The 115,343-nt window shown below is 32.0% G+C and carries 118 protein-coding genes, 1 tRNA gene, 1 pseudogene and 1 riboswitch (1 of these 121 running past the window's edge); of the genes and pseudogenes, 70 read left to right on the top strand and 50 right to left on the bottom strand.

The annotated features are described in order from the left end of the window. The 15 genes from ACOSP6_RS16345 to metF all read left to right on the top strand — a co-directional run. Window positions 1-123, top strand: partial view of a phosphoadenosine phosphosulfate reductase family protein gene (locus ACOSP6_RS16345; RefSeq protein WP_422095396.1) — the 3' end only. 501 nt of this gene lie to the left of the window's left edge; only the last 123 of its 624 coding nucleotides appear in the window; its start codon lies beyond the left edge, outside the window; it ends in the stop codon at window positions 121-123. 11 nt (window positions 124-134) lie between these two features. Continuing rightward, window positions 135-1,040, top strand: coding sequence for a sulfate adenylyltransferase subunit CysD (cysD, locus tag ACOSP6_RS16340; protein ID WP_422095397.1), 906 nt, complete (start codon window positions 135-137; stop codon window positions 1,038-1,040). A gap of 101 nt (window positions 1,041-1,141) precedes the next feature. Beyond that, complete coding sequence (locus ACOSP6_RS16335) at window positions 1,142-2,389, top strand: sulfate adenylyltransferase subunit 1 (RefSeq protein WP_422095398.1); 1,248 nt, start codon at window positions 1,142-1,144, stop codon at window positions 2,387-2,389. A gap of 7 nt (window positions 2,390-2,396) precedes the next feature. Next, window positions 2,397-2,744 carry a 4Fe-4S dicluster domain-containing protein gene (locus ACOSP6_RS16330; protein WP_422095399.1) on the top strand — a complete coding sequence of 116 codons (348 nt, stop codon included), beginning with the start codon at window positions 2,397-2,399 and terminating at the stop codon, window positions 2,742-2,744. A gap of 10 nt (window positions 2,745-2,754) precedes the next feature. Further along, entirely contained in the window at window positions 2,755-4,857 is a 2,103-nt protein-coding gene (locus ACOSP6_RS16325) for a HEPN domain-containing protein (RefSeq protein WP_422095400.1), read from the top strand. An 11-nt stretch (window positions 4,858-4,868) separates the two neighbouring features. After that, complete coding sequence (gene cobA / locus ACOSP6_RS16320) at window positions 4,869-5,636, top strand: uroporphyrinogen-III C-methyltransferase (RefSeq protein WP_422095401.1); 768 nt, start codon at window positions 4,869-4,871, stop codon at window positions 5,634-5,636. Next, window positions 5,636-6,217, top strand: coding sequence for a precorrin-2 dehydrogenase/sirohydrochlorin ferrochelatase family protein (locus ACOSP6_RS16315; protein WP_422095402.1), 582 nt, complete (start codon window positions 5,636-5,638; stop codon window positions 6,215-6,217). Before cobA ends, ACOSP6_RS16315 begins: the two co-directional genes overlap by 1 nt. A gap of 5 nt (window positions 6,218-6,222) precedes the next feature. Next, the gene (locus tag ACOSP6_RS16310; protein WP_422095404.1) at window positions 6,223-7,278 is read left to right on the top strand and encodes an NAD(P)/FAD-dependent oxidoreductase; all 1,056 of its coding nucleotides are present in this window, start codon (window positions 6,223-6,225) and stop codon (window positions 7,276-7,278) included. Next, window positions 7,278-7,610 carry a ferredoxin gene (locus ACOSP6_RS16305; protein WP_386108228.1) on the top strand — a complete coding sequence of 111 codons (333 nt, stop codon included), beginning with the start codon at window positions 7,278-7,280 and terminating at the stop codon, window positions 7,608-7,610. The genes ACOSP6_RS16310 and ACOSP6_RS16305 overlap by 1 nt, the downstream gene beginning before the upstream one ends. A 58-nt stretch (window positions 7,611-7,668) precedes the next feature. Then, complete coding sequence (gene epsC, locus ACOSP6_RS16300; protein ID WP_422095405.1) at window positions 7,669-8,391, top strand: serine O-acetyltransferase EpsC; 723 nt, start codon at window positions 7,669-7,671, stop codon at window positions 8,389-8,391. Between the two features lie 11 nt (window positions 8,392-8,402). Beyond that, entirely contained in the window at window positions 8,403-9,290 is an 888-nt protein-coding gene (gene cysM, locus ACOSP6_RS16295) for a cysteine synthase CysM (protein WP_422095406.1), read from the top strand. Window positions 9,291-9,434: 144 nt separating this feature from the next. Then, window positions 9,435-9,579: riboswitch (SAM riboswitch) on the top strand. A gap of 55 nt (window positions 9,580-9,634) precedes the next feature. Then, entirely contained in the window at window positions 9,635-10,645 is a 1,011-nt protein-coding gene (locus tag ACOSP6_RS16290) for a homocysteine S-methyltransferase family protein (protein WP_422095407.1), read from the top strand. Continuing rightward, complete coding sequence (gene metH, locus ACOSP6_RS16285; RefSeq protein WP_422095408.1) at window positions 10,635-13,355, top strand: methionine synthase; 2,721 nt, start codon at window positions 10,635-10,637, stop codon at window positions 13,353-13,355. The genes ACOSP6_RS16290 and metH overlap by 11 nt, the downstream gene beginning before the upstream one ends. A gap of 9 nt (window positions 13,356-13,364) precedes the next feature. After that, complete coding sequence (locus tag ACOSP6_RS16280; protein ID WP_422095409.1) at window positions 13,365-13,604, top strand: hypothetical protein; 240 nt, start codon at window positions 13,365-13,367, stop codon at window positions 13,602-13,604. Window positions 13,605-13,619: 15 nt separating this feature from the next. Beyond that, window positions 13,620-14,576: a methylenetetrahydrofolate reductase [NAD(P)H] gene (gene metF, locus ACOSP6_RS16275; RefSeq protein WP_422095410.1), complete on the top strand. Its 957-nt coding sequence runs from the start codon at window positions 13,620-13,622 to the stop codon at window positions 14,574-14,576. A 212-nt stretch (window positions 14,577-14,788) separates the two neighbouring features. Here the strand turns inward: metF and ACOSP6_RS16270 are convergent, their stop codons facing one another. Continuing rightward, window positions 14,789-14,926: a GIY-YIG nuclease family protein gene (locus ACOSP6_RS16270; protein WP_422095736.1), complete on the bottom strand. Its 138-nt coding sequence runs from the start codon at window positions 14,924-14,926 to the stop codon at window positions 14,789-14,791. A gap of 45 nt (window positions 14,927-14,971) precedes the next feature. After that, a tRNA-Phe gene (locus tag ACOSP6_RS16265) sits at window positions 14,972-15,044 on the bottom strand. A gap of 100 nt (window positions 15,045-15,144) precedes the next feature. Between ACOSP6_RS16265 and ACOSP6_RS16260 the strand changes: the two genes are divergently transcribed. From ACOSP6_RS16260 to ACOSP6_RS16230, 7 genes are all read left to right on the top strand, one after another. Next, entirely contained in the window at window positions 15,145-15,873 is a 729-nt protein-coding gene (locus ACOSP6_RS16260) for a type III pantothenate kinase (RefSeq protein WP_422095412.1), read from the top strand. After that, entirely contained in the window at window positions 15,866-17,158 is a 1,293-nt protein-coding gene (locus tag ACOSP6_RS16255) for a hypothetical protein (protein WP_422095413.1), read from the top strand. The genes ACOSP6_RS16260 and ACOSP6_RS16255 overlap by 8 nt, the downstream gene beginning before the upstream one ends. 14 nt (window positions 17,159-17,172) lie before the next feature. Further along, window positions 17,173-18,492 carry a hypothetical protein gene (locus ACOSP6_RS16250; protein WP_422095414.1) on the top strand — a complete coding sequence of 440 codons (1,320 nt, stop codon included), beginning with the start codon at window positions 17,173-17,175 and terminating at the stop codon, window positions 18,490-18,492. Next, a complete protein-coding gene (lptC, locus tag ACOSP6_RS16245; RefSeq protein WP_422095415.1) occupies window positions 18,492-19,064 on the top strand; it encodes an LPS export ABC transporter periplasmic protein LptC in 573 nt (190 codons plus the stop codon). The genes ACOSP6_RS16250 and lptC overlap by 1 nt, the downstream gene beginning before the upstream one ends. Beyond that, the gene (locus ACOSP6_RS16240) at window positions 19,064-19,258 is read left to right on the top strand and encodes a hypothetical protein (RefSeq protein WP_422095416.1); all 195 of its coding nucleotides are present in this window, start codon (window positions 19,064-19,066) and stop codon (window positions 19,256-19,258) included. The genes lptC and ACOSP6_RS16240 overlap by 1 nt, the downstream gene beginning before the upstream one ends. Then, window positions 19,258-20,550: a hemolysin family protein gene (locus tag ACOSP6_RS16235; RefSeq protein WP_422095417.1), complete on the top strand. Its 1,293-nt coding sequence runs from the start codon at window positions 19,258-19,260 to the stop codon at window positions 20,548-20,550. Before ACOSP6_RS16240 ends, ACOSP6_RS16235 begins: the two co-directional genes overlap by 1 nt. A gap of 112 nt (window positions 20,551-20,662) precedes the next feature. Further along, a complete protein-coding gene (locus ACOSP6_RS16230) occupies window positions 20,663-22,789 on the top strand; it encodes a peptidylprolyl isomerase (RefSeq protein WP_422095418.1) in 2,127 nt (708 codons plus the stop codon). Window positions 22,790-22,930: 141 nt separating this feature from the next. Here ACOSP6_RS16230 and lpdA read toward each other — a convergent pair whose 3' ends face one another. Beyond that, the gene (gene lpdA, locus ACOSP6_RS16225; protein ID WP_422095419.1) at window positions 22,931-24,331 is read right to left on the bottom strand and encodes a dihydrolipoyl dehydrogenase; all 1,401 of its coding nucleotides are present in this window, start codon (window positions 24,329-24,331) and stop codon (window positions 22,931-22,933) included. A 98-nt stretch (window positions 24,332-24,429) separates the two neighbouring features. Between lpdA and ACOSP6_RS16220 the strand changes: the two genes are divergently transcribed. Then, on the top strand, window positions 24,430-24,900 hold the full coding sequence (locus ACOSP6_RS16220; RefSeq protein ID WP_422095420.1) for a heme-binding domain-containing protein: 471 nt from the start codon (window positions 24,430-24,432) through the stop codon (window positions 24,898-24,900). Window positions 24,901-24,969: 69 nt separating this feature from the next. Further along, the gene (locus tag ACOSP6_RS16215) at window positions 24,970-26,145 is read left to right on the top strand and encodes a glycosyltransferase (RefSeq protein WP_422095599.1); all 1,176 of its coding nucleotides are present in this window, start codon (window positions 24,970-24,972) and stop codon (window positions 26,143-26,145) included. On the opposite strand, the gene ACOSP6_RS16210 is transcribed toward ACOSP6_RS16215, so the two are convergent. From ACOSP6_RS16210 to ACOSP6_RS16170, 9 genes are all read right to left on the bottom strand, one after another. Beyond that, window positions 26,142-26,903, bottom strand: a complete 762-nt coding sequence (locus tag ACOSP6_RS16210) for a cyclase family protein (protein WP_422095421.1) — start codon at window positions 26,901-26,903, stop codon at window positions 26,142-26,144. The two genes, ACOSP6_RS16215 and ACOSP6_RS16210, sit on opposite strands and share 4 nt — an antisense overlap. A 40-nt stretch (window positions 26,904-26,943) precedes the next feature. Continuing rightward, window positions 26,944-28,008, bottom strand: a complete 1,065-nt coding sequence (locus ACOSP6_RS16205) for a carboxypeptidase-like regulatory domain-containing protein (RefSeq protein ID WP_422095422.1) — start codon at window positions 28,006-28,008, stop codon at window positions 26,944-26,946. Between the two features lie 63 nt (window positions 28,009-28,071). Then, window positions 28,072-29,289, bottom strand: a complete 1,218-nt coding sequence (locus ACOSP6_RS16200) for a carboxypeptidase-like regulatory domain-containing protein (protein WP_422095423.1) — start codon at window positions 29,287-29,289, stop codon at window positions 28,072-28,074. A 47-nt stretch (window positions 29,290-29,336) separates the two neighbouring features. Beyond that, on the bottom strand, window positions 29,337-30,101 hold the full coding sequence (locus ACOSP6_RS16195) for an MBL fold metallo-hydrolase (protein WP_422095424.1): 765 nt from the start codon (window positions 30,099-30,101) through the stop codon (window positions 29,337-29,339). A 57-nt stretch (window positions 30,102-30,158) separates the two neighbouring features. After that, window positions 30,159-30,728 (bottom strand): Crp/Fnr family transcriptional regulator, encoded by a 570-nt coding sequence (locus ACOSP6_RS16190; protein ID WP_422095425.1) that lies wholly within the window; start codon window positions 30,726-30,728, stop codon window positions 30,159-30,161. A 58-nt stretch (window positions 30,729-30,786) separates the two neighbouring features. After that, a complete protein-coding gene (locus ACOSP6_RS16185) occupies window positions 30,787-32,814 on the bottom strand; it encodes a M3 family metallopeptidase (RefSeq protein ID WP_422095426.1) in 2,028 nt (675 codons plus the stop codon). A gap of 78 nt (window positions 32,815-32,892) precedes the next feature. Beyond that, window positions 32,893-33,372, bottom strand: a complete 480-nt coding sequence (purE, locus tag ACOSP6_RS16180) for a 5-(carboxyamino)imidazole ribonucleotide mutase (protein WP_422095427.1) — start codon at window positions 33,370-33,372, stop codon at window positions 32,893-32,895. Between the two features lie 7 nt (window positions 33,373-33,379). After that, the gene (locus tag ACOSP6_RS16175) at window positions 33,380-34,537 is read right to left on the bottom strand and encodes a 5-(carboxyamino)imidazole ribonucleotide synthase (protein ID WP_422095428.1); all 1,158 of its coding nucleotides are present in this window, start codon (window positions 34,535-34,537) and stop codon (window positions 33,380-33,382) included. Between the two features lie 63 nt (window positions 34,538-34,600). Then, a complete protein-coding gene (locus ACOSP6_RS16170; protein WP_422095429.1) occupies window positions 34,601-35,008 on the bottom strand; it encodes a hypothetical protein in 408 nt (135 codons plus the stop codon). 197 nt (window positions 35,009-35,205) lie between these two features. Here ACOSP6_RS16170 and greA point away from each other — a divergent pair, with 197 nt between their 5' ends. The 3 genes from greA to ACOSP6_RS16155 all read left to right on the top strand — a co-directional run bounded on the left by greA (window position 35,206) and on the right by ACOSP6_RS16155 (window position 36,323). After that, window positions 35,206-35,679 (top strand): transcription elongation factor GreA, encoded by a 474-nt coding sequence (gene greA / locus ACOSP6_RS16165; protein ID WP_422095430.1) that lies wholly within the window; start codon window positions 35,206-35,208, stop codon window positions 35,677-35,679. A 68-nt stretch (window positions 35,680-35,747) separates the two neighbouring features. Further along, entirely contained in the window at window positions 35,748-36,140 is a 393-nt protein-coding gene (locus ACOSP6_RS16160) for an HIT family protein (RefSeq protein ID WP_422095431.1), read from the top strand. After that, window positions 36,141-36,323, top strand: a complete 183-nt coding sequence (locus ACOSP6_RS16155; RefSeq protein WP_422095432.1) for a hypothetical protein — start codon at window positions 36,141-36,143, stop codon at window positions 36,321-36,323. 1 nt (window position 36,324) lies between these two features. Here the strand turns inward: ACOSP6_RS16155 and ACOSP6_RS16150 are convergent, their stop codons facing one another. Next, window positions 36,325-37,473 (bottom strand): sensor histidine kinase, encoded by a 1,149-nt coding sequence (locus tag ACOSP6_RS16150; RefSeq protein ID WP_422095433.1) that lies wholly within the window; start codon window positions 37,471-37,473, stop codon window positions 36,325-36,327. Window positions 37,474-37,559: 86 nt separating this feature from the next. Between ACOSP6_RS16150 and ACOSP6_RS16145 the strand changes: the two genes are divergently transcribed. Together ACOSP6_RS16145 and ACOSP6_RS16140 are read left to right on the top strand one after the other, a co-directional pair. Beyond that, window positions 37,560-38,420 carry a flavin reductase family protein gene (locus ACOSP6_RS16145; RefSeq protein ID WP_422095434.1) on the top strand — a complete coding sequence of 287 codons (861 nt, stop codon included), beginning with the start codon at window positions 37,560-37,562 and terminating at the stop codon, window positions 38,418-38,420. A 7-nt stretch (window positions 38,421-38,427) separates the two neighbouring features. Beyond that, window positions 38,428-38,796 (top strand): DUF3127 domain-containing protein, encoded by a 369-nt coding sequence (locus tag ACOSP6_RS16140; RefSeq protein ID WP_422095435.1) that lies wholly within the window; start codon window positions 38,428-38,430, stop codon window positions 38,794-38,796. A 94-nt stretch (window positions 38,797-38,890) separates the two neighbouring features. Here the strand turns inward: ACOSP6_RS16140 and ACOSP6_RS16135 are convergent, their stop codons facing one another. The 3 genes from ACOSP6_RS16135 to ACOSP6_RS16125 form a co-directional block, all read right to left on the bottom strand. Continuing rightward, window positions 38,891-39,130, bottom strand: coding sequence for a hypothetical protein (locus ACOSP6_RS16135; RefSeq protein WP_422095436.1), 240 nt, complete (start codon window positions 39,128-39,130; stop codon window positions 38,891-38,893). 69 nt (window positions 39,131-39,199) lie between these two features. Then, window positions 39,200-39,433 (bottom strand): DUF1456 family protein, encoded by a 234-nt coding sequence (locus tag ACOSP6_RS16130; protein WP_422095437.1) that lies wholly within the window; start codon window positions 39,431-39,433, stop codon window positions 39,200-39,202. A 15-nt stretch (window positions 39,434-39,448) separates the two neighbouring features. Then, window positions 39,449-40,072, bottom strand: coding sequence for a YqaA family protein (locus tag ACOSP6_RS16125; protein ID WP_422095438.1), 624 nt, complete (start codon window positions 40,070-40,072; stop codon window positions 39,449-39,451). A gap of 96 nt (window positions 40,073-40,168) precedes the next feature. On the opposite strand from ACOSP6_RS16125, the gene ACOSP6_RS16120 reads away from it, so the two are divergent. From ACOSP6_RS16120 to ACOSP6_RS16110, 3 genes are all read left to right on the top strand, one after another. Further along, window positions 40,169-41,551, top strand: a complete 1,383-nt coding sequence (locus tag ACOSP6_RS16120; protein ID WP_422095439.1) for a short-chain fatty acid transporter — start codon at window positions 40,169-40,171, stop codon at window positions 41,549-41,551. Further along, complete coding sequence (aat, locus tag ACOSP6_RS16115; RefSeq protein WP_422095440.1) at window positions 41,551-42,183, top strand: leucyl/phenylalanyl-tRNA--protein transferase; 633 nt, start codon at window positions 41,551-41,553, stop codon at window positions 42,181-42,183. Before ACOSP6_RS16120 ends, aat begins: the two co-directional genes overlap by 1 nt. A 422-nt stretch (window positions 42,184-42,605) precedes the next feature. After that, window positions 42,606-45,419, top strand: coding sequence for an ATP-binding protein (locus ACOSP6_RS16110; RefSeq protein WP_422095441.1), 2,814 nt, complete (start codon window positions 42,606-42,608; stop codon window positions 45,417-45,419). Window positions 45,420-45,437: 18 nt separating this feature from the next. Here ACOSP6_RS16110 and ACOSP6_RS16105 read toward each other — a convergent pair whose 3' ends face one another. Beyond that, window positions 45,438-45,980, bottom strand: coding sequence for a PepSY-associated TM helix domain-containing protein (locus tag ACOSP6_RS16105; RefSeq protein WP_422095442.1), 543 nt, complete (start codon window positions 45,978-45,980; stop codon window positions 45,438-45,440). A 140-nt stretch (window positions 45,981-46,120) separates the two neighbouring features. Beyond that, window positions 46,121-48,634, bottom strand: coding sequence for a zinc-dependent metalloprotease (locus ACOSP6_RS16100; RefSeq protein WP_422095443.1), 2,514 nt, complete (start codon window positions 48,632-48,634; stop codon window positions 46,121-46,123). A 145-nt stretch (window positions 48,635-48,779) separates the two neighbouring features. Here ACOSP6_RS16100 and ACOSP6_RS16095 point away from each other — a divergent pair, with 145 nt between their 5' ends. Further along, on the top strand, window positions 48,780-49,538 hold the full coding sequence (locus ACOSP6_RS16095; RefSeq protein WP_422095444.1) for a DJ-1/PfpI family protein: 759 nt from the start codon (window positions 48,780-48,782) through the stop codon (window positions 49,536-49,538). A gap of 37 nt (window positions 49,539-49,575) precedes the next feature. Then, on the top strand, window positions 49,576-51,525 hold the full coding sequence (locus ACOSP6_RS16090) for a YgiQ family radical SAM protein (protein ID WP_422095445.1): 1,950 nt from the start codon (window positions 49,576-49,578) through the stop codon (window positions 51,523-51,525). A gap of 67 nt (window positions 51,526-51,592) precedes the next feature. On the opposite strand, the gene ACOSP6_RS16085 is transcribed toward ACOSP6_RS16090, so the two are convergent. From ACOSP6_RS16085 to ACOSP6_RS16035, 11 genes are all read right to left on the bottom strand, one after another. Then, the gene (locus ACOSP6_RS16085; RefSeq protein WP_422095446.1) at window positions 51,593-52,174 is read right to left on the bottom strand and encodes a YceI family protein; all 582 of its coding nucleotides are present in this window, start codon (window positions 52,172-52,174) and stop codon (window positions 51,593-51,595) included. Between the two features lie 92 nt (window positions 52,175-52,266). Continuing rightward, window positions 52,267-52,857 carry a Crp/Fnr family transcriptional regulator gene (locus tag ACOSP6_RS16080; protein WP_422095447.1) on the bottom strand — a complete coding sequence of 197 codons (591 nt, stop codon included), beginning with the start codon at window positions 52,855-52,857 and terminating at the stop codon, window positions 52,267-52,269. A gap of 108 nt (window positions 52,858-52,965) precedes the next feature. Then, window positions 52,966-53,643, bottom strand: coding sequence for a type 1 glutamine amidotransferase domain-containing protein (locus ACOSP6_RS16075; RefSeq protein WP_422095448.1), 678 nt, complete (start codon window positions 53,641-53,643; stop codon window positions 52,966-52,968). 69 nt (window positions 53,644-53,712) lie between these two features. Continuing rightward, on the bottom strand, window positions 53,713-54,306 hold the full coding sequence (locus ACOSP6_RS16070; protein ID WP_422095449.1) for a Crp/Fnr family transcriptional regulator: 594 nt from the start codon (window positions 54,304-54,306) through the stop codon (window positions 53,713-53,715). Window positions 54,307-54,312: 6 nt separating this feature from the next. Next, window positions 54,313-54,852 (bottom strand): sigma-70 family RNA polymerase sigma factor, encoded by a 540-nt coding sequence (locus ACOSP6_RS16065; protein WP_422095450.1) that lies wholly within the window; start codon window positions 54,850-54,852, stop codon window positions 54,313-54,315. A gap of 234 nt (window positions 54,853-55,086) precedes the next feature. Further along, a complete protein-coding gene (locus ACOSP6_RS16060; RefSeq protein WP_422095451.1) occupies window positions 55,087-55,566 on the bottom strand; it encodes a hypothetical protein in 480 nt (159 codons plus the stop codon). 2 nt (window positions 55,567-55,568) lie between these two features. After that, window positions 55,569-57,182 (bottom strand): amidohydrolase, encoded by a 1,614-nt coding sequence (locus ACOSP6_RS16055; protein ID WP_422095452.1) that lies wholly within the window; start codon window positions 57,180-57,182, stop codon window positions 55,569-55,571. After that, window positions 57,183-57,551: a hypothetical protein gene (locus tag ACOSP6_RS16050; RefSeq protein ID WP_422095453.1), complete on the bottom strand. Its 369-nt coding sequence runs from the start codon at window positions 57,549-57,551 to the stop codon at window positions 57,183-57,185. 9 nt (window positions 57,552-57,560) lie between these two features. Next, window positions 57,561-58,997 carry a M20/M25/M40 family metallo-hydrolase gene (locus ACOSP6_RS16045; RefSeq protein ID WP_422095454.1) on the bottom strand — a complete coding sequence of 479 codons (1,437 nt, stop codon included), beginning with the start codon at window positions 58,995-58,997 and terminating at the stop codon, window positions 57,561-57,563. A 42-nt stretch (window positions 58,998-59,039) separates the two neighbouring features. Beyond that, complete coding sequence (locus tag ACOSP6_RS16040; RefSeq protein WP_422095455.1) at window positions 59,040-60,815, bottom strand: hypothetical protein; 1,776 nt, start codon at window positions 60,813-60,815, stop codon at window positions 59,040-59,042. A gap of 6 nt (window positions 60,816-60,821) precedes the next feature. Next, window positions 60,822-63,821 (bottom strand): tetratricopeptide repeat protein, encoded by a 3,000-nt coding sequence (locus ACOSP6_RS16035; protein ID WP_422095456.1) that lies wholly within the window; start codon window positions 63,819-63,821, stop codon window positions 60,822-60,824. A 138-nt stretch (window positions 63,822-63,959) separates the two neighbouring features. Here ACOSP6_RS16035 and ACOSP6_RS16030 point away from each other — a divergent pair, with 138 nt between their 5' ends. The 3 genes from ACOSP6_RS16030 to ACOSP6_RS16020 are packed head-to-tail and all read left to right on the top strand — an operon-like array spanning window position 63,960 to window position 66,488. Next, window positions 63,960-64,661, top strand: a complete 702-nt coding sequence (locus ACOSP6_RS16030) for a cell division ATP-binding protein FtsE (RefSeq protein ID WP_422095457.1) — start codon at window positions 63,960-63,962, stop codon at window positions 64,659-64,661. 3 nt (window positions 64,662-64,664) lie between these two features. Further along, window positions 64,665-65,771: a glycosyltransferase family 4 protein gene (locus tag ACOSP6_RS16025; protein ID WP_422095458.1), complete on the top strand. Its 1,107-nt coding sequence runs from the start codon at window positions 64,665-64,667 to the stop codon at window positions 65,769-65,771. A gap of 6 nt (window positions 65,772-65,777) precedes the next feature. Then, window positions 65,778-66,488, top strand: coding sequence for a glycosyltransferase family 2 protein (locus tag ACOSP6_RS16020; RefSeq protein WP_422095738.1), 711 nt, complete (start codon window positions 65,778-65,780; stop codon window positions 66,486-66,488). Window positions 66,489-66,651: 163 nt separating this feature from the next. On the opposite strand, the gene ACOSP6_RS16015 is transcribed toward ACOSP6_RS16020, so the two are convergent. The 5 genes from ACOSP6_RS16015 to asnB all read right to left on the bottom strand — a co-directional run bounded on the left by ACOSP6_RS16015 (window position 66,652) and on the right by asnB (window position 73,435). Beyond that, entirely contained in the window at window positions 66,652-67,134 is a 483-nt protein-coding gene (locus tag ACOSP6_RS16015; RefSeq protein WP_422095459.1) for a GNAT family N-acetyltransferase, read from the bottom strand. A gap of 84 nt (window positions 67,135-67,218) precedes the next feature. After that, window positions 67,219-68,145, bottom strand: coding sequence for a malate dehydrogenase (gene mdh, locus ACOSP6_RS16010; protein WP_422095460.1), 927 nt, complete (start codon window positions 68,143-68,145; stop codon window positions 67,219-67,221). 123 nt (window positions 68,146-68,268) lie between these two features. Beyond that, window positions 68,269-69,288: a DUF6588 family protein gene (locus ACOSP6_RS16005; RefSeq protein ID WP_422095462.1), complete on the bottom strand. Its 1,020-nt coding sequence runs from the start codon at window positions 69,286-69,288 to the stop codon at window positions 68,269-68,271. Window positions 69,289-69,414: 126 nt separating this feature from the next. Continuing rightward, window positions 69,415-71,352: a DNA topoisomerase (ATP-hydrolyzing) subunit B gene (gyrB, locus tag ACOSP6_RS16000; protein ID WP_422095463.1), complete on the bottom strand. Its 1,938-nt coding sequence runs from the start codon at window positions 71,350-71,352 to the stop codon at window positions 69,415-69,417. Window positions 71,353-71,773: 421 nt separating this feature from the next. Beyond that, complete coding sequence (gene asnB / locus ACOSP6_RS15995; protein ID WP_422095464.1) at window positions 71,774-73,435, bottom strand: asparagine synthase B; 1,662 nt, start codon at window positions 73,433-73,435, stop codon at window positions 71,774-71,776. 235 nt (window positions 73,436-73,670) lie between these two features. On the opposite strand from asnB, the pseudogene ACOSP6_RS15990 reads away from it, so the two are divergent. The 11 genes and pseudogenes from ACOSP6_RS15990 (at window position 73,671) to trpA (ending at window position 83,510) form a co-directional block, all read left to right on the top strand. Next, window positions 73,671-75,389: pseudogene (locus ACOSP6_RS15990) on the top strand (glycoside hydrolase family 9 protein). A gap of 175 nt (window positions 75,390-75,564) precedes the next feature. Continuing rightward, window positions 75,565-76,956: an anthranilate synthase component I family protein gene (locus tag ACOSP6_RS15985; protein WP_422095465.1), complete on the top strand. Its 1,392-nt coding sequence runs from the start codon at window positions 75,565-75,567 to the stop codon at window positions 76,954-76,956. A 2-nt stretch (window positions 76,957-76,958) separates the two neighbouring features. Then, window positions 76,959-77,405 (top strand): DUF6389 family protein, encoded by a 447-nt coding sequence (locus tag ACOSP6_RS15980; RefSeq protein WP_422095466.1) that lies wholly within the window; start codon window positions 76,959-76,961, stop codon window positions 77,403-77,405. A gap of 1 nt (window position 77,406) precedes the next feature. Next, window positions 77,407-77,988 carry an anthranilate synthase component II gene (locus ACOSP6_RS15975; protein WP_422095467.1) on the top strand — a complete coding sequence of 194 codons (582 nt, stop codon included), beginning with the start codon at window positions 77,407-77,409 and terminating at the stop codon, window positions 77,986-77,988. A 100-nt stretch (window positions 77,989-78,088) separates the two neighbouring features. After that, a complete protein-coding gene (gene trpD, locus ACOSP6_RS15970) occupies window positions 78,089-79,075 on the top strand; it encodes an anthranilate phosphoribosyltransferase (RefSeq protein WP_422095468.1) in 987 nt (328 codons plus the stop codon). Window positions 79,076-79,146: 71 nt separating this feature from the next. Continuing rightward, complete coding sequence (gene trpC / locus ACOSP6_RS15965; protein ID WP_422095601.1) at window positions 79,147-79,935, top strand: indole-3-glycerol phosphate synthase TrpC; 789 nt, start codon at window positions 79,147-79,149, stop codon at window positions 79,933-79,935. A gap of 194 nt (window positions 79,936-80,129) precedes the next feature. Next, a complete protein-coding gene (locus tag ACOSP6_RS15960) occupies window positions 80,130-80,756 on the top strand; it encodes a phosphoribosylanthranilate isomerase (RefSeq protein ID WP_422095469.1) in 627 nt (208 codons plus the stop codon). Next, window positions 80,746-81,924 (top strand): tryptophan synthase subunit beta, encoded by a 1,179-nt coding sequence (gene trpB, locus ACOSP6_RS15955; RefSeq protein WP_422095470.1) that lies wholly within the window; start codon window positions 80,746-80,748, stop codon window positions 81,922-81,924. Before ACOSP6_RS15960 ends, trpB begins: the two co-directional genes overlap by 11 nt. Window positions 81,925-81,931: 7 nt before the next feature. Continuing rightward, complete coding sequence (locus ACOSP6_RS15950) at window positions 81,932-82,330, top strand: hypothetical protein (RefSeq protein ID WP_422095471.1); 399 nt, start codon at window positions 81,932-81,934, stop codon at window positions 82,328-82,330. Then, window positions 82,330-82,740, top strand: a complete 411-nt coding sequence (locus ACOSP6_RS15945; RefSeq protein WP_422095472.1) for a hypothetical protein — start codon at window positions 82,330-82,332, stop codon at window positions 82,738-82,740. Before ACOSP6_RS15950 ends, ACOSP6_RS15945 begins: the two co-directional genes overlap by 1 nt. Before the next feature lie 2 nt (window positions 82,741-82,742). Continuing rightward, a complete protein-coding gene (gene trpA / locus ACOSP6_RS15940) occupies window positions 82,743-83,510 on the top strand; it encodes a tryptophan synthase subunit alpha (protein ID WP_422095473.1) in 768 nt (255 codons plus the stop codon). A 79-nt stretch (window positions 83,511-83,589) separates the two neighbouring features. Here trpA and ACOSP6_RS15935 read toward each other — a convergent pair whose 3' ends face one another. Further along, window positions 83,590-84,237 (bottom strand): DsbA family oxidoreductase, encoded by a 648-nt coding sequence (locus ACOSP6_RS15935; RefSeq protein ID WP_422095474.1) that lies wholly within the window; start codon window positions 84,235-84,237, stop codon window positions 83,590-83,592. Between the two features lie 199 nt (window positions 84,238-84,436). On the opposite strand from ACOSP6_RS15935, the gene ACOSP6_RS15930 reads away from it, so the two are divergent. Continuing rightward, a complete protein-coding gene (locus ACOSP6_RS15930) occupies window positions 84,437-84,988 on the top strand; it encodes a TlpA family protein disulfide reductase (protein ID WP_422095475.1) in 552 nt (183 codons plus the stop codon). A 23-nt stretch (window positions 84,989-85,011) separates the two neighbouring features. Then, window positions 85,012-87,123: a DNA helicase RecQ gene (gene recQ, locus ACOSP6_RS15925; protein ID WP_422095476.1), complete on the top strand. Its 2,112-nt coding sequence runs from the start codon at window positions 85,012-85,014 to the stop codon at window positions 87,121-87,123. A gap of 104 nt (window positions 87,124-87,227) precedes the next feature. On the opposite strand, the gene ACOSP6_RS15920 is transcribed toward recQ, so the two are convergent. Both ACOSP6_RS15920 and ACOSP6_RS15915 read right to left on the bottom strand, forming a co-directional pair. Then, the gene (locus ACOSP6_RS15920) at window positions 87,228-87,845 is read right to left on the bottom strand and encodes a hypothetical protein (protein ID WP_422095477.1); all 618 of its coding nucleotides are present in this window, start codon (window positions 87,843-87,845) and stop codon (window positions 87,228-87,230) included. Then, window positions 87,829-88,311 carry an RNA polymerase sigma factor gene (locus ACOSP6_RS15915; protein WP_422095478.1) on the bottom strand — a complete coding sequence of 161 codons (483 nt, stop codon included), beginning with the start codon at window positions 88,309-88,311 and terminating at the stop codon, window positions 87,829-87,831. The genes ACOSP6_RS15920 and ACOSP6_RS15915 overlap by 17 nt, the downstream gene beginning before the upstream one ends. 122 nt (window positions 88,312-88,433) lie before the next feature. Between ACOSP6_RS15915 and ACOSP6_RS15910 the strand changes: the two genes are divergently transcribed. The 7 genes from ACOSP6_RS15910 (at window position 88,434) to ACOSP6_RS15880 (ending at window position 92,242) form a co-directional block, all read left to right on the top strand. Next, window positions 88,434-88,940: a GbsR/MarR family transcriptional regulator gene (locus ACOSP6_RS15910; protein ID WP_422095479.1), complete on the top strand. Its 507-nt coding sequence runs from the start codon at window positions 88,434-88,436 to the stop codon at window positions 88,938-88,940. 65 nt (window positions 88,941-89,005) lie between these two features. After that, window positions 89,006-89,317, top strand: coding sequence for a hypothetical protein (locus tag ACOSP6_RS15905; protein ID WP_422095480.1), 312 nt, complete (start codon window positions 89,006-89,008; stop codon window positions 89,315-89,317). A gap of 3 nt (window positions 89,318-89,320) precedes the next feature. Continuing rightward, window positions 89,321-90,142, top strand: a complete 822-nt coding sequence (locus tag ACOSP6_RS15900; protein ID WP_422095481.1) for a DCC1-like thiol-disulfide oxidoreductase family protein — start codon at window positions 89,321-89,323, stop codon at window positions 90,140-90,142. A 3-nt stretch (window positions 90,143-90,145) separates the two neighbouring features. Next, entirely contained in the window at window positions 90,146-90,490 is a 345-nt protein-coding gene (locus ACOSP6_RS15895) for a hypothetical protein (RefSeq protein WP_422095482.1), read from the top strand. A gap of 2 nt (window positions 90,491-90,492) precedes the next feature. Beyond that, window positions 90,493-90,864: a hypothetical protein gene (locus ACOSP6_RS15890; RefSeq protein ID WP_422095483.1), complete on the top strand. Its 372-nt coding sequence runs from the start codon at window positions 90,493-90,495 to the stop codon at window positions 90,862-90,864. 10 nt (window positions 90,865-90,874) lie between these two features. Next, window positions 90,875-91,768, top strand: a complete 894-nt coding sequence (locus tag ACOSP6_RS15885; protein ID WP_422095484.1) for a TIGR01777 family oxidoreductase — start codon at window positions 90,875-90,877, stop codon at window positions 91,766-91,768. Window positions 91,769-91,771: 3 nt separating this feature from the next. After that, window positions 91,772-92,242: an SRPBCC family protein gene (locus tag ACOSP6_RS15880; protein ID WP_422095485.1), complete on the top strand. Its 471-nt coding sequence runs from the start codon at window positions 91,772-91,774 to the stop codon at window positions 92,240-92,242. A 115-nt stretch (window positions 92,243-92,357) separates the two neighbouring features. Here ACOSP6_RS15880 and ACOSP6_RS15875 read toward each other — a convergent pair whose 3' ends face one another. From ACOSP6_RS15875 to ACOSP6_RS15835, 9 genes are all read right to left on the bottom strand, one after another. Continuing rightward, entirely contained in the window at window positions 92,358-92,978 is a 621-nt protein-coding gene (locus ACOSP6_RS15875; protein ID WP_422095486.1) for a TonB-dependent receptor plug domain-containing protein, read from the bottom strand. Between the two features lie 213 nt (window positions 92,979-93,191). Continuing rightward, window positions 93,192-93,392, bottom strand: a complete 201-nt coding sequence (locus tag ACOSP6_RS15870; protein WP_422095488.1) for a hypothetical protein — start codon at window positions 93,390-93,392, stop codon at window positions 93,192-93,194. A 257-nt stretch (window positions 93,393-93,649) separates the two neighbouring features. Continuing rightward, entirely contained in the window at window positions 93,650-97,075 is a 3,426-nt protein-coding gene (locus ACOSP6_RS15865; protein WP_422095489.1) for a methylmalonyl-CoA mutase family protein, read from the bottom strand. A 70-nt stretch (window positions 97,076-97,145) separates the two neighbouring features. Next, complete coding sequence (locus ACOSP6_RS15860; RefSeq protein ID WP_422095490.1) at window positions 97,146-97,487, bottom strand: hypothetical protein; 342 nt, start codon at window positions 97,485-97,487, stop codon at window positions 97,146-97,148. Between the two features lie 61 nt (window positions 97,488-97,548). After that, window positions 97,549-97,893 (bottom strand): hypothetical protein, encoded by a 345-nt coding sequence (locus ACOSP6_RS15855; protein WP_422095491.1) that lies wholly within the window; start codon window positions 97,891-97,893, stop codon window positions 97,549-97,551. Between the two features lie 108 nt (window positions 97,894-98,001). Next, window positions 98,002-98,388, bottom strand: a complete 387-nt coding sequence (locus tag ACOSP6_RS15850) for a hypothetical protein (protein ID WP_422095492.1) — start codon at window positions 98,386-98,388, stop codon at window positions 98,002-98,004. Window positions 98,389-98,415: 27 nt separating this feature from the next. After that, on the bottom strand, window positions 98,416-98,928 hold the full coding sequence (locus tag ACOSP6_RS15845) for a hypothetical protein (RefSeq protein WP_422095493.1): 513 nt from the start codon (window positions 98,926-98,928) through the stop codon (window positions 98,416-98,418). Between the two features lie 15 nt (window positions 98,929-98,943). Continuing rightward, window positions 98,944-100,602 (bottom strand): M23 family metallopeptidase, encoded by a 1,659-nt coding sequence (locus ACOSP6_RS15840; RefSeq protein WP_422095494.1) that lies wholly within the window; start codon window positions 100,600-100,602, stop codon window positions 98,944-98,946. Between the two features lie 95 nt (window positions 100,603-100,697). Next, window positions 100,698-101,588, bottom strand: a complete 891-nt coding sequence (locus ACOSP6_RS15835; RefSeq protein ID WP_422095495.1) for a LysR family transcriptional regulator — start codon at window positions 101,586-101,588, stop codon at window positions 100,698-100,700. 77 nt (window positions 101,589-101,665) lie between these two features. On the opposite strand from ACOSP6_RS15835, the gene hutH reads away from it, so the two are divergent. Genes hutH through ACOSP6_RS15820 form a run of 3 tightly spaced genes read left to right on the top strand, consistent with a single transcriptional unit; the run spans window position 101,666 to window position 105,718 of the window. After that, window positions 101,666-103,156, top strand: a complete 1,491-nt coding sequence (gene hutH / locus ACOSP6_RS15830) for a histidine ammonia-lyase (protein WP_422095496.1) — start codon at window positions 101,666-101,668, stop codon at window positions 103,154-103,156. 14 nt (window positions 103,157-103,170) lie between these two features. After that, window positions 103,171-105,165, top strand: a complete 1,995-nt coding sequence (locus ACOSP6_RS15825) for a urocanate hydratase (RefSeq protein WP_422095497.1) — start codon at window positions 103,171-103,173, stop codon at window positions 105,163-105,165. 13 nt (window positions 105,166-105,178) lie between these two features. Beyond that, window positions 105,179-105,718, top strand: coding sequence for a DUF4136 domain-containing protein (locus tag ACOSP6_RS15820; RefSeq protein WP_422095498.1), 540 nt, complete (start codon window positions 105,179-105,181; stop codon window positions 105,716-105,718). A gap of 53 nt (window positions 105,719-105,771) precedes the next feature. On the opposite strand, the gene ACOSP6_RS15815 is transcribed toward ACOSP6_RS15820, so the two are convergent. After that, a complete protein-coding gene (locus ACOSP6_RS15815) occupies window positions 105,772-106,440 on the bottom strand; it encodes a hypothetical protein (RefSeq protein WP_422095499.1) in 669 nt (222 codons plus the stop codon). 172 nt (window positions 106,441-106,612) lie between these two features. Here ACOSP6_RS15815 and ACOSP6_RS15810 point away from each other — a divergent pair, with 172 nt between their 5' ends. The 3 genes from ACOSP6_RS15810 (at window position 106,613) to ACOSP6_RS15800 (ending at window position 107,783) form a co-directional block, all read left to right on the top strand. Beyond that, window positions 106,613-106,780, top strand: a complete 168-nt coding sequence (locus ACOSP6_RS15810) for a DUF5522 domain-containing protein (RefSeq protein WP_422095500.1) — start codon at window positions 106,613-106,615, stop codon at window positions 106,778-106,780. 44 nt (window positions 106,781-106,824) lie between these two features. Continuing rightward, entirely contained in the window at window positions 106,825-107,535 is a 711-nt protein-coding gene (locus ACOSP6_RS15805) for a DUF4197 domain-containing protein (protein WP_422095501.1), read from the top strand. 62 nt (window positions 107,536-107,597) lie between these two features. Continuing rightward, on the top strand, window positions 107,598-107,783 hold the full coding sequence (locus tag ACOSP6_RS15800) for a Lacal_2735 family protein (RefSeq protein WP_422095502.1): 186 nt from the start codon (window positions 107,598-107,600) through the stop codon (window positions 107,781-107,783). On the opposite strand, the gene ACOSP6_RS15795 is transcribed toward ACOSP6_RS15800, so the two are convergent. From ACOSP6_RS15795 to pyrF, 3 genes are read right to left on the bottom strand one after another with little or no spacing between them, the layout of a single operon-like run. After that, window positions 107,763-108,557, bottom strand: a complete 795-nt coding sequence (locus ACOSP6_RS15795) for an ABC transporter substrate-binding protein (protein ID WP_422095602.1) — start codon at window positions 108,555-108,557, stop codon at window positions 107,763-107,765. The two genes, ACOSP6_RS15800 and ACOSP6_RS15795, sit on opposite strands and share 21 nt — an antisense overlap. Next, on the bottom strand, window positions 108,544-109,788 hold the full coding sequence (locus tag ACOSP6_RS15790) for an aryl-sulfate sulfotransferase (protein WP_422095503.1): 1,245 nt from the start codon (window positions 109,786-109,788) through the stop codon (window positions 108,544-108,546). The genes ACOSP6_RS15795 and ACOSP6_RS15790 overlap by 14 nt, the downstream gene beginning before the upstream one ends. A gap of 27 nt (window positions 109,789-109,815) precedes the next feature. Further along, window positions 109,816-110,634, bottom strand: a complete 819-nt coding sequence (gene pyrF, locus ACOSP6_RS15785) for an orotidine-5'-phosphate decarboxylase (protein WP_422095504.1) — start codon at window positions 110,632-110,634, stop codon at window positions 109,816-109,818. A 63-nt stretch (window positions 110,635-110,697) separates the two neighbouring features. Here pyrF and ACOSP6_RS15780 point away from each other — a divergent pair, with 63 nt between their 5' ends. From ACOSP6_RS15780 to ACOSP6_RS15750, 7 genes are all read left to right on the top strand, one after another. Beyond that, the gene (locus ACOSP6_RS15780) at window positions 110,698-111,777 is read left to right on the top strand and encodes an ABC transporter permease (protein ID WP_422095505.1); all 1,080 of its coding nucleotides are present in this window, start codon (window positions 110,698-110,700) and stop codon (window positions 111,775-111,777) included. Next, entirely contained in the window at window positions 111,774-112,247 is a 474-nt protein-coding gene (locus ACOSP6_RS15775; protein ID WP_422095506.1) for a TlpA family protein disulfide reductase, read from the top strand. The genes ACOSP6_RS15780 and ACOSP6_RS15775 overlap by 4 nt, the downstream gene beginning before the upstream one ends. Then, window positions 112,247-112,738 (top strand): TlpA family protein disulfide reductase, encoded by a 492-nt coding sequence (locus tag ACOSP6_RS15770; RefSeq protein ID WP_422095507.1) that lies wholly within the window; start codon window positions 112,247-112,249, stop codon window positions 112,736-112,738. The genes ACOSP6_RS15775 and ACOSP6_RS15770 overlap by 1 nt, the downstream gene beginning before the upstream one ends. 118 nt (window positions 112,739-112,856) lie before the next feature. After that, entirely contained in the window at window positions 112,857-113,615 is a 759-nt protein-coding gene (gene tpiA / locus ACOSP6_RS15765; RefSeq protein ID WP_422095508.1) for a triose-phosphate isomerase, read from the top strand. Beyond that, window positions 113,616-114,449, top strand: a complete 834-nt coding sequence (prmA, locus tag ACOSP6_RS15760) for a 50S ribosomal protein L11 methyltransferase (RefSeq protein ID WP_422095509.1) — start codon at window positions 113,616-113,618, stop codon at window positions 114,447-114,449. A 9-nt stretch (window positions 114,450-114,458) separates the two neighbouring features. Then, window positions 114,459-114,734, top strand: coding sequence for an ATP-dependent Clp protease adaptor ClpS (locus ACOSP6_RS15755; protein ID WP_100925662.1), 276 nt, complete (start codon window positions 114,459-114,461; stop codon window positions 114,732-114,734). Between the two features lie 3 nt (window positions 114,735-114,737). Further along, window positions 114,738-115,010 (top strand): hypothetical protein, encoded by a 273-nt coding sequence (locus ACOSP6_RS15750; protein ID WP_422095510.1) that lies wholly within the window; start codon window positions 114,738-114,740, stop codon window positions 115,008-115,010. Window positions 115,011-115,343 lie beyond the last annotated feature (333 nt).

Genomic DNA, 115,343 nt, shown 5'->3' with positions numbered 1-115,343 from the left:
TTTTACAATTTTTCAGATGAAGAATTGGATGCATATATTGAAAAGTATAACTTACCAAATGAGTTTAAATATTTCGATCCTACAAAGGTTGAAAACAATAGAGAATGTGGTTTACATATTTAAAAAATAGCGTAATGAGTACAAATATATTAAGTGTAGGAGCATTAGAAAGTGAAGCAATATATATTCTTCGTGAAGTAGTAGCGCAGTTTGAAAAACCAGTGTTATTATTTTCCGGAGGAAAGGACAGTATTACACTAGTAAGATTAGCACAAAAAGCATTCTATCCTGCAAAAATACCCTTCCCATTACTACATATAGACACAGGCCATAACTTCCCTGAAACAATAAAGTTCAGGGATAGATTGGTCAAAGAATTAGGTGTAGAGTTAATTGTCCGAAATGTACAAGACAATATCGATGCTGGTAAGGTAAAGGAAGAAACTGGAAAATATTCAAGTAGAAATATTTTACAAACAGAAACTTTATTGGATGCTATCGAAGAATTCGGATTCGACGCTTGTATTGGAGGAGCAAGAAGAGATGAAGAAAAAGCGAGGGCTAAAGAAAGAATATTCTCTGTAAGAGACGATTTTGGACAATGGGATGAGAAAAATCAACGCCCAGAATTATTCGATATGTTGAATGGAAGAATCGATTTAGGTCAAAATGTTCGTGTATTTCCAATTTCAAACTGGACAGAATTAGATGTGTGGACGTACATTCAGAAAGAAGCAATTGAAATTCCATCAATTTACTTCGCTCATAAACGTGAAACATTTGTCCGTGATGGATTAATCTGGTCTGCGAATGATGAGGTTGTGTATAGAGATGAAGACGAATTAATTGAAGAACGTACTGTTCGATTTAGAACAGTTGGTGATATGAGTTGTACAGCAGCTGTTTTATCAGATGCAAATAACATTGATAGAGTTGTTGAAGAAATTAGAGCTTCGCGAATCTCGGAAAGAGGAGCAAGAATCGATGATAAGCGATCTGAAGCGGCAATGGAGAAAAGAAAACAACAGGGATATTTTTAAGAAAAACAATAACTATAGGAGCGAAAGACTGTAAGGTAAAATATTTTGGGGATTATATTAATAACTACTTACAGTCCCAGCTCTACTAAATAAATCATAAAATGAACGTACTTAAAATAGCAACAGCGGGTAGTGTAGATGACGGAAAAAGTACTTTGATTGGAAGAATTTTGTACGATACAAATTCGTTAACGGAGGATAAATTACAAGCAATAGAAGAAAAAAGTAGACAACGAGGATTTGACTATTTAGATTTTTCTTTAGCTACCGATGGTTTAGTTGCAGAGCGTGAACAAGGAATTACAATTGATGTGGCTCATATTTATTTCTCAACACCAAAAACTAGTTTTATTATAGCAGATACTCCTGGTCATATTGAGTATACAAGAAATATGGTGACTGGAGCTTCAAACTCACAAGCATCAATCATTTTAGTAGATGCTAGAAATGGAGTTGTTGAGCAAACATATCGTCATTTCTTTATCAATAATTTATTACAAGTTAAGGAGGTTGTCGTTGCTGTAAATAAAATGGATTTGGTTGATTATTCTGAGGAAAATTTTAATCAAATAAAAGGAGAAATAGAATATTTAGCTGAGAAAAGCGATTATAAAAATCAGAAGATTACATTCATTCCTATTTCTGCGTTACATGGAGATAATGTTGTGAATTCGTCTAGTAATATAGATTGGTATTCTGGTAAAAGTATATTAGAATATTTAGAAGGTTTAAATCTTGAAGAAAAGGAAAACGACTCTCAAGCTCGCTTTCCAGTTCAATCTGTAATTAGACCAAAAACAGACGAGTTTCATGATTATAGAGGATATGCAGGAAAATTATATGGAGGTAATTTAGCTGTTGGCGATAAAGTAACAGTGTTACCGTCAGCCATTGAATCCACTATAAAAAGTATCAATTTTTTTGATCAAGAATTTAATGAAGTAAAAAGTGGAAGTTCTTTTACACTAACTCTTGAGGATGATGTAAATGTGAGTAGAGGGGATATGATTGTAAAATCTGGAGAAGAACCTCAAATTACAAAACAATTAGAAGCTACCATTTGTTGGATGGATAAATCACCATTACAAGCCTCTGATAAATATTATCTCAAGCATGGTGTAAATGATGTTCAAGTAAAGATTACAAGTCTAGAAAATATAATTCATACCGATTTTTCAGGAAAGGATGAAAACCCTTCGAAATTGTCCTTAAACGAAATAGGTAAAGTTCAACTAAAACTGAGTAAACCCTTACTTGTTGATAGTTATAAAGAGAATAAATCTAATGGAGCTTTTATTCTTATCAATCCAAAAACTAATAATACATCCGGAGTAGGTTTTATAAACTAAAGAAATCATGGCAATTATTATAACAGACGAATGCATCAATTGTGGGGCATGTGAACCTGAATGCCCAAATACAGCGATTTACGAAGGAGCCGAAGATTGGAAATACAGTCAAGGAACGTCCTTGGAAGGAGATATTGAGCTTTTAAATGGAGTGAAGCTAAATGCTGATGACGAGCAAGAGCCAATTTCTGATGAATATTATTTCATAGTACCAGATAAATGTACAGAGTGTAAAGGATTTCATGAAGAACCGCAGTGCGCAGCTGTTTGTCCAGTTGATTGCTGTGTTCCAGATGATAATCATGTTGAAACCGAGCAAGAATTATTAAACAAGCAACAGTTTTTGCATAAGTAAATAGGAAGTCATGCAAAGTTTTAGAAGCGAAATAGAAAACCCAATTGTAGAGAAAGATATCCTAGAGTTGGAAAGAAAAATCCGTCTTTTTAAAGAGGGACAAATAGACGAAGAACGATTCAGAAGTTTACGTTTGGCTCGTGGAGTTTATGGGCAAAGACAGTTAGGCGTACAAATGATTCGTATCAAGTTGCCGTACGGTAAAGTTACGAGTGAACAGTTACATCGAATTGCAAATGTTTCTGATGAATATTCTAGAGGAAGATTACACATTACCACGCGTCAAGATATTCAAATTCACCATGTAAGTTTAGATCGTACCCCTGAATTATGGGCACAGTTAGAAAAAGATGATATTACTTTACGTGAAGCGTGTGGAAATGCAGTGAGAAATGTTACAGCATCTGAAACTGCTGGGATTGATGTAAACGAACCTTTTGATGTTACACCTTATGCGCATGCTACATTTCAATTTTTCTTGAGAAATCCTATTTGTCAAGAAATGGGAAGAAAATTTAAGATGTCTTTTTCTGCCACGGAAGAAGATACTGCTTTAAGCTTTATGCACGATTTAGGTTTTATTGCAAAAACGAAGAAGATTGGAGATACAGAAGTTAAAGGTTTTAAAGTGTTGTTAGCAGGAGGTTTAGGTTCTCAACCAAGACATGCAGATGTCATGTATGAATTCTTAGAGACTGATTTGTTAATCCCAACTATTGAAGGTGTTTTAAGAGTTTTTGATCGTTATGGAGAACGTTCGAAAAGAGCAAAGGCAAGGCTAAAGTTCTTAGTTAAAGATGTAGGCTTAGACGGATTTTTAACGTTGGTTGAAAATGAGAAAAGAGCGTTAGCATATCAATCATATCCAATTGACATATCAGATTTTGAAACTGAAATTACCTTTGAGTCAGAGGAAGTTCCATCCGTAACTATTGAAAACGAATCGGAGTATGAAGCATGGAAAAAATCAAATGTGATTCATCAAAAGCAAGAAGGTTTATTCGCGATTGGAATTAAGGTTCATTTAGGTGATTTTTATACAGATAAAGCAAGACTTCTTGCGGATTTAATTAAAAACTATGCTGCAAATGAATTACGTTTTACGTTGCGCCAAAATATTTTAATCCGTCATGTAAGAGAAGAGTTTTTACCATTCTTTTATTCAGAACTTAAGAAACTAGGATTTGCTGATGCAGGCTATAATAGTTTAGTTGATATCACTGCCTGCCCAGGAACAGATACGTGTAATTTAGGAATTTCAAGTAGTACAGGAATTGCGGTAGAACTTGAAAGAGTTTTAAAAGCAGAATATCCTCAATATATCAATAATAAAGAAGTCACTATTAAAATTAGCGGTTGTATGAATGCTTGTGGTCAACATAATATGGCTCATATTGGTTTCCAAGGAATGTCAATTAAATCAGGTCCATTGGTTGCTCCAGCATTACAAATTTTGTTAGGTGGAGGTGTTTTAGGAAGTGGTCAAGGTCGATTTTCAGACAAAGTAATTAAAGTTCCAAGTAAACGAGGACCAAAAGCTTTAAGAATCTTGTTGAATGATTTTGAACATAATAGTACTGAAAACGAAGATTTCTTAGCGTATTATGATCGTCAAGGAAAAACGTATTTCTATGATATTCTTAAACATTTATCAGATACCACCAATTTAACTGAAGATGATTTTATCGATTGGGGACATGACAAGAATTATGTGAAAGCAATTGGAGTTGGTGAATGTGCCGGTGTAGTTATTGATTTGGTTTCCACACTTTTATTTGAAAGTGAAGAGAAAATTGAAAATGCAAACGAAGCTATCAAAGATCAAAAATGGTCTGATAGTATTTATCATTCTTATGCAGCAATCGTAAATACAGCGAAGGCATTATTAACTGCTGAAGGCGCAAAAACCAACACACATGCAGGAATTATTTCAAACTTTGATGAGGTATTTGTGAATACGAATAAAATCAATATTGATGGAACGTTTTCAGAATTTGTGTATCAAATCAATACCAATGAACCTACCGAAGCTTTCGCTAAAAAATATGCAAAGCAAGCGGCTGAATTTTATTCTAAAGTAGATGTTTACAGAAAAATAGCAGTAGAAAGTTAAGATGACAGAAAATGAATGTGCAACCAAAATTGACAGTCGTAGGAGCAGGGCCAGGTGATGTTGAGTTAATTACATTAAAAGCTATTAATGTTTTAAAAGATGCTGATGTGGTCTTATATGATGCTTTAGTAAATTCAGATTTATTGAGTTATGTAAATCCAAATGCTGAACAGATATTCGTTGGTAAAAGAAGAGGTTGTTACCGTTACCAACAAGAACAAATCAACGAGTTAATTGTCCAACGAGGTTATTCTCATGGACACGTAGTTCGTTTAAAAGGTGGAGATCCATTTATTTTCGGACGTGGTGCAGAAGAAATGGAATATGCAGCAGAAAACGGAATGAATGTTTCAGTTGTACCAGGTATTTCATCTTCATTAGCAGTTCCAGCTTATCAGAATATTCCATTAACAAAAAGAGGAAGCTCAGAGAGTTTTTGGGTAATTACAGGAACTACAAAACAGCACCAATTATCTGAAGACATTACTTTAGCCGCAAAGTCAAATGCAACAGTTGTTATCCTTATGGGAATGGGAAAATTGTCACAAATTGTGAAACTTTTTCAGAAAGAAGGGAAACATGATTTACCTGTAGCTATCATTCAAAACGGAACCACTCCAGAGGAGAAAATAGGAATAGGAACCGTTGATACTATTGAAAGTGTAGTAAGTAAAAATAAATTGAGTAATCCAGCAATAATTGTATTAGGTGAAGTTGTAAATCATCGAGCTGAATTGGAAAAAATCCAGCACGATATTGTTGTAAAAGAAATAGTGTAATGAGTCAAGAAAGAAATAACTTATATCCTATTTTCTTAAAAACTTCTCAATTAGAAGTGTTAATTATTGGCGGTGGGTTTGTAGCAGAAGAAAAATTAACATTCTTATTAAAATCAAGCCCAGATGCTAAAGTAACGATAGTATCTCCAATGTTTAGAGAAGGAACTTTAGAACTCGCTAAAAAAGGAGATGTGAAGTTTATCGAGGATGTTTATAAAACTTCTTATTTAGATGGAAAACATATGGTGATTACTACAACGGATAAGCCCGAAGTAAATATTCAGGTGTATTTGGATTGCAGAGAACAAAAGAAGTTGGTTAATGTTGCCGATAATCCTCCATATTGTGATTTTTATATGGGCGGAATTGTTACTAAAGGGAATGTGAAAATTGCAATTTCAACCAACGGGAAATCACCAACAACAGCAAAAAGATTACGTCAGTTTTTTGAAGAAGTAATTCCAGATAAAATTGACGATTTGGTTAAAAATCTAAACGATTATAGAAAAACAATAAAAGGAAACTTTGAACAAAAAGTAGAACAACTAAACGAGTTTACAAAGAGTTTAGTCGAAAAGTAAGAGTAATGATAGAAACAGATATACTGATTATTGGAGCAGGTCCAACAGGTTTATTTACAGTTTTTGAAGCAGGATTATTAAAATTGCGTTGTCATTTAATAGACGCATTACCACAGCCAGGTGGACAATGTTCGGAGATTTATCCTAAAAAACCAATTTATGATATTCCGGCATATCCAGAAATCTTAGCAGGAGATTTAACTGAGAAATTATTAGAACAAGGAAAACAGTTTCAACCTGGATTTACCTTAGGAGAGCGTGCTGAAACGATTGAAAAACAGGATGATGGTAGTTTCATTGTAACTACTAATAAAGGGACAAAACACAAAGCTCCAGTTGTTGCAATAGCTGGTGGTTTGGGAAGTTTTGAACCTAGAAAACCTCAAATTGAGAATTTAGCTCAATTCGAAGATAAAGGAGTTGAATATATGATTAAAGAGCCTGAATTATATCGTGATAAAGATGTTGTAATTGCAGGTGGAGGTGATTCTGCTTTAGATTGGTCGATTTTCTTAACTGATGTAGCAAAGTCAGTTACCTTAATTCATAGGCGAAATGAATTTAGAGGAGCTTTAGATTCAGTTGAAAAAGTGCAAGAACTGAAAAACTTGGGTAAGATTAATTTAATTACTCCAGCCGAGGTGAAAGGAATTCTTGGAGATGATCATGTAACAGGAGTTGTGGTTGAACAAAAAGATAAAGAACCATTTATTTTAGATACAGATCATTTTATTCCGCTATTCGGTTTGGCACCAAAATTAGGTCCAATAGGAAACTGGGGATTAGAAATAGAGAAAAATGCTATTAAAGTTGATAATTCATTAGACTATCAAACAAATATTCCCGGAATTTATGCAATTGGAGATGTAAATACATATCCAGGTAAATTAAAGTTGATTTTATGTGGATTCCATGAAGCTACTTTAATGTGTCAAAGTGCGTATAAAAGAATTTTTCCAGACAAGAAGTATGTAATGAAATATACAACTGTAGGAGGAGTTCAAGGTTTTGACGGAACAAAAAAAGAAGCACCAAAAGCTGTGGTTAAAGCTATTGAGTAATGGAGCAAGATGTTACTATAAAAATTAAAGACCGTGACGGTGTAATTCATGAGGTAGTTGCTCCGACAGATATGGCAATGAATCTAATGGAAGTTGTTCGTTCTTACGAATTAGCTCCAGAAGGAACTATTGGTATTTGTGGAGGAATGGCAATGTGTGCATCTTGTCAATGTTATGTGAATTCTAATCACGAGTTACCAGAAATGACAGATGATGAAGATGCAATGTTAGCAGAAGCATTTGATGTACAGGATAATAGCAGACTGGGTTGTCAAATTCAAATAACGCCAGCATTAGAAGGATTAGAGGTTGAGTTAGCACCCGAGAGCTAGGACTGAATTTATTTCAGTATCTTTTACAGTAGTTTAAACCGAGTATAAAAAAGTAATAATGCAATTTAGTAATTACAACTTATCACTTAAAGATGATGTAGAGCTTTTTACAAAGCAACTGTTTTATGCGTTGTTCGATGATGTTTGTCAAGAAAAGGCAAGTCATTTAAAAGAGCAATTCATAAAAATTCTTAAAGGTTTGTCAGTAGATAAAGCTGATGATATTTGGACATTTTATCAAACATCATTTTGCGACGTTCGAAAGAGGCTTGATTTAGATGCGAAAGCTTTTGAAGCTACTGACCCAGCTTGTAAAAGTTTAGGTGAAGTGTATTTGGCTTACCCTGGTTTTCATGCTATTGCTATTTACAGATTAAGTCATGAGTTGTATAAAATTCAGGTGCCTATTTTACCTAGAATGATGAGTGAATATGCACACAGTTTAACAGGTGTTGATATTCATCCTGGAGCGACTATTGGAGACTCATTTTTTATTGATCATGCAACAGGTGTTGTAATTGGTGAAACTACAATTATCAAAAATAATGTAAGCATTTATCAAGGAGTAACGTTAGGAGGAATTCAAGTTAAAAAAGAGTTAGCGGAAGTAAAAAGACATCCAACAATTGGTAGTAACGTAACGATTTATGCGAATGCAACCATTTTAGGAAACGTAACTATTGGAAACAATAGTGTTATTGGAGCAAATGTTTGCATCACAACATCCATAGAGCCAAATTCAACCGTAATTTATAAATCACAAAACAGTATTTATACTTAAAAAAGAAGTATATGATTTCAAAAAATATAACCGATTTTGTAGGAAACACGCCTTTAGTTGAAGCTACAAATATTATTAATAAAGAAAATGTTCGTCTCTTTTTTAAATTAGAAGGACATAACCCTGGAGGTAGTGTAAAAGATAGAGCTGCCTATTTTATGATTTCTGAAGCGTTAAAGAAGAAAAACATAAAAAAAGGAGACACTTTAGTAGAAGCTACTAGTGGAAATACAGGTATTGCATTAGCTTTAATGGCAAAAGTTTTAGGTGTTAATATGGTACTTGTAATGCCAGAACATGCGACTATCGAAAGAGTAAAAACCATGCGTGCTTATGGTGCAGAAGTTATTTTAACTCCTACTGAAGTTGGTATGGAAGGGGCTATTGATCATGCATTAGAATTAAAATATAAGAAAGGATATTTTCGTTTAAATCAATTCGATAATTTCGATAACCCAAAAGCACATTATAGTACTACGGGACCAGAGATTTGGAGAGATACTGATGGACAAGTCACGCATTTTGTTTCTGCCATGGGAACTACAGGAACTATTACAGGTGTGTCAGATTTCTTGAAAGAGCAAAATAAAGACATTCAAATTGTAGGAGTACAACCAAAAGAAGGTGCTCGTATTCCAGGAATTAGAAAGTGGCCAGAGGAATACTTACCAGCAATTTTTAAAAGAGAGAAAATTGATCAAGTTTTGGAAGTTACTCAAGAAGAAGCAAAAGCAATGACTGTACGTTTAGCGCAGGAAGAAGGGATTTTCTCAGGAATGAGTAGCGGTGGAGCAGCAGCTTCAGCTTTAAAACTAGCTGAAACCCTTGATGAAGGTGTAATCGTATCTATTATATGTGATAGAGGTGATCGATATTTGTCTTCGGATATTTTTCAGTAGTTAATAGTTGCTAAAAAATCAAATGTCATTCCCGCGAAGGCGGGAATCTTATTTTTGTTAAATAAAGAATAAGTGCAAATGATAAGTTTAATATTTAAAATAAGTTAATTACATTTGTACTTTATTAGTTCATAAACATTATTGTCGTTATTAAGAAAGGTGGAGGGAATAGACCCTTTGAAGCCTTAGCAACCCTTTGTTTATTCTGAACTTGTTTCAGAATCACAAAGAAGGTGCTAAATTCTACTGCATGTGCTGAATATATTTCAGTATAACAGAGAGATAACTCAAAAGAAATTTACTTCTTCTTTTCCTGATAACGATTCATAATATTTTATCAGGATATGTCAAACATTTATTCAGAAATAGAAAAACGAATCCTTGTGCTCGATGGTGCAATGGGAACAATGCTTCAGGAATATAAATTCACTGAAGAAGATTTTCGTGGAGAGCGATTCAAGAATCATCCAATTCCATTAAAAGGGAATAACGATTTATTATCGATAACGCAACCCGAAGCAGTTAAAGATGTTCATAGGAAATACCTAGCTGTTGGAGCCGATATCATAGAAACTAATACGTTTTCAGGAACTACCATTGCAATGGCCGATTATGAAATGGAAGATTTAGTTTATGAGTTAAACTATCAATCGGCTAAAATTGCGAAAGAAGTAGCGGAAGAATTTACGTTAAAAACACCGAATCAACCTAGATTCGTTGCTGGCTCAATTGGTCCAACTAACCGAACAGCTAGTTTATCACCGGATGTAAATAGACCAGAATATCGTGCTGTTACTTTCGATGAATTAAGATCGGCATATAAATTACAAGTAGAAGCATTGATTGATGGTGGATCTGATGTTTTATTAGTAGAAACTATTTTTGATACGCTAAATGCCAAAGCTGCATTGTTTGCTATTGAAGAGGTTAAAGAAGAACGTAATATTGATATTCCTGTTATGGTTTCAGGGACTATTACTGATGCTAGTGGAAGAACTCTTTCTGGACAAACTGTAGAGGCTTTCTTAATTTCAATTTCACATATTCCTTTATTAAGCGTTGGTTTTAATTGTGCGTTAGGTGCAGAACAATTAGAACCTTATTTAAAAAGATTATCTCATAATACACATTTTTTCACATCAGCACATCCTAATGCAGGATTGCCAAATGCTTTTGGTGAGTATGATCAAACTCCAGAGGAGATGAAAAGATTAATAGAGAGTTTTCTCGAGCAAAACTTAGTGAATATTATTGGTGGTTGCTGCGGAACTTCTCCCGCTCATATTGGTGCAATTGCAGATGCAGCGAAGAATTTTAAACCAAGAAAAACAGTTGTAGAAACATATGGAGAATAGGTATTTAAAATTATCTGGACTAGAACCTTTAATCATTACTCCAGAAAGTAATTTTATAAATGTTGGAGAGAGAACAAATGTAACTGGATCACGTAGATTTCTTCGTTTAATAAAAGAAGAAAAATATAGTGAAGCTCTTGCAGTTGCTAGAGACCAAGTTGAAGGAGGCGCGCAGATTTTAGATGTAAATATGGATGAAGGAATGTTAGATGGTGTGCATGCCATGGTAACGTTCTTAAATTTAATTGCGTCTGAACCAGATATTGCTCGAATTCCAATTATGATCGATAGTTCTAAATGGGAAATTATCGAAGCAGGATTGCAAGTTGCGCAAGGAAAATGTGTGGTAAATTCTATTTCTCTCAAAGAAGGTGAAGAAGCTTTTATTCGTCAGGCAAAATTGATTAAAAGATATGGAGCTGCAACTATTGTAATGGCTTTCGATGAAGTTGGTCAGGCTGATAATTACGAACGTAGAATTGAAATATGCGAACGTTCGTATCGAATTTTAGTAGATGTTGTAAAGTTTCCACCAGAAGATATCATTTTTGATCCTAACATATTTCCTGTAGCGACAGGTATGGAAGAGCATCGTAAAAACGCAATTGACTTTTTCAATGCAACAAAATGGATTCGTACAAATCTTCCTTATGCAAGTGTTTCGGGAGGTGTAAGTAATGTTTCATTTTCTTTTAGAGGAAATAATACAGTTCGAGAAGCAATGCACTCGGCTTTCTTATATCACGCCATTCAACATGGAATGAATATGGGAATTGTGAACCCGACAATGTTAGAAGTTTACGACGAAATTCCTAAAGATTTATTAGAGCATGTTGAAGATGTACTTTTAGATAGAAGGGATGATGCAACTGAACGTTTATTAGATTTTGCAGAAACTGTAAAAGGAATTAAAAAAGAAGATAGTTCTAAACAATTAGTTTGGAGAGAAAACCCGTTACAAGATCGTATTACGCATAGTTTAATAAAGGGAATTGATGCCTTTATTGTTGAAGATGTAGAAGAGGCTCGACAAAATGTAAATAAACCAATTGAAGTTATTGAAGGTCATTTAATGAGCGGAATGAATGTGGTTGGAGATTTGTTTGGTAGCGGAAAAATGTTTTTACCTCAAGTGGTAAAATCAGCTCGTGTAATGAAAAAAGCTGTGGCATATTTACAGCCATTTATTGAGGAATCAAAAGACAACGCAGCAAGTTCAGCAGGTAAAATTTTAATGGCAACCGTAAAGGGAGATGTTCATGATATTGGTAAAAATATTGTGAGTGTAGTTCTAGGTTGTAATAATTATGAAATTGTTGACTTAGGTGTGATGGTTCCTCCTGAAAAAATAATTGAAGTTGCTAAAAAAGAAGAGGTAGATGTAATCGGTTTAAGTGGATTAATAACTCCTTCTTTAGATGAAATGGTGTATCTGGCGAATGAAATGGAAAAGCAAGAAATGAATATTCCATTGTTAATTGGTGGAGCAACAACATCTAAAGCTCATACAGCTGTTAAAATTGCGCCGAAGTATACAAACTCAGTGGTGCATGTAAATGATGCGTCCAGAGCCGTAACTGTTGTGGGGAATCTTTTACATGAAAATAATACTATTTATAAAGAAGAAATTCGAAGTGAGTATAATAAGTTTCGAGATCAATTTTTGAATAGAACAAAACAAAAAAATTATGTTTCTATTGAACAGGCTAGGGAAAATAAATTCAAAATCGATTGGAATACTACTGAAATCGTGAAACCTAACTTTTTAGGAACTCAAATTATTGAGAACTTAGATTTACAAGTACTTCTGGATTATATCGATTGGAGTCCGTTCTTCAGATCTTGGGATTTACATGGAAAATTCCCAGACATACTAATCGATGATGTTGTTGGCAAACAAGCTTCGGAATTATACGAAGATGCAAAAGTTTTGTTGAAAGAAGTGGTTGATAAGAAACTCTTAAAAGCCAAAGCTGTTTTCGGTTTGTTTGAAGCTAATTCTGTCGAAGATGATATTGAAGTGACTTTAAACGAAAGTCATGCTGAACTTGTTTCAGCATCTCATCCTGTTAATAAGCAAAAAAAGGATAGCATCAGAAAATTTAAGTTCCTAACACTTCGCCAACAACTTAAGAAAAAACAAGGAGTACCAAATATTGCATTGTCTGATTTTATTGCGCCAAAAGAAAGTGGAAAGCAAGATTATGTAGGTTGCTTTTGTGTAACTGCCGGTTTCGGAACTGCTGAGCTTGCTGCAGAATATGAGAAGAATAATGATGATTATAACTCAATCATGATCAAAGCAATCGCCGATCGTTTAGCTGAAGCTTTTGCAGAATATCTTCATAAAGAAGTTAGAACGAAGCATTGGGGTTATGCAGCTTCAGAAGCATTAACAAATGAAGAATTAATTAAAGAAAGTTATAAAGGAATTCGTCCTGCTCCTGGGTATCCTGCGTGTCCGGATCATTTAGAGAAAAATACAATCTGGGATATTTTAAAGGTGAAAGAAAATATTGGAGTTGAGCTTACTGAAAGTTTAGCAATGTGGCCTGCAGCAAGTGTTTCTGGTTATTATTTCGGAAATGCGGAAGCTAAATATTTTGGACTTGGGAAAATAAAAGAAGATCAATTAAAAGAGTATACCGAACGAAGAGGTATTAATGATGACTTAGCCAGAAAATGGTTGAGTCCAATTATTGCCGATTAACAATTAATAATGAGTAAAAAGTTTATAGAATTAAAATTGGGAAGTCATCAAATTGTGCATGGATTTGATAATGATAATAATGAAATTATTGAAGAGGTTACCTTTAATCAATTCAGTAAAAAGCTTGTAAATCTATCTAGAATAAAATCTGTTAGTGAAAAATATATTCTAACTGATTATGCTCATGGAAGATGGATTTATTGGGAATATGAAGGAGATTTTGAAACAATTAAAAAACAAGTGCTTTAATAAATAATAAGCAAAATGAAAGTAACTGAACACATAGAACAATCTAAAGGTAAAACTAGATTTTCATTTGAAATATTACCACCTTTAAAAGGTCAAAATATAGATTCAATTTTTAATAATATAGATCCTTTAATGGAATTTAATCCGCCTTTTATTGATGTTACATATCACAGAGAGGAGTATGTTTATAAAGAGCTAGAAAATGGATTATTACAAAAACAAGTTGTAAAAAAGCGACCAGGAACTGTTGGTATTTGTGCTGCTATTCAAAACAAGTATAATGTAGATGCGATACCTCATGTATTGTGTGGTGGATTTACGAAAGAGGATACAGAAAACTTTTTAATCGATTTAGATTTTCTAGGAATTGATAACGTTATGGCATTACGTGGTGATGCTGTTAAAAGTGAAATTTATTTTAAACCTGAAAAAGAAGGTCATCAATACGCAAGTGATTTAGTAGATCAAATTGAATGCTTAAATCAAGGAAAGTATTTGGATGAAGAATTACAAAATTCAGCGCCAACAGATTTTTGTGTAGGAGTTGCGGGTTATCCAGAGAAACACATGGAAGCTCCAAGTTTAGATTCAGATATTCATTTCTTGAAGAAAAAAATTAAAAAAGGCGCAAATTATATCGTAACTCAAATGTTTTTTGACAATCAAAAGTATTTTGAATTTGTAGATAAATGTCGTGCGGAAGGAATAACAGTTCCTATTATCCCAGGACTGAAACCAATTTCAACAAAAAAACAGTTAAACATGATTCCGCATCGTTTTAAAGTCGACTTACCGGATGAACTAATCATGGCCGTGGTAAAATGTAAAGATAATAAGCAGGTAAGAGAGGTCGGAATAGAATGGTGTATTAGTCAAAGTAAAGAATTGATTAAAAACGGAGTTCCTTTTCTTCACTACTATTCTATGGGGAAATCAGACAATATAAAAACCATTGCGAGTGAAGTTTTCTAAATAAAAAAAGCCCTGAATAATCAGGGCTTTTAAAGTGGTACCTCCAGCCCCGAAACTTCGGGGGAACCAGGTTATCGTTTTGCTAGAATATCATCCAAAATTTCAGGCTTATTAATTACTTTTTCAATAAATTTTTTGCTTTTCATTCTTTTGATAAATTTCTCAAGATAAATAGCACTATCCTTACTGTGCTCCATTTGAAGCTTGTATTGCTAATCAGATGCAGATTTTGTAAAGGCTTTTGAATAACTATGTTTGTTATGTTTATTTATTCGTGATTTTAAATCATGAGTTACCCCGACATAGTATTTATTAAGAGTAACACTGTAAATTATATATAAGAAATACATGTTTTTAAGAATAAAAAAAGCCCTGAATAATCAGGGCTTTTAAAGTGGTACCTCCAGGAATCGAACCAGGGACACAAGGATTTTCAGTCCTTTGCTCTACCAACTGAGCTAAGGTACCAGCGCGTTAGCGGATGCAAATATATAACAGTTTTTTGAATTGAACCAAATAAAAATGTAAAAAATCTATTATAAATTTGCTCCCCTCATAATATGAAACAATGGATTTAATAATTGATGTAGGTAATACTCGAGTGAAAGTTGCTGTTTTTGAAAAAGATAACTTAAAAGAGTTGGTCGTATTTCAAAAAGGAAAAATAATTTCTGAAATAAAAAAAATTGTAAAAAAATTTACTATTTCAGAAGGAATCATTTCGGCAGTAGCGACTTTATCAGAAAAAAAACTGTTAAAATTACATGAGATTTTGAAGTTAATAGAGCTAAATCATAATACAAATGTTCCTTTCAATAATAATTACACAACCCCAAATACTTTGGGTGTTGATAGAATCGCTTTAGCCGCTTATGCAGCTTCTAATCATCCAAATAAAAATGTTTTGGTTATTGATGCAGGTACCTGTATTACATTTGATTTTGTAAACAAAGGAAATTATTTAGGTGGAGCCATTTCACCAGGACTAAAAATGCGCTATAAGTCACTACATAATTATACTTCTAAATTACCCTTGTTAGAAACACAAGAGCCATTTAGTTTTATTGGAGATAACACGAATAATTGTATTCATTCTGGTGTGGTAAACGGAATTATAAACGAAATTGATGGAGTAATTAATCAGTATAAAAGTAAATATCAAGATTTAACAGTTGTTTTAACAGGAGGAGATACGAATTTTTTGGCTAAACAATTAAAAAATCACATATTTGCCAATCCAAATTTGGTTTTGGAGGGATTACATAAAATTTTGATTTATAATAGAGCGGATGATTAAGAGAATTCTTGTTGTAGTTTTAGTAACGATATCAGCGTCAGTAGTAGCGCAAAGGAATAGTTCTTCACCTTATTCTTTTTTTGGTATCGGAGAAGATGTTAGTAGAACTACAGTTGAACAAGCCTCGATGGGAGGTATTGGTGTTGCATTAAAAGATGTCAATCATTTAAATTTTATCAACCCAGCTGCAAATGCAGATATAAGATTCGCAACTTACGCTTTGGGAGGTGAACTTTCTTTATTGAATATACAGAGTAGTACTTCAGAGGATTCAGGTAATACCACAAGCTTAAGATATGTTGCTCTAGGATTTCCTATCGGAAATAGAGCAGGATTCACAGCAGGATTACAACCAGTTTCAAATGTTGGTTATGCACTTTTAAATAGTACGAATGATACTAATGGAGATTTTCTTGAAGCTACTAGGTTCTCTGGAAATGGAGGAACATCTCGTTTGTTCGGTTCATTTGGTATTAATGTTTTTAAAGATCTGGCTTTAGGTTTCGAAGCTGGATTTGTTTTTGGAACTATTGATAATTCAATATCAAATCAAAGAGCCAATGTTAGTTTGTTAACAAGGTACGAGAAAGAAACTAGAGTTAGAGGAGGTCAATTTAAATTAGGTACTCAATATAAAAGAAAGCTTAATAATAATTTAGAATTAAATGTAGGTTTAGCTCTTCAGTTAGAAAGTGAATTAACTGTTTCTGGAAGAGAGAGAATGTACTCATACAACTTCTCTACAATTACAGGAGCTGAAGAACCTAGAGATACATTATATAATCGTAGTGTGAACGGAAAGTTAGTAAATCCAGTAAAAACGATTATGGGTATTGGAATAGGAAAGGAAAATAAATGGTATGCTGGAATTGATTATGAATTCCAAGATGCATTTGAAAATCAAGGAAACATAGTTCAAGGGGCAACTTATAAGTTTGAGTCTTCAAATAGATTGTCAATAGGAGGTTATTATATTCCGAAAATAAATTCAATTTCAAGTTATTGGGATAGAATCACTTACAGGGGAGGTTTGCGCTTTCAGAAAACAGGGTTATTAATAGATGGAACAAATTCTGGAACAAATTTTACTTCAATTGATGACTTTGGCATAAATCTTGGATTCGGTTTACCAATGCCAAGACAATTATCTAGTTTAAATCTTGGTTTTGAGTACGGGCAGAAAGGTACAATCGACGATAATTTAATAAAAGAAAATTACTTTAATGTAAGATTAAGCTTATCTTTGAACAGCACAAACTGGTTTAAGAAAAGGCAGATAGACTAATAAAAACTGAAATAATGAAAAAAATAACAACGTATTTACTAACAGGTTTATTTTTGTTTGCGGCAGTAGGATTGAATGCTCAGGCAAGTCAAGAGTGTAATATCAAGTATAACTTATTTAAAGGAGATGTTAACACAAAAAAATATGAGCAATCAAAGGAAAATTTGAACTATTTAATGACAAATTGCCCTAAATTATCAGTTAACATATATAAATACGGAGCAAAAGCAGCAAATAAAACAAAAGACGCTGAGTTATATAAAAAAGTATATGAAACACGTTTAGCAAACTTCCCAAGTAAAGGAGCTGCAAAAGCACATAGTGATTACGCTACTTTTTTAAGTGATAATAATTTAGCCTCAGAAGAAGAGATTTTCAACATCTTACAAAAGGCTTACAAAATCTCTCCTCAAGATATGGGAGTAAAAAATATCTTTAAATATTTTAAAGGTATTGTAAATAGACATAAGGATACCGATCCGCAAAAGGTTTTCGATACGTATGATGATGTAATGGAATCTGTAGAAGAGAAGTTAGATGATTACAACAAGAAAATTAGTAAGTTGTTAGCTAAAGATTCTTTAGGTACAATTGATGCTAAAGGAAAAAGATTATTAAAGGCTTATTCAATTAATTCAAAAGCTTTAGGTTTAGTTGAAGGAGGTTTAGATGCTGATATTTCTGCAATCGCTACGTGTGAAAGATTAATTCCAATTTACAGTAGAGATTACGAAGCGAACAAAACAAACGGTGTTTGGTTAAAAAGAGCAGTATCTAGAATGTACAACAAAGAATGTCAAACAGATCCTTTATTCGAGAAATTGGCAAAGTCTTATGCTGATGTAACACAATCTGCTGATGCATTTAACTTTGTTGCAGGAGTTTTAGATAATAATGGAGATTCTAAAGGAGCTGCTGCTATGAGAAAAAAGGCATTTGACTTAGAAACTGACCCAACTAAAAAAGCTAGACTTAAGTTAAGAGAAGCACAAGGGACAAGAAATAGTTCAAAAGCAAGAGCATTAGCTTACCAAGCTTTAAAGTACAACCCTAATATGGGGAAAGCATATTTATTTATTGCAAGTTTATATGCAAAAAGTGCTAATTCATGTGGAAATGACGAGTTTGAAAAAAGAATGGTATATGTAGCTGCTTTGAATAAAGCTCAGAAAGCACAGAGAGTAGATCCAGGAAGTGGTGCAGGTAGATATATTAGAAGTTACCAAAAAAATATACCTTCTAAAAAATTAATCTTCACAAAAGGTGTTGCAGGAGGTAGTGCACACAAAATAGGATGTTGGATTGGAGAAACAGTACGTGTGCCAAAATATTAATGAAATTAAAATACATACATATTTGTAAGAGCATTGCTGTCATTAGTTTGATAGCAATGCTTTTTTCTTGTACAAATGATGCTAAAAAAGTACGTGATTTATTAGCAGATAAAAATTTACCAATTGGAGTTGCTAGGAATACGTATCACGTATATAAAGATTCAGGAAGAGTAACTTCAAAATTAATTACACCTTTATTAAGAGATTTTTCTAATAGAGATCAGCATCCATACAATGAATTTCCTGAAGGAATAAAGATTGTGAGTTATGATAATGATGGGAAAGACTCAACTACAATAACAGGTAATTATGCACTGTCATATGCTAAAACTCAGGTTTCTGAGATAAAAGGTAATGTTGTGGTGTTTAATCATGCGGATAGTTTAAAACTAGAAACAAATCAGCTTTTTTGGGATCAAAGAGAAAAGTATTTTTTCACTGAAGATGGATTTCGATTAACTACTCCGAGTAGTGTAATTAATGGCTTTGGATTTGAATCAAAGCAGGATTTGTCAGAGTGGATTTTAAAAGATATTACAGGAGAAGTAGAAACGAAACAAGGAGACTTATAATGAATAAAATTTGGAGATATACTCAGTACGGTTATTTAGTTGTAGCCATTATTTTATTAGTAGATGCAGGGACTAGATGGTCTACTGACAGGAATCAAGCGTATTTTAGTATCGCTTTTGCAATTTTTATGTTGTTAATATTTTTATTTAAACGTAACTTTAGAAAAAAAATAGAGCGACGAAATAATCAATAATGAGTTACGAAGTTGTAATTATATTTATTTCAATTCTTTTTTCTGCTTTCTTTTCAGGTATGGAGATTGCCTTTATATCTTCAAACAGATTGTACCTAGAACTAGAAAAAAAGAAAGGTGATTTTATCAGTAAAATATTAACGACAATTACAGAAAAATCATCACGATTTATTACTACGATGCTAGTTGGGAATAATATTTCATTAGTAGTGTATAGTTATTTCATGGGTGAGTTACTGATGAATTGGTTTCGTACTTTTCTTCCTTCGGAAATTTTATTGGTAAATTATTTGTTAGAGGATTTACAATTACTTACCCAAACATTAATTTCTACAATAGTTATTCTTGTTACTGCTGAGTTTTTACCAAAGGCACTTTTTCGAGTTTATGCGAACGAAGCAGTTAAAATATTTTCGATACCAGCCTATATCTTCTTCGTGTTATTTTATTTTTTATCGAGCTTTATTTCGGCTATTTCAGATTTTTTTCTCCGCGTTTTTTTTAAGACTGAAGGTGATGAAGTTCAAACTGAGTTTAGTAAAGAGGAACTTGGTAATTATATAACCGAACAGTTAGAGACTAATAAAGAGGATGAAGAAGTAGATTCGGAAATTCAAATTTTTCAAAATGCTTTAGAGTTTCATAAAGTTAAGGCACGGGAAATAATGGTGCCTAGAATTGAGATTGTTGCTGTTGAAGTGCACGAAACAGTCTCTAATCTTAAAAAGGCTTTTATTGAAAGTGGTTTTTCCAAAATCTTGGTATATAAAAACTCTTTAGATGATATAATTGGTTATGTAAATTCATATGAGCTTTTCAAAAAACCAAGAACTATTAAGTCTATTCTATTAACCGTAGAAATTGTACCAGAGTCAATGATGATTAGTGATGTACTTAATGTTTTGATGAAAAAAAGAAAGAGTATTGCACTAGTTGTTGACGAATATGGCGGAACATCAGGAATCATAACTGTTGAGGATATCGTTGAGGAATTATTCGGTGAGATAGAAGATGAACACGATAACCTAGATTTACTAGAGGAGAGAATTAGTGATACAGAGTACAACTTCTCCGCACGTTTAGAGGTAGATTATTTAAATGAAGAATACAATTTAAATATTCCGAAAGAGGAAGCTTATGAAACTCTAGGAGGATTTGTAATCAACCATACAGAAAGTATTCCCGAACTAGGAGAGGAAATTGAAATAGATAATTTCAAGATTAAAATTAGTAAAGTCAGCTCTACAAAAATAGACTCAATTCACTTAGAAGTGCTTTCGTCAGAAAGCTAATTATACCACCTTTTTAGCTCTCAATAATTTATAACAGTAAAACTTTCAAAAACATTGCATTATTAAATGCGAAATTGTATTTTCGCACACTGTTAATAAAATAAATGTAGAAATGGCAATTTTATCGAAAATTAGAGAACGCTCTTGGTTATTAATTCTTATCATTGGTTTAGCATTATTTGCTTTTGTATTAGATCCATCAACGTTATCAGATTTCTTTAATTCTACAAAGATGAATGAGGTAGGAGAGGTGAATGGTGAAACAATATCTCGTCAAGAATTTGCAGAAGCATTAGATAATTATAAAAGACAAACTGGTAACCGAGTATCTGAAATGCAAGCAGCTAAAACTGTTTGGAATAATTTACTACGCCAAAAAGTATATGAAAGTCAGTTAGCAGAAGCTGGAATTACTGTTGGAGAGGCTGATATCTTAAAAGCTTTATATGATACTGAGTTCATTAAAAATGATCCAAGATTCTTAACAACGAATGTTTTCGATAAAGAAAAGTTTAAAGAGTTTTTAGCTACTATTAAAGCTGAGAATGGTGAAGAGTGGAGTAATTGGAGACAGTATATGGCGTCAGTTAAAACTAATTTACAGAAAACTACTTATGACAAGTTGGTAGCTGCAGGTCTTGGAGCTTCATTAAAAGAAGGTGAAAATGAGTATTTAACAGATAACACTAAGATTAATGCAAACTTAGTTTTCTTATCATATACTTCTGTGCCAGATAGTTTAATTACTGTAACAAGAGGAGAGATTAAGAAATATATCGAAAACCACCCATCTGAATTTGAGGTGGAAGCTTCAAGAGATATTCGCTATGTAAAATTCAATATCAAAGCAACTCCGGAAGATGAAGCAGAAATTAAAGCAAATGTTGCAAAATTAATTGAAGATTCAACAAATAAAAATGGACAGACGGTTCCAGGTTTAAAATCTACAACAGATTATAAAAGATTCTTGGAAGAAACTGAGTCTGATTTACCGTACAAGGATGTAATCGAATACAAGTCTCAAGTTCCTCAGGTGATTGCCGAAGATTTATTCAATGGTAATAAAGGAGATGTATTTGGTCCTTATAAAGACCAAGATTTCTTTAAGATTTCTAAAATTACTGAAGTATTAGAGTTGCCAGATTCAGCACAAGCAAGACATATTTTAATTCCTATTGCGGGAGCACCAAGTGCAGATGCATCAGTTACAAATACAGATGAGCAAGCTAAAAAATTAGCTGATAGTTTATTAACTGTTGTAAAGAGAGACAGATCTAAATTCGAAAGTTTAGTAAAAGAGTTTTCTTCAGATAAAGGTTCTGTTGAAAAAGGTGGTTTCTACGATTGGTTTCCGTACAACAGAATGGTACCTGAGTTTAGAGACTTTGTTTTTGAAGGAAAGAAAGGTGATATGGGAGTAGTTAAATCTACTTTCGGATACCATGTTATTTTAATTGAAGGACAAAAGAACTTCCAAAAGGCAATTAAATTGGCAACTTTTGCGCGTAAAATTGAAGCTTCTGAAATTACAGAGAATGCTATTTTCCAAGACGCAGAAACTTTCGCTTTAGAGATTTCTAAAGGAACAAGTATTGATGAGGCAGCTAAGCAAAGAGAACTAACTACATTACCAGCAGTTGGTTTAAAAGCTTTAGATGAAAATGTGCCAGGATTAGGGAATGAAAGAGAAATCATTACTTGGGCATTTGGTAAAGATGTAGAAATTGGTGATTATAAAAGATTTGATGTAAATGGAGGATATGTAGTTGCTACATTAACAAACGTTACGGAAGAAGGATTAATGCCAGTTGATAAAGCAATTAATAAGGTTCGTCCAATTTTATTGAACGAGAAGAAGGCAGAAATATTAAAAGATAAGTTTACTGCTGGAACGTTAGAAGAAATTGCTTCGGCTAATAAACAAACTGTTAGATCTATTACGGATGTTAATTTAAAATCTCCAACAATCACTGGAATTGGTTTTGAGCCTAAAGTAGTTGGAGCTATGTTGAATGCTAAGGAGAATGAGTTAATCTCGAAAGTAGAAGGAGATAGAGGAGTTTATGCATTTGTTGTTACAGGTAAAGAATTACCAACGGCATTACCAAACTACGATACATACCGTAAAAGAATAGCTAACCAAAGAAGAAACCAAACTTTCAATATGTATGAAGCAATTAAGAAAGCTTCTGATGTGGAAGATGATGGGTTAAATACTTACTTTGGGATTGGTCAATAAGAATCAATTTTAAAAATACACTTAAAGCCGAGTTTGATACTCGGCTTTTTTTATGGTTAAAAACTAAGAATCGATATTCAAATAAATAAAAAAAGCAACCTCGTTAGAGATTGCTTTTTTAATATATTTTAAAACGTTTTATTAAGCGTTTAATGGTTTTCCATCCCAAGCTGCTTTAGCTGCTTCTTTTACAGCTTCAGAGTATGTTGGGTGACCATGACAAATACGAGCAATATCTTCTGCAGAAGCTCTGAATTCCATTGCAACAGCCATTTCCATAATTAAGTCAGCCACACGAGCACCAACCATGTGAACTCCTAAAACTTCATCTGTGTTTTTATCAGCTAAAACTTTTACAAATCCATCAATATCACCACTAGCTCTAGATCTTCCTAAAGCACGCATTGAAAATTTTCCTGATTTGTATTCTACATTAGCTTCTTTTAACTCATCTTCTGTTTTTCCTACAGCAGCTACTTCTGGCCATGTGTAAATAATTCCAGGAATTAAGTTATAATCAATATGTGGTTTTTCTCCAGCTAAATATTCAGCAACAACAACACCTTCTTCTTCAGCTTTATGAGCTAACATTGCACCACGTACAACATCTCCAATTGCATAAATATTAGAAACGTTAGTTTGTAAATGATCATTTACATCTATTTGTCCTCTTTCAGTTACTTTAACTCCAGCTTTATCTAATGCTAAACCTTCAGTATATGGTCTACGTCCAACAGCAACTAAACAGTAATCACCAGTAAAAGTTACTTCTTCACCTTTTTTATTATTAGCCTTAACGATTACTTCATCTCCATTTCTTTCAACAGCAGTAACACCATGACTTACATTAAACTTAACTCCTTGTTTCTTTAAAACTTTAGTTAATTCCTTAGAAATATCTTTGTCCATTGTAGGTGTGATCGTTGGAGCATATTCCACAACAGTTACATCAGCACCTAAACGCTTATAAACAGAACCTAATTCTAATCCAATAACTCCACCACCAATAACGATTAGGTGTTTTGGAACTTCTTTTAATTTTAAAGCTTCAGTAGAAGTAATAATTCTTTCTTTATCAATTGAGATAAAAGGTAATGTTGAAGGTTTAGAACCAGTAGCGATAATAATATCCGTTCCTTCAATTACTTCAGAACTTCCATCGTTCTTTGTTACCTTAACATGAGTAGCATCTTCAAAAGAACCTAACCCTTCATAAACATCAATGTTGTTTTTATCCATTAGATATTTGATGCCACCAGTTGTAGTTTCTACTACTTTAGCTTTACGATCTACCATTTTTTGGAAATCGAACTTCGGATTTTCAACTGAAATTCCGTGCTCTTCGAAATGGTGAACCGCATCATAATAATGATGTGAAGAATCTAATAAAGCTTTAGAAGGAATACATCCTACATTTAAACAGGTACCTCCTAATGTTGAATATTTTTCTATAATGGCAACTTTCTTACCTAGTTGAGATGCTCTTACCGCAGCAATATATCCTCCTGGGCCAGAACCTATAACGATAATATCGTATTTCATGAGATGTTTTTATTTTAGTACAAAATTACAATTATTTACTCATAAAAACTGAGGATTCTGTATTATTGCTATTTTTAAACGAATAACTTAATTACTGTATGAAAATATTAAAAAAAATAGGATGGGTAGCATTAGGTTTATTATTGGTTATCCAGTTCATTCCTTCGGAAAAAAATAATGGGGAGTATAGTTCTCTTGATACTTTTGTAACTGAAACAAAGCCTTCTGAAGAAGTTCAAAAAATTTTAAAGAACGCATGTTACGACTGTCACAGTAATAAGACAAACTATCCTTGGTATCATTCAATTGCTCCAATTAATTTTTGGATGAATCATCATGTTGAAGATGGAAAAAAGCATTTAAATTTTTCTAAATGGGCTGATTATTCTTTAAAAAGAAGAGAACATAAGATGGAAGAATTTTGGGAAGAAGTAGAAGAGAAGCATATGCCATTAGATTCTTACACATGGACACATTCTGATGCTAAATTATCAGATGAGCAAATTACGATGGTTGTGAATTGGGCAAAAACTGTTCAAGCGAATTATGAAGCTCAAATTCAAAAATAATTGAGTAATAAAGTTCTAATCATTGGATATGTTTGGGTTGAACCAAATTCTTCTGCTGCCGGTGGAAGAATGTTACAACTCATTCATTCTTTTAGAAATAGAAATTATGAAATAATATTTGCTAGTCCTTCTCAAAAGGGAGACAAAGCAATTAATTTATCAAAGCTGGGAGTTAAAGAAGTTCAAATTGAATTAAATTCTCCTAGCTTTAATCATTTTATAAAAGAGCTTCAGCCAAAAATTGTAATGTTCGATCGTTTTATGATGGAAGAACAATTTGGTTGGAGAGTAGCAGAAAACTGTCCGAATGCTCTACGAATATTAGATACTGAAGATCTTCATTTTCTTAGGAAAGTCAGACATCAACAATTAAAAAAAGGTGTTGCATTTTCAATAGATGCACTATTAAAATCAGTTGATGCGAAAAGAGAAATTGCTTCTATTTTGCGATGTGATTTAAGTTTGATTATTTCTTCTTTCGAATTGAAATTATTGAAAGAAACATTTACTATAAATGAATCCTTAGTAATGCATTTGCCATTTATGTTAGATGGTATTTCAGATAAAATAACATCAAATTGGTTATCATTTTCAGAAAGAGAGCATTTTGTTTTTATTGGTAATTTCTTTCATAAACCTAATATTGACGCAGTTTTAGCGTTAAAGAAATTATGGCCAAAAATTAGAAGGCAGTTGCCAAAAGCTGAAGTGCATATTTATGGAGCTTATGTGAATCAACAAATTCAACAATTACATAAACCGGATCAAGGTTTTGTTGTTAAAGGATTTGTGGAGAATGCTAATGAAGTTGTTTCTAAAGCTAAAGTGGTTTTAGCACCAATACGATTTGGAGCTGGTATAAAAGGTAAATTAACCGAAGCAATGTACTGTGGTACTCCGAGTGTAACGACAACTATTGGAGCAGAAGGAATGTATGATGATTTACCATGGAACGGTTTTATTGCCAAATTAGAGGATGATTTTGTGGATAAAGCGGTAACGCTTTATACTGATAAGAATACTTGGGAAACTGCTCAGAGAAACGGAATAACTATAATTAATTCAATTTATGATAAGGAGATTTTAGAATCTAGTTTTATGGATAAAATTGATGAGTTAATTTCAAATTTAGAAAAACATAGAACCAATAATTTCTTAGGAGCTTTATTACAACATCAAACACTGCAGTCCACAAAATACATGAGTAAGTGGATTGAAGAGAAAAATAAAAAAGAGACCGATTAATTCATCATTGCTACGACTCTTGCCGGAGCAGCTGAAGCACCAACGATTTTCAAGGGAAATACAGCCACTTTAAATCCAGTATAAGGTAAAGCATCTAAATTTACTAATTGTTCCATATGCCAATATTCCTTGTTTTGTCCGACTAAGTGAGCTTCCCAAAATAACTCTGAATTTTTCGTTTCTTTAGCTTTTTGTAACATGTAAGGAAGTGGTAAATCCCAACCCCAAGAATCAATTCCCATCACTTTTATTCCTTTGTCAATTAACCAAGAAGTAGCTTCGGCACTCATTCCTGTACCAACTTTATGGAAGTCTTTTGTCCCGTTAAATTTATCACGACCTGTTTTAATCAAAACAATCATTCCAGATGTAATCTCTAAATTGTTTTCTGAAAGAAACTTTTCAATATCGTTAACAGTGATTGGATCAAAATCAACTTTATGTTTCATGTCGATAACAATTCCATCTGAGTAACAAATATCTAAAGGAATTTCATCAATTGTTTTTGATTTTTCCCCATTTGTTGTAGGAGAATAATGCCAAGGCGCATCGATATGTGTAGTAGAGTGAACTCCCATTTTCTGAATTACATCATCTGCCCATCCATCAAAGTTCTTTGGGAAAAGTTTAAAAGGAAGTCCTAAAAAACGAATTAACCATTTCGCTTTTTTATGGGGTTTGTGCTTAATTTTCACTTTCATAAACCAAGGATCGTTTTTGTTATAACGAATTGGTTTAGATAAATCGATGATTTTCATTTCGGAGGTAATTAGATTTTTGGTTCACTAAAATAACTTATTATTTTATCGGTTGATAATCGGTAGGTAATAAATCGGCAATTTTCTCATACGCCCAATATTGTTCAGTAAAAGTTCCTAAAGGATTAGCGAGTTTTCCAGAAGGGAAGATTTCAATAGGTTTTTCTAGCATTTGAATTATAGATTCTTGCTGGTTCAACCTTTTTCCGAATTTTCTATAATTCAATTCTTCTTTCTCTTTCGTATAAATTACTTCAAGCCAAAAATTAAAATTTAAATATGTTTTTCCATTCGTTCTGAATACTAAATCATCATAGTTCAAATTTTCTTTTAACGGAACTTCTTTAACTTTTTCTCCTTCTTTTAAAATGATTTTTTGCCTTTTAAATTGATTAATCACAAATCCTTCCTCTTGGACATTTGCCATGTATAAACTTCTGAAGAAATGTAATAAAGATCCGTTGTAGGCTTTCAATCTGTTTTTTTGCCAACGTTTTTCTTGCCTTTTTTTACCTTTTAATTTCTCATATCTGGCATAACCGTGAAAAGAAGTCGATTTATGATCAATGGTAAGTTTAACTAAATCGTAATAAACTTTATATCCTAATTTTTTATTTAGAATTTGAATTGGTTTTTTCGCTCGAACAGTTAGTTTTCCTGTTCTTGAATGTAAGTAGTATTGTAAAACATCTGGATTTAAAATTTCACAGCCTTTGGCTAAATCTGTGTTTCCAATAAAGGCTTGTTTAAATCTTTTAAAATCTTTGAAATTGTTTTTCGGACTAATATCCAATTCTACTTCATCTAATAGTTCATTGTCTTCTTCTAATTGAATTGTCAAATATTCTTTTTCCTCTGAAAGAATTAGTTTTTCAACTGTCTTAAAGCCTAGAAAATAAACGACCAAAGTATAATTATCAGAAGGAGCTTTTAATTCAAATTCTCCATTTTCATCGGATATTGTTCCAATTGTGGTGTTGTTTAAAAAAACCGAAGCACCTTCTAAAACTGAGTTATTGTGATCCGTAATTTTTCCTTTGATAGTTTTCTGGGCAATCAAAGAATGTGTAACAAGAAAAACTAAAGAGATAATAAAAGATTTCATAATGCAAATTTTGATTTTAAAAATAAGCATTTCAGGAATTTAGGAAAAGTTTTCTTTCTGGTTTTATTTTGTGGTTGGCTGATAATCTAGTGGTAACATAGTTGCGAAAGCTTCAAATCCCCAATATTCTTCTTGATAAAAAGAGGAAGGATCTAATAGAATTCCAGTTGGGTCTATTTGTGATTTTCCTTTTAACAATACAAGATGAGAAGTTTGTACTTTCAACGGTTGCGACCTTCTGTTTCTAAATACTCCTTTGATAAAGTTTTCTTCTTCAGGTTCTTTTGTGTAAACTACAATTAAGTAGTCTTTAAAATCGAGAAAAGGAATGTTATTTTCAAATGAAATCATTTCTTCGTACGGAACATTTCTTTTGTATAAGTAATCACGGAATTTTGGAAGTTCTCTGGCTTTTTTTAACGTAACCAAAGCACTATCTAATTTGGTTTTTGGTTCTGTAATAGATCTTGTGAAATTCACTTTGTTTCCATGAAGTTTAACTAACTCTCTGGCGAATTGTATTTTTTCTTCTGACGGTCTTTCTTCATTACGAACCCTTCTAAATTGATTGATTACAAATCCATCTTCTTTTAATTGTTTGTTTAGTAAACTTCTTAAAAAATGCATTTGAGAGCCATTGTATGCTGTAAGTCTATTTTCTTTCCATTTTTTACGAATGGATTTTCGAAGATTTTTGTATTGTGCATATCCGCTGAAATAAACCTGATGGCTGTCTAAGGTAAAATCAACCAAATCATACGTAATTAAGTAGCCTAATCCTGAATGCTTTATTTGTAAAGGTTTTCTAGCAATCGCTGTTAGCGTATTTGTTTTTTTGTTGTAATCGAAGTGTAAATCTTTTTCATTTAAAATTTTACATTCTTCGGCTAATTTTGATCGCCCGAAAAAACTATTCTTAAACCTTGCAAGATTATATTTCCATTCGTCATCGTAGATTGTTTTTACAACTTCTACTTCATTAAGCATTTCATTGTCTTCTGAAAGTTGAATTGACAATGCTTTAGTTTCTTCTGTATTTATTTGTTTTTGATAAGTTTTATAACCTAAATATGAAACTACCAAGGTATAAGTTCCTTTTGTAATACGAAGTTCAAATTCTCCATTTGAATCGGTCAACGCACCGATAGTTGTATTATTGAAAAAAACTGAGGCTCCTTCTAAAGGTTCGTTTTGTATGGAAGTTATTTTTCCTTTAATTATTTGTTGAGCGAAAATATTGGTCGCAAGAAGAATGAATGTAATTAAAAGTCCCTTTTTCATGTTAAGTTGATTTCCATAAAAATAGGGACTTCCTAAAAATTAGTTTCTTAAAAATGTATTAATTCTCCGTCCTCCGGAATATAGGTTTTGTGAAGTAAGTTTTTCTCTTTCAAAATTGAACGTAATTTTTCTCTTGTAGTAGGACAATGATTGACAGCTTCCATATGATTTGCAATCACTTTATTTGGAGCATTTTCAACGAACTTTACAATATCATCTACAGTCATTAATAATGGTTTAAAAATATCGAATTGAGCAGAGCCGGCAGCTACTACACTTATGTCTGGTTTATATTCTCCTAAAACTTTATCTACATCTTCGGTATAAATTGTATCTGAACTTATATACACCGAAGGTTGACCAGGAAGTTGAATGAAAAACCCCATTACATTACCAGCGGGTTTTGCAACAAAACCATAACCATGTCTTGCAGGAATTCCCTCTATTGTACCATTTAAAAAGGGAGTTTTATTCCAGTATTCTAGTGTGTTTACAACATTTAAACCTTTTTTACGAAATGTTTTTTCGTCCAATACACTACAAGTTACTGGTATGTTTTTCGATTTTAAAAACCTCTCAGCAGCAATGTCGAGATGATCTGGATGGTTGTGAGTAATTATGCAATGAGTAACCTTTTCCAGAAGAGATTTTGTATTATCAGGAAGTTCTACAGTTGGATTTCTTTTTGATTTAAATCGTATAAATGAGAATGGAGGTAAAGAACCTTTTTTTCCTAACATCGGATCAACTAAAATCACTTCTGTTTTAGTTTCTATTACTAAAGTTGCATTTCTAATATGTTGAATTTTCATGGGTATTATTTTTTATACAAAGTAAGAGGCTCTATAAATCAATCCCATTGATTCAAATCAAGAAATGCGTTTTCTGATTCTACTTAAGGTTTCTGGAGTAATATTTAAATAAGAAGCAATATGGTATTGTGGTATTTTTTCTAACCAATGAGTTTTGTAAATGAATAATTCTTGATACAATTCATCAGCAGATTTTGTAATTCTGTTGTACTCAAATAATTCTTTCTGTTTTAGTAATTTCTGAAAAGATAAATCGATAAAACTTTTACCACATTCATACTTTTCTAAAAGTTTAGTGAATGGTTCTTTCTCGATTGTTAATAATTCAATATCGCTTAAAGCTTCTTGATTTTTATTTGTAGAACTATTGTTGTTGAAAGAAAATAGATCAGAAACAAATTGTGGTTTTGTATAGAAATTAATGTTTGTTTCTTTTTCAGGTGTTGCATAAAATTCTCTGACAATTCCTGAATTAAGAAAACGTAATTCTTTCTCCGTTGTTTTAGCTTTTAAAAGAATTTCTCCCTTTTTAAAGTATTTCTTTTTAAATAGCGATAGAAGTTCATCAATTCCATGTTGATTTAAAGGATATTCAGTTTCAAAGAATTTAGAAATTTTATCGTACATACAAATGAAATTAAAAAGAGTTGCAAGTAATTTAAAAACTTGCAACTCCAAATTTATTTTAGGCAGTTAAAAGTCCTGCTCTTTTTAATAAAGCTTCTGGTTTTGGTTCTTGTCCACGGAATCGTTTGTACAATTCCATTGGCTTTTCAGTTCCTCCTTTAGATAGCACATGGTCTTTAAACTTAGAGGCAATTGTTTTATTAAATATTCCTTCTTCTTGGAAATATTCAAAAGCATCAGCATCTAAAACTTCCGCCCATTTATATGAATAATAACCAGCTGAATATCCGCCTTGAAAAATATGAGAAAATGCAGTACTCATACAGTTTTCAGCTACATCTGGATATAATTTGGTATTGCTAAAGGCTTTTAATTCAAAATCTTTTACAGTTGTTCCTTCTGCTGGTTTTCCAGAATGCCAATTCATATCTAATAATCCGAAACTTAATTGACGAAGTGTTTGCATTCCTTCGTGAAATGTTGCAGATTCTTTTATTTTCTGAACGTATTCCATCGGAATCGTTTCTCCCGTTTCATAGTGCTTGGCAAATAACTCTAAAGCTTCTTTTTCGTAACACCAGTTTTCCAAAACCTGACTTGGTAATTCTACAAAATCCCAAGAAACTGAAGTTCCCGATAAGCTCTTATAAGTTGTATTTGCCAGCATTCCATGCAATGCATGACCAAATTCATGGAAAAGTGTAGTTACCTCATTAAAAGTTAGTAAAGATGGTTTGGTTTCCGTTGGTTTGGTAAAATTACAAACAATAGAAACTTGCGGACGATCATTTACATCCTTTTTAATCTGTTGAGATTTATAAGAAGTCATCCAAGCTCCGTTTCGTTTTCCAGGTCTTGGGTGAAAATCTGCATAAAAATGTGAAACAAAGTTTCCGTTTGCATCAGTAACATTATATGTTTTTACATCTTCATGATATTTATCGATAGTGTCGATTTCTTCAAAGTTTAAATCAAATAATCTATTTGCAATTTCAAAAACACCAGCGATTACATTTTCTAACTTGAAGTAAGGTTTTAATGCTTCTTGATCTAAATCGAATAACTCCTTCTTTAATTTTTCAGAATAGTAAGCTCCATCCCACTTTTCTAATCGATCAATATTATCAAGGTTTTTAGCATAACTCTCTAAATTCTTAAATTCACGTTCCGCAGCAGGTTTCGCTTTTTCGAGTAAATCATTTAAAAAAGAAAGAACCTTTTCTGGAGTTTCTGCCATTCGGTCCTCTAATACGAAATGAGCATGAGAATCATAACCTAAAAGATTTGCTCTTTGATGACGAAGTTTTACAATTTGAAGAACAATTTCTTCATTGTTATGATCATTTTTTTGGAATCCTTTTTTTCCCATAGCAACAGATAATTTTTTTCTTAATTCTCTATTTTCAGCATAGGTCATAAAAGGAATATAACTTGGATAATCTAAAGTAATTAACCAACCATCTTTATCTTTTTGTTGCGCTAATAATTTAGCTGCTTCTTTAGCTCCATCTGGCAATCCTTTTAAATCATCTTCATTTGTTAGTAATAATTCAAAAGCGTTGGTATCAGCTAAAACATTTTCTCCAAATTGAAGCGATAATTTAGAAAGTTCAGCATCCAGTTTTCTTAATTCTGATTTTTTCTCATCATCTAAATTAGCTCCGTTTCTTGAAAAACCTTTGTATTGTTTATCAAGAAGCATGTCTTCTTCTGGAGTTAATGTCAGTGAATCTTTTTGATCGTAAACTGCTTTTACTCTTTTGAATAAATCAGCGTTTAAAATCATGTCGTTTTTAAATTCACTTAACCATGGAGAAATGTCTTTGGCTATTTTTTGGATTTCTTCATTTGTTTCAGCTGAATTTAAATTGAAGAAAATAGAAGTTATTCTATCTAGTTTTTCTCCTGTATTATCTAGAGCAACAGTAGTGTTTTGAAATGTTGGTTCATCAGCATCCACAACAATTTCATTAATTTCTTCTTTAGCGATTGCAATGGCTTCTTTAATTGCAGTTTTATAATGTTCCTCTTTTATTTGAGTAAAAGGAGGAGTGTCAAATCCTTCTAATAATGGGTTTTTCGTCATTTTAATTTGATTTTTTAACCGATAAAACCTCACAAATAAAAGATCTGTGAGGTTTTATGTTTAGTTGTACTAAGATACTTATTTCTTAACTCTTTCGGAAGCTTTTTCAACTTTTAATTTCAACCCTTCCTTGTATGCAATAATTTTATCAAGCACACATTTATCTGAAGCTCCAATAATCTGAGCAGCTAAAATTCCTGCATTTTTTGCGCCATCTAAAGCTACAGTTGCCACAGGAACTCCTCCTGGCATTTGTAATATTGACAAAACAGAATCCCAACCATCTATTGAATTTCTACTTTTTACAGGAACTCCGATAACGGGTAATGGACTCATACTTGCCACCATTCCTGGTAAGTGAGCTGCACCACCAGCACCAGCAATGATAACTTGCACACCCCTTTTATGTGCATTTGTTGAATAATCGAATAATTTTTCTGGAGTTCTATGAGCAGAAACGATATCAACCTCTATTTGAATATCCATACTTTCTAAAACATCAATTGCTTCTTGCATAATTGGAAGATCTGAATCACTTCCCATGATAATTCCTACCATACTATTTTTATTTTGCGATAACCTTTACGGTTTCTTTTACTTTTTGTGCTAATTCTCTAGCTTTATTAATATCTTCATTTACGATGGTAACATGTCCCATTTTTCTAAAAGGTTTTGTGTGAGTTTTTCCATAAATATGCGGAGTAACTCCATCTATCTCTAAGATGTTTTCCATGTTCTCATATACTACTTCACCTGTATGACCTTCGGCACCAACTAAATTCACCATAATTCCAGCAACTTTACTATCAGTATTTCCTAAAGGAAGATTTAGAATACTTCGTACGTGTTGTTCAAATTGACTAGTATAACTTGCTTCAATACTATAATGACCAGAGTTATGAGTTCTTGGAGCAGCTTCGTTCACTAAAATTTCATCATTTTCTGTTTGAAACATTTCAACTGCTAATAATCCAATAAAATCAAATTTGTCAGCAACTTTTAGAGCGACTTCTCTAGCTTTTGTTGCAACATTATCATCAATTCTTGCTGGACAAATGACATATTCTACCTGATTAGCTTCTGGATGAAATTCCATTTCAACTACAGGATAAGTTTTAATTTCTCCTTTTTGATTTCTCGCTACAATTACTGCTAATTCGTTTTTAAAAGGAACTAGTTTTTCTGCAATGCATTCTCCGTCTGGTAATCCTTCTAAATCACTGAAGTTTTTTACAACTTTAACTCCATTTCCGTCGTAACCAAATCTAGCAGATTTCCAAACAAAAGGAAATTCTATAATTCCGTTTTCATAAGAATGTTTTAATTCCTCTAAGTAAGCATAATGTGTGAAATCTGCTGTAGGGATGTTATGTTGCTTATAAAACTTTTTTTGTTGCGCTTTATTCTGAATGATTCTCAGATTACTTGGTTTAGGATAAATTGGTAATCCTTCTTTTTCTAATTGATCTAATGCATCAATATTTACATTTTCAATTTCAATTGTAAGTAAGTCTACCTTTTTTCCGAAGTTATATACAGTTTCAAAATCCAATAAATCTCCCTGATGAAACTCATTACATATTTGAGCACAAGGAGCATCTTCTGATTTATCTAAAATAACCGTGTAAATATCTAGTTTTTGTGTTTCGGTAAGCAACATTCTTCCTAATTGCCCTCCTCCCAAAACACCTAATCTAAAATTAGAAGAGAAATAGTGTTTCACTTTAATACGTTAATTTGTGTTGTACACACAAAAGTAATAATCTTATTGGTGTTGGAGAATTATTTAACGGCTAATTTGCAGTGCAGTACTACTAATTTGCAGTGCGGTATATTCTAATGCAAAACAACCTTGACCGTTAATAGGAGAACCATTTAAGGAGTTGTATTCTTTTTGGCTACATTGACAGATTAGTTTTAACCCATCAAAAGTCATAGGAGAAGTACAATCTTTTTCAGGACACTCTAAGTCATACGCTTTAAATGCTGATGAAGTTCTTCTAATGATTAATACATTTCTTCCGCCTAAAGTCACAGAAGTATGTCCTCCTGGTACTTGAATATCGATAAACTGTGGATTAGATAAATTGATAGTTTCATTTAAGGTAATACCAAAAAAACAGTCATTAGTATTTGTGTCGTTAGTGCAACTAACAATAAGTAAACCAGTAATTAAAATTAAAATCTTTTTCATTTTAAGAAACCTTTATCTATCCTTGAAGAACGCTAATTTACAAATATTTTGTACATTTGTAAGACGATCTCATTCCTAACGGACTGGGATTTTTAAATTTTATGACCCCCAGTGTCGATGGTTATAATTTGGCGCTTCGTGAATTTACATCACTAAAAACGCTATAAAATCAAATTAATTATTTAAACCAAGAAAGAATGAGTCAAGTATCATACTATACAGAAGAAGGATTAAAGAAGCTAAAAGATGAATTAGCTCATTTAGAGCAAGTAGAGCGTCCGAGAGTTTCGCAAGAAATAGCAGATGCAAGAGATAAAGGAGATTTAAGTGAAAATGCTGAGTATCATGCGGCAAAAGAGGAACAATCTTTATTAGAAACGAAAATAGCGAAGCTTAAAAATGTTGTAGCAAATGCTAGGATTATAGATGAAAGTCAGTTAGATACATCTAAGATTTTAATTCACTCGATAGTGAAATTAAAGAACGCTACAAATGGAATGGAGTTTACTTACACATTAGTGGCGGATAGTGAGAGTGACGTAAGAAATGGAAAGCTTTCGGTAAACTCCCCAATAGGAAAAGGTTTACTGGGAAAAACAGTTGGTGATGTTGCCGAAATACAAGTTCCGAATGGTTTGATGAAATTTGAGGTCTTAGAGATTTCACGATAAAAAAAGAATCTAGACGCGTTGTTTATACAACGCGTTTTTTAATTAATTTTACCTTAAAACTAAATTTAATGGCAAGTATTTTTACCAAGATTGTAAAAGGAGAAATTCCGTCATATAAAGTTGCGGAAAATGATGATTTTTATGCTTTTTTAGATATCAATCCCAATGCAGTTGGACATACACTAGTAATTCCAAAAAAAGAAGAAAATAAAATCTTCGATTTATCTAAAGAAGAATATACTGCATTAATGGATTTTAGTTACCGTGTAGCTAAAGCTTTGGAAAAAACAATTACTTGCGAGCGCATCGGAATGAGTGTTATCGGTTTAGAAGTTCCTCATGTTCATGTTCACTTGATTCCAATTAATACCATGGCTGATATGCAATTCATGAAAAAAGAAAAATTAGCAAATGAAGAGTTTGTTGAATTGGCTTCTAAAATTGCAGCGAACTTCGAATAAATGAAAAAGTGGTTGAAATCAGGTCTTATTTGGGGAATGATAATGTTTGTGATAATGACATTTATCTATCCTTACTTTAATAACGAGGAAATAACATTGAAAAAGACACTAATTGGTTTTGTGTTATGGACTATTGGTGGAATTTTATTCGGTAGAACTTTAAAGAATAACTATAAAGAATAATTTAGATTTTATTCATTTGAATCTCAAAAGTAGTTCCTTTATTTAATTCAGATTTTTTTACAAATATTTTTCCTTTGTGATAATCTTCGATGATTCTTTTTGATAAAGATAAACCTAATCCCCAACCACGTTTTTTGGTCGTGAATCCAGGTTTAAATATTTGATTGAATTTTGATTTAGGAATTCCTTTTCCTGTGTCTGAAATTTGTATAAAAGTTTGATTTTCATCTTCCTTTATGTTTACACTAATAGCACCTTTACCTTGCATTGCATCTATGGCGTTTTTGATTAAGTTTTCAATTACCCATCCATAGAGCTCGGTATTTAGGTTTACTAAAATTTCTTCGTTTGAAGATTGAAAGGAAAATTCAACCTGTTTTGAACTTCTTGATTTCAGATAATTAAAAATACTAGTTGTAATATCGACGATATTGTTTTTTGTTAGGTTAGGGGCAGAACCAATTTTAGAAAATCGATTGGCGATTATACTTAAACGATCAACGTCTTTTTGTATTTCAGCAACATATTCCTCATTTATATTTTCAGATTTTAAAATAGTTATCCAACCTAGTAAAGATGATAATGGCGTCCCTATTTGATGTGCAGTCTCTTTCGCCATACCAGTCCATAATTTATTTTGGTCGGCAATTTTACTTGAATTAAAAAACAAATAGATAACCCCTAAAAATAATCCTAAAATTAAAATCAATGCGATGGGATAATACGTTAATTTTTGAAGTAGATCAGAATCACGATAATAGATATATTCCTTTCTGCCTAAATAATTAATTTCAATTGGTTTATTCTGCCGTTTCATGATGGCGAGTTGCTCCTGTAAATAAAAAGGATCATTCGTTCTGTTTTCATCTAAGTTATGGACTTCTCCGATAGTTCCATTTACACTTGTAAGAATACAAGGAATGTCGTTGTTCTCCAGTACTTTGAGTTCCAAATTCATGTCTGCATCAAGATTCGGAGTATTTCCAACTCTTTCTAGGGCAAAAGCAAATTGTTCCATTTTTTCTCTTTCCTCTTGCTTAAATTTTATGAAAAATGAGTAGGTGTTCCATAAAATCAAAGAAACAATTACGAAAGAGATTAGGATGATTAATCTTTTCCCAGAAAACAAATACTTAAAAAAGTTCAACATGTTTCAAATATAAACTATTCTTAAAGTATAACTTAATTGTTAAATCCATAGTATATTTACAATAAATAAAATCTAAACAACAACTCATGTTAACAATTGATCCTAAAGAAGTATCTACAGGAAAATTACATCAATATTTACTAGGTGCGATTGCGCCAAGACCTATAGCTTTTGCAAGCACAATTGACGAGGAAGGTAACCCTAATTTATCGCCTTTTAGTTTTTTCAATGTATTTGGTGCGAATCCACCAATTATGATTTTTTCTCCAGCGCGAAGTGTAAGAAATAATACAACAAAGCATACTTTAGATAACGCCGAAGCAGTAAAAGAAGTGGTTATCAATGTTGTGAATTACGATATTGTTCAGCAAATGTCTTTGAGCAGCACAATGTATCCGAAAGGAGTAAATGAATTTGAAAAAGCTGGATTAACAATGTTGCCTTCGGAAGTTGTAAAACCATTTAGAGTGGCCGAATCTCCAGTTCAGTTTGAATGTAAAGTAATTGATATTATTTATACAGGAAAAGAAGGTGGAGCAGGAAATTTAATCATGTGTGAAGTGGTCAAAGTTCATGTTAAAGAAGAAGTATTAGGAGAGGATGGTTTGATAGATCAACATAAAATTGATTTAGTTGCCAGAGCAGGAGGGAGTTATTATTCAAGAGCAAGAGATGGTTTTTTTGAAATACCAAAGCCTTTGTCAACACTAGGAATTGGAGTAGATCAAATTCCTAGTGAAATAAGAAATAGCAATGTACTAACAGGAAATAACTTGGGAGTTTTAGGAAATGTAGAGCAATTACCAAGCGAAGAGACTGTTAATAACTTTGCTAAAGAACATCCAGAGTTCGTTGGTGTTACAGAAGAAAAAAAACATACATTTGCACAAGAATATTTATTAAAAAATGACGTTGAAAGTGCATGGAAAGTACTTTTAATTAAATAAGAAGATTATGGAAGTTATAGGGAAAATTAAAATTATTAACGATACACAGACTTTTGGAAGTAACGGTTTTAGAAAGAGAGAGTTAGTGTTAACTACAGATGAGCAATATCCTCAAATGTTAATGATTGAATTTGTTCAAGACAAGTGTGATTTGTTAAACAATTTCCAAGTAGGGCAAGACGTAAAAATTTCAATTAATTTAAGAGGTAGAGAATGGATTAACCCAGAAGGAAAGGCAATGTATTTTAATTCTATTCAAGGTTGGAGAATTGAAAATTTACAACAAGCTTCTGCTCCTCAGAACATGCCTCCAGTAGATCAGTTTCAACCAGCTCCAGACTTAACTGATAACGAGCCAGACGATTTACCTTTCTAAAATTTAAATTAAAAAAGAAAACCTCAGAATAAATATTAATTTACTCTGAGGTTTTCTTTTTTAATTAAAGTATAATTAATTAAGTCGTGATTTTTTAAGTTGCTGATATCTCGCTTACTGTGGCACACGTTACTTCGTTACCAATTATATTATAGTGTTTGATGGATCCATCATCGTAAAAACAGGTTAATCCCCAGCCTTTATATGTGTTTCCTTCTTTAGTAGTCCACCATCCTATCTCTTTTGAGCAAGTTCTGCCTTTTCCGTTAATTTTTAATTGCTCTTCTTTGCTTAATAAAGAGATTCCTGACAGTTTCGTAAATTTACTTATCATGATTGATTTATTTTTTGATTTGCCCCAAATATATCAATAGAATATAAAGAAAATAATAATTTTTCTTTTTTATTTTGGAGGCATAGGACCTCTCAAGTGAATTATTAAACCATTTAGGAAATTTCTTAAAATTTGGTCTCCACACTCCATATATTTAGGGTGATCTTCTTTTCTGAAGAAAGCACCTATCTCTGCTTTAGAAACTTTAAAATCTACCAATGCGCAGATATCGATTATATCTGTATCTCTTAGCTTGTGAGCAACACGAAGCTTTTTAAAAATATCGTTATTTGTTAATGCCATTGTACAAAGATAGGGTTAATTTACCACTGAAAATATCGCCCAAGCATAGATTGCAAAGCGTAAAAATCTAAAAAGACCAAAAACAATTACGTTTTTAACCGGATACTTTATCATACCAGCAGTTAAACAACTAATTGCGAAAGGTAAAGGTAATAAAGCTCCAACAAGAATTAAAAAGCTACCCCATTTTTTAGTATTCTTTAAATGCTTTGCCATTTTCACTTCAAGGTATTCGCTTACAGCATCTATTTTTAGAGAAGCTTTACCTATATAATAAGCAGAAATACCTCCTAAGTACGATAGAGTGGCTAGTATAGATAAATTAAAAATAGGCTCTGAAGTTTTCTTAGACCAAGCTATAAAAATTTCTGGCGGAACTAAACCTAAGATAGTTTCGGAAGTAAAAAAAGTTATGAATAAGCTCGTTCTAGAAAATGTTTCCGTCATTTTCTGAAGCCCATCATTAATATTGTACACATACTTATTGAATAATATAAGTGCAACAATAATTAAAACAAGAGGTAAAAAAGCTTTCTTTAAACTTTCCCATATAAACATATAAAAACCTGTACGTTGATAGTAGTTGTGCAGGCGTTTTACGTGCGCGTCTTTATTCTTTTTTTTAGGATTTTTTGTCATTATCGTCTCCGTCAAACCATTAGGGGGCAAAAATAGAGAGGTTTTTAGTTTTACAAAAGTTAAATCTTATTATTTTTAAGAGCTAATTTTACTATTATGAAGATTACAAAGATCATAGAAAATCTTTTTAAAAAATACATTCCTTCACCTTTTACAATTGCAGTTTTATTGACATTATTAACTATGGTATTGGCCTTAGTTTTTACAATGCCTAAAAATGAATCAATATTAGGTTATACATCACAAGTATTAGGCTTTTGGGAAAAAGGAATTTGGAACAACGATTTACTTGTTTTTGCATATCAAATGATGTTGATTTTAGTGTTAGGACATGTGTTAGTGTTGAGTAAACCAATGAGTAATCTAATTCAAAGGCTTACTCAATATTGTACAAATACTGCTAATAGTGCTATGCTTGTTAGTACAGTTACGATGCTTGTAGCTTTTTTTAATTGGGGGTTAGGTTTAATTTTTGGAGCATTATTAGCAAGAAAAGTTGCCGAAGATGTGCAACGTCGAGGTTTAAAAATTAATTACCCAATTGTTGGAGCAGCAGGATACGTGGGTTTAATGGTTTGGCATGGAGGAATATCAGGTTCAGCACCAATCAAAATAAATGAAGAAGGACATATAAAATCTATTATGAGTACGATTTCTTCTGAATCAAATTTATCAAGAATTCCAGACATCATAGATTACAGTCAAACTGTATTTAGTTGGTGGAATATACTCATATTTATTGCAGTTGTTTTAGCAGTTGCGGTAACCTTTTATTTTATGGGCAAAAAAGCGGAACCTACTCATATTGATCTGCCAGATTATAAATTCTCAAATGAAGATAATACACCTGTTGAAAAAGCTGATAAATTGGATCATTCTAAAGTTTTAGGATTCATATTAGGAGGCGTCATTTTAATTGCGTTTTTTATAAAGTATCACCAAGATTTATTATCGCTAAAGATTACTCCTAACCTAATTAATTTTTTTATGTTAGGACTGGCTATTTTACTTCATAAAAATTTTAAAAATTTCACTAACGCTGTGGGAGAAGCTATTTCTGACGTATCAGGAATATTAATTCAGTTTCCTCTTTATTTTGGGATTATGGGAATCATGAAATCCACGGGAATGGTTACATTGATATCAAGTTTTTTTGTGTCTATTTCAACAGCTACAACGTTACCAATTTTTACTTTTTTTAGCGCTGGATTGGTAAATATTTTTGTTCCAAGTGGTGGTGGTCAATGGGTTGTTCAAGGACCAATTGTTGTAGAATCAGCATTGCAATTAGGAGTTCCATTACCTAAAGCAATTATGGCATTGGCTTATGGTGATCAAATTACCAATATGTTACAGCCATTTTGGGCTTTACCTCTTTTAGGAATTACTAAGTTAAAAGCAAAAGAGATTTTACCTTATACGCTTATAGTTATGTTGGTTGGAAGTTTTGTTTATTTATTAGGTTTAGTAATTTTTTAATGTATTATTGGTTAGGAAAAGATATCGTATTTCCTCCTCACGAAGTGGCTACCGAGGAAGGAATAATCGCCTTAGGAGGCGACTTATCTATCGAGCGTTTAATATATGCTTATAAAACTGGAATTTTTCCTTGGTTTAACGAGGGTGAACCAATAGTTTGGTATTCTCCCCCAGAGAGAATGGTTTTGTTTCCAGAGGAAATTCGTATTTCAAAATCGATGAGACAGGTTCTTAGAAAAAACGATTTTACAATTACCGAGAACAAAGCTTTTAATGATGTAATTCTATCTTGCAAACACATAGAGAGAATTGATCAGGAAGGAACTTGGATTACGGATGATATGGTTGAAGCTTACAGTAAGCTACATGATATTGGCTACGCAAAATCGATAGAAGTTTGGAAGAATGATGTATTAGTAGGAGGACTGTATGGTTTGGATTTACAAAATGGAGTTTTTTGCGGAGAGAGTATGTTCAGTAAAGCTAGTAATATGAGTAAAGTGGCCTTCATATATTTAGCGACACAGAAGAATTACAAATTAATCGACTGTCAAGTTTACAACAACCACTTAGCTTCTTTAGGAGCTAGAGAAATTGATAGAAAATATTTTTTAGAGTATTTGAAAGAATAAAAAGTGTCTTGCTTTGCAGAAAACAAGACACTATATAATCCCCATAATGTTTCACCTTAACTAAGTATGAATTACACTAAGATTTTTTTTCGAGGAGAAAGGTGCCTAATAAAAGGCACCTTAATTAATTCACTCACTTTGGTTTAAACATATTTAGATGAAAACTCAAAAAGCCCTTGTTGCCAAGAAATTCTCCCAATACTTGGCATAATAATTTGTGAATGAATGTAATAGAACATATATAAATTTGAGAGGTTTATATGAGACAAATTTCTTTTAATTAGTGAGATTGCAGGTTCTTTTTTTTAACTATTAAGAGTTTTTTTAAGAATAAAAGTGTTCTTTTTTTACCTTTTTGTTCTTTTTTTTTCAGTTCAAGCGGTAAAGATGAAATAATATTAAATTTTGTCGATATTTGTGATATGTCTAAAAAACTACTACTACTTATCATTTTAATGATAAGTAACCCCCTAAAATCTCAGGTTAAAGAGTTTGAAAATCAACCAACTATTGAAACTCTTTGTAACCTAATGCTTAGTGAGGCGAATACCGTAAGTGTCACTAAAACATATCAAAGAGCTCATAAGTTACTTACCTCAATCAAAAAAGAGAAAAACTTCCTCCATCAAGAAGTAATAGACAAAGTAAAAAGCAAATCATACTTAAGTATCCTTAATTATCACGTTTCAAATCATAATTTTGATTCAGTTAATCACTATCAAAATATCTTAAGAAATACGAGTCATAATTTTTCGGTTCTGGGAAAAAGTGAAATGTATAGTGCGAGAATGTATATTCAAAAGAGCGATTATTATAAAGCCTTAAAAAGTTTTTATAAAGCTATAGAGCTATTTGAAAAAAATAATGATATAGAAAGTCAAATAGAAAGCTATGTTGCTATTGGAAGATTTTACAGAAAGATAAATAGTATAGATTTATCAAGTGAGATTGATTCAGTTTTAATGAATAATTATCTACATAAATCTGATGACGATTATTACGACAAAAAAATCTACATTAATCACGCATCTCATTTAGCTTCTTTGGGATTAGAAAGACAAGCGGTAGGTGTTCTTCAAAATATCAACCCAGAATCACTTAAAAATAGTGTGGTTAAAAGATATTATTACAAAGAGTTATATCCAATATTTACAAGAAATAATCAATTAGATTCGGCCAGAAAATATATAAACAAAGCTTATTCCGATCCCGTTTTTAAATTGCCATGTGATAATGTCAATAAAAGTGTGGGATTGTCATTTCTTGCTTTCAAAGAAAAAAAATATAATAAAGCTCTCCAGTATATCGCGATTGTTAAAGAAAGTGAGTTTTTAGATAGAGTAGAAGGATATACAAAATTGAAAATGTATCGAGTAGAATATTTATCTCACAAGATACTAGGGAACTATAAAAAATCGCTTTCTGCTTATGAAAATTACTTCAAGGTGATGAATGCTCTTAAAAGTTTTCATATCAATGCAAGAGCATCTATTTTAAACTTTAAACTACATTATGATGATAAAATACTTGAGCTAAAAGAAATTAATAGGGTGAGTGATTTGTTTCTTCAACAACGAAAGAAGTTTTACATTTTATATACCTTTTTAATTACTTTTTCAGTACTAGCATTTTTGTTTTTTATTTTTCATTCAAAAAGAAAAAAAGAACGATTACAATTATTTTATGAGTACGAAAAAATTAAGGCAGTAACCGATTATAAAAATCGATTTATTGAAAACCTTTCTCATGAAATCAGTACTCCGATTACTATAATTATTGGCTATCTGAGGTTAATTGGTAATAATCCGATGGACTATTCAAAAGTGTTAAAGTATACCAACTTAGCAAAGAGAAGTACTGAAAATATAGCGAACTCTTTGACGAATTTTCTTACCCTTTCAAAACTAGAAAAAGAACATCTTAATCATAAAACATTGCCTTTACCATTAGGAAAGTTTATCGAGGATTGTGTAATTTCATTTCAGGGTGTCGCGGAAATAAAAAACATTTCGTTATTCTATAAATCGAACATCAATTTGGCCGAAGAACTAGACTACGATTACGATAGTTTGAAGAAAATTATAAACAATCTAGTGTCAAATGCTATAAAGTATACACCACCTCATAAGTCAATTCACTTCTCGGCAGAACTTTTGAAGGAAGAGTTAGTCGTAGTAATTAAGGATGAAGGTATTGGAATTGATAAAAAGGAACAAGAATTAATTTTTGATCGTTTCTATCAATCAAAGCAAAACCAGATTTATGGTGGGTTCGGAATTGGGTTATCTCTCGTAAACGAATTAATTTCAAAGTTGAAAGGAAGTATTTCTTTACAAAGTGAAAAAGGAAATGGAAGTACCTTTAAGGTGACATTGCCAGTTGAATTGAAGAGTTACTCGAAATTCTTGAACGAAGATAAAGTTGCTTTTAAAAATATTACGAACCAAACTCAAATTAAAATTGAAGAACCTGAAGATGCACCTTCAATTTTAGTTGTAGATGATAATATTGAAATTATCAACTATATAAACGAACTATTATCTCCAAACTTTAATTGCACATTTGCTTTTGATGGAGTAGAAGCACTAAATAAAATTCTAGAGTTACATTTTGATGTAATACTTTGCGACCTAAGAATTCCAATTTTAAATGGTTATGAGCTAAAAGCCGAGTTAAATAAAAACGATAGAACTAAGAATATTCCGTATTTATTAATGACAACTTCTATAAAAGAGTTTGCAGAAGGGAAGCAAAATGTCTTAGGTATTAAAGATTATTTGGTCAAACCTTTTAAGGATACAGAGTTACTTACCAGAATAAACATTTTGATAGAAAAAGAGCAATATCAAAAACAGTTACAGAGTATTAATAAAAGTGCGATAAATTATAAAGGAGCTTACGCTGATTTAATGAAAAAAGTAAACTCTATAGTTGTTGAAAATATTAATGATAAAGACTTTAGTGTTAATAAATTAGCCCAGCTTTGCGGGTATAGTCATAAGCAGTTCTCTCAAATAATAAAGGAAAAGTCAGGCTTGTCACCGGTAAAATTGATTTTGGAAATCAGATTATTAATGGCGTATGATTTAATTATTAATAATACATATCAATCTATAAACGAAGTTATTTTTGCCGTAGGATTAAATAGTAGATCTTATTTCAATAAGGTTTTTATGAATAGATTTGGAGTTAAGCCAGGAAAATTAGTTAAAAAGATTAAAGTCGAAGATATCTAACATTCGAGATGTAAATTCTTAAGAAAAGAATATCAAAAAAAGAAGAGGTATTATCATTCCTAAAACTGCAAATTTCCATCCTCTAGCTTTAAATCCTTTTTTACCCATAGGAATCATAACTCCAGTTATTGCAATAACTAACATAGCAATTCCGAAAATATCCGAGTACCAAATCCAAAAGTTGTTTGTAGATTTATGCAAATACATTGAATGGCCTATAATTGGGACTTTTCTTTTAAATTCTACAGTTCCTTTACCAGAAGAAGCATCTGCATCAAAAATTGCATTTCCTTTGAAGTAAACCCTTAATTTACCATCTCTTATGCGATGTCCATCATATTTACCAATTTCTTTAGTTTTAGAGGCAATAAAATCTTTCGTGATGTCCTTTTTATTTTCAGGTAATTTAAGTTCAAATGGTTTGCTTTCATAAACATAATTCATAGGATACCAATCTTGTCTATGATTTAAAATAATACCCGAAAAAGAAAAAGCGATGATTAGTCCTAAATAGAAATAGGCAATGTCTCTATGTAAACCTCTATTGGTTATTTTTTTCATCTGAATTAAGTTTGTTTTGAGACAAATTTAGAATTATTCTAAATAAGTATAAAACTTTTAACAGATAATTTTATTAGAAATAAAAAGAGGTCTTGTTTAAGACCTCTTTTTCAACTTTGTTATACTATTCTTTCGTTAGATTATTTAGGATCTAAAATAGTATTAATTCTATCAACTGCATCTTGTAAATGATAACGCGTAATAGTGTTTCTAGAAGTAGCAATATTTCTTTGAATGTCGCGCTTTAAACGTTTTAATTCACCTCTAACTACAGGTTTAATGTCTGATTGACTAATATTTACTCCCGTTTGTTTAAAGTACCCTCCATTGTTCACACCTCTTTGATCTTTTGCTTTATTTAATAAGAAATCCATTCGATCTAAATAAGCTCTCTGTAGATTTCTTTTGTATGTATCTACAGATTTGTTCGTAGAATATAACTCTTTCCAAACTCCTCTTCTTAAATCATTCATCATTTCCAATAAAGTGTAAGCTTTTGCTCCATTTAGTGTTTCGTTTTCTACTAAACGAACCATTCTTCCTGGTTTTAAAATGCGATTTAAAGTACGAACTTGCAAAGTACGGATTCTTTCTGCTGAACCAGAGAACTGAGTTTTATGAAAAATGTTTTTATCCAATAACCAATTTGGAGTTGTAAACAATTCTTTATTAATAAAACGCAATGCATTTTTTTGATGAGCTTTAGGAACATGAGTATACACCGCTCCATCTTGTCCGGCAGCTTTATAATATTCATACACACCTCCAATGTTAGAGCTAACGTGTCCCATGTATCTATTAAACTGACCTAATAATTGTCCGTACATCGTGTTTAATTCCTCATATGATTCTCCTTCTTCTGTAGTCCACTCTTCTAATCTTGGTAAAATACGCTTCAGGTTTTTAATTCCATAATCACTAGCTTTAATTGCATCATCTCCTAAATCTTCAGTTTGAGAGCTAGGATCGATTATATTTCCTGCTTGTTGGTGTCCAAAACGATATAAAGGATCTCCAGCTTTATCTGTAATCCATTTATTTAAAATAGGTTTTTCATCTTTTGCAGTTTTATCTAAAATAGGTCGGTATCCCCAATTAATTGCATATTTGTCGTATGGACCAATATTTGGCATTAGGGCAACGCCTTTGTCTTCTGGCTGAGCAACATAGTTAAAACGTGCATAATCCATAATTGATGGTGCAGTTCCAAATTTCTTAGTAAAAGAAGCAGAGCGTAAAGAATCCACAGGATACGCAACTGAACTTCCCATGTTATGAGGTAATCCTAAAGTGTGACCTACTTCGTGAGCAGAAACGAAACGAATTAAACGTCCCATAACTTCATCTTTAAACTTGTTCGAACGTGCTTCTGGATTAATTGCTGCTGTTTGAATGAAATACCAATTATGCAATAAGGTCATTACGTTATGATACCAATTGATGTCTGATTCTAAAATTTCACCTGATCTTGGATCACTTACGTGAGGTCCATTTGCATTTGGAATGGGAGAAGCTAAATATCTTACCACAGAATAACGAACATCCTCTGGACTCCAGTCTGGATCTTCTTCTTTTGTTGGAGGATCTTTCGCTAATATGGCATTTTTGAAACCAGCTGCTTCAAAAGCTACTTGCCAATCTTCAATTCCTTGTTTTATGTACTTGCGCCAAACCTCTGGTGTTGCTCTATCTATATAGTAAACAATTGGTTTTTTAGGTTCGACTAATTCTCCACGTTTAAATTTTTCGATGTCTTCGTCTTTAACTTCCAATCTCCAACGGTCTAAATACGTTAAGGATTTACTTTTTTGAGCATCTAATCCATAATCTGTTTGAGATCTTGCAAACCAACCAACACGCTGATCAAAATACCTACGTTTCATTGGCTTTTCAGGAAGTAATATCATCGAATTACTTAATTCTAACGAAATTGATCCAACACTTCCATTTGAAGGTGGTTGATTAGAAAAATAAGTCTTCACATGTCGAATTTCAATATTTTTTGGATAGCTACTAATACGATCAACATATGAACGTTTTTTGTCCATACGAGTGATTTTATATCTTTTTCTTCTAAATTGAGGAAAACCAATCGCTTTTACATCCTCTGAAAATAAAGGAGTAGCATCAATTACAGTCGCTGTAGAATCTTTACTAAACGCTTTGATAGGAAAAGAGAACAGGATTGGTTCAAAGTTAGAGTTTACAACTGCTTCATGTACTGGTAAAATACTATCAGCTACTACCGAATGTGAAACCACACGTAATAATATTTGCTTGTGTTTTTTTTGCCATCTTAAAACTTGTGTGTTTTGTTTTCCTCCGCCAAATCCAATTCCGTTTGCAGTTTTTGCAATTCTGGTAACCATCAACATTTCCTTACCTAATAAAGAATCTGGAATTTCAAAAAGGTAATTTTGATCCTTTGAATGAACTTTGAATAGTCCTTCGTCTGTTTTGTGCTTTTTAGTTACAACCTTTTCATAAGGCTGTATAGCTCCTTTTTTCGGTTTTGCTTTAGCAGCTTTTGCGGCTATCTCTTTAGCTTTTTTATCGTCTTTTTTGCTTTTTTTTCTTCTTTGCGCATCAACGTTAATTGAGGTAGCAAAAATCAGAAATAAGGCTAAAAACCTAGTAAATAATTTTATAATCATGTTTGTTTGTTGAATAATTTTATCGAAATTAATAAATGAGGAATCATAAAATCTTAATTAAATGTTAAAGAGATTTTGTTAATCTTAATTCAAACAGAACCCAAAAGATTTTTTTATTTTTAAACAATCGTAAAGCCCCCATAAGATGAAAAATTACATTTTACTTACAGGTTTCTTGGTATTTTTAATAAGCTGTTCTACAAAGAGCTCAGAGAAACAAGAAGATAAAACTATCATATCAGAAGTTCTCCAAAAAAAGGAGTTTCCTGATTTGAAACCCAATAGATATAATGTAGCTTTCTTAATCATGGACGGAACCTATAATACCGAGCTTACTGCGCCTTACGATATTTTTCAGCACACAATTTTTAGAGAAGGAATTAAACCAATGAATGTTTTTACGGTTGCCGATACAGATAAACCAGTAACTACTTTTGAAGGAATGAGAATACTTCCTGATTTTAATTATAAAAAGGATAGTCTTCCAAAGATTGACGTTTTGGTAGTTCCGAGTGCGGAACATCATTTAGATTCAGATTTAGAAAATAAGGAGTTGATAGCCTTTGTGCAGAGAGTGGATAGAGAGGCGCAATTTATTACTTCACATTGCGATGGAGCATTTGTTTTGGCAAAAGCTGGGTTATTAAAAAATAAAGTGTCTACTACCTTTCCTTCAGACATCGATAAAATGCGAGAGATGTTTCCAGGTTTAGATGTTCGAAAGGATGTTTTATTTGTTCATGATGGAAAGTACATCACTTCTGCGGGTGGAGCCAAATCATTTGAAGCTGCTTTGTATTTATGTGAGTACTTATATGGAGAGGAAATTGCACAATCTATTGCTGGTGGTTTAGTTATAGATTGGAAAAATTCTAAGGTTCCTCATTTAGTTATAAAGAATTAACAACTCGTTTGCAAGAAATGCCGTATTTTTGCACTCTATGAGAATAAGACGATTATCTGATTGGTTACCAACTACTAATAAGGAAGTTAAGTTAAGAGGTTGGGAAGAACTAGATGTAATTTTGTTCAGTGGAGATGCTTATGTTGATCATCCATCGTTCGGACCTGCAGTAATTGGTCGTATACTTGAAAGTTACGGCCTGCGTGTGGCTATTGTGCCGCAACCTAATGTGAACGATAATTTACAAGATTTTACAAAATTAGGAACACCGAATCTGTTTTTCGCGGTAACGGGTGGTTGTATGGATCCTATGGTGAGTAATTACACTGCCAGTAAACGAAAAAGAGATAAAGATGCATATACGCCAAATGGTGATATTGGCTTTAGACCAGATTATGCAACTTCTGTTTATACCAAAATTTTAAAAGAAAAATTTCCTGACGTTCCTGTGCTAATCGGAGGAATCGAAGCTTCATTGCGTAGAGTAACACATTACGATTACTGGTCCGATAAGCTTTTACCGACAATTTTAGAAACTTCTAAAGCAGATATGTTGGTTTATGGAATGGGAGAACAACCATTACGTGAAATTGTAGAGTTACTACAAAAAGGAGTTCCGTTTTCAAGTTTAAGAACTATTAAACAAACTGCTTTTCTAGTTAATGCAGATGAAAAAACACCTAAAAACAAGAATTGGGAAGATGTTGAAATAGCGTCTCATGAAGCTTGTTTAGCTGATAAAAAAACATTTGCTTCAAACTTTAAAGTTATTGAGCAGGAATCGAATAAGTTAATTGCTCGTAGAATATTTCAAAAAGTAGGAGATAAGCAATTGGTGATTAATCCACCTTTTCCAACAATGACGGAAAAAGAAATTGATGCTTCATTCGATTTACCTTACACAAGATTACCACACCCAAAATATAATAAGCGTGGACCAATTCCTGCTTTTGAGATGATTAAATTCTCTATTAATATTCACAGAGGTTGTTTTGGAGGTTGTAGTTTTTGTACGATTTCTGCACATCAAGGAAAGTTCATTGCTAGTAGAAGTCAAGAATCTGTATTAAAAGAAGTTGATCAGGTGGCGCAAATGGATGACTTTAAAGGGTATTTATCTGATATCGGTGGTCCTTCTGCGAACATGTATAAAATGAAAGGGAAAATACAATCGATTTGTGACAAATGCGTTGCTCCATCTTGTATATCCCCTGTAATTTGTAGTAATCTTGATACTTCACATAAACCATTAACAGAGCTGTATAAAGCTGTTGATGCGCATCCAAAAGTAAAAAAATCATTTATTGGAAGTGGAATTAGACATGATATGTTGGTTCCAGAGTTCAATAAAAATGCTGACCCAGAAGAATTAGATGCATATACGGAAGAGGTAATGACAAATCACGTTTCGGGACGCTTAAAAGTTGCACCAGAACATACTTCTGATCCAGTTTTAAAACTAATGCGTAAACCATCGTTTACTTATTTCCATAAGTTTAAAGATCGTTTCGATAAAATAAATAAAAAGCGAAAACTGAATTTGCAGTTAATTCCATATTTTATTTCTAGTCACCCTGCTTGTGAACCAGAAGACATGGCAAACTTAGCTGCTGAAACTAAAGATATGGGATTCCAGTTAGAGCAAGTTCAAGGATTTACACCAACTCCAATGACCGTGGCTACTGTAATTTATTATAGTGGTTATCATCCTTATACTTTAAAACCAGTAAAAACAGCTAAAACTCGACAAGAAAAGTTAGATCAGCACAAGTTTTTCTTTTGGTATAAGAAAGAAAATAGAAAGTGGATTAAAGATACGTTGAGTAAAGTAGGTAGAAATGATTTGGTTCAAAAATTACTTCCTAATGATAGTTCTTGGAGAAAGAATAAACCAGGGAAAACTAAGAATACATTTGATGATACCGTAACTTCAGTAAAGGAGTCACGAAGAAAAAATAAAGGGTTTAAAAAGAAACGTAGAAGATAAATTTTAAACTCAACAGATAAAAAAAATGCGCACTTTTTAAGTGCGCATTTATATTTATAGTAAAAAATTAGTTTAACTCTAACGAAGCAGTTAAATCAAATTCGTCGTAAATAGCTTTGTCTTTTAAATTGTCAAAAAAGCTTGAAGAACCGTATTTAATTCCAAATTTAGTTCTGTCTACTTTTAATGAAGCAGTTGCTTTATTTCCATTCACAGAAATTGAAAAATTCACTTTTTTAGTAATACCTTTTATAGTAAGGTTAGCGGTTACATCATAAGTGTTATTGCCAGTTGCTTTAACTTTAGTAAAACTAAGCTTCGAAGTTGAATGTTTCTCCACTCCAAAGAAATCAGCAGATTTTAAATGTCCGTCTAAACCTTTTTTAGCTTTTCCAGATAAGTCGGTTGTATTAATAGTTGTCATGTCTATAGTAATAGAACCTCCTGATAATTTGTTATTGTCAAAATTTAAATAACCAGATTTAACGGTCACTGTACCATTGTGAGATCCAGTAACTTTATAAGCTTTCCACTCTATTTTACTGTTAGTTGGATTTATTTGTTTCGTTTCTCTTTTATTTGTTGTGAAAGAAAGTGTGAATAAAGAAATTAGTGCGATACCTAATCCTTTTTTTATTGAATTTTTCATTGTACTCTTTTGTATTAAAATTTATACTACAAAGTTGATGAAGATTAATGGAATGGAAAATGATCTACTTTATAAAATAATGTTAAACTAGTTTAACTTTTTTCTTCTTTTACAATCTGGCTTTTAATTCTACTAAGAAATTCTTTGGTAATTCCTAAATATGAAGCGAGCATATATTGCGGAATTCTATTTTCAATAGTAGGATAGTTCTCTTTGAAAAATAAGTATCGCTCTTTTGCTGTTTTGCTGAAGTTTCTGACGATTCTTTTTTGAGAAGCAACTAATGAACGTTCCGTAATTTTTCGGAAACAGCGCTCTAGTTTTGGTATAGAAATAAATAGTTCTTCTACATCCGCATGATTTAATTGAATTAACTCGGTCTTTTCAATACACTGGACATTGTAATCGGCTGGAGTTTGAGTAATAAAACTCCCCATATCTGAAGCCCACCAATCTTCGATGGCAAACATTAATATGTGTTCTAATCCGTCAGGACTTGCATAAAATTGTTTTACACAACCTTGAACTATGAAATTTATATGCTTACAAACATCACCTTGTTGCACCAAATATTGATCCTTTAAATATCTTCTATGGATAACCTTTTCATGAATCAATTCTTCTTCGGCAGTTGAAAGAGTAACAATTCGATTGAAATAATCAATAAGAGGTTTACTATTCATAGTTTATTAATAACAACGTTTGTGTTAAATATAAAAAATAAACCTTCTTTTCGAAAAAAGAAGGTTTATAAATATAGGTCTTAGTTCGTTGTTTTGAACTTAAATCCTTTAGGATAACTGCTTGTATAATAAATCGGCAACTAATTCAGAAGAAGCCGGATTTTGACCAGTAATTAAATGTCCATCTTCAATTGCATAAGGATGCCAGTCTTCTTTTTTACTATAGTTTCCACCGTTTTCTTGTAACATATTTTCTACAAGGAAAGGAACTACATCAGTTAACTGAACGGCATCTTCTTCAGTGTTACTAAATCCAGTTACGTTTTTACCATTTACCAAAGGTTTTCCTTCAATTTTTGTGTTTTTAAAAATAGCAGGTGCGTGACAAACCGCTCCAACTGGTTTATTGTTATTGTAGAAAGATTCAATTAATTGAACTGAGTTTTTATCTTCTGCTAAATCCCATAAAGGTCCGTGTCCTCCAGGATAAAATACTGCGTCAAAATCACTTTCTTTTATTTCTGATAATGGAGTTGTATTTGCCATTTTATCAAGTAATTCAGAATCTTTATAATAACGTTCTGTCGCAGGAGTTTGAAAATCTGGTAATTCACTTTTAGGATCAATTGGAGGTTGTCCTCCCTTTGGTGAAGCAATTGTAATATCAATATTTTTATCAGCTAGAAGATAATATGGACTCGCAAATTCTTCTACCCAAAAACCTGTTTTTTCTCCTGTATTTCCAAGTTCATCATGACTTGTAACTACGAATAATACTTTTTTCATAAGAGTTGATTTTTATTTTTCACAAAATTACAATCCAACATTCTTATAAAAATTGATGTATGGTAATTATTACTCAGAAGCTATTTCTTTTCTGATTCTACTTAAACTTTCGGTAGTTATTCCCAGATATGAAGCAATATGATAATTCTTTATACTCTTTTCAATAAGTGGATATTTTTTTAAAAAAGCTAAATATCTTTCCTTGGCTGAGTTCGTTAAGTTAGCGAGAATTCGCTTTTCGTTTCTAACTAAAGCTTTTTCTAATTTTCGGCGAAAGAGTTCCTCAATTTTCGGACTGAATTGATAGATAGATTCAAAATTTTCTTTGGTTATTTTAAAGAGTTGAGCGTCTTTTATACATTCAACAAATAAAACCGCTTTTTTATCTCCGAAATAAGCAATGTAATCACTAATCCACCAATGCTTAATCGCAAATTGTAAGGTGTGTTCCTTTCCGTTTTCATCGATGTGATAAGTTCTTAAACATCCATTATAAACATAATATTGATGATTTATGGTGTCGCCTTGTTTAAAAAGGATTTCATCTTTTTTTACAGAAACAGCTTCAATTTTTTGCTGTATAAATTCTTTTTCTTGGTTCGATAAATTAATTCCATGAAAAATTTCATTAAAAGGAATAGAGAGTTGAGGTTTGGTTTTCAATAGTTTTTAATTACAAATTTTACAGTCTGCTTTTTCTTGAATTTCACCGACTAATTTACCGTTCTCATTTAATTTAAACCCACAACAATCCATAAATCCTTGCACAATCATTTTTCGCGCTCTTTGAATTTGCGATTTTACCGTTGGAAGAGGTAAGTTAAGTTGGTCTGCTATTTCTTGTTGTTTTAATCCTTTTATATCGGCTAAAAACAAAGGTGTTCTATATTTTTTAGGAAGGTTTGTTATAATTCCTCTTAAACAATCTTTTTCTGTGTGAATATGCTCCTCAATTTCTGCAGGAATATCAGTGTTATCGAATGTGAAATTTTTTCCTTGAGACTTGAAATGGTCATAAATCGCATTTCTAGTAATCGTAAAAATCCACGATTTTAGTTTTGAAGCATCTTTTAAAGTATCTAACTTATTATGTATTCTGATGAATGCATCTTGCAAAATATCATCTGCAATAACTTCGTCTTTGGTTTTGCTAATGATAAAACGCTTTAAATCTTTATGATATGTAGTCCAAACTTCTTGGGTAGTCATCTTATAAATTTACAAAAAATGTCGCTTTGAATATATGTTTTATTCAGAGCGACATTTATTTAATTAACAATTACAATTGGTGCATGTACAGTTTTCACAAGTACAGTTTTTACAGTCTTCTGTTGAGCAGCTTGTGCAATTGCAAGTACATTGATTTTTATATTCCATGTCTATTATTTTTAAATTCACTTAATAGACTCAGGAATTTTAAAAAAGATGCATTTTATATCAAGATTATTTTTGTATTGGTTTTAAAATGTCTTCAAAGTATTTTTCCCATTTACCATCTTTAAGATTTTCACCAAATTCATGGAAATAACCTTCTTTAGTTAACGTAAATGTTAATCTTCTTTCTTTACTGAAATATACTCTAAAAGCACTGTCTTCAAAGTTACTTTTATACTTATCTCTTAATCCTTTTTTAGAGAATGGATGATAATAATAACACCTGTCTTTTACACTGTAACTTATGATCGTGTGCAATTCAATCCAAGGTGATTTAACATCAAGAACAACTAAGTTTCCATCCATTTTATAAGCCACATCTTCGATAACTTCGGTAGATTTTGTTCCTTTTTTTGAAAAAGAAAATGAAGTTCCCTTCCAATTTCCTATCATAAAAGATAATTTACTTAAAGCCTCTTTTTCGGTTTGTGCTTGTAAGGAAAAAGCTGTAATTAAAAAGCAAAGAATTAAGCTAAGTTTTAGTTTCATAATTAGTGAACTTTTTCTCCGTTTACGTAAGTCGATATAACTTTTGTATTCGGAACATTTTTAATGTCAACTGTCATAATATCTTGATCAAGAATAACGAAATCAGCCATTTTACCAACTTCAATACTTCCTTTTTCGTTTTCTTCGAAGTTTGCATAAGCATTCCAGATTGTCATTCCTTTTAAGGTTTCTTCTCGAGTTAACGCGTTTTCCATTTGGTATCCATTTTCAGGATAGTTGTTTAAATCTTTTCTAGCAACCGCAGCATAGAAAGTTAAAAACGGACTTACCCTTTCAACTGGGTAATCTGTACCTAATGCAACCTTTCCATATGTATTCAATAATGTCTTAAATGCATATCCACCTTTAATTCTTTCTTTTCCAACTCTATCTTCAGCCCAGTACATATCAGAAGTAGCGTGTGTAGGTTGAATTGAAGGAACTACATTTTTGAATAAATCAAAATCAGCTTTGTCTACAATTTGAGCATGTTCAATTCTCCAGCGTCTATCAGTTTGACCTTTCAATACGTCCTGATAAGTTTTTAACATTAAATAATTCGCTGAATCACCAATGGCGTGTGTATTCATTTGGTATTCAGAATCAGCAATTTGTTTAGCGATTTCTTTGTAGCGTTTTGGAGAATAAATCAGAGCACCAAAATGATTTTCTCGATCACTGTAAGGTTCTTTCATTGCAGCACCTCTTGAACCTAAGGCACCATCACCATAAACTTTAAAAGAGCGAACATTTAAACGATCTGTTTTAATAATACCTTTTTTGATATAGTAATCTAATTGAGGTTGTGTAGCAGAAACCATAGCATATACTTTAATTTTTAAAGTACCCGCTTGTTGTAAACTGTCAATTAATTCAATGTTTTCTTTCTCTAAACCTGCATCAACTACAGTTGTTAAACCATAAGAAAAGTTAATTTTTTCCGCTTCTTTTAATGCTTCGATTTGTTCCTTTTTTGAAGCAGTAGGAACTTTAACAAAATCCATTGCATTATCAATAAGCACTCCAGTAAGTTTACCGTTTTCTCTTATGAATTCTCCACCTTCTACAGTTGAGTTTTCTGTAATTCCTGAAATATCAAGTGCTTTTTGATTTACCAACATTGCATGTCCATCAACACGTGTAATGGCAACTGGAGTATCTGGGAAAAGTTGATCTAATTTTTCTTTAGTTGGAAATTTCTTTACTTCCCAATCGTTTTGATCCCATCCACGTCCTGTGATAAAAGGAAGGTTTTTTTCCTTTTGGAATGCTGCAATCTTTTCAAGCACTTCATCGTAACTGTTAGTTCCAGTAACATCTACTTTTTGAAGTTGTAAACCAAATCTAAAAAAGTGACAATGTCCGTCGATTAAACCGGGATAAACAGCTTTTCCATCTGCGTCTACAGTGTTTGTCGAACTGTATTTTTTATTAATTTCTTCATTGGTTCCAACAGCTAAAAATTTCCCATTTTTAATGGCAAAACTTTCTGCTGAAGCAAAATCATTATTTACGGTGTAAACTTTTGCATTTTTTACAATAATATCGGCCTCTTGTTTCTGATTACAAGAGAATATAGTAACACTTAAAAGTGTTAATGTGATTAGTTTTTTCATTTAGGTTAATTCGTTTTGATATAGATACCAAGCCCAAGCAATAAGAAGGAATTGGATTAAAATTCGGATGTATGCGATTTTTTTAGTTTTCATCGCGGGTTTTTCTCTAGTTGCATCCCAAATATGAATGGGTAGAAAAACGAGCATAAGAATAAATATTCCATAGGCTGAAATGCTTTCATAACCTTTTATAAAAAGTCCAATTCCTAAAACTAATTCTACGACACCAGAAACATAAGTCACTAGTTTTTTAGGTAAGAAATCTGGAATTATTGGATTGTAAAAGTTCGGTTTATAAAAGTGATAAAATCCAGCGAAAACCATTAGTGTCGCCATTAAAACTTTCAATCCTAAGAATACGTATTCCATGTTAAATTATTAAGGTTTAACTTTGTCTTCAGTATATAAATATTTATCCATTAGATAGACTAAGCTTGCCATAGAAGCACTACCCAACTCTAACTCACGTTTATTCACTTTATCAAAAGTATCAATACTCGTATGATGATAATCAAAATAACGTTGGCTATCTGGTCTGTAACCGACTAAAGTAATTTCATCATTTTTTAATGGACTAATATCAGCACCGCTTCCACCTTTTAATAAATCATGTAATCCATAAGGCGCTAATAATTTTTTCCAACTCTTTAAAAGCTGTGTGTTGTTTTCATTTGCGTCTATAGAAAAACCTCTAGGAGTATGTCCACCAGCATCACTTTCTAATCCAGCTACATGAATTTCATTATTTTGTTTCGCTTGTTTTGCATATTCTTTAGCTCCACGAGTTCCGTTTTCCTCGTTCATGAAAAATACAATGCGAATCGTATTTTTAGGTTTTATATTATTCTTTTTAAATAAGTATGCTACTTCTAAAGATTGAACCACACCTGTTCCATCGTCATGAGCACCTTCACCTAAATCCCAAGAATCTAAATGACCACCAACAACGATAATTTTTTCAGGATTTTCTGTTCCTTTAATTTCTCCAATTACATTGTGAGATGGAGCATCAGGTAATGTTTCACAACTTTGTTTGAAATAGAATTTTAAATTCGGATTTTCTTTTAAATCTTTACTTAAAATTTCAGCTGCTCTCGAGCTAATTGCAGCTGCAGGAATGTATTGATCTTTAGGAATATCTCCATATCCCATTGATCCAGTGTGTGGATAATCATCTATTCCGTTAGTCATAGATCTAACAATTACGCCTTTCGCACCAAATTCACTACAAACCCTTGCTCCTGAAAAACGTTGTCCAACACAACCACCGTAAGCTTGAAAAGTGTTAATTAAAGTATTATCGAAGGCACCATTGAAAAATACAATCTTGTCTTTTAATTTATTTCCCATCTCTTTAGCTTCATCCAAGCTTTTTACTTCGATTACTTCAGCAGTTAAACCATTTGAAGGTGTTGCAATTGAAAAGCCTAAAGCACAGATAGGTACGTTTTTTTGTTCTCCATTTACGGTATAGTTAGCTTCTTCTTTTTCTCCCCGCACCCAGTGAGGTACCATAACAGGCTGAAGCCAAACTGAATCTAACCCAACTTCTTTCATTAGTTTTTCACTCCATAAAACTGCTTTAGCAGCTTCTGGAGAACCAGATAAACGACCGCCAATATTTTGAGTCAAATCGCGTAACCATTCGTATGATTTACCTTCTGTTAATGCAGCGTTGAAAAAATGTTTGATGTTGGTGCTGTCTATTTTTTCTTCTGAAGAGAAAGAGTTAGTAGCAACTTCAGGTTTCTTAGTTTCTGTATTACATGCAATTAATAAGCTAGAAGCTAATGCCCATAAAGTGATTTTTTTCATTGTAATTAGGTTGATTAAAAACCTAAAACTACGAAAAGTTTACTAGAACAATGCGTCAAACTTATAAATAATACCACCTATTACTTGAATACCTTGCGCATTAAAGTTGTTGAATAATTGGTAGTTGCTATTTGTAATATTGTTAGCTCTTAAAAAGACAGAAAATAAATCATTGATGTGATATCCTCCGTCTAAATTTAAATCAATATAAGCATCTAAATCTACTACATTTGGAGTTCCAGAAATGTATGTTAAACCTTTTCTTCCACCAACATAATACAAGTTAGCACTAGCGTACCATTTTTTCTCTTTGTAGGTTGCGAATATGTCACTTTTAAGTTGAGGTAAATTCCAAGCTTCTGTTTGCGTACTTAAGTCATATGTATTAAACTCTAAGTTCATTCCTAAGTTTAAATGTCTAGAGTAATCATAAGTTATTCCACCTGCAAAATACGCGGTATTAACATCGTCATAAACAACATTAAAAGAGTTCCCATAATCATATCCCTTGAAGAATATGCCGCCAGAAAAACTAGTGTTTATACCATTTGAGTTCGAAGGATTTGCAACAAACAAAGCTTTATTTTCTTCTCTCTTAAAACCTGCTTTTACATCATAATTTATATTTCCGCCAAGAATACCGCGAAATCCTCCATAAAAATTAAGCGCTTCACTGCTTTGAGAAATATTTAGTGTTGGCGATACGTATGGGTTCTGTGATGTGAAACTTTGGAAAGAATTTACGGTTAAATCACCTGTGACACCAGAGTAAATATTTGCGTATCTTTTAATAATAGGATAGTTCACTTCGACATCAGGATATGCAAAGAATTTTCCTTCTGTATTTTCTAAATCAAATGAATAGTATGCTTTAGCACCTAATTTAACATCAAATTTTTTATACGAAAACGAATAATGCGGATTTATTCCAGCTGTAGCAAAGCTGTAACTGATTTCAGTTAATGGATCAGTATAACTTCTTACGAATCCACCATTTATAAAATTAATTGAAGTACCTAGCTTTAGGTCATCTAAGTTTAATCCAAAACGTCCGAAAGGAAATGCAAATTGAGCATCTATATCTGCATGAAGTTCATCTGTTTCATAGGCATCTGAAAAATATGCAACAGAACCTCTAATTTCTTGTAAATCTCTATCAGGAAAATGAATAGAGCCAAACATATTATAAAACTTGTGCATTTGTTCAGGATCAATGCTATTTACAGTTGGATCTAAAAATGTAATATTCGACGGCAAGCCGTAGAAATTATATTTGTTTCTGTATGCATTAAAACCAGCGGTCCAGTCATAATAGCGCATTTCTTGTTTTAAGAATAAATCAACACTGGCATTGTAATAACTACTACTTAAACGAGTATCGGCTACTGGATCTGAGGAAGCTATAAAGTTAACCTTTCCTCCGTATTCATATTCAAAAGCACTGTTATTATGGAAATATCCTTCCACAAAAGGAGTTGTATTATTCCCAAATCCTAAAGAAATGTAGTTATTGAATAAACGTTCACGATCACCAACATCAATTCCTTTTAAAACACCACTTTTAGGAATATAAGTTGAAACTATAGGAACCGATTTTATTTTATAATCTAAAGGTTTTCTCTGTACTTTTTTCGATAATTCAATTACAGGTTTTCTTTTTATTTTGAAAGCATCTGTTACTTTAGGAGCGTATGATGTAACGACTTCTACCACCTCAGTTTTAACAGAGTCTTTTGCTTTTTCGTTGTTAGGCTTAGTTTGAGCAAAAACAACACTATAAGCTAACGTACATATTGTTGTAACTATAAATCTTTTCATGAATTTTTAATTTTGGGAATTGATAGATTCGTTTGTTTTTGCTTCTTTACTTTTAATTTTACTTAATTCGTTTTTAGCCTCTTCAACTAAGTCTTTAAATTGAGTGAAATTTTTAACGATATTATCTAAGATATATGTGGCTTGATAAGCATCTTTTAATGCATAATAATTTTTAGCCATTACTATATAACTTTTTACTCCCCAGTATTTATATGTTGAGTAGTTAGCAATTAAGTTTTGAACTTCGATATTTGAGTCTTCATAAGCTTCTGCTTCATTTAAAAAGAAAGCTTTATAGTACAATGCTTCAGCTTTTAATTCTCCTGTAGCAGTATCATTTAATACTGAATAATATTCTTCAGCAGTTACATAATCACCTGTTTTAATAGCTGATCTTGCAATATAAATTCTAGCATCTTCAGCAACTATTTGGTCAATCTTACCATTACTCAAGACTTTTTCTGCGTATTCAGCTGTTTTAGTGTACTCTTTTTTATTGTAGTATCCTTTCATTAGGTTACTTTGAGCAAATATGATATTTTGATTCGTGTTAGCTTCTTTTTCTAATCTAACTAATAAAGGGATTGCTTTATCCCATTGTTCTTTTTCCAAATAAAGCAAACTTAGCTTAGATAAAGCTTCTTCCGAGAATTCGTTTTTTACTTGTTTAGTTACATATTGGTAATTAGCAATTGCTTCGTCTTTTCTATTGTTATTAAATAACAATTGACCTAGATAAAAGTTGGCTTTTAAAGCATGAATTCCATTTGGGAAATTTCTAAGGTAATTTTGGAAACCTTCAATTGCTTTGGTTATATTATTATCTAAAAATTTATTTTCTGCAGCTTCATAGGTTGTATTATCAATATCGCTATTTGTTACATTAATAAAATCGATGTTTTTCACCCAATTAGCGTATTCATCCACTTTTCCTAAATCTACATATACATTTCTTGCATTAGAAACAGCTTGTCTTGCTTCTCCGGAATTAGGGAATTTAGCAACAACTTCTTTAAATTTAGTCAGCGCAGTTCTGTTTTTCCCTTCGTTGTAAAATAATAAACCTTGACGCAATAAAACATTTGGAACATAACTACTACTTGAATGTTCGGTTAAGATTTTATCATATGTACTTTTCGCTTGACCAGATTTTCCTTTAGACGTGTATATGGTAGCTAGTTGAAATAAGGCATCATCTTTTAAGTTAGAATCGTTAAATGTTTTAATAAGTTCATTTAGAGCATCAATTTTACCATTTACATCTCCAGCTAACCCGATACTCATAGCTTTTTGATATTGAGCATAATCCGAACCAACACCACCTTCGTTAATAACTTTGTCGTACGCCTTAATAGCCTCTGAATATCTTTTTGAAGCATAGAAAGAATCTCCTAATCGGTTAGAAGCATCATCATTTAAGTCGTTATCATTTAATTGTTGATTCAAAAAACTTTGAAAATATTTAGAAGAATTCTCGTAATCTTTTAATTTGAAATGAGTATAACCAATATTGTAGTTTAAAGTTTTAGCATCTTTAAATTCGTAGTTGTTAATTGAATTAAAAGCTTCTAAAGCATTTTTATAATTTCCTAATTGATAGTTTGTTTCACCTAACCAATATTTAGCTTTGCTACTTATGGTATCATTTTTAGCGTTCGTAGCTACATCAAATTTAGGTAAGGCTTCATTCAATTTTTGTTCGTTAAATAATTGAATACCTCTGTAAAGAGAAACCTCATTGGCTAAATCATTATTTTTTGAGTTTTTATTACTCTTCAAATAATTAATAGCACCTTGATAATCTTGTTGATGTAAATAAGAAGTAACTAATAAACTTTCAATTTCTTGACGATGTTCTGATTCTGGATATTTTAAAATAAAAGCTTTTAAAACTTCCGGTACGCTTTGATAAGGATTTCCTTCTTCATAACTCAATTTCGCATAGTTTAAATCGGCATCAGTAGCAATAATTGGATCAAAATCCATTTCACTTGCATTTTTGAAAGCATTTAAAGCTTCATTTTTTTTATCTGCTTTTAAATAACAAACTCCTAAATGATAATAGGCATTTTGAGCAATACTATTTTGTCCATTTATAATTTTGTTAAACTGACTAATGGCACTTTCGTAATCTTCAAGTTTGTAATAAGAATAACCTAAATAATAATAATCTGTATTCGTCCACTTTCCTTTTTTTCCTTCATACTGATTTAAATAAGGAACAGCTTGTTCGTACTTTTCAAGATTAAAATAACTTTCACCAATAATTTTGCAGATATCTGATTTTTGTTTTTTCTCAGCTGTAGGCAATATTTTCTCACCAATTTGAACCGCTTTTTCAAACTTGCCACCTTTAAAAGCCATGTCTAATAAGTAGTAATTAGCTTTCGATTTATAGGTTTCGTTATCTGCAAGTTGACTTAAATTATCTTCAGCTTCTCCAAAATTTTGTTGTTTGTACGAAATATAACCGTAGAAATAACGAGCATCAGTTCCATATCTTGGGTCTCCTAAAAGTGGTGCAAATCGTGCTTTAGCATCTTTTAAATAATTAGAAACAAGAAGCGCATATCCCATTTTATAGTTCAGTTCTTTTTGCTCTTCTTTACTTAAGAGTTTTTCATCAACTCGTTGATACCATTTAAGTGAGTGAGATGCTTTTCTATTTGCAAAATAGTAGTTTCCAACATTCAAAAATGCTTTTTCTCTTTTGCTACTGTAAGGGTGTTTTCGAACAAAATCTAATACGCGATTATCAGCATCCGTTTGATTCAATTTAATGGCACACATAGCATCATAAAAATCGGCATCAGTTCTAACATTAACTTTTTTCGTGTTTGTTGAAACTTCTTTAAATATTCGTTGAGCTCCAGAATATGCTTTGTTATTATACAAAGTCATTGCTCGATGAAACTGAGCATCAATATTAGTTTGGAATTCAGTTTTTTGCGCCCAAGCATTTGTAATGCTCATTAAGCAGCAAAATAAAATGAATATGTATTTCATACGTTAAATTTATCTTTATTCGTTGTTCCCAATGGAAATAACGTGATTTTTTTTGTTTTGTTTGATAATTTTAGTTCAAAAATAAAAAAAGTGGTTAAAATGAATAATAAATAATAGATTTGTAAAAACGTACTTTTTATGAAGCAACCGATACTGCACCTAGAAAATGCAGATATTTATCAGAGAGACATTTTAGTATTATCAAAGATAAACTTTACATTGCGTAAAGGAGAATTTTACTATTTAATTGGTAAAACAGGAAGTGGAAAAAGTAGTTTGTTAAAAACACTTTATGGAGATTTAAGGCTTCAAAGAGGTTTGGGAAGCATAGTTGGCTTCGATTTGAAAAAAATGAAAGAGAAAGACATTCCTTTCTTGAGAAGAAAAATAGGAATCGTATTTCAGGATTTTAAGTTGTTAAACGACAGAAACGTTTTTGAAAACCTAGAGTTTGTATTAAAAGCAACAGGTTGGAAAGATAAACATGAGCGTAAAGATAAAATTTACGAAGTGCTAGATAAGGTTGGTATGAAGGAAAAATACTACAAAAAAACCTTTGAACTTTCAGGAGGAGAGCAGCAGAGAGTTGCAATTGCAAGAGCTTTATTAAACGATCCAGAATTAATTTTGGCTGATGAACCTACCGGAAACTTAGATCCGAGAACTTCTCTAGAAGTAATGGAGTTGTTAAATGAAATCCATCAAAGTGGTAAAACAATTTTAATGGCAACACATGATTATCAATTGATAGTTAAATTCAAACAAAAAACAGTGAAGTGTGAAGGAGGGAAGTTGTTTGAAGTCGTGCAACAGCAGCCTCAACCGAACCAAAATTCTTAGAATTTGTCAAAAAAGAAACGTGTTTTTGTTGCAGTAACTAATGATGTTTCTACAGATCAAAGAGTGCATAAAGTTTGCGCTTATCTTATCAAAAAAGGATTTGATGTCTTTGTGTATGGAAGGGTGCTACCTAATACAATTAGTGTGCAGCGTGATTATAAAATTCATAGAGTAAAACATTGGTTCAATCATAATTTTCTTTTTTACGCAGAGTATAATATTCGATTGTTTTTTTACTTACTATTTAGGAAACAAGATTATATTCTGTCAAATGATTTAGACACATTAATAGCTTGTTTTTTTGCTAGTAAATTAAAAAGAAACACAGAATTAGTCTATGATAGTCACGAATTATTTTCAGAAGGTCCAGAGTTACAAGGAAGAAATTTTGTGAAAAGTTTTTGGAAGAAGTTAGAGAATATTTTTCTTCCCAGAATTAAAAAATCATATACGGTAAGTCAGTCAATTGTTGATTTTTATAATGATCGCTATAAAAACAATATGGGCTTAATTCGAAATTTACCATTACTTAAAAGAAATATTATTTCTAAAGAAGTAAGTTTTCCAACAAAGAATAAAGTTGTTTTATATCAAGGGGTTCTTAATCCGGGAAGAGGTTTGAAGCCAATGATAAAGGCTTTACATTTTTTAGAAGGAGTAGATTTGGTAATTATTGGGTATGGGAAAGTTGAAGAGGATTTAAAAGCTTTTGTTATTAAGGAAAAAATGCAGAGTAGAGTTCATTTTTTAGGAAGGGTAGCGCATGAAGTTTTACCAAATTACACAATAAAAGCTGATATAGGAATTGTGTTAGAGGAACCTTTGGGAAAGAGTTTTGAGTTTTCGCTTCCAAATAAATTATTTGATTATATTCATGCTGAGCTGCCTATTGTTTCGGGGAATTTGGTCGAAATAAATACGATAGTAAAAGAATTTGGAGTTGGTATAACTGTTGGGAATTATGATCCGAAAGAAATAGCGGAAGCTATAAAACGCTTGCTGAATGATGAACACTTAAGAAGTGGAATAAGGAAGAATCAAAGGGAAGCTAAACAAATATTGTGTTGGGAAAAAGAAGAGCAGAAATTAGATCAATATTTTAAAAATTAGAAAAGTATTAGACCAAAAGTTTCCATAATAATACCATCATACAATAACTTAGAAAAGTTAAAAACTTGCATTTTTAGTATAATGATGCAACGTTTTACAGATTATGAAGTCTGGATTATTGATGGAGCTTCGACTGATGGAACTCAAGAATATTTAAAAACATTAGGTCAACGTTTTAACTTTATTTCTGAAGAAGATTCTGGTATTTATCATGCAATGAATAAAGGAATCGAAAAATCAAAAGGGGAGTGGTTGTATTTTTTAGGTGCCGATGACAAATTTTCTAGTAATCAAACTTTATTATTGTGCTTTATGTTAAGAGAATTTGCCAATGAAAAATTACTAATAGGAAACGTACAATACTCAAATGAAATAAAGTTTATCTCCAGTTTTACTTCTAAACTTTGGTTTAAAAACACCGTTCACCATCAGTCTGTATTTTATAAAAGAGAACTTTTTGATAACGTTCGGTATGATGAAAATTACAAAGTCTTGGCTGATTATCATTTAAATCTTCAATTGTTCAAGCAAGGTATAGCTTATAAAAAAATAGATAGCATTGTTGCCGTTTGTGGAGGGGAAGGGATTTCAAAGAATTATAATTGGAATTTATATAGAGAAGAGATTCAGTTAAAAACTGCATTAACGTCAATTTTTATAAAACCTATTTTTTACACTTTAGGAATTTCGAAGTACTTTTTCAGACGAGTGTTTTAAAAAAGAAACCCGCTTCAAGATGAAGCGGGAAATTGCTATGAAAAACTATGAAAAAGAAACTTTAAATACGTCTCTTTATCTATAGACGAGCAATCTCCTAAAGACTTACACTTGTTATGAATATTTTAACATTTTATGGCTAATTTTTAAGAAAGTTAACTTTTTATAGCTTCTTTAGCATCCAAACATTACAGCTTGAGTGCCCTGAATTTCCTAATTGTTCATCAATCATCTTAAATCCAGACTCTTCATACATAGAAATTGCTTTTGAGAAATGAGGTAAACTTTCTAAGTAAATATAAGTAAACTTGAATTCTTTGGCAGATTCTATGCTTCTTAACATCAATTCTTTTCCAATTCCTTTTCCACGAACCGAACTCGATATGTAGAACTTTACTAATTCACAGTAACCTTGATCTAAACCATCGGTAGGAAAAATACCACAGCAACCAACGGCTTTTCCATTAATTTCAGCTACCCACAAAACAGAATTTGATTCTTGAAATAATTCATAGAGAGTATCAGTAGAATCATCAGAATAAACTGTTCCTGTTTTTGGAGCATCAAATTCTTCAATAACTCCTCTTATCATTTTAGCTAAATAAGGATTATCGCGTTGTTCTACTTTTCTGTATACAATATGCATCAGTAATTATTTTTCAACTAAGATAAAAACAAAAAAGCAACCCCAAAAAGAGGTTGCTTTTAAATTTTTATAATTTAAACGTTCTTAGAACTCTAAATTCGTGTTGTTGTTTTTAACTGCTTCAGCAGAAGAAGTTAAAGCAGCTTTTTCCTCTTCGCTTAAGTTAATTTCAACGATTTTTTCGATTCCGTTTCTTCCTAATACAACAGGAACTCCGATACATAAATCAGATAAACCGTACTCTCCTTCTAATAAAGCAGAACATGGGTAGATTTTCTTTTGGTCACAAGCAATTGCTTGAACTAATCCAGATACAGCAGCACCAGGAGCATACCAAGCAGAAGTTCCTAATAAACCAGTTAATGTAGCACCACCAACTTTTGTGTCTTGTTTTACTTGCTCTAATCTTTCTTCTGATAAGAATTCAGAAACAGGAACAGAGTTACGAGTAGCTAAACGAGTTAAAGGAACCATTCCTTTATCAGAGTGACCTCCGATTACCATTCCGTCAACATCAGAAATAGGAGCTTCTAAAGCCTCAGCTAATCTGTATTTGAAACGAGCAGAATCTAAAGCACCACCCATTCCGATAATTCTATTTTTAGGTAAACCAGTTGTTTTGTGAACTAAATACGTCATTGTATCCATTGGATTCGATACAACAATGATAATTGTGTTTGGAGAGTGCTCGATTAAGCTCGCAGAAACTGATTTTACAATTCCAGCGTTAATTCCTAATAACTCATCACGAGACATTCCTGGTTTACGAGCAATTCCTGAAGTAATTACACAAATATCAGAACCAGCAGTTTTGCTATAATCTCCAGTAGTACCAACTATTTTAGTATCGAAACCATTTAAAGAAGCGGTTTGCATTAAATCCATTGCTTTACCTTCAGCAAAACCTTCTTTGATGTCTACTAAAACAACTTCTGAAGCGAAATTTTTAATAGCAATGTACTCAGCACAACTTGCACCTACAGCACCTGCTCCAACAACTGTTACTTTCATTTTATATATATTTTATTGAAAATTAATATTAAGATGCACAAAAATAGCTATTTGGTTACTCATATAAAAGTAAAAGCACTTGGAATTTCCAAGTGCTTTAGTTTATAACAAGAAATTATTTTTTTATCTAAAACTAAACGCAATTCCAGCGTTGAAAGAGCTATACTCTTGAGCAGTATAGCTACCAAATAGTTTAAAAAAACCAAGGCTTAAACGAATTCCAGCCGTAGCGTTAAAACTACCTGTGTCATTTTTTAAAGAAAGAGGGTCTGTAACCGTTTCAGTAAATGGTGTAGGTGAGCCATTAACTTGGTATGATAACGTATAGTCGCCAAGCATGTTTAATGTTACGTTACCTGTGTTATAACCTACACCACCAAAAAAGTTTACTACAGGCAAGTTTAACGAAGCTAAAGCCTGAAAAGTATAAGCGTTTAGTTTGAATTCTGCAGCGGCATTTTGAGTTGAAACATCACCATTTACTGTTCCTATTTCATAATCAACATTCATATTTGAATACGCGGCTAATAAAGAGATATGTAAAGGTGTTTTTTCTACAATTCCAAACCAATCTGTTATTTCTTTTTTTATACCAAATCCAAAAATTCGCCCTTTAACATCATTCCCGACTTCTGGCGTGTAGCGTAGCATAGCATCAAACTGATATGGTAAACCTACACTAACCTGCACTGATGGTGCTGGAACAGAATTTAAGGGTAGGTCATTTTTTATACCTGTTGGCATTTGAAAGTCGGTAGACACGTTTTGTCCTGCAATGGTTGTTTGATATGTTATAGTGGCTGTTGGTTGGGTTCCACTTCCGCCAACCGTTTGGGTTGTGTTTTGATTGAATGCTGTTGAGCTCGACAAACCAATATTACGAAGGTCAAAAAGTTCATCTTTTTCTGGGATTGAGGAAAGGCTAGCGCCTATGGTAATATCAAAACCTAGTTTTTTGTGAACTTTTGCAGTATGATACCAACCATTGTTCATGCTATATATTAGCCCTTTAAATCCTGGGTTTAAATAAGCATTAGTGATTTTTTCGGCATCTTCTCGAGCTAATAGAATTGTCTCAAGTTCTTGACTAAAACCAGATAAGCTTATTAATGTTATGGTAAGGGTAAATAATAATTTCTTCATTATGTGTTTTTATTGATAAGTTTAGTAAAAATAAGAAAATTAAGAGAAAGATTTGTTTAATTGAGAATGTCTTAAATAAAAAAGCCTCCGTATTTACGAAGGCTTCTTAGTATTTATGAAGAATACTTATGCATCAATATTAGCATATTTAGCATTCTTTTCTATGAATTCTCTACGTGGAGGAACTTCATCACCCATTAACATAGAGAAGATTCTGTCGGCTTCTGTCATGTTTTCAATTGTAACTTGGCGGAGTGTTCTAAACTCAGGGTTCATTGTTGTATCCCATAGTTGTTCAGCATTCATTTCTCCAAGACCTTTATATCGCTGGATTGTTGCTCCACCACCCATTTTTTGGTTAATTAAATCACGTTGATTGTCGTCCCATGCATACTCTCTCTTTTGTCCTTTCTTAACTAAGTATAATGGAGGAGTAGCAATATAGATATAACCTTGCTCTACCATTTCTTTCATGTAACGGAAGAAGAATGTTAAAATTAATGTTGCAATATGTGAACCATCGACATCGGCATCACACATAATAACAACTTTATGATAACGTAATTTTGATAAGTTTAAAGCTCTAGGATCTTCTTCGGTTCCGATAGTAATTCCTAATGCTGTAAACATGTTTTTGATTTCTTCATTCTCAAAAACTTTATGCTGCATCGCTTTTTCAACATTTAAAATTTTACCTCTTAAGGGTAAAATAGCTTGGAAATTACGATCTCTTCCTTGTTTTGCAGTTCCACCTGCCGAATCTCCCTCGACTAAGAAAATTTCACATTGTGCAGGATCTGTTTCTGAACAATCAGATAATTTACCAGGTAAACCTCCAATACTCATTACAGTTTTACGTTGTACCATTTCTCTTGCCTTACGAGCGGCGTGACGCGCCTGTGCAGCTAAGATTACTTTCTGTACAATAGTTTTCGCATCATTAGGGTTTTCCTCTAAATAATCAGTAAGCATTTCTGCAACTGCTTGAGAAACTGCTGCAGTAACTTCTCTGTTTCCTAATTTTGTTTTTGTTTGTCCTTCAAACTGAGGTTCTGCAACTTTTACGGAAACAATAGCTGTTAAACCTTCACGGAAATCATCACCTGAAATTTCAAACTTTACGTTTTTAAGAAGTCCTGAGTTATCCGCATATTTCTTTAAAGTACCAGTTAACCCTCTTCTAAATCCAGATAAATGTGTTCCTCCTTCGTGAGTATTAATATTGTTTACATACGAATGCAAATTTTCAGCATAAGAATCGTTGTAAATCATAGCGACTTCAACAGGAATTCCATTTTTTTCTCCTTCCATAGAAATTACATGCTGAATAACCGGAGTACGAGTACTATCAAGATATCTTACAAATTCTGATAAACCTTGGTCACTATGGAAAGTTTCGCTAATGTCATTTCCTTCATCATCTTTATTTCGCTTATCTGTTAAAGTTACAGTAATTCCTTTATTAAGATAAGCTAACTCTCTCATACGAGTAGCTAAAGTATCATAATTATATACTATAGTTTGTTGGAAGATTGAAGTATCAGGAGAAAATGTAACTTCTGTTCCTGTCTTATCTGTCTCTCCAACAGTTTTTACAGGATATAACGTTTTACCTCTTTCATACTCTTGTTGCCAAATTTTTCCTTCTCTATACACTGTAGCCTTTAGGTGATCTGAAAGTGCATTAACACATGAGACACCAACTCCGTGAAGTCCCCCAGATACTTTATAAGAATCTTTGTCGAATTTACCTCCAGCACCAATTTTTGTCATAACAACCTCAAGTGCCGAAACACCTTCTTTCTTGTGTAACCCAACTGGAATTCCACGTCCGTTGTCGCGAACGGTAATAGAGTTATCTTCATTAATATCTACAGATATAGTATCACAATGTCCAGCTAAAGCTTCATCGATAGAGTTGTCGACAACTTCATATACTAAATGGTGTAAACCACGCACACCAACATCACCAATATACATTGAAGGACGCATTCTAACATGCTCCATTCCTTCTAGCGCCTGAATACTATCGGCGGAATAATTGTGTTTTTTCTCTTCGCTCATGTTTTGAGTTTTATGTCTTTTATGTTTTTATCCTCTTTTTAAATCACTATTGTTAGGGAGGAGATTCAATACTGATTTGTTCCCGAAAAAAAATTCGCCATTAAAGCGAATTGATAGCTACCAAATTTACGATTTTTTATCGATGAAATATAATTTTTAAGCGTTTTTATACTGAATTTATCAACAATTGTGAAAAACTAAAAAATAGCTTAAATGAGCTAAAAACCCCTTTAAAATGATTTTTCGCTATTGTTGTTGCTGCTTGCTAGTTCGCAAAGTTAAAAAAGTTGGTAAATCGAAGATTTTGATTTTGAAAGTTAATTAAAAAACAGCGAAAAATCATCAATTCATGGGTTTGCTAAATAAAAAAATCCTGCACAAGGCAGGATTTTAACACAACTAAAATTTAAAAATTTGCATATTAATATGCGTCTTCATGAACCATTTTAATAGCCCTTCCGCTTGGCTCATTCTGATTTCTAAAACTTTCATCCCATGCTAAAGCAGTAGGTGTGCTACAAGCAATTGATGGCACAGATGGTACAGTTAAAGCTGCTGTTTCACTTGGGAAATGCTCTTCAAATATTGAGCGGTAATAATATTCTTCTTTTGCTCTTGGAGTTTGAATTGGGAACCTATGATGAGCACTACGCATCATTTCATCTGTAACTTCAGTTTCAACTAATTCTTTTAAAGTGTCAATCCAGTTGTAACCAACACCGTCAGAGAATTGCTCTTTTTGTCTCCAAGCAACGCTTTCTGGTAAATAACTTTCAAAAGCTTTTCTTAACACCCATTTTTCCATTCGTTCACCGTTAATCATTTTATCTTCTGGGTTTATACGCATTGCTACATCCATAAATTCTTTGTCTAAGAAAGGAACTCTTCCTTCAATTCCCCAAGCCATTAAACTTTTATTGGCTCTTAAACAATCGTATTGGTATAATTTGTCTAGTTTACGTACCGTTTCTTTATGGAATTCCTCTGCATCTGGAGCTTTGTGGAAGTATAAATATCCTCCAAAAATCTCATCAGCTCCTTCGCCTGATAGTACCATTTTTATTCCCATTGATTTGATTACTCTTGCCATTAAATACATTGGAGTAGAAGCTCTAATGGTTGTGATATCATAGGTTTCAAGGTTATAAATAACATCTCTAATTGCATCTAGTCCTTCCTGGATTGTAAATGTAATTTCATGATGAATTGTTCCGATATGGTCTGAAACTTTCTTAGCAGCTGCTAAATCTGGTGAACCTTCTAATCCGATTGAGAATGAATGTAATTGTGGGTACCATGCTTCTTCTTCATCTCCGCTTTCAATTCTTTTTGAAGCGTATTTCTTTGCAATTGCAGAAGTAATAGAAGAGTCTAATCCACCTGATAATAAAACACCATAAGGTACATCACTCATTAATTGTCTATGAACCGCAGCCTCAAGTGCATCACGTAATTCATCAATACTAGTTTGGTTTTCTCTTACCGCTTCATGATCCATCCAGTCTCTAGAATACCAACGTTGTAATCCGTGTTCTCTTGTGTAGTAATGTCCCGGAGGAAAAACTTCAATTTTATTACAAAATCCTTCTAAAGCTTTTAATTCAGAAGCAACATAAAATGTTCCTTTTTTGTCCCAACCCATGTATAAAGGAATAATTCCCATGTGGTCGCGAGCAACAAGGTATTCATCGGTTTTAGCGTCATAAACTGCGAAACCAAAAATTCCGTTTAAGTCATCTAAAAACTCTTCACCTTTTTCTTGATATAAAGCTAGGATTACTTCACAATCAGATTTAGTTTGAAAATCATATTTTCCTTCAAACTGTTCTCTTAATTCTTGGTGATTATATATTTCTCCATTTGCAGCTAGTACAAATCTTCTGTCTTTACTAAATAAAGGTTGTTGTCCAGATGTTGGATCAACTATGGCAAGTCTTTCATGAGCCATAATTGTTTTATCATCACTATAAACTCCACTCCAATCCGGACCTCTATGACGAATTTTTTTCGCCATTTCTAGTAGTTGAGGTCTTAACTCCTCAGACTTTTCTTTTAAATCAAACGCACATACAATTCCACACATAATATATAGTAATTTTTAATTTCTTGTTGTTTTAATTATGGTTCAAATTACCTGAATATACTTTTCTATAAAAACCAAAAAATTTGTTTTAATTTCATATTGTAACTTTTAATTTGTTTTTAGTGTTTTATTGTAATTTTATAAGTCGATTTGTGTGATTTGAATTAATATTTGATATTTTTTGATAATATTTTAGTTGTAATTTGTAAGAATATTCTAAAAACAAAACATTTCAATGAAACTTCTAAATAAATATATACTACTTGTGTCTATTGTGTTTATGTCATGTGAATCAGGTACTCAAGAAATAGAACTTTCTATTCGATATAATCAAATTGGATATACTGCAAATAGGCCAAAATTGATTTCGGTCGTTTCTAATAATGAGTTTGATAAAGTCTCATATATAATCAAGGATGCCTCAGGAAAGGAAATTATGTCTGGAGAAACAGGTAAAGGTTTGTTATGGAAAGATTCTGGGGAGTATGTTTCAATACTTGATGTTAGCTCAATAAATAATGAAGGAGAATATGAAGTTTTAATAGGAGAAAATAAGATAAGATTTAAAGTGCTAAATAATCCTTTTGGTGATTTATCTCAGGCGTTGTTCAAGTATTATTATTTTAATCGTTGTTCAATTGAATTAGAAGAAAAGTATGCTGGTCAATGGAAAAGACCAGCAGGTTTGAATGATGATATAGTGAAAATTCATAGCTCAGCTGCTACTAAAGAGAGGCCTGAAGGAATGATTATTTCTGGTTCCAAAGGTTGGTTTGATGCAGGTGATTATAATAAGTATGTTTCAAATAGCGGAATTAGTACTTATACTTTATTAAGTGCTTTTGAGAATTATAGTGAGTATTACGGTTCCAAAGAATTTAATATTCCTGAATCATCAAACGACCTTCCCGATGTTTTAGATGAAGTTATATGGAATTTAGACTGGATGTTGTCTATGCAAGATCCTTTTGATGGTGGAGTATATCATAAACTTACAGGATTAAAATTTTCAGGAGCCATTATGCCACATGAATATGATTTGGAAAGATATGTAGTTAAAAAAAGTACTTCTGCGGCTCTGAATTTGGCTGCAGTAACGGCAATTGCGTCAAGAGTTTTTTCCCAGTTTGAGGCTAAAAAAGAATATTCAGTGAAACTTTTGGAAGCATCTAAAAAGGCTTATGAATGGGCGAAGAAACATCCTAAAGACTATTTTAGAAATCCTGAAGGAGTTAAAACAGGTCAATATTAAGATGATGATTTATTTGGTGAATTTCAATGGGCAGCTGCTGAATTGTTAATTACAACTAAAGATGAAAGCTATAGTAAAGATATTCAGATTGATGAAATATCTAACGAGGTTCCTTGGTGGCAAGATGCAAGTGCGTTGTTATTATATTCAATTACAAAACATAGCGCGAGTTTAGAAAAGTTTATTGATGTGAATTTGGCGAAGAAGAAATTTTTAGACCAAGCTTCTGAGTTAAAAAATAGAATTGAAACCGAACCAATGCAAGTCGCTATGAAAGGTAAAGATTATGTTTGGGGAAGTCATGGTGTAGCAGGGAATCAGTTAATGTATTTGATGAAAGCTTACGAGGTTACTAATGATATTGACTATTTGAATGCCGTGTTTGTTGGGTTAGATTATTTTTTAGGAAGAAATGGTGTAGGAACAACTTATATTACTGGACAGGGAATAATGTCTCCAAAATTTCCACATCATAGAACTTCCGAAGCCGATAAAATTATAGAACCAGTGCCAGGAATGGTGGTTGGTGGGCCACAACCTGGACAGCAAGATAAGTGTGAATATTTCAGTAAAATGCCAGCGAAATCATATTCTGATACTTGGTGTTCTTATGCTTCTAATGAAGTAACAATCAACTGGAATGCACCATTGGTGTACGTTGTAAACGCACTTCAATATTATCAAATAAAAAATTTTAAATAAATATTTGTTTAGATAAAAATGACTTTATAACTTTGTTGCAAATGAAAACGATACAATTAAATAACTGGTGGTGGAAATCTCTTAACTTACGTTAGTGAGACCATCTTGTTATATATAAATATTAACGAAAAAGGCTTATCTCATGATAAGCCTTTTTTTATTGACCAAAATTAAAATGAAGCCATTACAATTTAAAACAATTTGTAAACAGAAAATAGCAGATACAGTTACTCCGGTTGGTTTGTATTTGCGTTTGAGAGACAAATATCCGAGTACATTACTTCTAGAAAGTTCAGATTACCATAGTAAGGAAGAAAGTTTCTCTTTTATATGCGTTGAACCTATTGTTTCTTTCAAAGCTGATAAAAATGATTTTACAATCTCTTTGAAAAATAAGGAGATTGAAAAGCAACCAATTGATAGAAATTTCAATGAGTTATTTAAAGATTTTACAAGTCGAATTGATTTAGATTGCGAAGAGAAACTAAAATCTTTTAATGGATTATATGGTTACACAACATACGATAGCGTTCAGTATTTCGAAACTATTAAATTAACGAATCCAGACGCTCCTTCTGCAATTCCAATGATGCAGTATAGCTTTTACAGATTCATTATTGCAATTAATCATTTTAATGACGAAATGCAGTTGATAGAAAACCTTGAAGTAGGAGAAGAGTCAAGACTAGAAGAAATTGAAACGATTATTGAAGCACAAGCATTCAATACGCAAAAATTTGAAATTCAAGGAGAGGAAACATCTAATGTTACGAGCGAAGATTTTATTGAAAATGTAAAACGAGCAAAAGCACATTGTAAAAGAGGAGATGTTTTTCAATTGGTGTTATCACGTCAATTTCAACAAAAATATAAAGGAGATGAATTTAACGTATATAGAGCATTGCGTTCTATAAACCCATCGCCATACTTGTTTTATTTCGATTATGGAAGCTTCAAATTAATGGGATCTTCTCCAGAAGCTCAAATTAAAATCAACAACGGAAAAGCTATTATCAATCCAATTGCCGGAACTTTCAGAAGAACTGGAGATATGGCTGAAGATATTAAGTTAGGGAAGAAACTATCAGAAGATAAAAAAGAAACGGCAGAGCATGTAATGTTAGTTGATTTAGCTAGAAATGACTTAAGTAAGCATGCTGAAAATGTAACTGTTGAAGTATTTAAGGAAGTACAATATTTTAGTCATGTAATTCACTTAGTTTCTACAGTTCAAGGAAAATTAATGGGAGATCCAATTAAGATTGTTGGAGATACTTTTCCTGCAGGAACGTTAAGCGGAGCTCCAAAATATAAGGCAATGCAGTTAATTGATAAATATGAGAATCAATCTCGTGGATTTTATGGAGGAGCTGTTGGAATTATGGGATTGAACGGAGATGTAAACTTGGCAATCGGTATTCGATCTTTTGTAAGTAAAAACAATGTTCTTTACTATCAAGCAGGAGCAGGAATTGTAATTCATTCAGATGAAGAAAAAGAGTTACAAGAAGTAAATAATAAACTAGCAGCATTAAAGAAGGCGTTAACCTTAGCTGAAAAAATATAATTATGATTGAAAAAGATTATATAAGTAAACTCAAAGGAGCTTTAGAACAATATTTTCCAATTTCAGTTAAGAACCTAAATAGAGTTTTAGAGAATCTTCCTGAAAAAACTAAAGAATTAGATATTATTATTTTTCCATCACAAGATGCTGACGGAATTTTTAGTGTTCAGGTTTCTCTTTCAGGACCGGATCTTTATGTTCTAAATAAAAGTATAGAATCAATATCTGATGTACTAGATGTAAGTGACGTTGAAGAAGAATTATTGCCTGATGTACCTGTTTTAGATGATTTGGATATTGATTATGATTTGAATAAAACTTTAGTCAGTATCGTTAGTGAATGGATTTCAGATGTTTGGGAAGCAGTAAATAAGGAAGATTTAAAGTTACCTGTTACCTTTTTTGCATATGAAGATTATGAACTTGATTTACCTAAAAAATTAAATTAAAATGAAAATATTAATCTTAGATAATTACGATTCGTTTACTTATAATTTGGTTCACATGGTGGAAAAAATTACGGATAAATATCCTGATGTATATAGAAATGACGAAATCTCGGTAGAAGAAGTTGGAGATTATGATTTAATTATGTTATCTCCAGGACCAGGAATTCCTGATGAAGCTGGAATCTTAAAAGAGGTCATAAAAACCTACGCCGGAAAGAAACCAATTTTTGGTGTATGTTTAGGTTTACAAGCAATTACGGAAGTATTCGGTGGAACTATAATAAATATGAACGAAGTTTTCCATGGTGTAGCTACAGATATGAAGGTTACAAAACCAGAAGCTGTAATTTTCAAGAATGTTCCTGAAATTTTTCCGGCTGCACGCTATCATTCTTGGATTGCTTCTAATGAAAATCTACCTGTAGATTTGGAGGTGACGGCAATTGATGAAGATGGAGGAATTATGGCAATCCGTCATACAAAACATCAAATTAGCGCTGTGCAATTTCATCCAGAAAGTATTCTAACAGAAGTAGGTGAGCAATTAGTTCGCAATTTTATTGATAGTGTGAAAAGCAATTAATTCAATCTAAAAAAATGTCATTCCCGCAAAGGCGGGAATCTCAAGATTATAACAATTTAAATAATAAGATTCCGCATCAAGTGCGGAATGACAAAGTAAAATGAAAGCGATTTTAAACGATTTGTATCAACACAAACGATTAACAAAAAGTGAAGCAAAACAGATTTTAATTGATATTGCTAAAGAACAATATAATGATGCGCATTTAGCTTCTTTCTTAACTGTATTTATGATGCGTCCAATAACTGCTGAGGAATTAGCAGGATTTAGAGAAGCATTATTAGAATTGGCATTTAAAGTTGATTTATCTGAGTTCAATACCATTGATATAGTTGGAACAGGTGGAGATGGAAAAGACACTTTTAATATTTCTACTTTAACTTCATTTGTAGTTGCAGGAACTGGACAAAAAGTGGCTAAACATGGGAATTATTCTGTTTCATCAAAGTCGGGTTCTTCTGATATGTTAGAGAGTTTTGGGTATGAATTTACAAATGATGAATCAATACTAAAAGCTCAGTTGGAAAAAGCAAATATTTGTTTTTTACATGCTCCGAAATTTCATCCAGCAATGAAGGCAGTTGGTCCAATTCGTAAGGCGTTAAAATTAAAGACATTTTTCAACATGTTGGGGCCTTTGGTAAATCCAAGTTTCGCTCAAAATCAATTGTTGGGTACATTTAATTTAGAAGTAGCCAGATTATACAATTATATCTTACAAGAAGAAGGAACAAATTACGGAATAGTTCATGCTTTAGATGGATATGATGAAATCTCATTAACTGGAGGATTTAAATTATTTACAAAGCAAGGAGAGCAATTAATAACTCCAGAAGATTTAGGAATTCAACGTGTTGAACAATCAGATATTTACGGAGGAAATTCTGTAGAAGAAGCAGCAAAAATTTTCAAAAGAATTTTAAATGGTGAAGGTACAGAAGCACAAAATAGTGTTGTGCTTACAAATGCTGCCTTCGCATTAACAATAATAGACTCAAATAAAGACTTTTCAGCTGCTTTTGAAGAAGCAAAATCTTCATTATTCGGAGGGAAAGCAAAAGAGTGTTTACAAAAATTAGTGAGTTAAATGTCACTTCGAGCGCAGTCGAGAAGTAATTTAGCTCTCGACTTCGCTCGAGCTGACAAAAGAATAATATGATGACGATACTTGAAAAAATTATAAATTTCAAAAAGCAGGAAATAGCTAAAATAAAGTCTGAAGTTCCTGTTAAAAAATTAGTAGAAAGTCCAAAGTTTAAAAGAACTCCAATTTCTTTAAAAGCTTCGTTAACGGAAGAAGGTTCTACAGGAATTATTGCAGAATTTAAAAGACAGTCTCCTTCTAAAGGAATTATCAATGATCAGGTTTCTGTTACTGAAGTTACGAATGGATATTTAGATGCAAATGTTGCAGCACAGTCTATCTTAACGGATACTTCTTTCTTCGGAGGAACGATGGCAGATTTAATGGAAGCAAGAACTATTAATAATATCAAACCAATTTTACGCAAAGATTTTGTTGTTGATGGTTTTCAAATTGTTGAAGCAAAGGCTATTGGAGCGGATGTGATTTTACTAATTGCGGCTTGTTTAACTGCTCAAGAAATTAAGAATTATGGACAGTTGGCTAACGATCTTGGATTAGAGGTTTTATATGAAGTTCATAATCAACAAGATTTAGATAAAATTTCTGATTTAGATAATAAGATTATCGGTATTAATAATCGTGATTTAAAAACGTTTAAAGTTGATTTAGAACATTCTATCAATTTAGCAAATCAAATACCAAGTTCGGCAATCAAAGTTTCTGAAAGCGGAATTAGCAATCCAAGAATTGTTACAGGATTAAAAGAGTACGGTTTTCAAGGATTTTTAATAGGGGAAAACTTTATGAAAGAAGAAAATCCAGGAGAAGCTTGTTTAGACTTTATAAATCAAATTCGTTAATCGTCATTTCGAGGAGGAAGGACGAAGCAATCTTAGAAGAGATTACTTCTTCCAAAGTTTCGGAATCGTAATGACAATAAGAGAATAAATGTCATTCCCGTGAAGACGGGAATCTCATGAAAGGTAAACTATAATAAAAAGATTCCGCATCAAGTGCGGAATGACAAGTAAGTATGAAGCTAAAAGTTTGTGGTATGAAATACATAGATAATATTCGGCAAGTTGCTGAATTGAAACCTGATTATTTAGGTTTTATTTTCTACGAAAGATCTAAAAGAAACTTTGAAGGTATTATACCTGAAATTCCGAAAGGAATAAAAAAAACAGGTGTATTTGTAAATGAATATTTGGAGATTTTAGTTTCACTTGCTGAAGAGTATAAGTTAGAAGCTTTACAATTGCATGGAGACGAATCTGTAGCCTACATAAAAGAGTTAAAAAGTCATCTCGAGCGCAGTCGAGAGGAAAAACGTTTACCAAAAGTTGAAATCATTAAAGTTTTTGGAATTAAAGACACTTTTGATTTTTCAATTCTTGAAGCATACGAATCAGTTGTAGATTATTTTTTATTCGATACCAAAGGAAAAGAAAGAGGAGGAAATGGAGTGGTGTTCGATTGGACAGTGTTGAAAAATTATCCTTCAACAAAACCATTTTTTCTAAGTGGAGGAATTGGTTTACAAGAAGTGCCAGATGTACTGGCATTCCTGCGTAGGCAGGAATCTCAATATTGTGTAGCATTAGATGTAAACAGCAAATTTGAAACAGAACCCGGTTTAAAATCTATAAAAAAACTTAAAAAGTTTAAAAATGAAATATAATCCAGACAAAAACGGTTATTACGGAGAGTTTGGGGGAGCGTTTATTCCAGAATTATTATATCCAAACGTAAAAGAACTAGAAGACAACTATATTAAAATTATAGAGTCTGAATCTTTCCAAAAGGAATACAAAGCTTTATTGAAAGATTATGTAGGACGTCCAAGTCCGTTGTATTATGCTAATCGCTTATCAGAAAAATATGGAGCTCATATTTACTTAAAGCGTGAAGATTTAAATCATACAGGTGCACACAAGGTAAACAATACAATTGGTCAAATCTTAATTGCAAAGCGTTTAGGAAAGACTCAAATTATAGCAGAAACAGGAGCAGGTCAACATGGTGTTGCTACAGCCACAGTTTGTGCTTTAATGGATGTAGAATGTATCGTTTTCATGGGAGAAAAGGATATCGAACGTCAAGCTCCGAATGTTGCTCGTATGAAAATGCTAGGAGCAAAAATTGTTCCTGCTACAAGTGGTAGTAAAACTTTAAAAGATGCAACAAACGAAGCAATTCGTTATTGGATTCAAAACCCAGAAACTTTTTATTTAATTGGTTCTGTTGTTGGTCCGCATCCACATCCAGATATGGTAGCTCGTTTACAAGCAATTATTTCAGAGGAAATAAAATGGCAACTAAAAGAGAAAACTGGAAAGGAAAATCCTGATACCATTATTGCTTGTGTTGGTGGCGGAAGTAATGCAGCTGGAGCTTTTTATCATTATTTAGAAGATGAAGAAGTAGAGTTAATTGCTGTTGAAGCTGCTGGTTTAGGTGTTGATTCTGGAGAAAGTGCTGCAACATCTCAATTAGGAGAAGTAGGTGTAATTCATGGAAGTAAAACTATTTTAATGCAAGATGAATACGGACAAATTGTTGAGCCATATTCTATTTCTGCTGGATTAGATTATCCTGGTGTTGGACCTTTACATGCATTTTTATTTGATTCTAAAAGAGCAAAGTTCATGAATGCAACAGATAAAGAAGCATTACAATCTGCTTTTGAATTAACTAGATTAGAAGGAATTATTCCTGCTTTAGAATCGGCTCATGCATTTGCAGTTTTGCCAAAGTTAAAACTAGAGTCAGATCAAGTTGTAGTGATTAATTTATCGGGAAGAGGAGACAAAGATTTACAAACTTATACCAAGCATTTAGAAGAATAATTATTTTATGCTAGCATTTTTTAAACCAATACCAATCTATATTCTTTTCTATAAAGACAGAATAAAAGTATACAGACTAGATAATGGATTGTCTATTGAAAGAAATGCAGTTATTCCATTTTCAAATTCAAAAATATTATTTGCAAATTTTACGGAAGGTGAACGTTTTTTAAGCTCATTAATTAGTGAATTAGTTCCAAGGTTAGGAAGCTTTTTTTCACGTTCCATAATTGTTTTAGCACATCAGTTGGAAATGATAAATGAAGGATTGTCACAAGTAGAGGAGAGAGCTTTAATTGATGCAATTCGACATAGCTCAGCAGTAGATGTTTTTGTCATAGAAGATGAAGATGAATTATCAATTCAACAAGCGATCGTTAGACTCAATAATTTTAAAAAATCATAATGTTTGGAATCTTTAAAACAAACTTAATTTATTTAGTATTGTATAAGAACAAAGTGAAGATTATTGATTTAATGTCGGGGAAGTTTGTTGAAAAAAATGCAATACAACCTTTTTCGAGTGCTAGGATTCTTTGGGCAGATTATCAGGTAGGAGAGAATTTTGTTAATACTATACTAAAGGATTTTATTAAGAATTGGGGAGCACATAGAATGCTTGTACATCAAATGGAAATTCTTGAAGGAGGCTTGACAGAGATTGAAAAAAGAGCTTTAATTGATTCTGCTAGACATATGAATGCAAAAGAAGCATATCTAATGGAAGGAGGAGCTGAATTAACTGTAGGGCAAGCATTAAAAAAGTTAGAATTCTTTAGAGAGGAAGAAAAAAGAACTAAACAGAAACCACATTAAAAATGAATACAATTCAACAAATATTTCAAAAGAAAGATAAAAACCTTTTATCTATATTTTTTACAGCTGGGTTTCCAGATTTAAATGGAACTGAAAGAATTATTACAGAATTAGGAAGTAACGGAGTTGATTTTATCGAAGTTGGTTTACCTTATTCAGATCCTTTGGCGGATGGACCAACAATTCAGCATAGTAGTTCTGTGGCATTAAAAAATGGAATGAACTTAGATGTTGTTTTCGAGCAACTTCAATCTTTAAAAGATAAAAATACAACACCATTAGTGTTAATGGGATATGTAAACCAAATTATCAAATACGGAGAAGATGCTTTTTGTCAAAAAGTTGTGAATTGTGGTATTGATACGGTGATTATTCCTGATTTACCAATGGTTGAATATGAAACGCATTACAAAGCCTTATTCACGAAATACGGAATTACCAATGTGTTTTTAATCACACCAAAAACTCCTGATGAGAGAATTCGTAAAATAGATGAGTTAACAGAAGGCTTTATTTATATGGTAGCTTCTTCATCAATTACAGGAGCGAAAGGTGAAATTTCTCAACAGCAAATCGATTATTTCGAAAGAATTAAATCAATGAACTTAAAAAGTAAGTTAATTATTGGATTCGGTATTTCTGATAATACAACTTTTACAAAAGCTTGTGAATATGGAAATGGAGCAATTATCGGATCTGCTTTTATTAAAAGTTTAGACAAAGATGGAGTGGATGGAACAGCAGATTTTATAAAAAGTATAAAAGGATAATAATTCTAAGAATTTTATAAAGAAAAGCCTCATTAAAATTATTTTAGTGAGGCTTTTCTATTTGTCAAGATTGTTTTTCCTAAGCTTTTTCTACGAATTGCTTTAAAATACTTTTGAAAGTTTCAATCGGTTGTGCACCAGTAACTCCTTCTTTTCGGTTAAAAACAATGGTTGGTACAGATCTTACTCCAAGATTCTGCCAATGTTGCTTAGTACTTTGAACTTCATAACGAGCTTCATCATCTTGTAATTTCGCCAAAGCTTCATCCGCATTTAAACCAACGGCTAATAAAGCTTCCTTTAAAACTTCTTCTTTAGAAACATCTTTACGTTCACTGAAATAAGCCGTAGTTAATCGCATTTTTAACTCAGTTTGCTTACCAAACTTTTTAGCATATTCTAGTAAAATATGAGCATCAAAAGTGTTCACAATTCGCATACCCTCATAAAAGTCAAATGTAAAATCAACATTAGCTCCAGCATCAACTAATCTTTGCCTAGAAGCTTCATGTTGTTCTTTGGTAGAACCATATTTCTGAGTTATGTGTTCTGTTAAATCCTGACCTTCGGCTGGCATATGAGGATTTAACTCAAAAGGTTGCCATTCAATTTCTACTTGGTCAGCTATATTTAATTCGTCAATTGCTTTTTGTAAGTGCTTATATCCAACGGTACACCAAGGGCAAACAACATCAGAAACGATATCTATTTTTAATGTATCTTTCATCTATATTTTAAATGATATTAATTCTTTCTATTGGTAGTTTTATTTCGTTCAATCTTACAAATGTTTCTTTTTTTATCCTAAAGTAGATTTGGAAAAGTTTTAACTAGATTTTATAATATGGTATTGTTAGTTTATAGTCAGTTCTGGGACAAAAGAAAAAACTATAAGTACTTTTGCTTGAATTTAATCTGATAACGATTTGAAAAAACACCTTACATTATCCAATTTAATTTTTGTAGTAGCCATATTTCTTTTGCTTTACAAGCCTAGTAGAATTTGGTTTATACGTCAACTTTCTTTTAGTCCGTCCATAGAGAAAGTAGAAGAGAGCGCAAGAGTTTTTGATTACAATTGGAGACTAAAAGGATTAAACACAGACGATATTAATTTTTCTGAATTTAAAGGAAAAGTGGTGTTTCTTAATTTTTGGGCAACTTGGTGCCCACCTTGTGTAGCTGAATTACCATCTATTCAAGAGTTTTATAATAAGTATCAGGATAAAGTAGCTTTTGTTTTTATAACAAATGAAAGTACTGATGAGGTTATGAAATTTTTCAAGAGAACGAACTACGAACTTCCAGTTTATCAAACCAATGGTGATTATTTGAACGAGTTACCACCGATTACTTCCATACCAAGAACTTTTGTGTTAGATAAATTAGGAAATATTCGTGTAGATACATCAGGAGCAGCAGATTGGAATAGTTCTAGTTTTTTAGCATCAATAGACAAAATGTTAGATCAAGAATAGTTGTTTATTGCTACTTTTGTCGAATGAATAGTATTGATGAAAAAGATTTATTACTCAAATTAAAATCGAACTTTGGTTACGACAGTTTTCGGTTAGAGCAGCAAAAGATTGTTGAAAATATTTTAGCTAAAAAAGACACGTTGGTAATTATGCCAACTGGAGGTGGAAAATCAATTTGTTTTCAACTTCCGGCATTATTTTTTGAAGGAATAACCTTAGTAATTTCTCCATTGATTGCTTTAATGAAAGATCAGGTTGATAGCTTAAAAGCTAATGGAATTTCCGCTACCTACTTTAATAGTAGTCAGTCGAGTGAAGAACAACAAAGTGTTTTTGATGCTGTAGTAAATAAAGAAGTAAAACTACTTTATGTTGCTCCCGAAAGTCTTCCTTTCTTGCAAAATATCTTAAATCAGAATTATATAAGCTGCATAGCAATTGATGAGGCGCACTGTATTTCTTCTTGGGGACATGATTTTCGACCTTCTTACAAACAATTAGCTTTCTTGAAAAAATCTTTACCAGAAGTTCCAGTTGTAGCTTTAACTGCAACTGCCGATAAAGCTACTCAGGAAGATATTTTAGAGCAATTAGCTATTCCACATGCCACACGTTTTGTAAGTTCTTTTAACAGAGAGAACATCGCCTTAGAAGTTCGTCCAGCGAATGATAGAGTTACTCAAATTGTGAAGTTCATTAATGGTAGAATGAATGAATCAGGAATTATATATTGTTTGAGTAGAAAAGCTACCGAACAATTAGCAAGTAAACTGAATCAAAGCGGAATTAGAGCAAAAGCATATCATGCGGGATTATCTTTTGAAGAGAGGTCAACTATTCAAGAAGATTTTATTAAAGATGATGTCCCAATAATTTGTGCAACAATTGCCTTCGGAATGGGAATTGATAAATCAAATGTTCGTTGGGTAATTCACTATAACATGCCGAAGAATATTGAAGGATACTATCAAGAAATCGGTAGAGCAGGAAGAGATGGATTGGCCTCGCATGCATTGTTATTTCATAGTTATGCTGATGTAATTCAATTACGACAATTCATTGCCAATACTGGGAATCAAGAAGTACAAGAAGCGAAATTAGAACGAATGAAACAGTTTTCAGAAGCAACTGTTTGTCGTAGAAGAATTTTACTAAGTTACTTTGGAGAATTAATTGAAGAAGATTGCGGAAATTGTGATGTATGTAAAAATCCTCCACAATTTTTTGATGGAACTTTAATTGCTCAGAAGGCGTTGTCAGCAATTTTTCGATTAAAAGGAAAAGAAGCTATGGGAACTGTAATTGATGTTTTGCGTGGCGCTCAAAATGCGACTGTTTTAGATAAAAATTATAATACTTTAAAGACCTACGGTGTAGGAAAAGACATTTCTTGGAGAGATTGGCAACATTATATGATTCAATTGGTAAATCAAGGGTTATGTCAAATAGCTTTTCATTTGAATAATACGCTCCAATTAACTGAGTTTTCAGAAAAAGTATTATTCAAAGGAGAAAAAGTTAGATTAACAGTTCCTACAGTTGTTAAAAAAGAAACTCCAGCTCAAAAGAAAGCACAGAAGAAAAAATCAACTGCAAAAGATACCTTATTCGAGCGTTTACGAAAACTTCGATATCAAATAGCACAAGAAGAAGATATTGCAGCTTACTTGGTGTTTAGTGATGCAACTTTACGAGAATTAGAAATGCAAAGACCACAAACAGATGATGAGTTTTTAGCAATAAGTGGAGTAGGGCAGCGTAAATTAGAAGTGTATGGAGCTGAGTTTATGGAAGAAATTAAGTCTTTTATTAAAGAGAAAAAGAAAGGAAAAAAGGATACGACCTTGGAAACTTATAAGTTGTATTTAGAAGACTTTTCAATCGAGGAAATTGCAATTCAACGTGGATTAAAAGAACAAACTATATTTTCACATTTAGCAAAATTGTACTTAGAAGGCAAAGATGTAAATCTTGATAAATTCATTGATGTGAATACTTTAAAGCTAATTCAAAATGCTAAAAAAGTGTTGAATAATGAAACAGCCTTGAAGCCTTATTTTGAGTTTTTACGTGAGGAAGTTTCTTATGAACAAATAAGAATAGGTTTAACTATTCTACAGAAAAAATCAATTTAAAATAAAACGTCATTCCGAACATAGTGAAGGAATCTTTTCGATCTTAAGTAATCATCTTTTAGATTACTTCAAAATTAAAATTTTTCGTAATGACGTTTTTTATATTACTCTTTTAAACTCTCCATTTCAATAATTAAATCATCAAGTTTTGAGAAAAGTGTTCCGTATAACATTCTTGTTGAAATTGTATATGCCACTGTACAAATAATTGATGTACAAACTGCTATTAAAGCTCCGATTCCTAAAACTTGTAAAACGGAAGTATCTTCAGAAATATACCTTGATAAAAAACTATCTTCTTTTAAGTAAAAAGCCAATGCGAAAATAGACATGATGGCTAATGGTAAACCAAAAATGAATAGTTTTTTCGTTGATCTAGTAATAGAACTGATAATTCTTCTGTAACTTTTTAAATAGTTTAAGTTATCCGATTTTATATCAATACTTTCAAACCTTTTTAATAATCGAGTATTGAAAACATAAAGTGCAAGAATAAGCAATGTTCCATATAATCCAATAATAGTTTCAGATAAGAGAATTCCTCCAATTGTTACAATTCCAGCCATTGGTAATAATCCTTTGTTATCAAATTGATAGGTTCTTTTAATCTTGTTAATAATGGACTTCGATTTTTGATTGTATAAATCGTTTATTTTAGGAGCAATTAATGATTCTTCATTAATAAAGGCTTCGTTCCATATTTTTTCAATTGATTTTTCCATCTAGTAATTCTTTTAATTGTTTTTTAATTCTGTTTATTCTAACTGCAATATTGTTAGCGCTAGTTCCAATAACAGCAGCAATTTCTTTGTAAGGATTTTCTTCTAAATGTAATAGAATAATAGCTCTATCCACTTCTGAAAGCTTTTTAATAGCATCATAAAGTAGATTTAAATGTTCGTTTTCAAAGGCTTTGTTGTTTTCGGAAAGTTCATGTGAAAATGATACTTTTCTATTTTGTCTTTGATGTTTTTTACTTAGAGTTAAACAAACATTGAGGGTAATTCTATAAATCCAAGTAGACCATTTCGATTTTTGTTGAAATGCATCTTTTGTCTTCCAAATTTGCAAGCAAGCTTCTTGATAAAAATCTTCAAAGTCTTCTTGAGAATCTGTATATGCACGACAAATCTTTATGATTATCCCAGCATGTGGAAGTATAGAAGTTGTATAAAAATCGTTACTCAAAATTTAATATTTACTTGATTAGTAAATCGAGAATTTAAAATATTACAGGAAATATAAATTTTTTAAATTATTTTATTTTCAATAATTTTTGAAAGTTTAGAATTAAGTTCTATATTTGTCCTATGAAATTAGAAGACGCAAAAATAAAATACATTCATACTTGGGGTAGTTTAGCTACAAGTTGGGGAATTAATAAAACAATGGCGCAAGTACATGCTTTATTATTGGCTTCAACTAAACCTTTGTCGGCAGATGAAATTATGGAAGCGTTAAAAATTTCAAGAGGTAATGTGAACATGAATGTGCGTGCATTAATTGATTGGGGAATTGTTCGTAAGGAATTGGTTGTTGGAGAGCGAAAAGAATTCTTCGTTGCAGATAAAGATATTTGGGAACTTTTTAAGCAAGTAACCAAAGAACGTAAAAAAAGAGAGATAGAGCCAGTTCTGAAAATTCTAGATGAATTGAAGAGTGGAGTAGAGGAAGATTCAGAAGAAGCAGAAGCTTTCAAAAAGTTAATGAATGATTTATCAACTGTTACCAATACAGTAAATGGAATTTTGGATAAAGCGATTAAGGCTGATGAGCATTGGCTTTTATCGAATTTTACCAGAATGATTAAAAAGTAAAAAAATTTACAATTAAACTTTCAATAATTTCTGAAACTATGAAAATTATTAATATAGCTAAATATTTGAATAGAGTAATCTTCGCATTAACACTAATGCTATATGTCACAGTGATATTAGGGGTATATGCTCAAGTAGTGTTAGGAGCATATCATTTATTAGTTGGATTTATACTACTCTTTTTCTTGAAAAAATTATCTCTGAAACCTAAAAATGGAATCTTAATTTATTGGTTTGTTGTTTCCATCTATTTCGTCATTACTTATACTTTAAATAAAGTAGCAAAAGATTTTCCAGTGATAAACTTTATGATAATTCCAATGCTGATTGCTAGTTACTTTACTTATATACTGGAAACTATGAAATTAAAGAAATAAACTATGAAAACATTGAATAACCACACCATATTATACGACGAAGATTGTCCTTTATGTAATGCGTATACAAGTACTTTTATCAATACTAAAATGCTTGATGAGGAAGGAAGAAAACCTTACTGTAAAATCTCTAATCATGAACGAGAGTTTGTTGATATTGAACGAGCTGCAAATGAAATTGCTTTAGTTGATAATGAAAAGAATCAGGTGATTTATGGAATTGATAGTCTACTTAAAATTATTGGATTTTCATTTCCTATAATTGAGAAGATTGGAAATTTTACTCCAGTAAATTATCTTTTAAGAAAGTTATATTCTTTCATCTCTTATAATAGGAAGGTCATTATGCCTTCTGAGAAAAAGGAAGATAATAACCTTGAATATTCTCCAAGTTTCAACATCAAATATCGATTGCTTTATGTTGTTTTTGGTCTTTTAATTACCGTTGTAACACTTTTTCAATTCTCGGAATTGATTGAAATTTTACCAAATTCAAATTATAAGAGAGAGGTTGTACTGGCTATAGGAATGGTAATTTCTCAGTTGTTATTTCTTGGTAATAAAGATTATCAAACTCAAATCAATTATGTAGGCAATATAATCACCGTTTCATTATTCGGTTGCATCGGTTTATTCCAGTTAATGCTGTTGAATCAGATCTTTCCCTTGTCACAAACTGTTATAATGATTGGTTTTATAGGAACGGTAGCTTTAATGTTTTTTGAACATAAAAGAAGAATTCAACTTTTAGAATTACCAAGTTATTTGAGTTGGACTTGGATTGGTTATCGAGTAGTGATTTTGCCGTTAATCCTAATTGGGTAAACGATGGATGTAGCTACGTATCTAACATATATTTTATTATCTGGATTCGTAATTATCTATGTTGGCAACGCTTGTTATCAAAACGGAAAGGTTTATATAAATAACTTCTTTCCAAATGATGTGAATTTTGCAACAGGAATTAATAAAATTCTTAGAACAGCGTATTACTTAATGAATCTTGGGATAGTCATTTTTACTTTAAATTCAATTAATAACATTGAAACAATCCTTCAATTAATAGAAGAGATAACGAGCAGACTTAGTTTTATTTTATTATTAATCGGATCCTTACATGGAATCAATTTATTCACAATTTATATATCACACACATATTTTAAAAACAAGTAATTATGGAAACAACTTTAGTACTTATAGCTTATGCAATTTATTTACCAGTAAGTATCGGGTTAACAACTTTTGTGTCTCAACATTTATTTAAGAATAGTAAAATTTTTATGCTCGATATTTTCAATCAAAAAGAAGAAATAGCTTTTGCTACTAACAAACTATTTAAAATTGGATTTTATCTGTTAAATATTGGTTTTGCATTAAGAATAATTAAGATTTATAATCTAGCTAATTATAAGAGTTTAGTAGAAGTTTTAAGTGCAAAGGTTGGAGGTTTTTCAATTTATTTAGGAATAGTAATGATTCTTTTCATCATTTTCTTTTTAAAAGGAAGAAAAGCAAGTAAAGATGCCAATATTAGAGCACAAAATTAATTAAGAGAAAATGAAAATAGTCATTGCTGGAGGAACTGGATATTTGGGAAAGTTGCTTACCGAATTTTATACACAAGAAAAAGAAAATCAAGTTTACATTTTAACACGAACTCAAAAGTTGAATTGTAAGAATGTAAACTATATATACTGGGATGGAAAATCGAAAGGATATTGGACTCAATTCCTTGAAAAAGCAGATGTTTTAATCAATCTCGCAGGAAAATCTGTGAATTGCCGATATAACAATAAAAACAAAGCTGCTATTTATAATAGTAGATTAGAAAGTACAGCCGTTTTATGCGAAGTAGTTCAAAGTTTGAATGTTCCACCAAAAGTATTTATCCAGTCTTCTTCAGCGACTATTTATAAGCATTCAGAAGAAAAATACATGACAGAAAAAGATGGTGAAATTGGAATCGATTTTTCTATGGATGTATGTAAAAAGTGGGAACAGCTGTTTAATAGTTATGAATTCGACAATACCCGAAAGATAATTACAAGAACTTCTATAGTTTTAGGAAATAACGGCGGAGCTTTTCCTTTGATGAAAAAAATGACCAAGCTTGGATTAGGCGGTAAGCAAGGGAGCGGCAAGCAGTTTATTAGCTGGATTTCTGAGCGAGATTATGTAAATGCAATTAATTATTTAATTGATAAACCATCGGGTGTTTATAACATATGTGTACCAAATCCGATAAGAAATTATAGTTTTCAGAAAGAATTAAGAAAAAAGTTGCGAATAAAAGTAGGGATAAATGCTCCAAAACTGTTATTAAATATAGGTGCGAAGATTATCGGAACGGAAACAGAATTGTTATTGAAAAGTAGAAAAGTTTATCCCCAAAATCTTCTTGATTTAGGTTTCGAGTTTGGTACTACAAAGTTTAATGATTTAAAAATTTAGCTTATGCCAACAATTATTTTATTTACAAAAATTAAAGCAAAAAAGGAATTAGTATTTAACTTATCACGAAGCATTGATTTGCATAAAATTTCTGCAGAAAAAACAGATGAAAAAGCTATCGCAGGAAGAAAATCGGGATTAATAGAATTGGATGAAACGGTAACATGGAGAGCTAAACATTTAGGTGTTTATCAAAATTTTACATCTAAAGTTACAGGTTGTCGTCCTTCAGAATATTTTGCGGACAAAATGGTTTCTGGAGCTTTTAAAAGTTTTAAGCATGAACATTACTTCTCTCAAGAAAATAATACTACAACCTTAGTGGATGTTATGGAGTTTGTAAGTCCACTTGGCTTTTTAGGTAAGTTAGTAGATTTCCTGTTCTTAAAAAGATACATGAAGCAGTTTTTAGTTGAAAGAAATAATACAATTAAACTATATGCCGAATCTGATAGATGGAAAGAAGTAGTTTAAAAAATAAAAGTTAGGTACTACGTGGGAATTAAATGTAGTTTCTAAATGGTTAGTTTAGTTAAAAAGGAAAAGGCTGTTATATAACAGCCTTTTTTATTTTGTATAAGTTATAATTTTAGAAAGTTTTAATCTCAATAACTCCATTAGCTCCTCTAGAGCCATACTTTGAAGCATCTGGCCCTTTTAATACAACAACAGATTTTATTGTTGTTGGAACAATTGTCTCTAACTCTTCCTGTTCAACTGGTGTGTTATTTAGCATAAACAATGGAGTTGTACTTCCGTTTACACTATTATAACCTCTAATATTAATGGAATTGTCCATAGTTACATTAACACCAGGAACTTGTCCTCTTAAGTAATCGTAAAAGTTTCTAAATTGTATCGCACCAACATTTTTAGACGCTGGACTTCTGTTTATCCCAAGATCGTTACTGTCGCCAATAACAATGTCTATTTTAGAACTTCCGTCGTATGCAACTTTACTAATACCTACTTTCGGAGAGAAAGCACTTATTTCTTTCGGAGTTTTATCAAACTTAGCTTTAAAAACTCCTTTAGAATTAGTCCACCTTTTTAAACGAACATTATCAAATAAAATCACTGCTCCAGGAACTGGATTATTCTTAGAGTCTTTTACAGTTATGGTAATTTTATTTTGCTTTTGTGCGTGTAATTCAGTTTCAGCATTAAATAAAAAAATACTTAGTAAAAATAAAATGTAAATCTTCTTCATAATTATGGGATTTAAAATTACAAACTAAAGATACGATATTTATAAGTATTTGTCTATTAGTCTAGTTAAGAAGGTGTTAAAAATCATTATTTTTAACATTTCCAGGCAAAATTAACTAGTTTTCTATGATTTTTTTGAAGAAATCAAAAATCCTGAATAATTAGATATTCAGGATTTGTATAAGTTTAAGTTGTTAGGTTAGTTGTATATAACTTATATGTTTGTGTCAATTTTATATCTTTTGATATACGCCTTTAGAGCAAAACCAACTCCAAAACCTAATACAATACCCGAAACAATACCAAGTACAACACCTACTGGAATATTACCAGTTAAAGTTCCAAAATTTACTCCTAATGAAGCTCCTAAGCCTGTGGCAAAGATTAAACTAAAGATAAAATAATTGTTACTCATTTTTTATATGCTTTTATAAGTAAGAAGATTTTTAACTGATTTTGTTACAACGGTTTATGGTGTTTCTGAAACAATGAGTATGTGTTTTTTTGTTAAAAACTCAGATTTTATGAGCCTTTCGAATATGTTAAAAGTTAAAAGTTAAAAAATGTTAAATCGTATTTTTTGAGAGTAAATAATGATTAAAAGCCTATGTCTTTTTTAAAAAAAAAGCCTCTCAAAAATGAGAGGCTTATAATAATTGTATGTTTTTGAAATTACATATTTCTTCTGTATTGTCCTCCAACTTCAAATAGAGCTGAAGTAATTTGTCCTAATGAACACACTTTTGAAGCTTCCATTAACTTTTCAAAAATGTTTTCATTTTGAATGGCAGCATTCTGAATTTTAGTTAACTCTTCAGCTACTTTTTCTTTATTGGCTTCATTTAAATTCTCCTTTGTTTTAATTTGGAATAACTTCTCTTCCTCCGTAGCACGAATTACTTCCTGTGGAGTAACCGTTGGTGATCCTTTAGAACTTAAGAAAGTGTTTACACCAATAATAGGGAATTCACCTGTATGCTTTAAAGTTTCATAATATAAACTTTCCTCTTGAATTTTAGAGCGTTGATACATTGTTTCCATTGCTCCTAAAACTCCACCACGTTCCGTAATTCTATCGAATTCAGTTAATACTGCTTCCTCAACTAAATCAGTTAATTCCTCAATAATAAAAGAACCTTGAATTGGATTCTCGTTCTTAGCTAATCCTAATTCTTTATTAATAATCAACTGAATTGCCATTGCTCTACGAACACTTTCTTCTGTTGGTGTAGTAATAGCCTCATCATATGCATTTGTATGTAACGAATTACAGTTATCGTAAATCGCATATAATGCTTGTAACGTAGTTCTAATATCATTGAAATCAATTTCTTGTGCGTGTAAAGAACGTCCAGAAGTTTGAATGTGATATTTCAACATTTGTGCACGTGCATTTGCTCCGTATTTATACTTTAAAGCTTTTGACCATATTTTACGAGCAACACGTCCAATTACTGCATATTCAGGATCAATACCATTAGAGAAGAAGAAAGATAAGTTTGGTCCAAACTTATTAATATCCATTCCTCTTGATAAATAGTATTCTACATAAGTAAATCCATTAGCTAAAGTCAATGCTAACTGAGTAATAGGATTTGCTCCAGCTTCTGCAATATGGTAACCAGAAATCGATACAGAGTAGAAGTTACGTACGTTTTTCTCAATAAAATATTCTTGAACATCTCCCATTAAACGTAAAGCAAATTCTGTAGAGAAAATACAAGTATTTTGAGCTTGATCTTCTTTTAAAATATCTGCCTGAACTGTACCTCTTACTTGAGATAATGTATTGGCTTTAATTTCAGCATACACATCAGCTGGTAAAACTTGATCTCCAGTAATTCCTAGTAATAACAATCCTAATCCATCATTTCCTTCTGGTAAGTCTCCATTATATTTAGGTCTGTCAATTCCTTTATTATCGTATAATTCTTTAAGTTTCGCTTCAACTTTTCCTTCTAAACCGTGTTCCTTAATATATTTCTCACAGTTCTGATCAATAGCAGCATTCATAAAGAAACCTAAAAGCATTGGAGCTGGTCCATTGATGGTCATCGATACAGAAGTCATTGCGTGACTTAAATCGAATCCAGAATACAATTTCTTTGCATCATCTAAACAGCAGATAGAAACTCCAGCATTACCAATTTTTCCATAAATATCTGGTCTGTGTCCAGGATCATTTCCGTAAAGTGTAACAGAATCAAATGCAGTAGATAAACGCTTTGCAGGCATTCCTAAACTAACATAGTGGAATCGTCTGTTTGTACGTTCTGGTCCACCTTCACCGGCAAACATTCTTGTTGGATCTTCTCCAGTTCTTTTGAAAGGATATAATCCTGAAGTATATGGGAATTCTCCAGGAACATTTTCCTGTAAATTCCAGCGTAATAAATCTCCCCAAGCTTGATATTTTGGTAAGGCTACTTTTGGAATATCAGAATGAGAAAGTGATTTCGTATGTGTTTCAATTTTAATTTCCTTATCTCTAACTTTAAATGAGTAGATAGGGTCTTTATATTTTTGAACTTTAGTTGCCCAGTTTAAAATGATTTCCCAGTTATATGGATCTAGGTTCATTTTTACACGATCGAACTCAGCAACTAATAATTTTAAAAAGTCGCTATTATCATCTGTTTTTTGAAGAGAAGTTTCTTCAATTCCAGATTTATCTAAACCTACAGTACTTTCAGAAACACTTTCAATTGTTTTGAAGATTCCGTATAATTTTTGAGCAACTTTTTCCTGCTCATTTGCTTTCTTATCGTAAGCTCTGTTATTCTCAGCAATCTCAGATAAATAACGAGTTCTTGCAGGAGGAATTACAAATATCTTTTCAGACATTTCTTTTGTAATTTCAAAAGTAGATTTTAAATCGGCTCCCGTTTTCTCAACAACTTTATCCATAATCGCTTTGTATAACGAGTTCATTCCTGGATCGTTAAATTGAGAAGCAATCGTTCCAAAAACCGGCATTTCGTCCATTGGAATATCCCAAAGATTGTTATTACGCATGTACTGTTTCTTCACATCACGTAACGCATCTAAAGCACCTCTTTTATCAAATTTGTTGATAGCAACTAAATCAGCAAAATCAAGCATGTCAATTTTTTCTAACTGAGTTGCAGCTCCAAATTCTGGAGTCATCACATATAATGAAGCATCAGAATGTTCGATGATTTCAGTATCAGATTGACCAATACCTGAAGTTTCCAAAATGATTAAATCAAATTCTGCCGCTTTTAAAACTTCAACAGCTTCATTTACATATTTAGATAAAGCTAAATTAGATTGACGTGTTGCTAAAGATCGCATATATACACGTTCGTTATTAATAGCATTCATACGAATTCTATCTCCTAATAAAGCTCCGCCTGTTTTTCTTTTTGAAGGATCAACAGATATTAATCCGATTGTTTTCTCTGGGAAATCAATTAAAAAACGACGAACTAATTCATCTACTAAACTAGATTTTCCTGCTCCACCTGTTCCTGTAATTCCTAAAACCGGTGTTTTTGAAGTTTCATTTTTCTTGTGGATAACATCCATAGTTTCTTTTGCAACTTCAGGGAAATTTTCAGCCGAAGAAATCACGCGAGCAATGCTTCCAATTTGTTTATCTGCTAAATGATTTACTTCTCCATTTAACACATCGCCAATAGCAAAATCAGATTGTTGAACAAGGTCGTTAATCATTCCTTGTAATCCCATTTCACGTCCATCATCAGGAGAGTAAATACGAGTAATTCCGTAATCCATTAATTCTTTAATTTCCTCTGGAAGAATTACTCCACCACCACCACCAAAAATCTTGATATGACCTGCACCTTTTTCTTGCAGTAAGTCATACATATATTTAAAGTATTCGTTGTGTCCACCTTGATAAGAAGTCATTGCAATTGCATTTGCATCTTCTTGAATAGCACAATTCACTACTTCTTCTACACTTCTATCATGACCTAAATGTATAACTTCAACTCCTGTAGATTGTATAATTCTACGCATAATATTGATCGCAGCATCATGTCCGTCAAATAAAGACGCAGCTGTTACAATTCGTACCTTATGTTTAGGTTTATAGGGTGCTATTTGTTCCATTCGTAAATTTAGTTGTTTAAATGAGGTGCAATTTACGGATTTCCTAAAAAATAGAACGAATTCTTAAGGATTATAAGTAGTTAAAAAAGCTATATAATTTTCTGGATTTTAAGTAGCCTAAATCTGGTTCATTTTGATAGGCTTCTTTCTCAAAACTTAAATTCATGTAAGCCATATAAGCGTTTCTATATTTAATGAATTTAACAGCCCATTCTATGATGTAGAACAAGTAGAAAAAAACAACGAGAAGTTCTTTTTGTTGTTGTAAATGAATTCTTTCGTGATTAAGTAATTCTTTATCTTCTTTTAATTCTTTGTTTTTTAAGAAAATAAAAGGGAACAAAGTAATTCCTAGGTATCCAGGTGGAACTATGTGTTTTGAGATTAAAACCAATGAAAGCGTTTTATTCAAATATACAAAGTTTGAAAAGGAATTCTTATGCTTTCTTTTTCGTGATAATGATTATATTTTTTTATTTAAAAACTAAACTATTCCAAGCACTTATAGATTCCTTTGGAATTATGTAAAAAGATTCATTTTCGAAACAATAAAAGAAATTTCCATATCCGCTGGCTCTAATTTTAAATTCCTTTTTATCGCCATTGGTTAATACAATGTCGTTAAACCCTTTCCATAAAAACTTCTCTTTAGTGATTTTGGCAAGTATGATTATATCAATTATTTCCTTTTTAGAGGCATCTGGAACCTTTTCTTTTGCATTATGTTTAATTATTTCAATTGAATTAATATCCTTCCAGTCTATTTTTTTAGAGCAAGAAAAAACAAAGAGAAGTGATATAAAGATGAATTTTTTCATTGGCAATTTGTGTTAATTTAAGTTGTACTTTGAAGAAATATTGATCGTTATGACCTTAAACTAAAAAGCACCCTAAGGTAGGGCGCTTTTTTGAGTAAAACTTAATTATCATTGTTTATTATAAATGAATGTCTTTCCAGTTCGCATATCTCTAATCGATAAGACCTTGTCATTATTATCATTAACTCCGTATATTTCGTAGCATCTAATTTCTAAAACAGCTTTATTCGAAGTTTTTAAGAACCATGCATTTGTATCAGATTCTGAACCGCATTCGTGAGAAATAGAATAGTCGTAAGTATCTGTTAATTCATTGTTATAATAATCTTTGAGTTCGCCATTACTTGAGAAGACTAATTTTACTTTCGAATCATCTTCAGCTATCCAAGTACCAATTATTTCTTGACCTACGTTTTCCTGCAAGGCTTGCCCGCGACAAGAATTTAGACAAAATAAGTTAATTAAAATGATGAAGATGTATTTTACTGATTTCATAGTTCATTGTTCAAAGGCGTTGATTTTTTATGTTTGTTCAACATAAACAATTTTCAAAATATATCCGTTATTATCTAAATGAAAGGATATAAAACTATTACATCCATTACAAAATTGATAAACTATACTTTTTCCTCCATCTTTTTGATTGTTAAGAATAACATCTCCCAAATTATTTTTATGATTTCCAACCTTTACGACGTTTCCTTTTATGGTAACGCTCCAATTAGAGTTGGTAATTTCAAAACCACTCAATTCATGATTATCAAGAGTACCTGTTAATCCTGAAAAGCCGATAGAAAACCCATTATATTCATAGTTTTTAAATTCGCCATCAGGATCAATATTTTTATCGGTGAAATTTTCACCGAATATGTTTTTAATTAAATTTAACTCTCCTTTAGACCCTTTGATTGTTTTTAATGTTGAATTGTTAATTTTGATGTTGTCAAAATCATTTTGAGAAATAATGTTTGAGCTAATTTGACTAAAAATTACGCTAGGGATAGCACATAATAAAATTAAAATTGTTTTTTTCATTTTCTTTATTTTTCGTTAATTACAGTTAATGTTATTTTCCACAGTTCCATCATCATTTATTTTAACATTTAAATAATCTCTTGGATCTACTAATTCAAAATTTTTGTACGCCCAACTTGAACTGCCATTATGCACTCTTACTTCAATATGGACATGAGAATCAACAGAGTTGGCTTTTAAGGCATTTTTTAAATTACCAGAGTCACCTTGATAACCTATTATATCTCCAGCTTTTACTTTTGTTACTGGTGAGGAGGTGGCCAAAACTCTATTTTCTTTTTGAAGGTGAAAATAAGAAATCAAAATAGTTTTTCCATTAATCGTACTTTGTATTCTTGTATTATATCCAGCTCCTTCTTTATCATGTTTAGTGGAATAAATAATTCCATCATACATTGCGAATATAGGACTTCCATAATTGTTTTTAATATCTATACCATCATGTTTTCTATTTCTCGGTGTAGAACAATCGTTTGAACCATATCTCTTACAACCTCCAATATTAGAGTTGCCAAACATAGCGCCTTGTGTGCCAGATAGTCCTTTTTGAGAGGCTATTTCTATAGACCCGAATATAGGTATTCCTTTGCAGGGCTTATCGACACAGTTTCCGTACTTATCTTCTGTTTTACCATCAGGGCAATTACAGTTTTTAGTTGTTGGGTCATAAACTTTCCCTCCTTTACAAATAGATTCACATTCTCCTGTTACGGGGTTTTTAATGAACCCTTCTCCACATTTTCCATCTTCATCTGGAGGAATAGGACTAGTAACTAATGTTTCTCCTTCTTCACTTCCAGAATCTGATGGAGAATTCGAAATATCTGATGAGCTTCCTCCACCACCTCCTGTTGAAGTATTTGGATCATTTGGATCAGATGTGTCATGTCCTGGTCCGCTTGGTGCATCATAAGTTCCAGTTTCACAATGAGAAAAATCTATAACATATCCAATGAAACCACTACCGCTGCAGTATGTCCCATCATACTGTTTTACAGGAGCATGACCATCTGCGTTTCCTCCCATATTACAAGGAGCATATTCTTGAATCCAAATCCCTTCGCAAGGATCTGAGGTATCAATACCACCACCACCGTCATCTGGAGAAGCCCAATCAAAAACATCTCCTCTAGCTTGTATTGAAACATTGGTTAAATCTAATTTCTCTTTTGGTATTTCAAAGGAAAAGGATTTTCCCTTTTCTTCCTTTGAATTGTTTTTTGTGTCAAAATAAGCGATTAAATGATATGAGAACTCATTATTGTATTTTTTTACTACGAAATTTTCGTAATCTGAGTTTTTAAGTAACCTCTTATCAAGCTCAAAAGTCCATGATATTGAATTGTTTTTTTCAATCTTAATGACTTGACTTTGTACTATCGATAGTTTGATTTTTTTCTCTGAACTACCTTTACCTCTTTGAGATTGTTTGGTCAAGATTAAATTACTGGAGTGTTTTTCTAATAATGTAAATGTTTCTGAAAAATCTGAATCACTGGAAAGTTGAGAGTACTGAACCTTTTCAAAAGGATTATGAAACTCTTCATGACTAGCATGAGGGTTTGTCGTTGTAACTTCATAATCCTCCTTTTCACAATTCCAAAGAGATACGGATATCCCCAAGGCTAAGACAATTTTAAGTAGGTTCTTGGAACCTTTTAATTTAAATTTCATGTGCAATTTATTTTTATTTACTTTTCTGTTAGATAAATTGAAAAACGTTACCCAAACTTTTAAAATAAATTTAAAATAAATCGAAAAAAACTTGATTAGAGCGAGGATTGAATGGTGCTAATCAACGACTGCAAAACTGGATTTCTATTATGTTCATCCCAAACAACTGAGAGTGTTGTGTGTTGATTGATGTTATCTAATTCAATAAATTGAACATTCATATTATATCCTAATTGCAATGATTTCGGAACGATAGATAATCCAAATCCGTTTTCTACTAATTTGTATATCGATGCCGCATGTATTGTATTATGTGAAACAATTGGAGCAAATCCACTATCTGTAAAAATCTGCATCACTTTTTCATAATAAGAAGGACTGTAAGAAGGATCAAATAGAATGAAAGATTCATTTTTTAATTCTTGTAAACCTTTAAAGTTTTGAGAACTGATTTGATGATTTTTGGGTAGCACCAAACAAAAGTTCTCTTTAAGAATAGGTTGAATAGTTAAGCCTCTAGGGACGGTATCTAATCTCACAAAACCAATATCTATTTTTTGATGCAATAAATTATCAATTTGTTTTTGGTTGTCCATTTCTGTTAAACCAAACTGAACATTAGGGTGTTTTTCTTTGAATTTTACCAATACATTGGGAATAATTTCTTGCATAGCAGACCCAACATAACCGAACTCTAACTTTCCTTGTTTTCCATCATGAATGAGTTTAGCATGATTAATGATATTATCTAAATTCTTCAGATTTCGAGTGAGTTCAGATTTCAAATACCTTCCAGAAGGAGTCAAAACAACCTTTCTATTATGTCGTTCAAATAATTGAATACCTAAATCATCTTCCATTTGTTTAATCTGTCTACTTAATCCAGGTTGAGATATAAACAATCGATCAGCGGCTTTTCTAAAATGTAATTCCTCAGCTACAGCCAAAAAGTATTTCAAATGTCTTAATTCTAATTGATAACTCATAATTATTAAATATTGATAAAAATGATATTATTAAGCATCAAAAATAAAGGTAATTTTGTATAAAACGAACTAGAAACATGTTTAAATACGGAATAGATCACCTAACAGTAGATAAAGTTTTAGCTATTGCAAATGGTAATTTGAAAGCAGAAATTACTGATGAAGCTAAAAAGAAAGTGAATGATTGTAGAAAAAAGGTTGAAACCATGGCAAATTCTAATGCCGCGGTATATGGAATAAACACAGGATTCGGACCTTTATGTGATGTGCAAATTACACCAGAAGAAACAAGTAAACTTCAGGAAAATTTATTGATTACACATGCTGTGGGTGTTGGTGAACCTATTGATAAGTTGCTTTCTAAAATCATGATGATTTGTAAAGTACATGCCTTATGCCAAGGATTTTCAGGTGTACGTTTAGAAATGATCAATCGTATTATTTATTTCATAGAAAATGATATTTTACCAGTAGTTCCTGAACAAGGTTCTGTTGGAGCTTCTGGAGATTTAGCGCCATTATCACATTTATTTTTACCGCTTTTAGGAGAAGGTGAATTTTGGGTTGAGGGTCAGATTGTATCTGCAAAAGAAGTTTTATCGAATCATAATTTAGAACCTTTAACCTTAATGGCTAAAGAAGGATTAGGATTAATCAACGGAACGCAGTTCATTTTGTCTCATGCAATTATTGGGTTAAAGAAGATGGAATATCTTTTAGATTTAGCTGATGTTGCAGGAACAATGAGTTTAGAAGGATTCCAAGGAAGTGCTTCACCGTTTAGAGCAGAGCTTCATACTATTCGTCCGTTTGAAGGGAATATAAAAGTAGCAAAGCGAATTCGCATGCTATTAAAAGATTCTCAAAATGTTGAAAATCATTTAGAATGTGATCGTGTTCAGGACCCATATTCAATTCGTTGTATGCCTCAGGTTCATGGAGCATCAAGAAATGCATTTAATCATTTGAATGATTTAGCTGAAATAGAAATGAATTCGGTTACAGATAATCCTATCGTACTGAGTGAAACAGAAGCAATTTCTGGAGGAAACTTTCATGGTCAGCCTTTAGCAATGGTGTTAGATTATGCTTCTATTGCAGCTGCCGAATTGGGTAATATTTCAGATAGAAGAAGTTATTTATTATTAGAGGGAAAGTATGGTTTGCCAAGATTGTTAACTGAAGCGGGAGGTTTGAATTCTGGATTTATGATTCCTCAATATACTACAGCAGCTTTGGTAACAGAGAACAAGTCTCTTTGTTTTCCGCCTTCGGCTGATAGCGTTCCAACTTCATTAGGGCAAGAAGATCATGTTTCAATGGGAAGTATTTCAGGAAGGAAGTTTAATCAGATTTTAGGTAATCTGGAGAAAATATTAGCCATAGAATTAATGTATGCTGCACAAGCAATGGAATTCAGAAGACCAAATACATTTTCAGAAATTATAGAAAGTAATTTTGAATTAATTAGAAGTAAAGTTGCTAAGTTAGAAGAGGATCGAGTGTTAAAAGATGATATTAACGCAATGATTAGTTTAGTGAGAGAAAAAGCATTTATTGTAGCATAAAAAGTAAGTAGATCATGACATTTAAAGAACAGATTAAACAAGGAATACCAAGTGTTTTACCATCAAAAAAAGAGTATGATACAACGATTAATCATGCTCCAAAAAGAAAAGAAATACTTACAAAAGAAGAAAAGCAATTAGCGTTAAGAAATGCCTTACGCTATTTCGATAAAAAGCATCACGAAGAATTATTACCAGAGTTTTCTGAAGAGCTAGAAAAGTATGGTAGAATATATATGTATCGATTCCGTCCTGATTACAAGATGAAAGCAAGAGGAATTGAAGAGTATCCAGGAAAATCTACACAAGCAAAATCTATTATGCTGATGATTCAGAATAACCTAGATTATGCAGTTGCACAACATCCTCATGAATTAATTACTTACGGTGGTAATGGTGGAGTTTTCCAAAATTGGGCTCAATATCTATTAACAATGCAATACTTATCTGAAATGACAGATGAGCAAACATTAGTAATGTATTCTGGTCACCCAATGGGATTATTTCCGTCTAACAAAAATGCTCCTAGAGTTGTAGTTACAAATGGTATGATGATTCCTAATTATTCTCAACCAGATGATTGGGAAAAGTTTAATGCGTTAGGTGTTACTCAATACGGACAAATGACAGCAGGTAGTTACATGTATATTGGTCCGCAAGGAATTGTTCATGGAACAACAATTACAGTTTTAAACGGATTTAGAAAAATTGGTAAATCTCCAAAAGGAAATGTATTTGTTACAGCTGGTTTAGGAGGAATGAGTGGAGCACAACCTAAAGCAGGAAATATTGCTGGATGTATTACGGTTTGTGCAGAGGTAAATGAAAAAGCGGTTCATACTCGTCATTCTCAAGGATGGGTTGATGAAGTGATTTCTGATGCAGATCTTTTAGTTGAAAGAGTTCACAAAGCAAAAGAAAATGAGGAAGTAGTTTCCATTGCTTATTTAGGAAATGTAGTTGAGGTTTGGGAAAAGTTTGATGAAGCAAATGTGTATGTTGATTTAGGTTCGGATCAAACTTCTTTACATAATCCTTGGGCAGGAGGTTATTATCCAGTTGGATTATCATTCGAAGAAGCAAATGATATGATGGCGAATAATCCAGACGAATTCAAGAAAAAGGTTCAAGAATCTTTACGTAGACAAGCTACAGCTATTAATAAGCATACAGCTAAAGGAACCTATTTCTTTGATTACGGAAATGCATTTTTATTAGAATCGAGTAGAGCAGGAGCTGATGTAATGAGTGAAAATCCAACCTTGGGTAGAGAATTCAAATACCCAAGTTATGTTCAAGATATAATGGGCCCAATGTGTTTCGATTATGGATTTGGTCCATTCCGCTGGGTTTGTGCTTCAGGAAAACCTGAAGATTTAGCAAAAACTGATCAAATTGCGTGTGAAGTTCTAGAAGAAATCATGAAAGATTCTCCAAAAGAAATTCAGCAACAAATGGCGGATAATATTCAATGGATTAAAGGTGCACAAGAGAATAAATTGGTTGTAGGTTCTCAGGCAAGAATTTTATATGCCGATGCAGAAGGAAGAATAAAAATTGCCAAAGCATTCAATAAAGCAATTAAGAAAGGAAAAATCGGTCCGGTTGTTTTAGGTAGAGATCATCATGATGTCTCAGGAACGGATTCTCCATATAGAGAAACATCAAACATTTATGATGGGTCAAGATTCACAGCAGATATGGCTATTCATAACGTAATTGGAGATAGTTTCAGAGGTGCAACTTGGGTGTCAATTCACAATGGAGGTGGAGTTGGCTGGGGAGAAGTGATTAATGGAGGATTTGGCATGCTTCTTGATGGTTCTAAAGAAGCGTCAAAGCGTTTAAAATCGATGCTTTTTTGGGATGTAAATAACGGAATCGCAAGAAGAAGTTGGGCTCGAAACGAAGAAGCTGTTTTTGCAATTAAACGTGCTATGCAGGCAGAGAAAAAACTTAAAGTTACTTTGCCTAACTTAGTAGACGATTCTTTGTTTAACAACTTTTAAAAACTCAATTATCATGAAGTATGTACAATTTTTACCTCTTTTCTTATTATTAATTACTTCTTGTAAGTCAGTTAGAGTAGCAACAGATTATGATACCAAAGCTGATTTTAACCAGTATCAAACATTTGCATTTTATAAACCTGGAATTGATAAAGCTCTCATTTCAGATTTAGATAAGAAAAGAATTATGAGAGCTATCGAGGCTGAATTAATCGCTAAAGGAATGCAAAAATCATCTACTCCAGATGTATTGGTGAGTATTTTTACTAAGTCTAGAGAACGAATTAATATCAATGACAACAACTGGGGTTGGGGCTTCGGTTGGGGATGGAATCCTTGGATGTGGGGTGGAGCTGGTAGGTTAAATGTAAATCAATACACAGAAGGAACATTGTTTATTGATATTATTGATGCCAGCAAAAAAGAACTGATTTGGCAAGGAATAGGATCAGGAGCTTTAGCATTCAGGAATATTGAGAAAAGAGATGCTAAGATCAAAGATTTTGTAAAAGAAATCTTAGAAAAGTACCCTCCAGGTTCAGAAAAAAAATAATTAAGAAAAGCTCGGTTTTTACCGAGCTTTTTTATTGTCTATAAGTTTGTTAGTTAGAGTTTGATAGCGAAATATAAATTAGGTGTTTCATTCAGAATGATTTCTAAATTATATTCGCTTTCAGGATAAACTTCATTTAAAGAGGTATTAAATATATCTTCAAAAGTAGTTGTGCATTTCAAAATATCATCTCTAATTCCAATGCAAGCACTCGGTAATACATCATCTTTAATAGTATTTGGTTTAAATAATAGATAGCTGCCAAAATCTCCTAAGTCCGACAACATCATTACATGATCTTCAATTACACCATCAGAATTAATAATATTGAGCATAACATTATCTTCGAAAACATTATTAGTCAATAACATAACGTTGTCCTCAAAAACATTTTCAGAAACCAATAAGATATCATCTTCAAAAACATTTTGAGTTAACATCATGATGTGATCTTCAAAAATAGATGCTGTAAATTTGTACTTTGCTCCACTTTTTAACATCATAATGTCATCTTCAAAAATAGATATTAAATCTTCTTTTAAATTTTTATTATCAAATAATCTGTTGAATACAACTCCGGTTTTTTCAATAATGTCTGTTGAGTTTTTAGATGAAGTTCTTTTTTTGATTTCAGAGTCATTCAGCTCTTCAGTAGTTTCGTTTTTACTACATCCAATTATTAAAAAGAATACAGATGTAGTTAATAAGATTAATTTTCTCATAATTAAATTTTTTATTAGTTATAAACAGGTTGAAAATTATGAGATAATTAGAGAGTCTAATTATACTATCTTCTGAATTCACGGTTTGAGTTTTTTAAATGGTTTCTTTTCTTAATAATAATTTTTTTGGTAAACTCTTAGCTGAAAATTAGAATCATTTATCTTTGCTATCATGAAAAGAATATTGAAGCCCAATCCTGATGAGTACTATGTTAACGAAGATGGATATCGAGTTTTTAAGGAAGCTTATCACTTAAGAAGAGGTTATTGTTGTAAAAGTGATTGTAAGCATTGTCCTTATGGTTATGATAAGAAAACGGATAGTTTTAAAAAAGTGTGACTTTTCTTGTAAAAAAGTATCTTAACATTAAATAAAGTTTAAAAATGATTAAAAGAGTAGTATTAGTATTTGTAGCATTACAATTTGTTGCTTGTGCAGAGTTGCAAAAAATAGCAAATCAATTGCCAAATGGAGGAGCGTTAACTCAAGAACAAATAGGAGCGGGTTTGCGTCAAGCTTTAGATAATGGAATTCAACATCAAGTTTCAAAACTTACTGCGAAAGATGGTTTTTACAAGAATGAGTTAGTGAAAATTTTATTGCCAGAGGAATTACAAGTAGTTGATAAAGGTCTTCGAAAGATAGGGTTAAGTAGTTTAGCTGATGAAGGAATAAAAGCACTAAACAGAGCTGCTGAAGATGCGGTTAAAACTGCTACGCCAATTTTTGTAAATGCGGTAAAAGAGATTACTTTTAATGATGCAAAAAATATCTTATTAGGAAGTGACAACGCGGCAACTTCTTATTTAGAGGGAAAAACGAGTTCTGCTCTATACTCAAAATTCAATCCAGTGATTAAAAATTCATTTGGGAAGGTCGGAGCTGATCAAATTTGGGCTAATTTAATTACAAAATATAATAGTATTCCTTTTGTTACAAAAGTGAATCCAGATTTAACCGATTATGTAACGAGTCAAGCTCTAGAAGGAGTGTTTACTATGATTGCTGTCGAAGAAAAAGGAATTCGAAATAAGATTGGACTGCGTAATACAGATTTATTAAGACGCGTTTTTGCCTTGCAAGATAATAGATAGTGTTAAATATTTGAAGTTCAGATTTTTATTGTTATATTTAATCGAGAAAATCTAACTAACAAATGTCACGTATAAATCAATTAAACAGGTATAAAAAACACCTTGAAGATCGCTACTTTAAATTGGTAGAGCGTTCTAATGACTACAAGTACGTTGATGAGGCTAAAAGTGATATGGCATCCTACAAAGCAATGAAGATTCTTGAGAAAATTAATAGAGTGAATTATTTAGATAATTCTTTGGTGTAATTTTTTAAAGTAATCAAAAGCTTTTAGCATTCTGCTACCATACCATGAAAAAAGCTCTCCATCAACAAAAATTGTTTTTGCATGGTGAGTGCACCTTCCAATTTCAAAAGCATGTTCTTCTTTGAAAGGATAAGGTTCAGATGATAGGAAAACCAAATCAGGATCTCCTTCTAATCGAATCTTTTTTAATACAACTTCAGGATATCGTTCTTTGTTTTTATAAATATTATCAAATTTGTTTAACTCAAGGATATGATTAATAAAGGTGTTGTTGGCAGCTACCATCCACGGTTCTCTCCAAATAAAATAAGCTACTTTCTTAGGTTCAATATTTTTGATGAAGTTTTTAAAGTCAGAAAGTTTGAAATTCAGTTTCTGGATTATGTTCTGCGCTTCAGTTCTACAATTGAAAAGTAATCCATATTCAGTTATTAAATCGATCGTATCTTCAAGTGTGTATATTTCAGACACATGAACATGCGCAATCGCTTGACACATTTCAACAATTTCCTTTGTGTTTTCCTCTTTGTTACAAAGAATAATATCTGGTTGAAGTTCTTTTATTTTTTCAATTTTAATATTCTTCGTTCCTCCAACAATGGTTTTTGTTTGTTTTAAATGAAAAGGATGAACACAAAATTTGGTAATACCAACAATATTGTCCTCTAGTCCCAAATCAAATAATAATTCTGTTTGACTTGGAACTAAGGATATTATTTTTTTGTAATTCTTGATTTTAGAATCTTGTATACTAATAATACTACTTTTTAAGATTCACAACTGCTGTACTTGTTTTCTTGTACGGATAACCTCTCCAGAAAAATCCTCCCGGCTTGTTAAATTGCCAAACCAATTCTTTGCTTGGCGTAACTTCCCAGTAACCAAAATCACCCTCTGTGATAATCGTATTTCCATTTTCTGTTCGATAAGCACCAGACACTTTTGGAGAAAATAAATTAGCATCTGTAAAAGACCAAATTACTGTAGGTGGAGTATTAAAATCAAAAGGAGATGGAAATTGTAATTCGTAAACAGTAGATTGCATAGTGCTTCCACCGTTATTGTAAATTAACATATTACCAGCGCCCGGTAAGTTATCATTGATAAAATTACAGTTATGATTGTTAGAGAATAACTGATTTCCTGAGCTTTTAAAGGCATTTGGATTTCCAAATCTATATACTAAATTACCTCCTTTATTATAAGTTCCTCCTGTATTAGTCTTAGCTTCTTCGGTAGTTGTACTATGATCAATTACCCAAACTTCATGATAGAAATTAACGCTAATATAAATAAGGTCGTTCTTCTCATCATATTCTATTGCATTTGCATGCATTATATCACCATTATCTAGATTATTAAAGTTAATATCTATCAATTGAGGATTTGCAGAAACTGAGCCAAAATTCATTTTAGTATCATCAGCATCTTGTATCAAATGATCCCAAGAGCTCCATTTCCAAACAATTTGATTTGTATTAGGATTAACTTCAATAACGGATTCAATATATATGTCCTTATTTAAATTATAACCTCTGGCCTGAGCATCAGCTGCCGATTTCTTCTCCCATACTAAAGCGATAACATTTCCATTAGGTAATCTTTCTACATCGTGATGTAAATTATAATCTTCGGTCGAGTATACAAACTGCCAATCAATCGAATTGTCTGGATTGATTACTTGAATTTGGCCTCCTGAACCACCAAAAATAATTTTATCGTCGTCTGTTTTTAATATTGCCAAAAGTTTACCATCATCTTCTAAATATGCATCATTACCTAATTCATTAGTAAGTGTCCACTCATGGAATCTTTTTCCATCTTTTTGAAGTAAATAAACTTCATCCGCTCCAGGATCAGTAACTAAAACTAGGTTATCACTTATTTTGCCTGGCTCATAAACCAAAATTTCATCAGTTAACTCAGGAATTACAGGTGCTTTTTCTTCGTCCGAACAAGAAACAAATAATATTGAGCTAAACAGAAAGAGAAATAATTTTTTCATTTTTTGGATTTAGATTTAAAATGCAATTTACGATAAATTTAAAATTTGCTCCATTTGTTTTTGAAGCTCTTTAGCTTTTTCAGACGAAGCTATGGCGTAATCCTTACCATTACTAGCGTAAATAATTCCTCTTGAAGAATTAATTAACAAACCAACGTCATTTGTCATTCCGTATTTACAAACATCCTCAAGATTACCTCCTTGGGCTCCAACACCAGGAACTAATAGAAAACTATCCGGAATAATTTCTCTGATTTCACCTAGATATTCAGCTTTTGTAGCCCCTACTACGTACATTAAATTAGATGAGTTTTTCCAAGTTTTCGAGGTTTCTAAAACCTTTTTATATAATTCTTGATTATTTACTTTTTGCGTTTGAAAATCAAACGCACCTTGATTTGAAGTAAGTGCTAGTAAAATGGTATGCTTATTCTCAAATGCTAGAAATGGTTCGACGGAATCTTTCCCCATGTATGGAGCAACAGTAACTGAATCAAAAGCTAAGTCTTCAAAAAAAGCTTTTGCGTACATCGTTGAAGTGTTACCAATATCACCACGCTTGGCATCTGCAATGGTAAAAATCTCAGGGTGATTTTTATTGATATAACTAATTGTTTTTTCAAGTGCTCTCCAGCCTTTTAGTCCGTAGGCTTCGTAAAAAGCCGTATTTGGTTTGTAGGCTACACATAGATGATGTGTTGCATCAATAATTTCCTTATTGAAAGCAAAAATAGGATCTTCCTCTTCTAATAAGTGTTTTGGGATTTTATTCAAATCCACGTCTAAACCAATACATAAAAAAGATTTTTTTCGTTTTATTTCTGCTACTAGTTGTTGTGTTGTCATTTTTTACAGATGATAAGTTGCGCAAAAGTAAATATTTTAAACTTTCTAGTATCTTTGTTTTAGATGTTTCAATATATTTTCAATAAAATTTTATACGGATTTCTAACTCTTTTTGGGGTAGTTACTGTTATATTCTTTTTGTTTAATGTTTTGCCTGGTGATCCAGCCAGAATGTTAATGGGACAAAGAGAAGATAGTGAACAATTAGAAATCATAAGAAAGAAGTATGGTTTTGATAAACCCATTGCTACTCAATATTTATTTTATTTAAACGATGTTTCGCCATTATCATTTCATAGTACATTAGAGGGCAATTATACTTCGTTATCTTCGAAAAAGTATACTTATTTTTCACTTTTGACTATTGGGAATACTTCAATGGTGATTAAATATCCTTACCTGAGAGATTCATTTCAAAAAAATGGTAAAAGTGTAATTGAAGTTATTAGGGAAACCCTACCAAATACAGGTGTTTTAGCACTTGTTTCAATTAGTGTAGCTTTGATAATTGGAATAGTTTTGGGTGTGTTTTCTGCCCTGTTTAAGGATTCTTTTTTTGATCGAATTGTAGCCATAATTAGCACGCTTGGAATGAGTGTTCCTTCGTTTTTTTCTGCAATTTTGTTTGCCTGGTTTTTTGGGTTTTTACTTCATGAATTTACTGGTTTAGAAATGACCGGTAGTTTGTATGAAGTGGATGATTTTGGTGAAGGAGTTTATATTAAATGGAAAAATTTAATATTACCTGCCTTAGTTCTAGGAATTAGACCACTCGCAGTTGTTGTGCAATTAATGAGGAATTCATTATTAGAAACCTTAAACCAAGACTACATAAGAACGGCAAAAGCCAAAGGTCTTACTAGTTTTCAGGTAGTAAAAGACCATGCTATAAAGAATTCATTAAATCCTGTTATTACAGCAATTTCTGGCTGGTTCGCGTCTATGTTGGCTGGAGCTGTTTTTGTTGAATATATTTTTAATTGGAATGGATTAGGTAAAGAAATAGTGAATGCACTAAATACACTTGACTTACCAGTTATAATGGGAAGTGTTCTGGTGGTTGCAACGTTGTTTATTGTAATAAATATACTAGTAGATGTACTATATAGTTGGTTAGATCCTAGAGTAAAATTAACTAAATGATGAAGAATATAGTTTGTGTTTTTATAATTGTATTGATATCAAGTTGCGCCGCTCTTAGAAAGAGAGAATTTACAGAAACAGCTTTAAATGAAAAATTACTGACACTCGATCGTGATTCAATAACATTTAATCAGATTTTGGCTAAGAACAGAGGACAACAATTGTTTATTCAAGTTTTTGCCAGTTATTGTCCAGTAAGCCAAGATAGTTTTGACGATGTTTTAAAATTTCAAAAGGAAAATCCTGACGTAGTGTATGTTTTTCTCTCTGTTGATCATTCTTATTACGATTGGAAAAGAGGTTTAGAGTATGTCAAACCGAAAGGGCAGTTTTACTACATTCCAGAAAAAGGAGATGGAGCACTAGGTAAGTTTTTAAAATTGAAAAGTATTCCTCGTTTTTTAAAAGTAAATAAGGAAGGTCAGATAGAGGTTTACAAAGCCTCAAAAGTTTCAGAAAAATTAAAATAATGAAGTATTTTTTATTGGGTTGTGTTATATTTTTCATTGTTGGGTGTAAAAAAAGAAATGAGACTGAGTTTTCCCAAGCAGCTTTAAATGAAACGATTATTTCTACTAACGGAGACGAACTAAAATTCAAAAATGTTCTTCAAAAGTATAAAGGACAAAAAGTTTTAATTGATATTTGGGCTTCTTGGTGTGGTGATTGTATCAGAGGAATGCCTAAAATTGTTGAATTACAAAAACGGTTTCCTAATGTAATTTACTTGTTTGTCTCTATCGATGAGTCTTTGAAGGATTTAATGGCTGGTATTAAAAAATATAAAGTACAAGGAGAGCATTATTTATTACCATCTAAATGGGAGGGTGATTTTAGTGAGTTTTTAGGTTTGTCTTGGATACCAAGATATTTGGTAATTGATGAGCAAGGAAAAATTGTTGTATTTGACGAAGTAGATGCAAATGCAGAGGCAATTTTAAATGCTTTGAATAACAATTAGTCATATATTATTACGTTTTCGTAAAAAAATAAAGGCTTTTGTTTTAGTCTTCAGGATTATCAATTAGTTTTGTTTAGAATTTGAACAACTATCATAATATCAACATAACCATATTAAAATGAGAAAAAAGATTGTAGCAGGTAACTGGAAAATGAATAATAACCTTAATGAAACTAAAGAGTTAATTCAAAGTTTAAAAAATGAATTGGGAGGGCTAACTTTAGAGAATACTAGGGTAATTATTGCACCTTCTTTTATTAATTTACAGCAAGCAGTTACAGAAACTACTAACTCTTTTATTGAAGTATCTGCTCAAAATTTACATCAAGCAAAAAGTGGTGCTTTTACAGGAGAAGTTTCTGCTGATATGTTAACCTCTGTTGGTGTTAATACTGTTATTTTAGGTCACTCTGAGAGAAGAGCGTACTTTAACGAAACTGATGATATTTTATCAGAAAAAGTAAGTACTGCTATCGAGAATAACTTCGAAGTTATTTTTTGTTTTGGTGAGCAATTAGAAGATCGAGAAACAAATAATCATTTTAAAGTTGTAGAATCACAATTGAAAAATGTATTATTTAATTTACCGGCCGATGCTTTTAGCAAAATTATTTTAGCGTATGAACCTGTTTGGGCAATCGGAACAGGAAAAACAGCTTCTGCTGATCAGGCTCAAGAGATGCACCAGTTTATAAGAGGATTGTTTGTCGATGCTTATGGACAAGATTTAGCTGATGACATCTCTATTTTATATGGAGGTAGCGTAAAACCTGCAAATGCCAAAGAAATTTTCTCGAAGCCTGATGTTGATGGAGGTTTAATAGGAGGAGCTTCCTTAAAAGCAAAAGATTTTTCGGAAATAGTAAAATCAATTTAATTGGATAATATATATATAGAATACTCTTTTAAAGTAACTCCCAAAGAACCTGCGACTGAAATTCTAATTGCAGAGCTAGGTAGTGTTGGATTTGAAAGTTTTGTAGAGAATGATAATGGAGTAGTTGCTTACATTCAGCAACAAGAATGGAATGAAAACTTATTGGAGGATATTTTTATCATAAAATCTGATGAGTTTGATGTTTCATATACGTACAAAGAAATTGCTCAAGAAAACTGGAATGAAGAATGGGAGAAAAATTTTCAACCTATACAAGTAGATGATAAGGTTAGTATTCGTGCTCCTTTTCATGAAAACCCTAATTTACCTTATGATATTGTAATTGAACCGAAAATGAGTTTTGGTACAGGGCATCATGAAACCACTCATATGATGGTTCAACATTTACTACAATTAGATGTTGAAAACAAAAAAGTGTTGGATATGGGATGCGGAACAGGAATTTTGGCAATTTTTGCTGAAATGAAAGGAGCAAAACCTATTGATGCAATCGATATTGATAATTGGTGTTACTTAAATTCTTTAGAAAACGTAGAGAGAAATAATTGTGAACATATTTCTGTTTATGAAGGAGACGCGGCATTATTAACTGATAAAAAATACGATGTAATAATTGCTAACATCAACAGAAACATTCTTTTATCTGATATAAAGAAGTACGTTAGTTGTTTAAATGAAAAAGGAATAGTACTTTTAAGTGGATTTTATGAGCAGGATATTCCTATCATAGACGAAGAGGCTAAAATATATGATTTAACACTAGATTCGGTTATTAAAAGAAATAATTGGGTGGCAGTTAAATATTTAAAATAAGTAATGAAGATGAGTACAATTGAAAAAATTCAAGAAGAGTTAGATGTTCTTGTGCAAGAAACGAGAGAGCATGAGATTATTTTGTACAATGATGATGTAAATACATTCGATTTTGTAATTGATAGTTTGGTGAATGTTTGTGATCATACTTTAGAGCAAGCAGAGCAGTGTACCATACTTGTACATTATAAAGGTAAATGTGCTGTGAAAACAGGAGAGTATAAGGAATTAGAACCTAGGTGTACAAAGTTGCTAGAACTAGGTTTGTCTGCTGAAATTGTATAATTAATGGAAAATGTACTTAGGTATTACGAGTTTTCAGATTTTTTTGAAGATAAATCTGGAGCTTTTGAAGGGAATGAGATTTCCTACACAGAGTTAAATTCAGAACATTTTCTAATTTTTGCAAAAAATAATGAAACTTATGATTTATATGTTTCAAAGTATACTTCAGAAAAAGAAATAGGGCAAAAACCTCCAGAAATACTGGAGTTGTTGATGCGGAACTATGATAAATCAATACCCGAACATAGGGTAATACTTAGAAAATATTTATACTAAATAATAAAAGGTCAAATTTTTTGATCTTTTTTTTTTGACTTCTTGTGACTTTTTAAATAAAGCTGTGTCTTAAAAGTGTAACAACGAAACAAAAGGTTGTTAAACAGTAAAAAAGTTCATTGTAATAATTAGAATAGTCCCTTAAAATTAGAAGGCCATATCCCAAAGAGAAAGAACTTCTTTGAGTATGATTTCAGAAAAAAGAAGTTCTGGCTTTATAATCTTAAGATCAATATAGTTAGTTAAAATAGTAGTAGTTAGTTTTTATACTAAGTTTGGTTAGACAAAGAGCCTCAAGCCGATGTTTGAGGCTTCTTTTAACAAAAAGATTTT

This window comes from Tenacibaculum sp. MEBiC06402 (assembly GCF_049239625.1).
Taxonomy (GTDB): Bacteria; Bacteroidota; Bacteroidia; order Flavobacteriales; family Flavobacteriaceae; genus Polaribacter.
This window is presented reverse-complemented; position numbering and strand designations above follow the sequence as displayed.

Coding starts and splice junctions, on each gene's coding strand:
- purE (WP_422095427.1), bottom strand. CDS start 33,372: ATGGTAGGAATTATCATGGGAAGTGATTCAGATCTTCCAATTATGCAA.
- ACOSP6_RS15810 (WP_422095500.1), top strand. CDS start 106,613: ATGAAAAGAATATTGAAGCCCAATCCTGATGAGTACTATGTTAACGAA.
- ACOSP6_RS15825 (WP_422095497.1), top strand. CDS start 103,171: ATGACATTTAAAGAACAGATTAAACAAGGAATACCAAGTGTTTTACCA.
- trpB (WP_422095470.1), top strand. CDS start 80,746: ATGAAATATAATCCAGACAAAAACGGTTATTACGGAGAGTTTGGGGGA.
- ACOSP6_RS16110 (WP_422095441.1), top strand. CDS start 42,606: ATGTCTAAAAAACTACTACTACTTATCATTTTAATGATAAGTAACCCC.
- ACOSP6_RS16260 (WP_422095412.1), top strand. CDS start 15,145: ATGGATTTAATAATTGATGTAGGTAATACTCGAGTGAAAGTTGCTGTT.
- ACOSP6_RS16130 (WP_422095437.1), bottom strand. CDS start 39,433: ATGGCATTAACAAATAACGATATTTTTAAAAAGCTTCGTGTTGCTCAC.
- ACOSP6_RS16155 (WP_422095432.1), top strand. CDS start 36,141: ATGAAAAAGTGGTTGAAATCAGGTCTTATTTGGGGAATGATAATGTTT.
- ACOSP6_RS16200 (WP_422095423.1), bottom strand. CDS start 29,289: ATGAAAAAGGGACTTTTAATTACATTCATTCTTCTTGCGACCAATATT.
- ACOSP6_RS16005 (WP_422095462.1), bottom strand. CDS start 69,288: ATGAAGAAATTATTATTTACCCTTACCATAACATTAATAAGCTTATCT.
- ACOSP6_RS16065 (WP_422095450.1), bottom strand. CDS start 54,852: ATGACTACCCAAGAAGTTTGGACTACATATCATAAAGATTTAAAGCGT.
- ACOSP6_RS15945 (WP_422095472.1), top strand. CDS start 82,330: ATGTTTGGAATCTTTAAAACAAACTTAATTTATTTAGTATTGTATAAG.
- ACOSP6_RS16235 (WP_422095417.1), top strand. CDS start 19,258: ATGAGTTACGAAGTTGTAATTATATTTATTTCAATTCTTTTTTCTGCT.
- recQ (WP_422095476.1), top strand. CDS start 85,012: ATGAATAGTATTGATGAAAAAGATTTATTACTCAAATTAAAATCGAAC.
- ACOSP6_RS15950 (WP_422095471.1), top strand. CDS start 81,932: ATGCTAGCATTTTTTAAACCAATACCAATCTATATTCTTTTCTATAAA.
- ACOSP6_RS16315 (WP_422095402.1), top strand. CDS start 5,636: ATGAGTCAAGAAAGAAATAACTTATATCCTATTTTCTTAAAAACTTCT.
- trpD (WP_422095468.1), top strand. CDS start 78,089: ATGAAAGCGATTTTAAACGATTTGTATCAACACAAACGATTAACAAAA.
- ACOSP6_RS16335 (WP_422095398.1), top strand. CDS start 1,142: ATGAACGTACTTAAAATAGCAACAGCGGGTAGTGTAGATGACGGAAAA.
- ACOSP6_RS16090 (WP_422095445.1), top strand. CDS start 49,576: ATGAGAATAAGACGATTATCTGATTGGTTACCAACTACTAATAAGGAA.
- ACOSP6_RS16125 (WP_422095438.1), bottom strand. CDS start 40,072: ATGACAAAAAATCCTAAAAAAAAGAATAAAGACGCGCACGTAAAACGC.
- metF (WP_422095410.1), top strand. CDS start 13,620: ATGAAAGTAACTGAACACATAGAACAATCTAAAGGTAAAACTAGATTT.
- ACOSP6_RS15855 (WP_422095491.1), bottom strand. CDS start 97,893: ATGAAAAAATTCATCTTTATATCACTTCTCTTTGTTTTTTCTTGCTCT.
- ACOSP6_RS15875 (WP_422095486.1), bottom strand. CDS start 92,978: ATGAAGAAGATTTACATTTTATTTTTACTAAGTATTTTTTTATTTAAT.
- ACOSP6_RS15920 (WP_422095477.1), bottom strand. CDS start 87,845: ATGGAAAAATCAATTGAAAAAATATGGAACGAAGCCTTTATTAATGAA.
- ACOSP6_RS15850 (WP_422095492.1), bottom strand. CDS start 98,388: ATGAAATCAGTAAAATACATCTTCATCATTTTAATTAACTTATTTTGT.
- ACOSP6_RS16120 (WP_422095439.1), top strand. CDS start 40,169: ATGAAGATTACAAAGATCATAGAAAATCTTTTTAAAAAATACATTCCT.
- ACOSP6_RS15870 (WP_422095488.1), bottom strand. CDS start 93,392: ATGAGTAACAATTATTTTATCTTTAGTTTAATCTTTGCCACAGGCTTA.
- ACOSP6_RS15845 (WP_422095493.1), bottom strand. CDS start 98,928: ATGAAAAAAACAATTTTAATTTTATTATGTGCTATCCCTAGCGTAATT.
- ACOSP6_RS16075 (WP_422095448.1), bottom strand. CDS start 53,643: ATGAAAAAAGTATTATTCGTAGTTACAAGTCATGATGAACTTGGAAAT.
- ACOSP6_RS15865 (WP_422095489.1), bottom strand. CDS start 97,075: ATGGAACAAATAGCACCCTATAAACCTAAACATAAGGTACGAATTGTA.
- aat (WP_422095440.1), top strand. CDS start 41,551: ATGTATTATTGGTTAGGAAAAGATATCGTATTTCCTCCTCACGAAGTG.
- mdh (WP_422095460.1), bottom strand. CDS start 68,145: ATGAAAGTAACAGTTGTTGGAGCAGGTGCTGTAGGTGCAAGTTGTGCT.
- ACOSP6_RS16100 (WP_422095443.1), bottom strand. CDS start 48,634: ATGATTATAAAATTATTTACTAGGTTTTTAGCCTTATTTCTGATTTTT.
- lpdA (WP_422095419.1), bottom strand. CDS start 24,331: ATGAAATACGATATTATCGTTATAGGTTCTGGCCCAGGAGGATATATT.
- ACOSP6_RS16095 (WP_422095444.1), top strand. CDS start 48,780: ATGAAAAATTACATTTTACTTACAGGTTTCTTGGTATTTTTAATAAGC.
- ACOSP6_RS16250 (WP_422095414.1), top strand. CDS start 17,173: ATGAAAAAAATAACAACGTATTTACTAACAGGTTTATTTTTGTTTGCG.
- ACOSP6_RS15775 (WP_422095506.1), top strand. CDS start 111,774: ATGATGAAGAATATAGTTTGTGTTTTTATAATTGTATTGATATCAAGT.
- ACOSP6_RS16215 (WP_422095599.1), top strand. CDS start 24,970: ATGTTACAACTCATTCATTCTTTTAGAAATAGAAATTATGAAATAATA.
- metH (WP_422095408.1), top strand. CDS start 10,635: ATGGAGAATAGGTATTTAAAATTATCTGGACTAGAACCTTTAATCATT.
- ACOSP6_RS16220 (WP_422095420.1), top strand. CDS start 24,430: ATGAAAATATTAAAAAAAATAGGATGGGTAGCATTAGGTTTATTATTG.
- asnB (WP_422095464.1), bottom strand. CDS start 73,435: ATGTGTGGAATTGTATGTGCGTTTGATTTAAAAGAAAAGTCTGAGGAG.
- ACOSP6_RS16255 (WP_422095413.1), top strand. CDS start 15,866: ATGATTAAGAGAATTCTTGTTGTAGTTTTAGTAACGATATCAGCGTCA.
- ACOSP6_RS15840 (WP_422095494.1), bottom strand. CDS start 100,602: ATGAAATTTAAATTAAAAGGTTCCAAGAACCTACTTAAAATTGTCTTA.
- ACOSP6_RS15750 (WP_422095510.1), top strand. CDS start 114,738: ATGGAAAATGTACTTAGGTATTACGAGTTTTCAGATTTTTTTGAAGAT.
- ACOSP6_RS16190 (WP_422095425.1), bottom strand. CDS start 30,728: ATGTACGATAAAATTTCTAAATTCTTTGAAACTGAATATCCTTTAAAT.
- ACOSP6_RS15935 (WP_422095474.1), bottom strand. CDS start 84,237: ATGAAAGATACATTAAAAATAGATATCGTTTCTGATGTTGTTTGCCCT.
- ACOSP6_RS16305 (WP_386108228.1), top strand. CDS start 7,278: ATGGAGCAAGATGTTACTATAAAAATTAAAGACCGTGACGGTGTAATT.
- ACOSP6_RS16195 (WP_422095424.1), bottom strand. CDS start 30,101: ATGAAAATTCAACATATTAGAAATGCAACTTTAGTAATAGAAACTAAA.
- ACOSP6_RS16230 (WP_422095418.1), top strand. CDS start 20,663: ATGGCAATTTTATCGAAAATTAGAGAACGCTCTTGGTTATTAATTCTT.
- ACOSP6_RS16160 (WP_422095431.1), top strand. CDS start 35,748: ATGGCAAGTATTTTTACCAAGATTGTAAAAGGAGAAATTCCGTCATAT.
- cobA (WP_422095401.1), top strand. CDS start 4,869: ATGAATGTGCAACCAAAATTGACAGTCGTAGGAGCAGGGCCAGGTGAT.
- ACOSP6_RS16150 (WP_422095433.1), bottom strand. CDS start 37,473: ATGTTGAACTTTTTTAAGTATTTGTTTTCTGGGAAAAGATTAATCATC.
- ACOSP6_RS16280 (WP_422095409.1), top strand. CDS start 13,365: ATGAGTAAAAAGTTTATAGAATTAAAATTGGGAAGTCATCAAATTGTG.
- gyrB (WP_422095463.1), bottom strand. CDS start 71,352: ATGAGCGAAGAGAAAAAACACAATTATTCCGCCGATAGTATTCAGGCG.
- ACOSP6_RS15885 (WP_422095484.1), top strand. CDS start 90,875: ATGAAAATAGTCATTGCTGGAGGAACTGGATATTTGGGAAAGTTGCTT.
- ACOSP6_RS16290 (WP_422095407.1), top strand. CDS start 9,635: ATGTCAAACATTTATTCAGAAATAGAAAAACGAATCCTTGTGCTCGAT.
- tpiA (WP_422095508.1), top strand. CDS start 112,857: ATGAGAAAAAAGATTGTAGCAGGTAACTGGAAAATGAATAATAACCTT.
- ACOSP6_RS15985 (WP_422095465.1), top strand. CDS start 75,565: ATGAAGCCATTACAATTTAAAACAATTTGTAAACAGAAAATAGCAGAT.
- ACOSP6_RS15900 (WP_422095481.1), top strand. CDS start 89,321: ATGAAAACATTGAATAACCACACCATATTATACGACGAAGATTGTCCT.
- ACOSP6_RS15790 (WP_422095503.1), bottom strand. CDS start 109,788: ATGAAAAAATTATTTCTCTTTCTGTTTAGCTCAATATTATTTGTTTCT.
- ACOSP6_RS16330 (WP_422095399.1), top strand. CDS start 2,397: ATGGCAATTATTATAACAGACGAATGCATCAATTGTGGGGCATGTGAA.
- ACOSP6_RS16325 (WP_422095400.1), top strand. CDS start 2,755: ATGCAAAGTTTTAGAAGCGAAATAGAAAACCCAATTGTAGAGAAAGAT.
- ACOSP6_RS16105 (WP_422095442.1), bottom strand. CDS start 45,980: ATGAAAAAAATAACCAATAGAGGTTTACATAGAGACATTGCCTATTTC.
- ACOSP6_RS15755 (WP_100925662.1), top strand. CDS start 114,459: ATGAGTACAATTGAAAAAATTCAAGAAGAGTTAGATGTTCTTGTGCAA.
- ACOSP6_RS15770 (WP_422095507.1), top strand. CDS start 112,247: ATGAAGTATTTTTTATTGGGTTGTGTTATATTTTTCATTGTTGGGTGT.
- ACOSP6_RS16240 (WP_422095416.1), top strand. CDS start 19,064: ATGAATAAAATTTGGAGATATACTCAGTACGGTTATTTAGTTGTAGCC.
- ACOSP6_RS15780 (WP_422095505.1), top strand. CDS start 110,698: ATGTTTCAATATATTTTCAATAAAATTTTATACGGATTTCTAACTCTT.
- ACOSP6_RS15895 (WP_422095482.1), top strand. CDS start 90,146: ATGGATGTAGCTACGTATCTAACATATATTTTATTATCTGGATTCGTA.
- ACOSP6_RS16015 (WP_422095459.1), bottom strand. CDS start 67,134: ATGCATATTGTATACAGAAAAGTAGAACAACGCGATAATCCTTATTTA.
- ACOSP6_RS16080 (WP_422095447.1), bottom strand. CDS start 52,857: ATGAATAGTAAACCTCTTATTGATTATTTCAATCGAATTGTTACTCTT.
- ACOSP6_RS16060 (WP_422095451.1), bottom strand. CDS start 55,566: ATGAAACTAAAACTTAGCTTAATTCTTTGCTTTTTAATTACAGCTTTT.
- cysD (WP_422095397.1), top strand. CDS start 135: ATGAGTACAAATATATTAAGTGTAGGAGCATTAGAAAGTGAAGCAATA.
- pyrF (WP_422095504.1), bottom strand. CDS start 110,634: ATGACAACACAACAACTAGTAGCAGAAATAAAACGAAAAAAATCTTTT.
- ACOSP6_RS16185 (WP_422095426.1), bottom strand. CDS start 32,814: ATGACGAAAAACCCATTATTAGAAGGATTTGACACTCCTCCTTTTACT.
- ACOSP6_RS15910 (WP_422095479.1), top strand. CDS start 88,434: ATGAAATTAGAAGACGCAAAAATAAAATACATTCATACTTGGGGTAGT.
- ACOSP6_RS15815 (WP_422095499.1), bottom strand. CDS start 106,440: ATGAGAAAATTAATCTTATTAACTACATCTGTATTCTTTTTAATAATT.
- ACOSP6_RS16140 (WP_422095435.1), top strand. CDS start 38,428: ATGGAAGTTATAGGGAAAATTAAAATTATTAACGATACACAGACTTTT.
- epsC (WP_422095405.1), top strand. CDS start 7,669: ATGCAATTTAGTAATTACAACTTATCACTTAAAGATGATGTAGAGCTT.
- ACOSP6_RS16040 (WP_422095455.1), bottom strand. CDS start 60,815: ATGAAAAGATTTATAGTTACAACAATATGTACGTTAGCTTATAGTGTT.
- trpA (WP_422095473.1), top strand. CDS start 82,743: ATGAATACAATTCAACAAATATTTCAAAAGAAAGATAAAAACCTTTTA.
- ACOSP6_RS16170 (WP_422095429.1), bottom strand. CDS start 35,008: ATGAAAAAGATTTTAATTTTAATTACTGGTTTACTTATTGTTAGTTGC.
- ACOSP6_RS16210 (WP_422095421.1), bottom strand. CDS start 26,903: ATGAAAATCATCGATTTATCTAAACCAATTCGTTATAACAAAAACGAT.
- ACOSP6_RS15880 (WP_422095485.1), top strand. CDS start 91,772: ATGCCAACAATTATTTTATTTACAAAAATTAAAGCAAAAAAGGAATTA.
- ACOSP6_RS16145 (WP_422095434.1), top strand. CDS start 37,560: ATGTTAACAATTGATCCTAAAGAAGTATCTACAGGAAAATTACATCAA.
- ACOSP6_RS16055 (WP_422095452.1), bottom strand. CDS start 57,182: ATGAAAAAACTAATCACATTAACACTTTTAAGTGTTACTATATTCTCT.
- ACOSP6_RS15805 (WP_422095501.1), top strand. CDS start 106,825: ATGATTAAAAGAGTAGTATTAGTATTTGTAGCATTACAATTTGTTGCT.
- ACOSP6_RS15820 (WP_422095498.1), top strand. CDS start 105,179: ATGAAGTATGTACAATTTTTACCTCTTTTCTTATTATTAATTACTTCT.
- ACOSP6_RS15800 (WP_422095502.1), top strand. CDS start 107,598: ATGTCACGTATAAATCAATTAAACAGGTATAAAAAACACCTTGAAGAT.
- ACOSP6_RS16030 (WP_422095457.1), top strand. CDS start 63,960: ATGAAGCAACCGATACTGCACCTAGAAAATGCAGATATTTATCAGAGA.
- cysM (WP_422095406.1), top strand. CDS start 8,403: ATGATTTCAAAAAATATAACCGATTTTGTAGGAAACACGCCTTTAGTT.
- ACOSP6_RS16050 (WP_422095453.1), bottom strand. CDS start 57,551: ATGGAATACGTATTCTTAGGATTGAAAGTTTTAATGGCGACACTAATG.
- trpC (WP_422095601.1), top strand. CDS start 79,147: ATGACGATACTTGAAAAAATTATAAATTTCAAAAAGCAGGAAATAGCT.
- ACOSP6_RS15835 (WP_422095495.1), bottom strand. CDS start 101,588: ATGAGTTATCAATTAGAATTAAGACATTTGAAATACTTTTTGGCTGTA.
- ACOSP6_RS16035 (WP_422095456.1), bottom strand. CDS start 63,821: ATGAAATACATATTCATTTTATTTTGCTGCTTAATGAGCATTACAAAT.
- ACOSP6_RS16270 (WP_422095736.1), bottom strand. CDS start 14,926: ATGTATTTCTTATATATAATTTACAGTGTTACTCTTAATAAATACTAT.
- ACOSP6_RS16205 (WP_422095422.1), bottom strand. CDS start 28,008: ATGAAATCTTTTATTATCTCTTTAGTTTTTCTTGTTACACATTCTTTG.
- ACOSP6_RS15960 (WP_422095469.1), top strand. CDS start 80,130: ATGAAATACATAGATAATATTCGGCAAGTTGCTGAATTGAAACCTGAT.
- ACOSP6_RS16045 (WP_422095454.1), bottom strand. CDS start 58,997: ATGAAAAAAATCACTTTATGGGCATTAGCTTCTAGCTTATTAATTGCA.
- ACOSP6_RS15975 (WP_422095467.1), top strand. CDS start 77,407: ATGAAAATATTAATCTTAGATAATTACGATTCGTTTACTTATAATTTG.
- ACOSP6_RS16085 (WP_422095446.1), bottom strand. CDS start 52,174: ATGAAAAATTCAATAAAAAAAGGATTAGGTATCGCACTAATTTCTTTA.
- ACOSP6_RS15890 (WP_422095483.1), top strand. CDS start 90,493: ATGGAAACAACTTTAGTACTTATAGCTTATGCAATTTATTTACCAGTA.
- ACOSP6_RS16135 (WP_422095436.1), bottom strand. CDS start 39,130: ATGATAAGTAAATTTACGAAACTGTCAGGAATCTCTTTATTAAGCAAA.
- greA (WP_422095430.1), top strand. CDS start 35,206: ATGAGTCAAGTATCATACTATACAGAAGAAGGATTAAAGAAGCTAAAA.
- ACOSP6_RS16310 (WP_422095404.1), top strand. CDS start 6,223: ATGATAGAAACAGATATACTGATTATTGGAGCAGGTCCAACAGGTTTA.
- hutH (WP_422095496.1), top strand. CDS start 101,666: ATGTTTAAATACGGAATAGATCACCTAACAGTAGATAAAGTTTTAGCT.
- lptC (WP_422095415.1), top strand. CDS start 18,492: ATGAAATTAAAATACATACATATTTGTAAGAGCATTGCTGTCATTAGT.
- ACOSP6_RS15980 (WP_422095466.1), top strand. CDS start 76,959: ATGATTGAAAAAGATTATATAAGTAAACTCAAAGGAGCTTTAGAACAA.